Source organism: Streptomyces buecherae, assembly GCF_014295035.1.
GTDB lineage: Bacteria > Actinomycetota > Actinomycetes > Streptomycetales > Streptomycetaceae > Streptomyces > Streptomyces youssoufiensis.
On record NZ_CP060404.1, the window covers coordinates 2,647,551 to 2,762,893 of the forward strand.

General features: G+C 73.9%; 83 protein-coding genes and 1 pseudogene (1 of these 84 only partly in view). 35 read left to right on the top strand and 49 right to left on the bottom strand.

Annotated elements, in window-relative coordinates:
- Positions 1–619, bottom strand: partial view of a DegT/DnrJ/EryC1/StrS family aminotransferase gene (locus H7H31_RS09625; protein WP_187117877.1) — the 5' portion only. The gene continues 572 nt to the left of window position 1, outside the view; the window shows 619 of its 1,191 coding nt (coding positions 1–619); it begins with the start codon at positions 617–619; its stop codon lies beyond the left edge, outside the window.
- 481 nt (positions 620–1,100) lie between these two features.
- Between H7H31_RS09625 and H7H31_RS09630 the strand changes: the two genes are divergently transcribed.
- On the top strand, positions 1,101–2,387 hold the full coding sequence (locus H7H31_RS09630) for an erythromycin esterase family protein (RefSeq protein WP_232109759.1): 1,287 nt from the start codon (positions 1,101–1,103) through the stop codon (positions 2,385–2,387).
- 83 nt (positions 2,388–2,470) lie between these two features.
- On the opposite strand, the gene H7H31_RS09635 is transcribed toward H7H31_RS09630, so the two are convergent.
- The 7 genes from H7H31_RS09635 to H7H31_RS09665 are packed head-to-tail and all read right to left on the bottom strand — an operon-like array spanning position 2,471 to position 10,351.
- Complete coding sequence (locus H7H31_RS09635; protein ID WP_232109760.1) at positions 2,471–4,396, bottom strand: 1-deoxy-D-xylulose-5-phosphate synthase N-terminal domain-containing protein; 1,926 nt, start codon at positions 4,394–4,396, stop codon at positions 2,471–2,473.
- Complete coding sequence (locus H7H31_RS09640) at positions 4,380–4,787, bottom strand: DUF6917 domain-containing protein (RefSeq protein ID WP_176164086.1); 408 nt, start codon at positions 4,785–4,787, stop codon at positions 4,380–4,382. Before H7H31_RS09640 ends, H7H31_RS09635 begins: the two co-directional genes overlap by 17 nt.
- Positions 4,784–5,746: a Gfo/Idh/MocA family protein gene (locus H7H31_RS09645; RefSeq protein WP_187061957.1), complete on the bottom strand. Its 963-nt coding sequence runs from the start codon at positions 5,744–5,746 to the stop codon at positions 4,784–4,786. The genes H7H31_RS09640 and H7H31_RS09645 overlap by 4 nt, the downstream gene beginning before the upstream one ends.
- The gene (locus H7H31_RS09650) at positions 5,743–6,879 is read right to left on the bottom strand and encodes an Ldh family oxidoreductase (RefSeq protein WP_187061958.1); all 1,137 of its coding nucleotides are present in this window, start codon (positions 6,877–6,879) and stop codon (positions 5,743–5,745) included. Before H7H31_RS09650 ends, H7H31_RS09645 begins: the two co-directional genes overlap by 4 nt.
- 16 nt (positions 6,880–6,895) lie before the next feature.
- Positions 6,896–8,341, bottom strand: coding sequence for a M20/M25/M40 family metallo-hydrolase (locus H7H31_RS09655; RefSeq protein ID WP_232109761.1), 1,446 nt, complete (start codon positions 8,339–8,341; stop codon positions 6,896–6,898).
- Entirely contained in the window at positions 8,338–9,231 is an 894-nt protein-coding gene (locus H7H31_RS09660; RefSeq protein ID WP_187061959.1) for a sugar phosphate isomerase/epimerase family protein, read from the bottom strand. The genes H7H31_RS09655 and H7H31_RS09660 overlap by 4 nt, the downstream gene beginning before the upstream one ends.
- Positions 9,221–10,351: a Gfo/Idh/MocA family oxidoreductase gene (locus tag H7H31_RS09665; protein ID WP_187061960.1), complete on the bottom strand. Its 1,131-nt coding sequence runs from the start codon at positions 10,349–10,351 to the stop codon at positions 9,221–9,223. The genes H7H31_RS09660 and H7H31_RS09665 overlap by 11 nt, the downstream gene beginning before the upstream one ends.
- A 229-nt stretch (positions 10,352–10,580) precedes the next feature.
- Between H7H31_RS09665 and H7H31_RS09670 the strand changes: the two genes are divergently transcribed.
- The 4 genes from H7H31_RS09670 to H7H31_RS09685 all read left to right on the top strand — a co-directional run bounded on the left by H7H31_RS09670 (position 10,581) and on the right by H7H31_RS09685 (position 16,776).
- Positions 10,581–11,411, top strand: coding sequence for a class I SAM-dependent methyltransferase (locus tag H7H31_RS09670; protein ID WP_232109762.1), 831 nt, complete (start codon positions 10,581–10,583; stop codon positions 11,409–11,411).
- Between the two features lie 463 nt (positions 11,412–11,874).
- Complete coding sequence (locus H7H31_RS09675) at positions 11,875–12,822, top strand: UbiA family prenyltransferase (RefSeq protein WP_187061962.1); 948 nt, start codon at positions 11,875–11,877, stop codon at positions 12,820–12,822.
- A gap of 550 nt (positions 12,823–13,372) precedes the next feature.
- Positions 13,373–15,631 (top strand): MMPL family transporter, encoded by a 2,259-nt coding sequence (locus tag H7H31_RS09680; protein WP_187061963.1) that lies wholly within the window; start codon positions 13,373–13,375, stop codon positions 15,629–15,631.
- A 296-nt stretch (positions 15,632–15,927) separates the two neighbouring features.
- Complete coding sequence (locus H7H31_RS09685) at positions 15,928–16,776, top strand: NmrA family NAD(P)-binding protein (RefSeq protein ID WP_187117879.1); 849 nt, start codon at positions 15,928–15,930, stop codon at positions 16,774–16,776.
- 145 nt (positions 16,777–16,921) lie between these two features.
- Here the strand turns inward: H7H31_RS09685 and H7H31_RS09690 are convergent, their stop codons facing one another.
- Positions 16,922–18,262 carry a protoporphyrinogen/coproporphyrinogen oxidase gene (locus tag H7H31_RS09690; RefSeq protein ID WP_187062861.1) on the bottom strand — a complete coding sequence of 447 codons (1,341 nt, stop codon included), beginning with the start codon at positions 18,260–18,262 and terminating at the stop codon, positions 16,922–16,924.
- A gap of 250 nt (positions 18,263–18,512) precedes the next feature.
- The gene (locus tag H7H31_RS09695) at positions 18,513–20,132 is read right to left on the bottom strand and encodes an AMP-binding protein (RefSeq protein WP_187062862.1); all 1,620 of its coding nucleotides are present in this window, start codon (positions 20,130–20,132) and stop codon (positions 18,513–18,515) included.
- A gap of 292 nt (positions 20,133–20,424) precedes the next feature.
- Between H7H31_RS09695 and H7H31_RS09700 the strand changes: the two genes are divergently transcribed.
- The 3 genes from H7H31_RS09700 (at position 20,425) to H7H31_RS09710 (ending at position 26,022) form a co-directional block, all read left to right on the top strand.
- Entirely contained in the window at positions 20,425–22,677 is a 2,253-nt protein-coding gene (locus tag H7H31_RS09700) for an FAD/NAD(P)-binding protein (RefSeq protein WP_232109763.1), read from the top strand.
- Between the two features lie 179 nt (positions 22,678–22,856).
- Complete coding sequence (gene pcaB / locus H7H31_RS09705) at positions 22,857–24,275, top strand: 3-carboxy-cis,cis-muconate cycloisomerase (RefSeq protein WP_222625262.1); 1,419 nt, start codon at positions 22,857–22,859, stop codon at positions 24,273–24,275.
- A 646-nt stretch (positions 24,276–24,921) separates the two neighbouring features.
- On the top strand, positions 24,922–26,022 hold the full coding sequence (locus tag H7H31_RS09710; RefSeq protein ID WP_232109764.1) for a polyprenyl synthetase family protein: 1,101 nt from the start codon (positions 24,922–24,924) through the stop codon (positions 26,020–26,022).
- A 156-nt stretch (positions 26,023–26,178) separates the two neighbouring features.
- Here the strand turns inward: H7H31_RS09710 and H7H31_RS09715 are convergent, their stop codons facing one another.
- The 7 genes from H7H31_RS09715 to H7H31_RS09745 form a co-directional block, all read right to left on the bottom strand.
- Positions 26,179–28,428, bottom strand: a complete 2,250-nt coding sequence (locus H7H31_RS09715; protein ID WP_187062863.1) for a LuxR C-terminal-related transcriptional regulator — start codon at positions 28,426–28,428, stop codon at positions 26,179–26,181.
- A 406-nt stretch (positions 28,429–28,834) separates the two neighbouring features.
- Entirely contained in the window at positions 28,835–29,458 is a 624-nt protein-coding gene (locus H7H31_RS09720; protein ID WP_187062864.1) for a TetR-like C-terminal domain-containing protein, read from the bottom strand.
- A 256-nt stretch (positions 29,459–29,714) separates the two neighbouring features.
- A complete protein-coding gene (locus H7H31_RS09725; RefSeq protein ID WP_176164072.1) occupies positions 29,715–30,371 on the bottom strand; it encodes a TetR-like C-terminal domain-containing protein in 657 nt (218 codons plus the stop codon).
- A 242-nt stretch (positions 30,372–30,613) separates the two neighbouring features.
- Positions 30,614–31,123: a GNAT family N-acetyltransferase gene (locus H7H31_RS09730; RefSeq protein ID WP_187062865.1), complete on the bottom strand. Its 510-nt coding sequence runs from the start codon at positions 31,121–31,123 to the stop codon at positions 30,614–30,616.
- 94 nt (positions 31,124–31,217) lie between these two features.
- The gene (locus tag H7H31_RS09735) at positions 31,218–32,258 is read right to left on the bottom strand and encodes a Rieske 2Fe-2S domain-containing protein (RefSeq protein WP_187062866.1); all 1,041 of its coding nucleotides are present in this window, start codon (positions 32,256–32,258) and stop codon (positions 31,218–31,220) included.
- A 110-nt stretch (positions 32,259–32,368) separates the two neighbouring features.
- Positions 32,369–33,472: a Rieske 2Fe-2S domain-containing protein gene (locus H7H31_RS09740; RefSeq protein ID WP_187062867.1), complete on the bottom strand. Its 1,104-nt coding sequence runs from the start codon at positions 33,470–33,472 to the stop codon at positions 32,369–32,371.
- Between the two features lie 255 nt (positions 33,473–33,727).
- Positions 33,728–34,723 (bottom strand): phosphotransferase, encoded by a 996-nt coding sequence (locus tag H7H31_RS09745; protein WP_187059550.1) that lies wholly within the window; start codon positions 34,721–34,723, stop codon positions 33,728–33,730.
- Positions 34,724–35,100: 377 nt separating this feature from the next.
- Here H7H31_RS09745 and H7H31_RS09750 point away from each other — a divergent pair, with 377 nt between their 5' ends.
- On the top strand, positions 35,101–35,883 hold the full coding sequence (locus H7H31_RS09750) for an SDR family NAD(P)-dependent oxidoreductase (RefSeq protein WP_187060164.1): 783 nt from the start codon (positions 35,101–35,103) through the stop codon (positions 35,881–35,883).
- A gap of 95 nt (positions 35,884–35,978) precedes the next feature.
- Here the strand turns inward: H7H31_RS09750 and H7H31_RS09755 are convergent, their stop codons facing one another.
- Positions 35,979–36,458 (bottom strand): DinB family protein, encoded by a 480-nt coding sequence (locus H7H31_RS09755; protein WP_187060168.1) that lies wholly within the window; start codon positions 36,456–36,458, stop codon positions 35,979–35,981.
- A 357-nt stretch (positions 36,459–36,815) separates the two neighbouring features.
- Between H7H31_RS09755 and H7H31_RS09760 the strand changes: the two genes are divergently transcribed.
- The 5 genes and pseudogenes from H7H31_RS09760 to H7H31_RS09780 all read left to right on the top strand — a co-directional run bounded on the left by H7H31_RS09760 (position 36,816) and on the right by H7H31_RS09780 (position 41,747).
- Entirely contained in the window at positions 36,816–37,748 is a 933-nt protein-coding gene (locus H7H31_RS09760; RefSeq protein ID WP_187060165.1) for an AurF N-oxygenase family protein, read from the top strand.
- A 122-nt stretch (positions 37,749–37,870) separates the two neighbouring features.
- Positions 37,871–38,626, top strand: coding sequence for a TetR/AcrR family transcriptional regulator (locus tag H7H31_RS09765; RefSeq protein ID WP_187060166.1), 756 nt, complete (start codon positions 37,871–37,873; stop codon positions 38,624–38,626).
- Positions 38,627–38,721: 95 nt separating this feature from the next.
- Positions 38,722–38,991, top strand: a complete 270-nt coding sequence (locus tag H7H31_RS09770) for a hypothetical protein (protein WP_187060167.1) — start codon at positions 38,722–38,724, stop codon at positions 38,989–38,991.
- A 523-nt stretch (positions 38,992–39,514) separates the two neighbouring features.
- A pseudogene (locus H7H31_RS09775) lies at positions 39,515–40,534 on the top strand (chitinase); the annotation flags it as partial.
- A 295-nt stretch (positions 40,535–40,829) separates the two neighbouring features.
- Positions 40,830–41,747, top strand: coding sequence for a coiled-coil domain-containing protein (locus H7H31_RS09780; protein ID WP_187063329.1), 918 nt, complete (start codon positions 40,830–40,832; stop codon positions 41,745–41,747).
- A 37-nt stretch (positions 41,748–41,784) separates the two neighbouring features.
- Here the strand turns inward: H7H31_RS09780 and H7H31_RS09785 are convergent, their stop codons facing one another.
- The 5 genes from H7H31_RS09785 to H7H31_RS09805 all read right to left on the bottom strand — a co-directional run bounded on the left by H7H31_RS09785 (position 41,785) and on the right by H7H31_RS09805 (position 48,783).
- Entirely contained in the window at positions 41,785–43,056 is a 1,272-nt protein-coding gene (locus tag H7H31_RS09785; protein ID WP_176164061.1) for a styrene monooxygenase/indole monooxygenase family protein, read from the bottom strand.
- Between the two features lie 196 nt (positions 43,057–43,252).
- Complete coding sequence (locus tag H7H31_RS09790; protein ID WP_372454568.1) at positions 43,253–43,858, bottom strand: GTP-binding protein; 606 nt, start codon at positions 43,856–43,858, stop codon at positions 43,253–43,255.
- A gap of 256 nt (positions 43,859–44,114) precedes the next feature.
- Complete coding sequence (locus H7H31_RS09795) at positions 44,115–44,504, bottom strand: DUF742 domain-containing protein (protein ID WP_176164060.1); 390 nt, start codon at positions 44,502–44,504, stop codon at positions 44,115–44,117.
- On the bottom strand, positions 44,501–45,034 hold the full coding sequence (locus H7H31_RS09800; RefSeq protein ID WP_187063341.1) for a roadblock/LC7 domain-containing protein: 534 nt from the start codon (positions 45,032–45,034) through the stop codon (positions 44,501–44,503). Before H7H31_RS09800 ends, H7H31_RS09795 begins: the two co-directional genes overlap by 4 nt.
- 5 nt (positions 45,035–45,039) lie before the next feature.
- The gene (locus tag H7H31_RS09805; RefSeq protein WP_187063330.1) at positions 45,040–48,783 is read right to left on the bottom strand and encodes a sensor histidine kinase; all 3,744 of its coding nucleotides are present in this window, start codon (positions 48,781–48,783) and stop codon (positions 45,040–45,042) included.
- Between the two features lie 517 nt (positions 48,784–49,300).
- On the opposite strand from H7H31_RS09805, the gene H7H31_RS09810 reads away from it, so the two are divergent.
- The gene (locus H7H31_RS09810; RefSeq protein ID WP_187063331.1) at positions 49,301–50,146 is read left to right on the top strand and encodes a hypothetical protein; all 846 of its coding nucleotides are present in this window, start codon (positions 49,301–49,303) and stop codon (positions 50,144–50,146) included.
- 234 nt (positions 50,147–50,380) lie between these two features.
- On the opposite strand, the gene H7H31_RS09815 is transcribed toward H7H31_RS09810, so the two are convergent.
- Positions 50,381–50,929, bottom strand: a complete 549-nt coding sequence (locus H7H31_RS09815) for a MarR family winged helix-turn-helix transcriptional regulator (protein ID WP_187063332.1) — start codon at positions 50,927–50,929, stop codon at positions 50,381–50,383.
- Between the two features lie 209 nt (positions 50,930–51,138).
- Here H7H31_RS09815 and H7H31_RS09820 point away from each other — a divergent pair, with 209 nt between their 5' ends.
- Positions 51,139–51,981 carry a lysozyme gene (locus H7H31_RS09820; RefSeq protein WP_187063333.1) on the top strand — a complete coding sequence of 281 codons (843 nt, stop codon included), beginning with the start codon at positions 51,139–51,141 and terminating at the stop codon, positions 51,979–51,981.
- 365 nt (positions 51,982–52,346) lie between these two features.
- Complete coding sequence (locus H7H31_RS09825) at positions 52,347–52,931, top strand: TetR/AcrR family transcriptional regulator (protein WP_187063334.1); 585 nt, start codon at positions 52,347–52,349, stop codon at positions 52,929–52,931.
- A 76-nt stretch (positions 52,932–53,007) separates the two neighbouring features.
- Here H7H31_RS09825 and H7H31_RS09830 read toward each other — a convergent pair whose 3' ends face one another.
- Positions 53,008–55,122: an MMPL family transporter gene (locus H7H31_RS09830; RefSeq protein WP_187063335.1), complete on the bottom strand. Its 2,115-nt coding sequence runs from the start codon at positions 55,120–55,122 to the stop codon at positions 53,008–53,010.
- Positions 55,123–55,297: 175 nt separating this feature from the next.
- Here H7H31_RS09830 and H7H31_RS09835 point away from each other — a divergent pair, with 175 nt between their 5' ends.
- Positions 55,298–55,720 carry a BlaI/MecI/CopY family transcriptional regulator gene (locus H7H31_RS09835; protein WP_187063336.1) on the top strand — a complete coding sequence of 141 codons (423 nt, stop codon included), beginning with the start codon at positions 55,298–55,300 and terminating at the stop codon, positions 55,718–55,720.
- Positions 55,717–56,616, top strand: a complete 900-nt coding sequence (locus H7H31_RS09840) for a M56 family metallopeptidase (protein ID WP_187063337.1) — start codon at positions 55,717–55,719, stop codon at positions 56,614–56,616. The genes H7H31_RS09835 and H7H31_RS09840 overlap by 4 nt, the downstream gene beginning before the upstream one ends.
- A 146-nt stretch (positions 56,617–56,762) precedes the next feature.
- Here the strand turns inward: H7H31_RS09840 and H7H31_RS09845 are convergent, their stop codons facing one another.
- Both H7H31_RS09845 and lon read right to left on the bottom strand, forming a co-directional pair.
- On the bottom strand, positions 56,763–57,356 hold the full coding sequence (locus tag H7H31_RS09845; RefSeq protein WP_187063338.1) for an NAD(P)H-dependent oxidoreductase: 594 nt from the start codon (positions 57,354–57,356) through the stop codon (positions 56,763–56,765).
- Positions 57,357–57,794: 438 nt separating this feature from the next.
- Entirely contained in the window at positions 57,795–60,248 is a 2,454-nt protein-coding gene (gene lon, locus H7H31_RS09850) for an endopeptidase La (RefSeq protein ID WP_187063339.1), read from the bottom strand.
- A 654-nt stretch (positions 60,249–60,902) separates the two neighbouring features.
- Between lon and H7H31_RS09855 the strand changes: the two genes are divergently transcribed.
- From H7H31_RS09855 to H7H31_RS09865, 3 genes are all read left to right on the top strand, one after another.
- Complete coding sequence (locus H7H31_RS09855; protein WP_187060896.1) at positions 60,903–63,137, top strand: MMPL family transporter; 2,235 nt, start codon at positions 60,903–60,905, stop codon at positions 63,135–63,137.
- 74 nt (positions 63,138–63,211) lie between these two features.
- A complete protein-coding gene (locus H7H31_RS09860; protein WP_232109765.1) occupies positions 63,212–64,498 on the top strand; it encodes a sensor histidine kinase in 1,287 nt (428 codons plus the stop codon).
- A complete protein-coding gene (locus tag H7H31_RS09865) occupies positions 64,495–65,175 on the top strand; it encodes a response regulator (protein WP_187060897.1) in 681 nt (226 codons plus the stop codon). The genes H7H31_RS09860 and H7H31_RS09865 overlap by 4 nt, the downstream gene beginning before the upstream one ends.
- 281 nt (positions 65,176–65,456) lie before the next feature.
- On the opposite strand, the gene H7H31_RS09870 is transcribed toward H7H31_RS09865, so the two are convergent.
- Positions 65,457–65,846: a VOC family protein gene (locus tag H7H31_RS09870; protein ID WP_187060898.1), complete on the bottom strand. Its 390-nt coding sequence runs from the start codon at positions 65,844–65,846 to the stop codon at positions 65,457–65,459.
- A gap of 171 nt (positions 65,847–66,017) precedes the next feature.
- Here H7H31_RS09870 and H7H31_RS09875 point away from each other — a divergent pair, with 171 nt between their 5' ends.
- Positions 66,018–66,692 (top strand): winged helix-turn-helix transcriptional regulator, encoded by a 675-nt coding sequence (locus H7H31_RS09875; protein WP_187060899.1) that lies wholly within the window; start codon positions 66,018–66,020, stop codon positions 66,690–66,692.
- Between the two features lie 127 nt (positions 66,693–66,819).
- Here the strand turns inward: H7H31_RS09875 and H7H31_RS09880 are convergent, their stop codons facing one another.
- Positions 66,820–67,476: a rhomboid-like protein gene (locus H7H31_RS09880; protein WP_308284220.1), complete on the bottom strand. Its 657-nt coding sequence runs from the start codon at positions 67,474–67,476 to the stop codon at positions 66,820–66,822.
- Between the two features lie 1,810 nt (positions 67,477–69,286).
- Here H7H31_RS09880 and H7H31_RS34940 point away from each other — a divergent pair.
- The 4 genes from H7H31_RS34940 (at position 69,287) to H7H31_RS09910 (ending at position 78,236) form a co-directional block, all read left to right on the top strand.
- A complete protein-coding gene (locus H7H31_RS34940) occupies positions 69,287–69,997 on the top strand; it encodes a spermidine synthase family protein (RefSeq protein ID WP_372455937.1) in 711 nt (236 codons plus the stop codon).
- A gap of 108 nt (positions 69,998–70,105) precedes the next feature.
- The gene (locus H7H31_RS09900) at positions 70,106–70,855 is read left to right on the top strand and encodes a response regulator transcription factor (RefSeq protein WP_176164046.1); all 750 of its coding nucleotides are present in this window, start codon (positions 70,106–70,108) and stop codon (positions 70,853–70,855) included.
- 2,111 nt (positions 70,856–72,966) lie between these two features.
- Positions 72,967–74,148, top strand: coding sequence for a HAMP domain-containing sensor histidine kinase (locus H7H31_RS09905; RefSeq protein WP_187060411.1), 1,182 nt, complete (start codon positions 72,967–72,969; stop codon positions 74,146–74,148).
- A gap of 239 nt (positions 74,149–74,387) precedes the next feature.
- Complete coding sequence (locus H7H31_RS09910; RefSeq protein WP_187060410.1) at positions 74,388–78,236, top strand: multifunctional oxoglutarate decarboxylase/oxoglutarate dehydrogenase thiamine pyrophosphate-binding subunit/dihydrolipoyllysine-residue succinyltransferase subunit; 3,849 nt, start codon at positions 74,388–74,390, stop codon at positions 78,234–78,236.
- Between the two features lie 261 nt (positions 78,237–78,497).
- Here the strand turns inward: H7H31_RS09910 and H7H31_RS09915 are convergent, their stop codons facing one another.
- From H7H31_RS09915 to H7H31_RS09960, 10 genes are all read right to left on the bottom strand, one after another.
- The gene (locus tag H7H31_RS09915) at positions 78,498–79,409 is read right to left on the bottom strand and encodes a GlxA family transcriptional regulator (protein ID WP_187060487.1); all 912 of its coding nucleotides are present in this window, start codon (positions 79,407–79,409) and stop codon (positions 78,498–78,500) included.
- The gene (locus tag H7H31_RS09920; RefSeq protein WP_187060488.1) at positions 79,406–79,957 is read right to left on the bottom strand and encodes a cysteine hydrolase family protein; all 552 of its coding nucleotides are present in this window, start codon (positions 79,955–79,957) and stop codon (positions 79,406–79,408) included. Before H7H31_RS09920 ends, H7H31_RS09915 begins: the two co-directional genes overlap by 4 nt.
- A 238-nt stretch (positions 79,958–80,195) precedes the next feature.
- Positions 80,196–83,195, bottom strand: coding sequence for an FxSxx-COOH system tetratricopeptide repeat protein (gene fxsT / locus H7H31_RS09925; RefSeq protein ID WP_187060489.1), 3,000 nt, complete (start codon positions 83,193–83,195; stop codon positions 80,196–80,198).
- A 111-nt stretch (positions 83,196–83,306) separates the two neighbouring features.
- Complete coding sequence (locus tag H7H31_RS09930; protein ID WP_187117881.1) at positions 83,307–84,830, bottom strand: aKG-HExxH-type peptide beta-hydroxylase; 1,524 nt, start codon at positions 84,828–84,830, stop codon at positions 83,307–83,309.
- Complete coding sequence (locus tag H7H31_RS09935; RefSeq protein ID WP_187118234.1) at positions 84,827–86,059, bottom strand: FxsB family cyclophane-forming radical SAM/SPASM peptide maturase; 1,233 nt, start codon at positions 86,057–86,059, stop codon at positions 84,827–84,829. Before H7H31_RS09935 ends, H7H31_RS09930 begins: the two co-directional genes overlap by 4 nt.
- A 623-nt stretch (positions 86,060–86,682) precedes the next feature.
- Positions 86,683–86,907, bottom strand: coding sequence for an FxSxx-COOH cyclophane-containing RiPP peptide (gene fxsA, locus H7H31_RS09940; RefSeq protein ID WP_187060067.1), 225 nt, complete (start codon positions 86,905–86,907; stop codon positions 86,683–86,685).
- An 86-nt stretch (positions 86,908–86,993) separates the two neighbouring features.
- Positions 86,994–90,362 carry an SAV_2336 N-terminal domain-related protein gene (locus H7H31_RS09945; RefSeq protein WP_187117882.1) on the bottom strand — a complete coding sequence of 1,123 codons (3,369 nt, stop codon included), beginning with the start codon at positions 90,360–90,362 and terminating at the stop codon, positions 86,994–86,996.
- Between the two features lie 4 nt (positions 90,363–90,366).
- Complete coding sequence (locus H7H31_RS09950) at positions 90,367–91,371, bottom strand: AAA family ATPase (RefSeq protein ID WP_222624650.1); 1,005 nt, start codon at positions 91,369–91,371, stop codon at positions 90,367–90,369.
- 213 nt (positions 91,372–91,584) lie between these two features.
- Positions 91,585–93,744, bottom strand: coding sequence for a VMAP-C domain-containing protein (locus H7H31_RS09955; protein ID WP_187060101.1), 2,160 nt, complete (start codon positions 93,742–93,744; stop codon positions 91,585–91,587).
- 5 nt (positions 93,745–93,749) lie between these two features.
- Positions 93,750–94,109, bottom strand: coding sequence for a CU044_2847 family protein (locus tag H7H31_RS09960; RefSeq protein WP_222624649.1), 360 nt, complete (start codon positions 94,107–94,109; stop codon positions 93,750–93,752).
- Between the two features lie 499 nt (positions 94,110–94,608).
- On the opposite strand from H7H31_RS09960, the gene H7H31_RS09965 reads away from it, so the two are divergent.
- Both H7H31_RS09965 and H7H31_RS09970 read left to right on the top strand, forming a co-directional pair.
- Positions 94,609–94,788: a DUF6104 family protein gene (locus H7H31_RS09965; RefSeq protein WP_176164035.1), complete on the top strand. Its 180-nt coding sequence runs from the start codon at positions 94,609–94,611 to the stop codon at positions 94,786–94,788.
- 284 nt (positions 94,789–95,072) lie between these two features.
- Positions 95,073–96,011 carry a serine hydrolase gene (locus H7H31_RS09970; RefSeq protein ID WP_187061231.1) on the top strand — a complete coding sequence of 313 codons (939 nt, stop codon included), beginning with the start codon at positions 95,073–95,075 and terminating at the stop codon, positions 96,009–96,011.
- A gap of 123 nt (positions 96,012–96,134) precedes the next feature.
- Here the strand turns inward: H7H31_RS09970 and H7H31_RS09975 are convergent, their stop codons facing one another.
- Complete coding sequence (locus H7H31_RS09975; RefSeq protein WP_187061232.1) at positions 96,135–97,199, bottom strand: hypothetical protein; 1,065 nt, start codon at positions 97,197–97,199, stop codon at positions 96,135–96,137.
- Between the two features lie 137 nt (positions 97,200–97,336).
- A complete protein-coding gene (locus tag H7H31_RS09980) occupies positions 97,337–98,095 on the bottom strand; it encodes a TetR/AcrR family transcriptional regulator (RefSeq protein ID WP_187061233.1) in 759 nt (252 codons plus the stop codon).
- Between the two features lie 327 nt (positions 98,096–98,422).
- On the opposite strand from H7H31_RS09980, the gene H7H31_RS09985 reads away from it, so the two are divergent.
- Entirely contained in the window at positions 98,423–99,043 is a 621-nt protein-coding gene (locus tag H7H31_RS09985) for a malonic semialdehyde reductase (RefSeq protein ID WP_187061234.1), read from the top strand.
- 148 nt (positions 99,044–99,191) lie between these two features.
- Here H7H31_RS09985 and H7H31_RS09990 read toward each other — a convergent pair whose 3' ends face one another.
- The 4 genes from H7H31_RS09990 to H7H31_RS33795 form a co-directional block, all read right to left on the bottom strand.
- Positions 99,192–99,590: a nuclear transport factor 2 family protein gene (locus H7H31_RS09990; RefSeq protein ID WP_187061235.1), complete on the bottom strand. Its 399-nt coding sequence runs from the start codon at positions 99,588–99,590 to the stop codon at positions 99,192–99,194.
- Between the two features lie 185 nt (positions 99,591–99,775).
- Positions 99,776–100,711 carry an NAD-dependent epimerase/dehydratase family protein gene (locus H7H31_RS09995; RefSeq protein WP_187061236.1) on the bottom strand — a complete coding sequence of 312 codons (936 nt, stop codon included), beginning with the start codon at positions 100,709–100,711 and terminating at the stop codon, positions 99,776–99,778.
- Positions 100,712–100,803: 92 nt separating this feature from the next.
- Positions 100,804–103,251 carry a non-ribosomal peptide synthetase gene (locus tag H7H31_RS10000; protein ID WP_232109768.1) on the bottom strand — a complete coding sequence of 816 codons (2,448 nt, stop codon included), beginning with the start codon at positions 103,249–103,251 and terminating at the stop codon, positions 100,804–100,806.
- Complete coding sequence (locus H7H31_RS33795) at positions 103,152–103,724, bottom strand: AMP-binding protein (protein WP_232109769.1); 573 nt, start codon at positions 103,722–103,724, stop codon at positions 103,152–103,154. Before H7H31_RS33795 ends, H7H31_RS10000 begins: the two co-directional genes overlap by 100 nt.
- A gap of 512 nt (positions 103,725–104,236) precedes the next feature.
- Here H7H31_RS33795 and H7H31_RS10005 point away from each other — a divergent pair.
- The 3 genes from H7H31_RS10005 (at position 104,237) to H7H31_RS10015 (ending at position 107,408) form a co-directional block, all read left to right on the top strand.
- Positions 104,237–105,223 (top strand): DUF4097 family beta strand repeat-containing protein, encoded by a 987-nt coding sequence (locus H7H31_RS10005; RefSeq protein ID WP_187059934.1) that lies wholly within the window; start codon positions 104,237–104,239, stop codon positions 105,221–105,223.
- Entirely contained in the window at positions 105,223–106,482 is a 1,260-nt protein-coding gene (locus tag H7H31_RS10010; protein WP_187059935.1) for a PadR family transcriptional regulator, read from the top strand. Before H7H31_RS10005 ends, H7H31_RS10010 begins: the two co-directional genes overlap by 1 nt.
- A gap of 209 nt (positions 106,483–106,691) precedes the next feature.
- The gene (locus H7H31_RS10015; protein ID WP_187117884.1) at positions 106,692–107,408 is read left to right on the top strand and encodes an antibiotic biosynthesis monooxygenase; all 717 of its coding nucleotides are present in this window, start codon (positions 106,692–106,694) and stop codon (positions 107,406–107,408) included.
- Between the two features lie 42 nt (positions 107,409–107,450).
- Here H7H31_RS10015 and H7H31_RS10020 read toward each other — a convergent pair whose 3' ends face one another.
- Positions 107,451–107,885, bottom strand: coding sequence for a hypothetical protein (locus tag H7H31_RS10020; protein WP_187117885.1), 435 nt, complete (start codon positions 107,883–107,885; stop codon positions 107,451–107,453).
- A gap of 242 nt (positions 107,886–108,127) precedes the next feature.
- Positions 108,128–109,525 carry an MFS transporter gene (locus H7H31_RS10025; RefSeq protein WP_187060672.1) on the bottom strand — a complete coding sequence of 466 codons (1,398 nt, stop codon included), beginning with the start codon at positions 109,523–109,525 and terminating at the stop codon, positions 108,128–108,130.
- 265 nt (positions 109,526–109,790) lie between these two features.
- On the opposite strand from H7H31_RS10025, the gene H7H31_RS10030 reads away from it, so the two are divergent.
- Entirely contained in the window at positions 109,791–110,519 is a 729-nt protein-coding gene (locus H7H31_RS10030; RefSeq protein WP_187060673.1) for a CGNR zinc finger domain-containing protein, read from the top strand.
- 517 nt (positions 110,520–111,036) lie between these two features.
- Complete coding sequence (locus H7H31_RS10035) at positions 111,037–112,170, top strand: hypothetical protein (RefSeq protein ID WP_187060674.1); 1,134 nt, start codon at positions 111,037–111,039, stop codon at positions 112,168–112,170.
- A 218-nt stretch (positions 112,171–112,388) separates the two neighbouring features.
- Here H7H31_RS10035 and H7H31_RS10040 read toward each other — a convergent pair whose 3' ends face one another.
- Together H7H31_RS10040 and H7H31_RS10045 are read right to left on the bottom strand one after the other, a co-directional pair.
- Positions 112,389–113,351, bottom strand: a complete 963-nt coding sequence (locus H7H31_RS10040) for a zinc-binding dehydrogenase (RefSeq protein ID WP_187060675.1) — start codon at positions 113,349–113,351, stop codon at positions 112,389–112,391.
- Positions 113,352–113,659: 308 nt separating this feature from the next.
- The gene (locus H7H31_RS10045) at positions 113,660–114,868 is read right to left on the bottom strand and encodes an NAD(P)-dependent malic enzyme (RefSeq protein WP_187063603.1); all 1,209 of its coding nucleotides are present in this window, start codon (positions 114,866–114,868) and stop codon (positions 113,660–113,662) included.
- Between the last annotated feature and the right edge of the window lie 475 nt (positions 114,869–115,343).

Here is a 115,343-nt window from a genome sequence, read left to right on the forward strand (position 1 = left end):
TGCCGGCGTCGCCGAGGGCGCCGAGCGTCTTGGTCGGGAAGAAGGAGAGCACGCCGCCACGGCCGATGAGCCCGGCGTGGGTGCCGTCCCAGCGCATGCCGATCGCCTCGGCGCTGTCTTCGAGGAGCATGACGTCGTGCCGGCGGGCGACGTCTGACAGCGCTGTCAGGTCAACCAGTTGGTGGAAGAGGTGGGCCGGCATGATGGCCTTGGTCCGCTCGGTGATCAGCTCCTCGACCGAGGCGGCGTCCATCCCGTAGTCACCGTCGTTGGTGATGTCCGCGAACACCGGCGTGGCGCCGGCGAGGCTGACGGCCGAGGCCGAGGCGAAGAAGGAGAAGGCCGGGACGATGACCTCGTCGCCGGGCTCGATGCCGGCGGCGCGGAGCAGGATCACCAGGGCGTCGGTGCCGCTGTTGACCGCGATGGCCCGTGCGGCACCCGTGTAGTCGGCGATGGCCCGCTCAAGCTCCGCCACCTTGCGGCCGTGGGAGAACTTGCCCCGGTCGAACACATCATCCGTATGTCGGGTGATGAGCGGCCATAGCTCCTTGAAGGACTCCGCCTGAGTGAAGAACGGAACCGGCGCGGCGGGAGCATCGGTAAGCGTGGACACCATGGGAGTGACGCTATGGAGCGGCTCTGTGACGTCGCTACGGACAAGAACTTGCCGGTAGCAGTCATTCCTGGCCAGCCGGCCCGAGCTGGGCGCCCCGTCGGCAAACCTGTCATACACAGGTGCCCAGGCCGGCGATACGGCAAGATCTTGCCAGTCACCAGGGGCTTCCCCGACCCGGTGCGACCCCTCGCACGCGCCGCCCACACCTGGCGTGCACGGGCGGCTTCACTCCGTATTCAAGCTTCCACACGCCGTCCTGTACACCCCGTGTCGGATGTCCCACTGCCGCGGTCCACCCACCGGGACCGACCGGGCCGGCGCCGCTGGTCGTGCACCCAGCATGGCGTAATCCCGCGCGTGGCGCCGCACGGCACGCGCGGGGGCGCGCGGCAGAGGCGGAATCCGTCGGCCGGGCTTGGCGGACGGCCCGCCCGCCAAGCGAGCTTGACCTCAACCGCGCTTGAGGTCCGAGGGTGGCCGCATGACGATCTCAGCGACGGACCGGGCGGCGGTGGGCGAGTGGATCAGGGGCGCGGCGCACCCCCTGCGCACGGCGGACCCGTTGGCGCCCCTGGACGACCTGCGACCGCTGCTCGCCATGGTCGGAGAGCGGACGGCCGTGGCGGGGTTCGGCGCCGGCACCCGGGGCGCCCGCGAACTCCTCGCCCTCCAGGCGCGCATCGCCCGGCTGCTGTTCGCCGAGGCCGACTTCCGGGTGCTCGCCCTGGACCAGGACGCCGCGCTCGGCGCCGCGCTCGACACGTGGTCGCGCACCGGCGCCGGGGACGTCGTGGCGCTGCTCCGGGCCGCCGAGCCGTTCTCCCGTACCGGGGAGACGCTCGCCCTCCTCCGCTGGCTACGCGCCCTGCGCCGGGCCCGGCCGGAGGCCGCGCCGCGCGTCGTCGGGGTCAGCCCACGGGAGACGGGGGCGGCGGCGTACGACGCGGTGACCGCGTACGTGCGCCGGGCGGCGCCCGAGCGGCTGGCGGAGCTGGCGTCCCACTACGCCGGACTCCGCCCGCCCGGCGCGGTCCCCGACCACACCCGCCGCTACCAGGCCCTGCCCGACCGGCGGCCCTGGCGGGAGCGCGCGCGGGCGGCCCACGACCTGGTGGCGGCGGCGCCGGGGCACGAGGGGCACGCCTGGGCGCGCTACCAGGCGCGGCTGATCCTCCAGTACCACGCGCTCCACGACCACGGCCACGACCCGCTGGACCCGCACAACATGGACCGCTACGAGCGGTCGTTCGCCGAGAACGTGCTGTGGTGGCACCGGCACACCGGGCACCGGGTGCTGTTCTGGTCCTCCAGCTCGCACACGGCCAGGGCGCCCGGACGCGTCGTCAGCTTCCCGCCCCACCCGCCGGGGCTCTCCCCGAACGCCGGCGGTCACCTCCACGCGGACCTCGGAGACCGGTACCTGTCGATCGGCCTCACCTTCGGCGCCGGCGAACTGGCCCCGTACACCGGGGCGCCGCACCACCGGGTGCCCGCTCCCGTGCCGCCGCTGGTGGAGTCGGTCCTCGACGGCGCGGGGGCGGGCGACTTCCTCCTCGACCTGCGCCAGCGGGCGCCCCGGCGGGTCGCCGAGTGGCTGGCCCGGGACGTCACGACGCGGCTCGTCGGCCCGCGCCACGACCCACGGCGCGACCCGGACCACCACATGACGGGCGGTTCGCTGGCCGAGTGGTTCGACGTCCTCGTCCACCGGCGGCGCGTGACGCCGGCCCGCCCGCTCGGCCCGGCCACGCCGGAGGCGACCGGCTGACGGCCGCCGCCCGTGGCGCGGCCGGGCGTCCCCTCACGCGGGCCGGGAGGGGCAGGAACCGGGCTGGTCAGGGACCGGGGTGGTCAGGAGGCGCCGCGCAGGAACGGCTGGTCGTCCGGGGCCAGCACGTCCTCGACGGTCTCCGCGATGCAGTGGGCGGTCAGGCCGGCCTCGGCCAGCACCTCGTCGCGGCTGCCGTGCTCGCAGAAGCGTTGTAACAGGCCGAAGTCGCGGAGGGGCGTGGTCACTCCCGCGTCGCGGAGGGCTTGGGTGATGGCGGAGCCGACGCCGCCGACGCGGCCGTTGTCCTCCACCGTGGCCACCAACTCGTGCTCGGCCGCCAACCCCACCAACGCCGAGTTCACCGGCTTCACCCACCTCGGGTCGACCACCGTCACCCCCACCCCACGCTCCGCCAACAACGCCGCCGCCTCCAACGACACCTGGGCCATCGCCCCCACCGACACCAACAACACCCGCGACACACCCTTCGCCCGCGCCAGCACGTCCAACCCACCCACCGACGCCACCGGCTCGATGTCCGCACCCACCGCGCCCTTGGGATAACGCACCACCGTCGGCGCGTCCTCCACCTCCACCGCCTCCCGCAGCAATGCCCGCAACCGCGCCCCATCCCTCGGCGCCGCCACCCGCAACCCCGGCACCACCTGCAAAATCGACATGTCCCACATGCCGTTGTGCGACGGCCCGTCATTACCCGTAGCGCCCGCGCGGTCCAACGCGAACGTCACCCCACAGCCATGCAGGGCCACGTCCATCAACACCTGGTCGAAGGCCCGGTTCAAGAACGTCGCGTACACCGCCACCACCGGATGCACCCCGCCAAGCGCCAACCCCGCCGCCGACGTCACCGCGTGCTGCTCCGCGATGCCGACGTCGAAGACCCGCTTCGGATACGCCTTGGCGAACGCCTCCAACCCCACCGGTCGCGACATCGCCGCCGTGACGCCGACGATGTCCTCCCGCTCACCACCGAGCCTGACCATCTCGTCCGAGAACACCGACGTCCACGACGGACCGGACGGCTCGGCCGGCCGGGGGCCGCGGACGGTGCCGGGGGGCGGGGCGGTGGGCCCGGTGTCCGGGTCGCCACGGGTGACGCAGTGCACGACGGCGGGCCCGCCGAGCGCCTTGGCCCGGCGTAACGCCACCTCTAACGCCACCGCGTCCTGACCGTCCAGCGGCCCGAAGTAGCCGAAGCCCAGGTCGTCGAAGAGGCTACGGGGCGTCGGCCGAGGCCGTTCGACGGCCTGGGCCCGCTCCGGCGGCGCCTGGACCAGCGTGATGCCGCCGCCGGCGCCGGCGGCGCTGCCCGGCAGGGCGTCGACGGACGGCTCCGCGAGGTGGTCGGACGCGACGCGGTCGGCGCGGTCGGGGGCGGGACGCAGCAGCAGCCGGCGGTCGGTGAGCCCGTCGGCGGCGGGCGCGGGGGTCGGGACGGCCTCGTGGACGACGATCACCAGCGGCAGGTCGCGGCTGGCGGCCAGGTTGTTCAGCGCCTCCCAGGCCATGCCGCAGGCCAGCGCGTCCCAGTCGACCACCGCGACCACGTGCCGGTCGTGCAGGCCGAGCAGTTGGTGCGCCTTGGCGAAGCCGTCCGCGTAGGAGAGGGCGGTGGCCGTGCGCGCGTTCTCCACGGCGCCGTGCGGGGCCGCGTACCAGGTCGGCTCGGAGCGGCGGCGGCGTGGGGTGAAGTCCCGTCGGCCGGTGAGCAGTTCGTGGACGTACGCCTGGCGGCCGGTGCCCCACACCAGGCGGTCGCGTGGCGCGTCGAAGACCCGGTGCAGTGCGAGCGTCAGCTCGACCACGCCCAGATCGGGCCCGAGGTGCCCGGCCTGGCGCGGCACCGCCCGCCCGATGAACTCCCTGATCTCCGCGGCCAGCCCGGGGAGCCGGGACGCGGGGACGGCCCGCAGGGTGTCGGGGCCGGAGAGGGTGTCGAGCAGCGGTGCCACGGCCGGACGCGGCCCGTCAGGGCGCAGGGTCAAAGCGCACCTCCATCTCGGGCTGTAGCCCGAGATCCGGCCCCGACGCCGTCTTGTCGACGTTGATCAGGATGTTGTAGTGGTTCGGGTAGTGGCAGGAGTCGAAGCCGAGCACGGTGCCGACCAGGTGGCCGTTGATGCGCACCTCGTCGCCCCGGTCGATGACGCCGCCACGGGCCAGCTCCACGAAGCCGAGGAAGCCGACCCGGTCGATGACGGCGCCGGTGCTGGTGTCGTCGTGGTCGGTGGTGACCAGTTCGTGCACCTCCTCGCGGCGCACGCAGCGGCTGGCGAACTCGGTCAGCTCCATGCCCCGGTCGTCCCGCTTGTGCGTGAGGATCTTGACCAGTTCGCCGGTCACGGGGCGCTTGGCGCCGTCTTCCGCGGGGTTCATCGGGCGCCTCCCCCGGCGTGCTGCGGAGCGGTGCTGCCGGCGCCGGTCGCCTCGGCCTCGCGCCGGTAGACGTCGGCCACCAGTTCCAGCGCGGCCAGGCCGCCGTGGCTACGGTCCTCGCCCGCGCGCACGGCGGAGGCGAAGTCGCGCAGCACGCCCACGTACTCGTGCCACAGCGAGGTCTTGAAGCCGTCGTGGCCGCCGAGCATGTCGGCGGTGAGCACGGTGCCGTCGGCCAGGGTGAGTTCGACGTCCTTGGTCTCGCCGGGGTAGGCCCAGTCGAGCAGCACCCGCGCCGTGGCGCCGGACTCGGCGCGCAGTTCGACGGTGGCCTGTCGGTCGGTGCCCTGCGCGTCCCGTACGACCTTGGAGTCGGTGACCGTGACCTCGCCGACGATCTGCCGGACGGTGTCGAAGGCGTTGGGCCCGTTGTCGGCCACGCAACCGCCGCCGCAGCGCTCCGGGTCCAGGTACCAGTGGTCGTCGCCGGCGTGCTCCTCGATCATCTCCAGGTAGCGGACGGTCACGTGCCGGAGTTCGGCGCCGGCCGGGACGCGGGCGACGAGGTCCAGGACGTTGTCGTTGTAGCGGCGGTGGAAGGAGGTGAAGAGCACCACGCCCTTCTCGCGGGCCGCGCGGACCAGTTCGCGGCCGTCCTCGACCCGGGTGGCCAGCGGCTTCTCCACGCAGACCGGCAGCCCGGCGGCGACGAGGTCACCGCAGACCTGGGCGTGTACGTCGTTGGGCACGTTGACCACGACGGCGTCCAGGCCACCGGCGGCGATCATGTCCCGGTAGTCGGCGAAGGTGGGCACCTTCCCCTCGAACGGGGCCAGCGCGTCGGCCCGCAGGTCGCACACGGCCGCCAGCTCCACGTCGGGCAGCTCGTCGAAGGCCTTCACGTAGAAGCGCGAGATGACGCCGAGTCCGACGATTCCCACGCGCAGCGCGCCGCTCATGCGTCCACTCCCACCGGGGCCTCAAGGCCCCATCGCTCGGCGACCTCGCGCAGTTCCTCGTGGAGCGCGGGCGTGATCGGTACGCCGTCGGCCCGGGCGGCCTCGGCGGTGGCGGCCTCGCGGGCGCCGGGGTAGCTCACGGGCTGGGCCGGGTCGATCGGCGGGCAGTCGAGCAGCGACTGGAAGAGGCCGCCCGCCTGGGAGAGGAAGCCCTCCACCGGGCGCAGCGCGCCCGGCGCGACCACGATGGCCAGGATGCCGATGTCGTCGTCGCGCCCCGAGGGGCCGCCGCTGCCCTCGTACGCCTCGGGCGCGGGGCCGAGCCCGGCGCCGGGGACGAGCGCGGCCAACACCTCGACCAGCAGGGCCAGGCCGTACCCCTTGTACGCGCCGGTCTCCGGGCGCCCGCCGAGCCAGGTCGGGAAGCCGTCGCCGCGGTCGAGCGCGTGCGGGTCGGTGACCGGCTGGCCCTGCGCGTCGGTGAGCCAGCCCTCGGGTATGGGCTGGCCCGCGCGCGCGGCCTGGCGGATCTTGCCGGTGGGCACGGCCGTGGTGGACATGTCCAGGCAGTACGGGGGCAGGTCGGGGCCGGCCGGGGACGCGATGCTCATGGGGTTGGTGCCGAGCATCGCGACCTTGCCGCCCGGCGGCCTGGCGATGCGCTGACCGCCGCAGTTGGAGGCCAGGATGCCGACCATGTCGCGCTCGGCGGCGCGCAGCGTGTGGTACCCGGCGCAGCCGAAGTGGGTGGCGTCGCGCACCGAGACCAGGCCGATGCCGTACTCGGCGGCCCGGTCCGCGGCCAGGTCGATCGCCTCGCTGGCCAGCCACAGGCCGAGGCCCTTCTTGCCGTCCAGGAGCACGGAGGCACCCTTGTCGGCGAGCACCTCGGGCTCGGCGTCGGGCTCGACCCGCTTGTCGTCGAAGAGCGGCAGGTAGAGCCGGGTCAGGTTGGTGAGGCCGTGGGAGCGCATGCCGGCCAGGTCCCCGTAGACCAGGGCCTTCGCGGCGGTGCGGGCGCGGCCGGTGGGCACGCCGCGGGCGGCGAAGACGTCGGCGGCGAAGCCGACCAGGTCCTCGTACGGGACGCGCGGTGCGCTCTCCTCGGCTCCTTGGGGCGACGCAGGTGTCATGACCTTCCGTTCCTGGCTAGGCGGTGCGGCTGGTGCTGCCGGCGGGGGTGGTGGCGCCCGCGGGCTGGTCGGGCGTGGTGGCGACCGGGGCGGGCGGCTGGCCGGCCTCGCTGGCCCGGGCGAAGGTGGTGAGCAGCGCGCGAACGCCGGTGGCGAAGGACTCCAGGTCCGCGAGGTCGGCGTGCTCGCCGTCCGCGTGCGCGCCGTTGGCGTCGAGGTCGCCGGGCCCGTAGACGACGGTGTACGCGCCGGGCGCGTCGTGCGTCCAGATGGCGTCGCAGGTGAACGCGTCGGCGTCGGCCGGCGCGTAGCGCAGCCCGGCGCCCTCGGTGAGCAGGCGCTCGGCCCACGGGTCGGAGCTGGCCAGCGCGGGCAGACCGCGCTTGAGCCAGTCGAGCCGGGTGACCTGGGCCGCCTCGCGGGCGGTGAGGGCGAAGTCGGGCAGGTCGGCGAAGGTCTCGGTGAAGCTGGCGAGTGCGGCGCGCAGTTCGTCTTCGAGGGCCCGTTGCAGGGCGAGCCCGGCCTCCGTGGTCGGGTAGGCGAGGTTGAGCAGCAGGTGGCCGCTGCCGTACACCTTGTTGTGCAGGGTGCCGGTGTGCAGGCCCGCGACGCAGACCCGGCCGCCGGCCACCCGCCCCGGCAGGTGCCGGGCCAGGTGGTGGGCGAGGTGGCCGAGGAGGACGGTGGCGTTGTGGCCGCCGCCCGGCCGGTCGTCGATGGAGTCCTGGCCCGCGACGGATATGCGGGCGGTGGCCGCCGCCGTCGAGCGCGGCAGCAGGAGCTGACGGGTGGGCTCGCAGAAGACGTTGAGCCGCCCGGTGTAGCCGGCCGCCACCAGCGGGCGGGTGCCGAAGACGCCCATGGCGCCGCCCTCCTCGCCGGCGACGAGCTGGATGAGCACGCCGACGCGCTCGCCGAGCGCGGGCACCGCGGCGCGGGCCGCGCGCAACCCGGCGAGCAGGGCGACGGCCGGGCCCTTGGCGTCGATGGCGCCGCGGCCGTGGAAGCGGCCGTCGGCGTAGCGGGGCGGCTCGAAGCCCGCGACGGTGTCCAGGTGGACGTTGAACATCACGGTCCGCTCGGGCGGCAGCTCGGGTCCGAGCCGCAGCACCATGCTGGGCTGGCACTCCAGGAAGTCGGGCATGGCCGCCGCGGCCTCGCGCACGGTGACGGGCACGCCGTCGAGTTCGAGCACGGCCGGGTCGGCGGCGGCGTGGTGCACGACGGTGAAGCCGAGTTCGGCCGCGGCCTCGGCGTACGCGCGCTGGGCCGCCCACAGCTCGGGGCGCGGCCCGTCCTGACCCACCTCCAGCGGGCCGGCGGTGGGCAGCCCGATCAGGCGCAGCAGCAGTTCGCGCTCGGCCACCGACAGGGTGACGCCGCCGGCGGCCTCGCCGGGGCGTTCGGTGGCGGGTGCGGTGGGGCGTTCGGTGAGCGGGTCCCGCGCCGGGGCGTCGGTCACGCGCGCTCCCCCGCGAGCCGTGCGACCATCCGCTCCAGGGCCCGGCCGTACTCCACGAACGCGTCCACGCCGTCCTTGCCCTCGGTGGCCAGCGACTCGTGCGGGCGGACGTTGATGTGCGGCTCGATGGACCACACGCCGGTGTAGCCCTGGTCGAGAAGGTAGCGCAGCGAGTCCTCGACGCGGCAGCGCCCGTCGCCCGGCAGCAGGTAGCTGGCGTCCTCCGGGGTGCCGACGGCGTCCTTGATGTGCACGTGCTCGACGTACGGGGCGATCGTCGGCAGCAGGTCGTACGCCTCGTAGTCGTAGGCCACGCCGTTGCCGACATCGAAGAGCAGGCGCAGCGCGGGGCTGTCGACCTCGGTCAGCAGCTCGCGCATGCGGGCGGCCTCGGTGCCGGCCCAGCCGGCGCAGTTCTCGTGCAGCAGGACGAGGCCGGCCTCCTCGGCGCGCGCGGCGAGCTTGCCCATCCGGGTGAGCACCTCCTGCCGCCAGTCGGCCTCGGAGAGCCCGTCGTTGGGGTAGGACATGACGCGCACGTAGCGGGTGCCCAGGCGGTGGCAGCGCTCGCCGAGGGCGTCGAGTTCCCGCAGGTCGGCGTCGAAGTCGGCGGTGATGGGCCGGCCCCAGTTGGCGATCCGGGAGTCCACGCAGGTCACCGCGAGGTCGGCGGCGGCCAGCCGGTCGACCAGGCGCTCGAAGGCGGCCTCGTCGAGGTCGGCCACCGCGGTGCCGTCCACGTTGCGCAGCTCGATGTGGCCCCAGCCGAGCGTGGTGAGCGCGCTGATCTGTTCGTCGAGCGAGGCGCCCGCCTCGTCGCCGATCCCGCACAGCGCGATCCCCGGCGGCAACGCGGTGCCCGCGCTGGTCCCGGTGGCGTCAACCGACATGGATGCTCCCGTTCTTCGTGGACGTGACCTGCTCCCCGGCCGGGGCCGGGCGTTCGTGCGCCGCCGCCGGGCCGGCAGCGATCGGCGCGGCACCCGGTTCGGCCGCGGCGGCGTGTCGCTTGGCGCTCTCCAGGACCCGCACGACCTGGGCCTGGAGCTCGAAGTCGGCCGTGAAGTCGGCGCGCTCGGCGAACCCCCGGTAGGTGTCGAGGACGCAGGCGTCCAGGGCGTCGTCCTGGAAGACCTCGTACTCCTCGGGCAGCCCGATGGGGGTCACCCGCAGATGGGCGAAATTGTCCTCGCCGCTGACCGGGTAGTGGCCGACCGCCCGGCCCGCGTCGAAGTCGAGCACCATGCTGCGCTCGCGCACCGGGGAGACCAGGTCGGAGACGATACGCGTGGTGGCGCCCGCGTCGTGTGCCACCGTCAGTTCGGCGGTGCCCATCCGGGGCACGACGCGGTCGCCGTAGGCGGCGTCGGACCAGGCGGCGTCGGTGACCGTACCGCCGCCGGCCAGCCGCAGGGCGACGCCGACCGAGTGCGGCAGCTCCACGTCGAAGGCGGTGGGGTGGCTCGGGGTGGACAGCGAGCGGCGCAGCCGGGGCTTGTGCTGGCGCACGGTGATGCGGCGCAGCGCGCCGAGCCGCCCGGAGCGCACGGTCTCGCTCAGCCGCGCGGTCAGCGTGCTGTGCAACCAGGGCGCGACGACGGCGAGCCGCAGGCCGTACGCGTCCCGCACGGCGCGGGTCTCGGCGACGGCCTCGCCGTCGACCCCGAGCGGCTTCTCGACCAGGAACTGGGTGAAGCCCAGTTCGGCGAGGTCGCGCAGCACCTCGGCGCGGTGCCCCGGGGGCGTGCACAGGTGGACGACGGTGGTCCTGGGGTCGAGCCGGGCGCGCGCCTCGGCGAGCGTGTCCACGGTGACCAGTCCGGGCGTCGCCTGGCCGGCCGGCAGGGGCGCCAGGTCGAAGCCGAGCGGCGGGGCGGCGGCGAAGACGGAGCCGGAGCCGGTGGCCGCGTTGTCACAGCCGGCACCGGCGTCCTGTCGCAGACGGCGGAGCACCGGCAGATGCAGCTCTCGTCCTGACCGTCCCAGCCCGACGAGCAGTGTGTGCAGCACCGCGAACTCCTCATGGATGCGCGTAGCGGGGCGACCACCGTACGCGAGGCGTGACCTGCGGGTCCTTAGCAGATAACTGCCTGGATTACCCCTTGGCCCGCACTCTCTTGCCATGGCAGGGACTTGCCCGGCTTCCTAGCCTGAGCCCCACACAAGCTGGGCGTGGGCGGCAGCGGAACGAGGTCCACGGAGGATACGAGGTCCACGGAGGGCGAAGAACGATATGAGCGTGACCGACCAGGCGTCCCAGGAATCCCAGGCGTCTCAGGAGTCTAAGGACTCCAAGGAATACGTCTTCGACCCCACCTGGGACCAGGAGACGGAGCGGCTGCGCGCCAACGAGGCCATCTGGGACCCGGGCACCATCGAGCGCCTGGAGCGGCTCGGCGTGGCCCCCGGCTGGCATGCCCTGGAGGTGGGCGCCGGTTCCGGGTCCATCGCCGGCTGGCTCGGCGAGCGGGTCGGGCCGACCGGGCGGGTGCTCGCCGCCGACCTGGAGACGGGGCGGCTCGAAGCGCTGCGGGCGCCGCACGTGGAGGTGGCCCGGATCGACATCCGTACCGAGGAGCTGCCGGCCGAGTCCTTCGACCTCGTGCACTCGCGGATGGTGGTCCAGCACCTGGAGGACCGACCGGCCGCGGTGGCCAACATGGTCCGGGCGCTCAAGCCGGGCGGCTGGCTGTTCCTCGAGGACACCGACTCGCTGCCGCTGTTCCGCAGCGCCACCTCGGAGGACTTCCTCCAGGACGTGCGGGCGGCCGGGTACGGGCTGATGCGCCGCTCGGGCCACGAGCCGCGCGGCGGCCACTTCGACCTTGAGGCGATGCTCGCCACCGAGCTGGAGGAGGTGTCGGCCGAGGGCCGGGCCGTCATGGTGCGGGGCGGCTCCTTCCAGGCCCGGCACTACCAGTTGTGGCTGGAGTTCATGAAGCCGCGCATCGTCGCCGAGGGCGAGGTGTCGGCGGAGCGGGTGGACGAGGCGCTGGCCGAGATGGGCGACCCGGCCCACCACTGGCTGACCCAGGTGCTCATCTCCAGCTTCGGCCGCAAGCCCAGGTAGGACGCGCGCACGGCCGGATGAGGCGCCGGTGGCGGCGCGCGCGAGCGCGCCACCGCGCGGCGCCGGGGCCCGGCGCGTACCCGTGCGGTGCGTGGCCACGGCGCCGCGACCGCGCACCGCGCGGGCGGCACACCACCGTCGGCGCGCCACGGCACCGTGCCGTGCCCACCGCGCGCCGGTCCGGGGCGCACGCCGCGCTCCGCCTCCGCACCACCGCGTGCGCCCCAGCGCGTTCCCGGTCGGGCCCGTAGGACCCGTCCGGTTCGGTAAGACTCCGCACCACTCGTAGGACTGTCGGACGACAGACCCGGGGCGGGGCATCGCGGCGCCCCACCCGCGCCGACCGACGTCCCGCACCGCTGACCGGCACCGATTCCCGCCGGCGTGCCCCGCACGCTCCGAGCACACCGGGAAGACACACCCACCACAACGCGAAGAAACCATCACAGAAGGCAGCAACCGTATGTCGCTGAACACCGCCGCATCGCCGGTCGCCAAGGACCGCTTGAGCGCGTTCGTCAAGCTCGGCAAGCTCTCGTTCTACGACTACTACCTGAGCGCCTTCATCGTGTGGGCCGCGCTGCCCGGTGCGCAGACGTGGGACGGCACGACCTTCGCCGTGATCCTGCTCTACATAGCCGGCTACGTCGGCGTGGTCGCCGCCACCGTCGCGCTGGACGACGTCACCGGCATCCGGGACGGCAGCGACGCGCGCAACTACTCGCCGGAGTCCGGCGCGCTGCGCGACCTGTCCCGCAAGCCACTGCTGAGCGGCGCGCTGACGGTGCGGCAGGCCGAGCTGTTCGGCTGGGGGGCGATGGCCTGGGGCGCGGTGATGTGGTCCCTGGTCTTCGTCATCGCGCCGGAGAACTCGCTGTGGGTCGGGCTCCTGATGGTGGCGGTGCTGGTCTCGAACGTGCAGTACTCGTACGGCCTGAAGATCAGCTACAACTTCGGCCAGGAGATCATCCTGGTCAGCCCGGGCCTGGCCATCCTGATCCCCTACGTCCTGCTCACCGGCGAGGCGACGGGCCTGGTCATCCTGGAGTCGGCGCTGTTCGGCCTGTGGAGCCTGCTGGTCTCCATCTACTCCAACATGAACGACGTGGAGGGCGACCGGCTGGCCGGCCGGCGCAACCTCGCCACCCTCACCACCGCCTCGACCTACCGGAAGATCATCGTCGGGGCACACCTGCTGGAGCCGCTCGCGGTGACGGTGGCCATCGCCGTGGGCGCCGTGCCGGTGTGGTTCGTGGCGCTGATGGTGCCGCTGTGGGCGATGCGCGTCTCCCAGGCCCGCTCGGGCGTCGGCCAGGGCAACCTGCTCCAGGCCCGCATGCTCGGCATCAAGCTGCACCGCTGGGGCGTCCCGGTGCTGCTGCTGGCGAACGTGCTGGAACTGCACGTGTGACCCGCGCGCGGCACCGCCCGGAAGCGGACCGCGCCCAGTCCCCGTGAGCGTCCACGACCGCCCCGCCTCCCCCGCGAAGGCGGGGCGGTCGCCGCCCGCCCCGCGCCGCGCCCGTGGCCGCCCCTCTCGTCTCCCGTGTCGACATCCGGCCGCTGTGGCCCCGTCAGGTCCGGTCGGCCGTACGGCCGGTCACGCGGCGGGCTCCGCCATCGCGGTCAACGCCCGTACGGGAGGCCGCGGGATGACCGCCCGGCACGATGTGGATCACGTTCCGGTGACATTCGGCAGTGGGTCAGGCATGGAACTGGCCACGTGGGGGAGGGTGTTCGGCGACCAGCGCCGAGCCTCGAACCGGACATGCCACCGATGTCCGGATCACCGCGCCGGGCTGGCCCCCACCGTGCCCGGGAAGCGACCCGGCGATCTATGGAACGACTTGCACCGGAGCCAGCGAGAGGTGCAGACTGTTCCATAGGTCTAGTGCAATGTGTTCCACAAGTCCTCGCACGGTGCTCCCCTCTCTCGCGCCGCCCGTCAGGAGATTCCGAAAATGCTCGACAGACTAGCGAGTCTGATCCTCCCCAGGCCAAAGAAAGTGCTGTTGGCCGTGCTGATCATCGCGCTCGCCGTCGGTGGTGCATCGATGGGTCTGACGGACCGGCTGACGATGGGCGGGTACGAGAACACCGACACCGAGTCGCACGAGACCGAGGAGCTCCTGGAGAAGGAGTTCAAGCAGGGCAGCCCCAACCTCTCCATCGTGGTGAGCGACCCGCGCGGCGTCGACGACCCCGCCGTGACCGCCGCTGGCCTGAAACTGACGAAGGGCCTCCAGGACCACGAGCACGTGGCGAACGTCGCCTCGTACTGGTCCATGGACCGGGCCCCCTCCCTCAAGGGCGAGTCGGGCAAGCAGGCGCTCGTCAGCGGTCGCATCCTCGGCGACTTCGACGAGGTCAACGACCGGGTGCAGGACCTCAAGAAGGAGTACTCGGGCAAGGTCGAGGGGCTCGACGTCGAACTGGGCGGCATCGCCCTGATGAACTTCGAGAACGTCGACCAGTCCGCCAAGGACGCCGCCACCGCGGAGACCCTGGTCTTCCCGCTGGTCCTGATCGTGCTGGTGGTCATCTTCGGCTCGCTCGTCGCGGCGGCCCTCCCGCTGGCCGTCGCCCTGGCGACGATGCTCCTCGTCTTCGGCCTGCTGTACCTGATCACCTTCGGGTTCGACGCCAACAACCTGCTGACCAACGTCACCACGCTGCTCGGCCTCGGCCTCGCGATCGACTACAGCCTCCTGTTCATCACGCGCTACCGCGAGGAACTCCAGCGCGGCCAGGAGACCGAGCCCGCCATCCGCGCCACCATGCGCCAGGTGGGCCGCACGGTCATCTTCTCCGCCGTGACGCTGGCCATCGCCTGTATGGCGCTGATGGTCATGCCGTTCGGCATGTTCCAGTCGATCGCCATCGGCGGCGCGGCCACCGCGCTGATGGCGGCGCTCGCCACGCTGGTCATCGTGCCCGCGCTGCTGGCCTGGGCCGGCCCCCGCATCGACAAGCTGCGCCTGATCCGCCGCAAGCCGCGCCCGGTGACCGCGTCGCACGAGGGCGGTTGGCACCGGCTGGCCCTGTTCGTGATGCGCAAGCCCGTGCCCCTAGTGGTCGCGGTGCTCGCCCTGATGGCGCTGCTCGGCTCCCCCGTCCGCGACCTGAACCTGCGCCTGCCGGACGAGCAGATCCTGCCCAAGTCGGCCCAGTCGGCCGAGGTCGCCCAGACGGTCCGCGAGGACTTCAACAACCGCGAGGCGCAGGCCATGCAGGTCGTCGCCGTGGACATCGGCAAGACGGCCGACCGCGAGGACGACATCGCCGCCTACGCCACGCAGCTCTCCGCGCTGCCCAACGTCGCCCGCGTGGACGCCCTCACCGGCAGCTACGCCGGCGGCAAGGAAGTCGCCCCGGCCACCCGGTTCTCGCAGCAGTACGGCACGGACTCGGCCACGTACCTCAGCGTGGTGCCCGCCGTGGACGGCCTCTCCCCCAAGGGCGAGGACATCGTTCGCGACATCCGGGACGCCAAGGCCCCGTTCCCGGTCAAGGTCGGCGGCCACCCGGCCATCTCCGTGGACACCTTCGACGTCTTCGCCGACAACCTGCCGCTCGCCCTCGGCATCATGGCGATCGGCACCTACATCCTGCTCTTCCTGCTCACCGGCAGCCTGTTGCTCCCGCTGATGGCGATGCTGCTGAGCGTGCTGAGCCTGAGCGCCACCTTCGGCTCGCTGGTCTTCGTCTTCCAGGACGGCCACCTGCAGTGGCTGGTCGGCGACTTCATCAACACCGGCGCCATCAACTGGACGGTCCCCGTCCTCGTCGGCACCCTGGGCTTCGGCCTCTCGATGGACTACGCGGTGTTCATCCTCTCCCGCGTCAAGGAGGAGTACGACCGCACGGGCGACAACGAACTCGCCGTCGCCACCGGCCTGGAGCGCGTCGGCAAGGTCGTCACCTACGCGGCGATCATCCTGTCGCTGGTCTTCATCGTCATGCTGACCTCCGGCATCAGCTACATGAAGGCCATGGGCCTCGGCGTGCCGCTCGCGATCCTGCTGGACGCCACGCTGATCCGCGGCATCCTGCTCCCCGCGTCGATGCGCCTGCTCGGCACCAAGAGCTGGTGGGCCCCAGGCCCGATGCGCAAGCTGCACGACCGGTTCGGCATCAGCGAGGGCGGCGAGCCCGCGCCGGCGCCCAGCGCGAGCAGCGGCGGCGACGTCGCACCGGAGCGCACCGTCGACCGCGTCTGACAGACCCGCCGCGCGACCGACCCCCGTGGACGCGCGGCTTCCCAGCAGAGCCCCGCCCGCCGTTCGCCCGGCGCGCGGGGCTCTGCCACGTCACGGGCGCCTTCGCGCCCGACCGATCCCCGACGGGGTGGCGGGGGACCTCATGGGCCGCCCCGGGCCGTGGTCGTTTCCTCGATGTGGGCGACGCGGCCAGGGACACCCCTCGGAGGCACCCCTTCCGGCCCTTGAAGGGGCACCTCGGAGGCACCCCTTCCGGCCCTTGAGTTGAACCGTGGTTCAGGTTCTACGGTCCTCGTATGACCAAGATCCTGGTGACCGGGGCGACCGGCACCGTAGGCAGGCACGTCGTCGCCGGGCTGGCGCGGGCGGACGTGGACGTACGGGCGCTGGTGCGGGACCCGGGGGCGGCGGGGCTGCCGGGTGGGGTGGAGGCGGTGCGGGGGGACCTGGGCGACCCGGACTCGCTGGCGGCGGCGGTGCGCGGGGTGGAGCGGGTGTACCTGATGTGGCCCGGGCTGCCGGTGGACCCACGGGTGCTTGAGGTGATCACCGACCAGGCCCGGCAGGTGGTCTACCTCTCGACGGACGTGGCCGACCTCGCGGACGACGAGGAGCCCACCTCGTACCACCAGGCCATCGAGCGCCAGCTCAGGCGGTCCGGGGTCACCTGGACCTTCCTGCGGGCCATCGACTTCGCGGCCAACGCGCTGCGCTGGGCGGACCAGATACGGCGGGGCACGGTGCGCTACCCGTACGGGCGGGCCGCCAGGTCGCTCATCCACGAGCGGGACATCGCCGAGGTCGCCGTGCGGGCGCTCACCGCCGACGGGGCCGAGCGGCGGCGGCACGACGGGGCGGCCCACCTGCTCACCGGGCCGGCCGCGCTCACCCATGTCGAGCAGGTGCGGATCATCGGCGAGGTGATCGGGCGGGAGGTGCGCTGGGAGGAGATGCCGGCGGAGGTGGCCCAGGAGGAGTTCGCCGCGGCGTGGGGGAACGCGGAGTTCGTGGCGGGCCGGCTGCGGGCCTGGAAGTCCTTCGTGGACACCCCGGAGCGGGTCACCGACACGGTGGAGCGGTTGCTCGGGCGCCCCGCGCTGACCTTCCGCGCGTGGGTCACCGACCACGCGGACGCCTTCCGCTGAGGCACGGGCGGTCCACCGACGGACCGCGGTGCGGCGAAGGCCCCGCCCGCCGGCCGCGAGGGGCCGGCGGGCGGGGCCTGTCGGTCGAGCCGCACGCGGGAGGGCGGGGCGGCCCCCGGGGGGAGGGCGGCGGACCGCCCGTGGGTCAGCGCTGGCCCGAGAGCCAGGCGTGCACCCGGTCCACCGCGAGCTTCGATGAGGCGATGGCCGCCTCGCTGCTCGGGCGCAGGTAGAGCCAGTCGCCCGCGTACTCGATGGGACGCGGCGAGCGGCGGACGAAGCGGCCCCGCAGCCGGAGCGCGGCCGGCGGGGCGGCGGGCAGGCCGTTGGGCCAGCGGACGATGTGGTGTCCGACGTACGCCGAGCGCAGGCCGTCGATGAAGTGGGTGCTCTCGTCCAACGCCCGCTCCAGCACCTCCTCGTCCGGCAGGTCGTACACCTCGTGCACGCGGCGCGGCGAGATCAGCAGGGTGACCAGGCCACGGCCGGCCGGCACCCGGTCGGGGCACTTGTTGTGCTCGATGGTGCAGCCGGAGAAGAGCGAGTTCTCGTTCGGGCCGAGGACGACCGCGTACGAGCGCGGGTTACTCGGGTCGCGGCGCGGCTCCAGGGGGCGGTCGAGGCGGACCGCGACGCGCATCATGGTGGTGAAGGTGGACGCCTCGATGAACGGCCGCTCGTCGTCCGGGAGTCCGGGGTGGATCGAGGGGATCTCCGGCGACGGCTGGGTGAGGACCGCGGCGCGCGCCGTCAGGTCGGTGCCGTCCGCGAAGTGGACGCGCACCTCCTCGCCCTCGCGCACCACGCGCTCCACCGAGCGCGACAGGTGCACCTTGACCCGGCTGGCCAGCGTGCGGGCCATGGTGTCCTGGCCGTCGCGGTAGGTCTGCCAGCGGAAGATGCCCTTGGTGCCCTGCATGATGGCGAGCAGCGGCGCCACCGCGCTGACCTCGGGCTGCCAGCCGAAGGCGGTGTGCGCGATCGGGGCGAGGCTGCGCTCGACCATCTCCTGGCCGTACCGCTCGCCGAACTCGGCCAGCGTCATGTTCCCGTACTTGGAGTTCTCCGGCCATTCCGGGTCGACCTGGCCCGAGCGGCGCATGCCGCCCAGCATCGAGCGGAAGGACTGGACGCGCCCGCCGACGGACAGGCCCGCGCCGAGCACCATGCCCTTGGGGTGCCCCACCCAAGGGTGGTTGCGGCCCTGGTCCCACAGGCCGACCGGGTGCTCGATCTGGTGGATCTGGTTGCCCCGGTCCAGGCCGAGTTCCCGGATGAACTCCCAGGTGGCCGGGTAGCCGTACGGGGAGATCGTCTCCGCGCCACGGTCGGTGGTGTAGCCGTCGACGCGGCTGGAGCGCATCCGCCCACCGGGCGCGTCCTCGGACTCGAACACCTCCACCCGGTGGCCCTCTTGTGTCAACCGGTACGCGGTGGTCAGGCCGGCGATGCCGGCGCCGATCACCGCTATGTCGATGTCAGCCACTCCTGCTCCTCATACGCGTTGCTCCCGCGGGTGCCCGGCCCGGCGCGTGGTGCGGGCGGCGTCGTGCCGCCCGCGTGCTCGCGCGGGCCGGTCCCGTCGGATGGTGGTTCCTCGGTGGTTCGTCGTCTGCTGCCGGGCGTCGCCGCGCGGCCACGGTGCCGCGCCGCCCGTCCCCGCCGGCCGGCCGCGAGCGGGCCGGTGGCGGCGTCCGGCGCGGGGCCTGGCCCCGCGCCGGACGGGAGGTCCCGTCTCAGGTCCAGCGGCCGGAGCCGATGGCCTCCTTGCTGCCCAGCACCTGTTCGCGCAGGTCGAGCCGGCGCACCTTCCAGGTCGCGGTGCGCGGCACCTCGTCCCAGGGCACGAGCTTCGGCTCGGCCATCGGGGGCAGCCCGGCCGTCGCGGCGGCCCACTCCTGCGGGTCGAGCTTGTCGTCCACCATGGACAGCACGGGCACGGGCAGTTCGCCCGGCAGGCCGAGCACGGTGACGTCGGAGGCGCGGGGCAGCCGGTCGAGCAGGATGCTCTCCAGCTCGATGCCGCTGGTGCCGGGGATGATGTCCACCTCGCGGTCGACCAGCTTGAGGCGGCCGAGCGCGTGCATCTCGCCGACGTCGCCGGTGTTCCACCACTGGCCGTCGACCTTCTCCGCGTGCCGGTCGCTCTCGCCGACGTAGTCCAGGCACTGGGCCTTGGTGGAGACCATCATCAGCCCCGGCTCGCCCTTGGCGACCTTGCGGCCGGTCTCGATGTCGACGACCTTGACCTTGTTGAAGCCGGGCGAGGGCCAGCCGATGTCGCTGGTGACCGACGCGTCGTCGGAGATGTTCTTCATCCGGCCCCGGGTGAAGAGCGTGAAGCAGACCGGGCCGACCTCGCTCTGGCCCCAGCCCTGGAGCCACACCGGGAAGCGCCGCTTGGAGACGTTCAGGAAGGTGCGCACCGTGCGCGGGTGGATGGCGTCGAAGGTGCCGACGAACAGCCGCACCTGACGGAAGATCTCCGGCCGCTGGTAGGCCAACTCCTCCCAGCGCTGGAAGATGTTCGGGCACGCCTCCAGGGAGGTGGGCCGGTGCTCCTCGATCATCCGCTCGGCGACCTCGGGGTCGTGCTGGGAGATGATCACGATCTTCTTCGGGGCGAGCACGAACTGCCCCATCACCCAGGACACGATCCGGCCGTGCGCGAACGAGACGGAGGTGGCGGCCACGTCGCGGTGCTTGCTGGCCAGGACGGGGAAGCGGATGCGCTCCATCCGGGCCACGCCGCCAAGCAGCGAGTTGCCGGAGTGGACGACGAGCTTGGGCACGCCGGTGGTGCCGGAGCTGTGCATGATCAGCATGGACTCGTGCGGGGCGCGCAGCCGGGTCGGCGGGGCGTCGGCGCCGTCGAGGTCGCTCAGCGTCAGCGCGTCCTTGGGGGCGCCGTCGCCCAGTTCGCCGAGGACGATCACCTTGGTGCCCGGGTCGCTCAGCTCGATGCCCGCCCGGGCGGCGGCGGCCAGCGCGGTGGGCGAGACCACCAGGACCGAGGGCTTCAGCTTGGCGATCATCGCGCGGTGGTTCTCCGGGGTGTTGGCCCCGGCGATCGTCGCGGGTATCGCCCCGAAGCGCGCCGCCGCCGCGGCGGCCAGCGTCATGTCCAGGTGATTGTCCTTGACAATGGCCACCCGATCGCCCGCGCGGGCCCCCGCGGCATAAAGCCGGGCGGAGAAGTCCCGCACCGTGTGGGCGAGTTGTCCGGCGTCAAAACGCGTGCCCTGATCGGGGGCTATGTCAAAGGGCCGGTCCAGGTAAGCGACGGTCTGCTGCTTGGCCTGTGCGTGCCATTCAAACAGTTCAGCGATGTTCAGCGGGTGTTTCCGATAGGACATTCCAGCTCTCCCCACCTAGGAACGGGATTACCTTCACGACGGGCCGCGCGGGTGGCCGCGCAGCGTGCGTGCAGGCGCTGGTCGCCCGGGGTTATGAAGGCTAGAAGTTGTCACAAAGTAGGCTCCGACCTGCACGAATGGCCATAGCAAGCCGCATGGCAAGCTCCACCATGTCAGATAGCAAGAACTAGCCGCTACCGTGCACGAGTACTTTCCCCAAGACTCGGTGGCCAGTTCGCTCAGGACGGGCCGATCCGCTCGGCGACACGTCGTACAGGGAATGGAGAGCGGCATGGCCAGCACGCGCCTCGATGTCTGCATCATCGGGGTGGGCCCACGCGGTCTCTCCGTCCTGGAACGGCTCTGTGCCAATGCCCGGCATTTTCCGGCACTCGGGGCGCTGACCGTGCACGTGGTCGATCCGTACGTACCGGGCCCCGGCCAGGTATGGCGGACCGACCAGTCCCGGCACCTGCTGATGAACACCGTGGCCTGCCAGGTGACCGTCTTCACCGACGACAGCGTGGACATGGCGGGCCCGCTGGCCCCGGGCCCCAGCCTCTACGAATGGGCCCGCGCGCTCGGCGCGCGGAACGCGGCGCCCTCCGGGGGCGTGCCCCCGCAACCGGGTGCGCGACGGGCGCACGAGGCACCCGCCAGCGCCACCCGGCAGCCGCCCGGCACGCCCTCCGATGCGCACCCGCGAGCCCCGCGAACGGCGGCGTCCGACGCCTACGGCCTCCCGGGCCCTGGCGACCCGCCCTGCGACGCCGCAACCCTGGCCGAGGCCGCCGCGCTGGGCCCGGACACCTATCCGACCCGCGCGCTGTACGGCAGCTACCTCGCCTGGGCCTTCGGGCGCATCGTCGCCGGCGCCCCCGCGCGGGTCACCGTCCGCGTGCACGCCGGGCGGGCCGTGGCGTTGGACGACGGGGCGGCGGGCACCCAGACCGTGACGCTGGAGGACGGCGGCCGGCTCGAAGGGTTGGACGCGGTCGTGCTGGCCCAGGGCCACCTCCCCGTCGAGCCGTCGCCGGCGCAGGCGCGGCTGGCCGACTTCGCCGCCGGGCACGGCCTGGTGTACGTACCGCCGGCCAACCCGGCCGACGCCGACCTCTCGGGCATCGCACCCGGCGACACCGTGCTGCTGCGCGGGCTCGGGCTCAACTTCTTCGACCACATGGCCCTGTTGACGCAGGGCCGCGGCGGCCGGTACGAGCGCCGCGCGGGCCGCCTGGTCTACCTTCCGTCGGGCCGCGAGCCTCGGTTGTACGCCGGCTCGCGCCGGGGCATGCCGTACCACGCGCGGGGCGAGAACGAGAAGGGCGTCGAGGGTCGCCACGAGCCGTTCCTGCTCACCCCGGAGCTGATAGCCAAGCTGCGCGCGCAGGCGGCCGGCACCCCAGGGCTCGCCTTCCGCGAGGCACTGTGGCCGCTGGTCGCGCGCGAGGTGGAGACCGTCTACTACTGCGCGTTGCTGACCGCGCGCGGCGAGGCCGAGCGGGTCGCCGCGTTCCGGGAGCGCTACCTCGCGCACGCGGCGGACGGCGCGGCGACGGCGTACGACACCGCCCGCCCCGACGCCGCCGACACCACCCAGCCCGACGCCGCCCGTGGCGCGTCCGCCGCCGCGAGCCACCCGGCGGACCCGGCCGGCCCCGCCTCCGCGCATCCGCCGATCAGCGCCGCCGACGCGGAGTTGCTGACCGCGTTCGACATCCCGGCGGCCGAGTGGTGGGACTGGTCGGCCATCGAGCAGCCCTACGCGGAGCGCGAGTTCAGCGGCCCGGACGACTTCCGGGACTGGCTGCTCGACCAGTTGCGGAGCGATCTGGAGGCCGCCCGCGCGGGCAACGTCAGCGGCCCGCTCAAGGCCGCCCTCGACGTCCTGCGCGACCTGCGCAACGAGCTGCGGCTCGCGGTCGACCACGGCGGGCTGAGCGGCGATTCCTACCGCGCCGACCTGGACCGCTGGTACACCCCGCTCAACGCCTACCTGTCCATCGGCCCGCCCGCGCGGCGCATCGAGGAGCTGCTGGCGTTGATCGAGGCGGGCACGCTGCGCGTCGCCGGGCCCGCGCTGCGGATCGTGGCCGACCCGGACGCTGGCGCGTTCGTCGCCGAGTCGCCGGCCGTGCCCGGCTCGCGGGTCAGCGCCCGCGTGCTGATCGAGGCCCGGCTGCCGGAGATCGACCTGCGCCGCACGGCCGACCCGCTGCTGCGCCACCTGCTCGCCACCGGCCAGTGCGCCCCGTACCGACTGCCGGCCACGGACGGCACGGCGTACGAGACCGGCGGGCTGGCCGTCACCGAGCGCCCCTACCGGCTGCTGGACGCGCACGGCGTGCCGCACCCGCGGCGGTTCGCGTACGGCGTGCCCACCGAGGCCGTGCACTGGGTGACGGCGGCCGGCATCCGGCCCGGCGTGGGCTCGGTGATCCTCAGCGACTCGGACGCCATCGCGCGGGCCGTGCTCGGTGACGACCCCACCCGCGCGCCGGACGCGCCGGCCCCGGCGCTCGCGGCGACGGCGGTCGACCGGTGAGCACGGGAGGGGCGCCACGGGCGCGGCCCGAAGCCGAACCGGTGGGAGGCGCCGGCGCGGGCCCCGGGGCGCGCGAAGCCGCACCCACCGAGCCGGCGCGCGACAGCGCGACCGCGACCGCGCCCGGCGCCGAGACCACCGGGCAGCTCGCCGACGCCGAACGGTTCGCCGACGCGGGGCTGCTCTCGCCGGTGCGCGCGGGCACGCCCGTGGAGGCGGCCGTCGCCGACCACGCCTGGCTGCGGGCGATGCTGGACGCGGAGGCCGCGCTGGCCCGGGCGCAGGCCCGGCTCGGCACAGTGCCGGCCGCGGCGGCCCGGGTCATCAGCGACGCGGCGCGGGCCGCGCACCTGGACCTGTTCGCGCTGGCCCGAAGCGCCCGCGAGGCGGCGAACCCGGTGGTCGGCCTCGTGCGGGAGTTCACCTCGGTGGTCGCCGCGCGGGACGCGGCGGCGGCCGAGTACGTCCACCGCGGCTCGACCAGCCAGGACATCTTCGACACCGGCGCGATGCTGGTCGCCGACCGGGCCCTGGGCCTGGTCATCCCCGACCTCGACCGGACCGCCGAGGCGCTGGCCGGCCTCGCCGAGCGGCACCGGGACACGGCCATGGCCGGCCGCACCCTGACCCTGCACGCCGTGCCCACCACCTTCGGGCTCAAGGCCGCCGGCTGGATGTGGCTCGTGCTCGACGCGGCGGGGCGGCTGCGCCGGGTACGCGAACAGCTCCCGGTCCAACTCGGCGGCGCGGCCGGCACGCTGGCCGGCTACCTGGAGTACGCGGGGCACGGGCACGGCTCGCCGGGCGCGGCCTCGTACGCGTACGAGCTGACCGCCGCCTTCGCCGCCGAGACCGGGTTGGCCCAACCTGTGCTGCCCTGGCACGCACTGCGCACCCCGATGGCCGATCTGGCCGCCGCGCTCGCCTTCACCTCGGGCGCGCTCGGCAAGATCGCCGTGGACGTGCAGTCGCTGACCCGGACCGAGGTCGGCGAGGTGCACGAGGGCGCGGTCGCCGGGCGCGGCGCCTCGTCGGCGATGCCGCACAAGCGCAACCCGGTGCTGGCCACCGTGATCCGCTCCGCCGCGCTCCAGGTGCCGCAGCTCGCGGCCACGGTGACCGGCGCGATGGCCGTCGAGGACGAGCGGTCGGCCGGCGGCTGGCACGCCGAGTGGGAGCCGCTGCGCGCCTGCCTGCGGCTGACGGGCGGCGCGGCGGCGCACGCCGTGGAGCTGGCCGAGAACCTGTCCGTCGCCTCCGACCGGATGCGCGCCAACCTCGACCTGACCGGCGGCCAGCTCGTCTCCGAGCGGATCGCGGCGGCGCTGGCACCGCTGCTCGGCAAGGCCGTCGCCCGGCAGGTGCTCAGCCGGGCGTCCGCCGACGCGGCGGCCTCCGGACGCACCCTTGAGGCCGTGCTCGGCGAACTGCCCGAGGTGACCCGGCACCTGTCGGCCGCGCGCCTGGCCGACCTGGTCGAGCCGACGCACTACACCGGCGCCGCCGGCGCGCTGGTGGACCGCGCGCTGACCAGGCCGCGCCCCGGCCGCTGGCAGGACGTTGTCATGGCCCCGAACAGCCCAGAACCGCAGGATTGACCCATGACCTGGGAAGGGCAGGCGAGGGCGGGCGCGGCGCCGGCGCGTTGGCGCGCAGCGGCGGCCACGTCGCGCTGCCCCGGCGGCCGACCGGCCACCGCCGGCGCACGGCACCGTGCCGCACTCCCGGGCCCCACCGCCGCTCCCAGCGGCCACGGAGACGACCGCGACCGCACCACCGCGCACGCCGGGCGCTCGCAGCGCGCACAGGCTCGTACGCACCGCCCGCACGCCCCGGCCGGCCCGGCCACGAGCCCGGCCTCCGGGGCGGAGCCGAGCGGAGCCGTGCCGGGCCGCTCCGCGCGGCAAACGCCCCGGCCGGCCCGGGTCCGCATCCCGCACGGCCCGGGCGACGGGGCCACCGCCGTGCCCCACCCCAGACGCGCCCCTGGCGCCCCACCCTGGCTCCCGCCCGCCACGGAGCAGACACCGGCACCGGGCAGCCACCTGAGATCCTTGCCGAGCCGCCCGACCGCCTAGCACGCCCAGATCATCCAGATCACTCAGATCATGCAGATCACTGTCGACGCGCCAGGCCGCGACCCGGGTGAGCCGGACGCGACAGCGCGACACCGTCGGCCACGGCGCCGACACCCGCACGACCACCACCGAGGACTCTGTCTTCCTCCATGCCGGGGAGCTTGTTGTGACATCCATCGAGGCGACGACCACCGTGGCCAACACCGACGCCAGTCGGGGCACACCAGCCAGTCAGGGCACACCGCGGGAGCTGCGCGACCGCATGCTGGCCCGGGTCGAGGAGCGGCTGGCGGCGCTGCTCGCGCAGGAGCGGGCGTACTGGAGCGAGCAGAACCCGGACGCGCTGGAGCTGGTGGACTGCGTCGGCGCCATGGTCGCCAGCGGCGGCAAGCGGCTGCGGCCGGCGTTCTGCATCGCGGCCTACCTCGCCGCCGGCGGCGACCCCGAGTCCGAGGTGGCCGTGGACGCCGCCGCCGCGCTGGAGTTGATGCACACCTCGGCGCTGCTCCACGACGACGTGCTGGACGAGTCGGAGCTGCGGCGCGGCGGGCCCACCGCGCACGTGCTGCACGCCACGCTGCACCGCGAGCGCGACTGGCACGGCGACGCCCGGCACTACGGGCAGAGCGTGGCGATGCTCGCCGGCAACCTGGCCATCGTCTACGCCGAGCGGCTGCTCGCCCACTGCCCGCCGGCCGCGCGCTCGGTGTGGGGCGAGCTGTCGACGGAGCTGATGGTGGGGCAGTTCCTCGACGTGCGGGCCGCCGCCAGGTTCCAGCCGGACATCCCGCTGGCCCGCTGGATAGCGCTGTTCAAGTCCGGCCGCTACACCGTCTACCGGCCGCTGGCGGTGGGCGCGATGCTGGCGGGCGGCTCGCCCGAGCTGCTGACCCCGTTCGAGGAGTACGGGCTCGCGCTCGGCGAGGCGTTCCAGTTGCGCGACGACCTGCTGGACGCGTTCGGCGACACGGACATCACGGGCAAGCCGGCCCGTCTCGACTTCAAGCAGCACAAGATGACGCTGCTGATGTCCTTCGCCCTCCAGGACGAGCCCGAGGTCAAGGCCCTGGTCGGCGACGACCTGCCGAACACGGACCCCGAGGAGCTGCACGCGCTGCTCCTGAAGACGGGCATGAAGGACCGCGTCGAGTCGGTCATCGAGGAGCGGCTGAAGGTCGCCAACGACGCGGTGAGCGCGGCGCTCCCGGCCGAGTGGGCCGCCGAGCTGCACGCGATGGCGCGGGCGGCGGCGTACCGGGAGAAGTGAGCCGGTCCCGGCTCCGCCCCGTGCGCCGGGCGCGCCCGGGGCGGGGCGGGATGGGGCGGCCCGTCAGGGCCTGTCGAGCCAGACAGGGTCGGGCAGGCAAAAGAGCCGGGCCCGGCACCGTCGGGTGCGCCGGGCCCGGCAGGGTGGTGCGTGGTGCTATCCCGCCGCCGTCTGCTGCACGATGCGGGTGACGTGCACGCGGGAGGGGCACTCCAGCTTGTTCATCACCTGGCGCAGATGGTTGACGACCGTCCACTCCGACAGTTCGAGCGAGCGGGCGATCTGGCGGTTGGTCATGCCCTCGGCGACCAGCTCCGCGATCTGGTGCTGCCGGGGGGTGAGCCCGGCCAGCCTGGCATCGGTCCCCGGGCCCGCGACGGGCTTGGGTACCGGTGCCGACAGCGCGGTGGCCAGCGCCGAGTAGAGCGTGGGCGTGTCCACCGCGGTGGCGGTCCGACCGCTGTCACCGTCGGCCGCGTCCCCCGTGGCCTCCCGCAACTGGTCGGACAGCGACCGCAACGCGGCCCCGTCCACGCTCGGCGGCAGCTCGTGCTGCTCCCGCAGTGCCTTGGCCAGCCCCAACAACCGTAGGACGTGCGCTCGCTCCGTGCCGCCTCCGCTCGGCGCCGAGCGAGCCGCTGTCTCCAGCGCGAGCACCACATCGGCCGGGCCGCCGACGTACCGGGTGAGGATCTCCATGGCCTCGCGGACCGTGGTGTACGCCTCCGTCGACCGGCCGGTGGCCAGCCGCACCCGGGCCAGGTGGATCAGCGCGACGGCCCGGGCGTACGGCTCCTCCAGGGACCGCAGCTCCTCCAGGGCCCGCACCAGCGGGGCCTCCGCGTCCGGCTTGCCGCTCCCGGCGCGTACCAGGGACAGCAACCGCCGTGCGGTGGCCGCGTTCCTGACGTCGCCGATCGCGTCCAGCTCGGCCACGGCGAACTCGGCCTGCCGCTCGGCCGCGTCCGCGTCCCCCGCGCGCCGCAGCAACTCCCCCTGCAGCGTGGCCACGCGGGCCCGCCCGCCGGGATCCCCCGTGCCGCGATAGAGCTCGGCGGCCCGGGTCAGCAACGCCCGGGCGCACTGCAACTCCTCGCCCGCCATCGCCCACCGACCCGCCGTCTCCAACGCGTCGGCCAGCAGCGCCGCGTCCCGCGCGTCCCGTACGTCGGCCGCCTCCAGGGCGGTGACGGAGCGGGACAGTATCCCCGCGGACTCGCGGAGCACGTTGTGCACGACCCACGCCTCTTCGAGGGCGAGCAGGGTACGGACCGCGGTGGCGTGCTCCCCCTTGGCCTGGAGCCGCCGGATCGCGGTGCGGATGTCGGCCAGCCGGGTCTGCGCGAGCGCGAGCCAGTGGGCCCGCTCCTCCGCGATGCGCAGCCCGCGTTCGGCGGCGACGGCGAACTTCGCGTAGTGCTCGGCGTGCCGGTTCCGCGCCTCGGCCTGTTCCTCGGGGTCCTGCGCGAGCCGCTTGCGGTAGTAGTTACGGGTCGCGGTGAGCATCCGGAACTCCGGCTCGCCCCCCTCCCGCTTCGCGCTCACCAACAGGCTCTTGTGCACCAGCGAATCCAACCTGCGCGCCGCCTGCATCAGCGACAGGTTGCCCAGTCGCTGCGCGGTGGGCAGGTCGATGGAGGTCTCGCACACCGCGAGCCGCTGGAGCAGCGCCCGCTCCTCGGCGGAGAGCGCCTGGTCGCCCCAGGACAGCGCCCCGGGTACCGACTGGTGACGGGTCGGCACGTCGAGGAGACGGCTGTTGTAGGGGTGGGCACCGCGCCGCAGTTGTTCGAGCAGCGCCCGTGGGCTGAGCGTGCCCACGGCCCGCGCGGTCACCTCGATGGCCAGCGGCACGCCGTCGAGGAGTTCGCAGATCTCGGCGATGTTGTGCAGTTCGCCGCCGTGCAACACGTCGCTGCGGTAATGCGCCCGCACCCGGTCGATGAACAGTTGCACCGCCACCGAGCTGTACGGAGTCTGCCCACCGGAGCCCACGGGGAAGGGCGCCACGGGGAACAGGTGCTCGGCGTACACCTCAAGGGAGATGCGACTGGTCAGCAATACGCGTAGCGCCGGGCAACCACGCAGCAGCGCGGCTATGTCGGTGGACAGCAGCGGTGCCACGAGGTCGCAGTTGTCCAGGACGAGCAGCAGCTCGCGATCGCCGATCTCGGAGCCGACCAGCTCCGGGAGGGCGAGCGCCGCCGCGTCGCCGCCGATGCCGAGCGCCGCCGCCACCTGCCGCCAGGCGATGGTGCGGCTGCCCGTCGACGCCAGGTCGGCCTTGATGATGCCGTCGGCGGCATAGGGCACCGACGTGGCGAGCACGGCGTTCGCCAGTGCGCTCTTCCCCACGCCGGCGGGTCCGGTGATGGTCAGTAGCCGGATTCCGGGATCGTGCAGCATTCCGCAGAGTTCGGCGATTTCCCCTTCCCTTCCGAATAAACGGGCAGAACGGGGTTGGTGCATTTTCTCACGGTTCGTTACGGACAATATGGGAATTGCCTCGCAGACACCGCTATCCATGAGCTGGTTCACGAAATCACTCCCGCCATGACTTCAGGCCACGTCGCCTCCGGCCAAGGGCAGCAACACGAGCACACTCATCAGTCCTGTGACACTGGGCTCGCCAGACCCCCCGATGAGCGCCTCCGTTCGCTCTCCCCCGTGCGCGGTACAAGATGTTTCATAGAGCAGACTTCACCAGGGTCTGCGGCACGAATAGAGCGCCGCTGGAGTCTCACTGAAACATCTGGCCGTCGAGCATAGCGGGCTTTGCTTGTGCGTCGCGCCCGGACCCGGGCGCGCGAGGTCAGTCCGTGCCCCGGACCTGCGGAAGCGCGTAGGTGGCGAGGAAGCGGTCCGCGAGATCGGTTACATAGCCGTCATCGAACGTTCCGTTGAAAAACAGCCTCTTGAAGAGCATCGGGCCGGCCAGCTTGTCGATCGCGGCGTCCGTGGGGAGGTCCGGCGACAGCTCGCCCCGAACCTTCGCCGCCTCGACAATTTCCCGTATGAGTTCCGTACCTTTGCGGTGGCAATCTTCCAGGATGATGGCGCTGGCCCGGTCGGCGGCGGCCCGCTCGATCATCACTCGCAGCGCACGCTCGGCCACAGAATCGAGCAGCATGCTGCGAAACGCCTGCAATTCAGAGATCAAATCGGCCCGCAAGTTGCCCGTCGGTGCGCAATGTTCGACCTCGAAGGAGCGGGCGAGCACGTCGCGGATCAACATGGCCGACTCCGGCCAATGCCGGTAAAGCGTCGTCCGGCCGACTCCGCTGCGCGCCGCCACGGCGACGTGCGTCACCGCGGCCCAACCGTCCTCGATCAGCAGTTGCTGCGCCGCCGTGAGCGCCGCGGCCCGGCTGCGCTCCGCACGCGGATCGGGCCCCCGGTGCGTCACACCGACCGCCGCGCCGTCCGTCTTCGCCATGCATCACGCTCCACGCTGAACTGACTAATGTGGAGCAGTTTGCACCAGACCCCTACTGGGCGCCTACCTCGCCGGCCCTCGCGAGGGCTTTTTGGGCCTGGTCAAACCCCTATCGCGGCGCGAATTGAGCGCTGAGCGCGACCGGGGGGACGCACCGCGCGACGGCCCCGTGCCGCCGGCGGACCGGCCGCGCGCGGAGCCGACGCGGGGCGGCCGAGCCCGGTTCGGCCCGGGCCGGGCCACCGCCGCTCGCGGATCAGTACGCGGCGCCCGCCACGGGCTCGGCCCGCCGCTCGGGGGTCAGCTCGCGCTGCGACTCCGGCGGCACCTCCACCGCGTACGCCCGCAGGAAGCCGTCGACCAGCTCGGTCACGTAGTCGCGCTCGAAGCCGCTGTTGGCGACCAGCCGGCGGAAGAACATGGGCCCGAGCAGCAGCCCGATGGCCTCCTCCGTGCCGAGCCGCGCCGGCAGGTCGCCCTGCTCGCGGCCGTGCTCGATGATCGCCGTCAGCACCTCGGCACCCTTGTGCCGGCACTGCTCAAGCACCTCGGCGTACTCCGCGTCGATCGACGCCTGGTCGATGATCACGCGCAGCGCGCGGTCGCCGGTCGGGTTCTCCAGCAGGAGTTGGAAGGCCCGCAGCTCGCAGATCAGGTCCTCGCGCAGGTCACCCGTGCGGGAGGAGTGATCGATCTGGAACAACTGGGCGAGCAACTGGCGGATGAGCATCGCCGAGTCGGGCCAGTGCCGGTAGAGGGTGGTGCGGCCGACGCCGCTACGGGCCGCGACGGCAACATGGGTGACCGCCGCCCAGCCCTCTTCGATCAGTAGTTCCTGGGCAGCGGCGAGCGCCGCGGCCCGGCTCCGTTCCGCGCGCGGATCGGGCCCCCGGCCCGTCACGCCGACCGTCATACCGTCTTTGTCCACTGGCCTACACGCTCCCCGTGAGGGCTTCACCGCCGTGGAACGTCCGCACCACAGCCACGCTTAGCCTCCAGAGGATAGCAACGATCGACCATACGATCAGTTCCACGGACCGGACATAAACCGACCGCACGCCCGGCCGACCCCACCGCCACGGCTTCCACGGGCCCGGACCGGCCCCACCGCCACGGCTCCCGGAGGCCCGGATCGGCCCGCCCAGCACCGGGTGGTCAGCGCTCGCGCAGCATGCACACCCGGGGCCAGCGGTCCAGGCCGATCTCCGCCTCCCGGCGCCGGATCTCCCGCAGCCCGGGCGTCACCTCGGCGTCGGCCAGCACCCGGAACCCGCAGCGCCGCGCGTAGTACGGGGCGTTCCACGGCACGTCCGCGAAGGTCGTGAGCGTCACCCCGGGCAGCCCCTCGGCCCCGGCGCGCTCGGCGAGGTGGTCGATGAGGCCGCGGCCGACGCCCCGCCGGGCCGCGTCCGGGTGCACCGAGACCTGCTCGATGTGCAGCCGCCCGTCCACGGGGTCGGTCAGCCCGTACGCGACCGGCCAGTCCCCGTCGTCCGCGACGACCCAGCAGCGGCCGGCCCGCTGGTAGTGGGTGAGCTCGGGGAGCGAGGGCGGTTCGTCGTCGGCGATCTCCGGCATGCCGATCGCCCGGAAGCACTCCCCCGCCGCCCGCTCGATGTCCCGTAGCACCGGCAGCTCGTCCCGGCGCGCCAACCTGTTGATCATGCGCCCATTCTGGGGCGAGGGGCGCGGGTCGGGAAAGCGCGTTTCGCGGGCCCGGCTCCCGCGCACGCCGGAGCCGGGCCCGCGCCCGGGCCCGTCAGCCGGCCTGCGCCGGGGCCTGCCCCGGATCGCCGTAGAACTGCCGGGCCCAGCGCCGGAACGGCATGATCGGGCCGTCCCCCTGCGCGAGTCGCGGCTGTTCGTGGTACCTGCTGTGGGCCCAGATGGCGGCGTCGCGGCGGATGTCCACCGCGGCGGCCGGGGCGAAGACGCGCGGTGCCACGGCGGCCACCAGCGAGGCGACCGGCCGGCGGCCGGTGCCCGTCGGCCGCAGGGCGACGGAGACCCGCATCTCGCTCCGGTCGGCCTCCACGGGCGTGACGGACATGCGGGCGCGCAGCTCGAAGCCGAACTTCATGGCATCGGCCTCCACCCGGACGCTGCCGATGCCTTCCAGCGTCACGTGGATCGCGGGCAACGTCGCGTAACGCTTGGTGCCCGCGCGCTCGCCACCGGGGCGGATCTGGTACTGGAACCGCATCAGGTGCCCGTCGATCTCCTGGTCTCCCAGCGGGGCCATGCTGACCTTGTGCAGCGTGCCGAAGTGTCCGAAGTCGACGAAGTTCTCGGCGACGTCCTGCGGGTGGGCCGCCAGCGCGAACCGGGTGCACCGAGGGGTGCGGAACCCCGCCCCCATGATGCCCTCGACTTCCCACTGGGGCGCCTTCCCCTCGGCGTGGGACCAGACGAAGACGAGGTCGTCGACCTCGCGGAAGTCCAGGGTGGCCAGCCGGGCCTTGGGCGGCGGGGTGCCGTAGGCCGTCTTGACGCAAGTCCCCTCCGGGTCGAACTGGAACTGGTGGAAGGGGCAGACGAGGTTGTCGCCGCGTACCGTTCCGCCGTGGCCCAGATGGGCTCCCAGGTGCGGGCAGAACGGCCGCACCACGCTCAGTCGACCGCTCGTGGTGCGGTAGAGGACCACGTCCTCGCCCTTGAGCCGTCGGGTGAGCACCTTGCCGGGGCGCACCTCACCGCTGGTCGCCACGGCGAACCAGCCGTCCGGGTACGGCAGTCCGGGTTGTTCGTTCGGCGATGGCGCGTGGGCCGTGTCCCGCTCGCGCCGTTTCCACCTGCTCATGGTGCACCCCTCGTCACGCTCGTCGTCTGCGCCCGTGTCGTGCCGTGCCGCTCGCTGGCGGCGTGGTGTGGTGGCGGCCCGGACGCCTCGGCCGCGCTCCACGCCGCGCGCTATCCGGTGGGCCCCTCGGCGGCCGGCGGGTCGCCGGCGTCGGCCGACCCCGCCCGCGCGCCGGCGCTCCCCTCTACGCTGTAGAACTGCTCCGACCAGCGCCGGAACTTGACGACCGGCCCGTCTCCCTTGGCCAGCCGCGGCTGCTGGGCGTACCTGCGGTGCTCCCAGATCGGGAAGTCCTTGCGCGTGTCGAACCAGAACAGCCAGGTCAGAGTCCTGGCGGCGAGTTCGGCCGGCAACCCGGCCGCGCCGCGCGGGCCGAGCCGGGTACAGCGGGCGCTGGTGGTCAGGCGCAGGTCGACATGGGCCGCGTCCACGGGCGTGACGGCGAACCGGGTGCGCATCCGGAGGCCGAGCTGGGCCACCTCGATCTCCGTGTACCCGACGCCGATGCCCTGCACGACCACCTTGACCAGGGGCGCGACGGAGGACACCCGCGCGGCGTCGTCGGCGCCCTTGGCCGGGTGGAAGCGGTATGTGGTGCCCATCCGGTGGCCGTCGAACCAGGGCTCCTCGACCACCTCGTGCCGAATGCCGTGGATCGGCCCGAAGTGCCCGTAGTCCACGATGTTCTCGATGACGTCCTGCGGATACTCCACCAGCGCCCGGACCGTGGGGTACGGGCGGGAGAACCCCTCGCCCGAGCGGACGTCGAGTTCCCACTGCGGCGGCTTGCCCAGCGCGTGCCGCCACACGAACACCAGGCCCTCGACCTCGCGGCAGTCCAGGGTGGCCAGCCGGGCCCTGGCGGGCGGCGGCGTGCCGTAGCCGGTGCGCACGCACGTCCCGTCCGGGCCGAACTGGAAGTGGTGGAACGGGCAGCGGATGTCCTCGCCGCACACGGTGCCGCCGTAGCCGAGGTGGGCGCCCATGTGCGGGCAGTGGGCCAGGGTCGCGCGGACCCTCCCGCTGGCCGACCGGTAGAGCACGACGTCCTCGTCCATCAGGCGCCGGGTCAGCACCTGCCCCCGCCGCAACTCGCCGCTGCTGGCGAGTGGGAACCAGCCGTCCGCGTAGGGCCCCCTGGGGGCGAGTCGCGCCATCGAGGGTGGCAGGCCCGCCTCGCCCCGGTCGTACCAACCCGTCTTCCTGACCCGCATGCCGCCCCTTTCCGCGCTGCCGACCCGGCTCGTCGGCGGTGCGTCACTGCCCCGCCCGCGGCCTGTTGCAGCCCTTCCCGACCGGGCGCTCGCGGCAACCGGTGGGGCCGGGGCGGCTGGGGGCACGTAGGGGGCACGCGGGGCGGGCCCACGGCGGGGCGGCGCGGCGCGCCACTCCCCGGGGCGAGGCGGTTGACGGGCGTGGGGGTGGTGAGGGGAGCGCGCGGCGGGTGGCGGTCGTGCGCGCGGGGCAGGTCAGCGCGTCAGCCGCGCCACCGTCTCGCGCAGACCTGACCAGCCGGCCTCGGTGTCCGACGTGCGCTCGTGCGGCCCGCGGAACCAGGTCAGGTACTCGGACACGTCCCGCAGGTCCCAGCGCAGCGCGTACAGGGCCAGCGCGGCGGGGTCCGGGGTGTGCCCGCTGGCCCGCGCGTACCGGTCCAGGTCGGCGGGGCCGGTGGCCACCAGCCACAGGTCCCGCTCGGGGTGGGCGAGCCGCACCGTGTCCCAGTCCACGAGCAGCGGCCGGTCGCCCGCGTGGCCCGCGCCGGCGCGCCGCAGCACGTTGCCCGGGTGCGGCTCGCCGTGGGTGACCACGCGCCGCGCGCCCCGCCCGGCCACCTCGGCGGCCAACGCGTCGTGGGCGGCCAGCCGCTCGCGCAGCGCGGCGGCGGCGTCGGCCACCACCTCCCGCGCCGGCTCCGCGAACGGGCCACCGCGCCACGGGCGCCCGCACTCGGCCAGCGCCCGCCGCAGCACGTCGCCCGTGGGCGACTCCGGCGAGAGTTCGGCGAGGGGTTCGGGTACCGCGCTGCGGTGCAGGGTCGCCAGCAGGTCGAGCAGCGCAGCGCGCTCGGCCTCCGACAACTTCTGCCCGAACGCGCCCGCCTCGCCGCTCTCGTACGGGAAGACGCTGACCGCGAACCGGGGGCCAAGGCGTCGGACGGCGGTGCCGTCCCGGGTGGGCAGCGGGGCCACGACGAAGTCGCGCCCCGGCTGGGCGCGCAGCGCGACGGCCGCCTCCATCGCCGCGCGCAACCCGGCGAAGGCGGCGTCCGCGCCGCCGTCCCACTGGTCCTTGTGCGTGAGGTCGGCGACGGTGACGAAGGCGCGGCGGCCGGCGCCGGTCTCGGCGATCCAGTGGTAGTCGCCGAAGCCGACGGGCGCGTAGGTGAGGTGCGCGCCCCCCAACTCCCAGGCGTCGAGGGCCTGCCGCAGGGTGCGCTCATCGAGATCGGGTCGTTCCCGCATGCCGCGACCGTAATGGCGCCCCCCTCCCCCACGCACGCCAGTTCCGCCCGCCGAGCGCCCTCCCGTACGCCCCGACGCCCCTCAGCCGGCACCGCGCGCGGGCCGACGGGGGTGCGCGGACGGCGGCCCGGGGCGGTCGTGTTCGGCGACGGCGTCCAGGCGGTGGCGCGGGTGGTGGCGGGGGCGGTGGGAACGGCGTGTGGGCGGTGCGGGAGCGCGTGTGGGTGCGCGCCGGTGCGCGGGGCGAGGGCGCGCTGCGTACGGGAGGCGCGACGCGCTTTGGCATCCGACCGGCATGGGTAACTTACGTACGTTTCGCCACTGTTCACCCCGCGAGACCCCTCACGGGCTACTTCGGAGGAAGTGCACCAGAAGCTATGGACCTCCACCTCACCGGTAAGAAGGCTCTCGTCACCGGCGCCAGCCGCGGCACCGGTCTCGCCATCGCCAAGGCCCTGCTCGCGGAGGGCGTGCGCGTGGCCGGCTGCGCGCGCACCCTCACGCCCGCGCTGAAGGATTCCGGCGCCGTGCCGATCGCGTGCGACGTCACCGCGCCCGACGGGCCACGCGACCTGGTCGCGGAGGCCGCGGACACGCTCGACGGCCTCGACTTCCTCATCAACAACGTGGGCGGCAAGGACACCTACAACTCGGGCGGCTTCCTCGCCCTGGACGACGCCGAATGGCAGCGGACGCTGGACCTCAACTTCACCAGCGCCGTGCGCGTCACCCGGGCCGCCCTGCCGCACCTGCTGCGCCAGGGCGGCGCCATCGTCAACATCTCCTCGACGGCGGCCCGCGTCCCGGCGGCCACGACGGTGGACTACGGGGCGGCCAAGGCGGCGCTGAACGCGCTGACCAAGGCGCTGAACGAGGAGTTCGGACCGCAGGGCGTGCGGGCCCTGACCGTCTCGCCCGGTCCGATCAACATCGAGCGCTGGTCCGACCCGGACGGCCCGGCGGCCATCCTGGCCGCGGCGTTCGGCGTCCCGCAGGACGAGTTGGTGGCCCACCTGCCGCAGCGCTTCGGGCTGACGACCGGGCACATCGCGGAGCCGGCCCACATCGGCTCGCTCGTCGCCTTCCTGCTCTCCGGCCAGGCGGCCAGCATCGCCGGGGCCGACGTCCGGGTGGACGACGGGCAGGTCAAGGCCGTCTGACAGTCGCCTTCACCTGCCGCCGCGCCCCGCCCCACCGCCGCCGCGACTCGATCCCCCCGGGTCGCGGCGGTCGCGGTGGTGGCGGGGCGCGGACGTCAGGCCCCCACGGTGCCGTCGACGCCCTCGCGCAGGAAGTCGGCGTGCCCGTTGTGCCGGGCGTACTCGTGGATCACGTGGAGCATGACCAGGCGCAGCGACACGTCCGTGCCCCAGCGGGGTTGGTGGCCGGTCACCTCCAGGGACGGGGCCGCCCGCTCGACGCGCCGGGCGTGCTCGACCTCGGCGCGCCACGCGGCGAACGCCTCCGGCGCGGAGGCCGAACGCGCGACGTACGCCTCCTGGTAGTCGCCATCGGCGGACCAGACGAGCGGGACGTCCTCGCCGGCTATCACCCGTCGGAACCAGGTGCGCTCCACCTCGGCCATGTGCCGCACCAGGCCGAGCAGGGACAGCGTGGACGGCGGCATGGAGCGCTCGCGCAACTCCTCCTCGGTCAGGCCCGCGCACTTCATGGCGAGCGTGGCGCGGTGGAAGTCGAGGTAGGCGCGGAGCGTCTCGCGTTCACCCCCGGTCATCGGCGGGGCGATCCGCTGGCTCCAGTCGGGCGGCACGAGGGGATCACTGGTCACGGCGGCACTCCGGTGGGGCGAGGGGCTCGGGTACGGCTGGCCCGAGCGCTCGCGGACACCGGGACGCTCGGCCCGGCCACGGGCGGGCGACCAGCACGCGGGGAGCGTACGCGAGGCCGCCGCCGGCTCCCCCACCGGGCGTGACGCACCCGAGCCGCGGAACCCGGACCAGCGCGAAGGCGGGCCCCGCCCAGTTGTTACCGCACGGTCAACAAGTTGCGCCCAAGGGATTGACTGCCTTGCTGACACGCAGTCTCATAAGAGCGTGACCGCGGGTAACCCATCAGCGAGGTGTCCTCAGCCATGACTGCGACGATGAACGAGATCGAGATGCTCCGGGACGCCCTCGGACTGCTCAAGGACCGCGAGCAGGTGGCCGAGCGCCTCCTCGACTCCTCCGCCAAGCACTCCTTCGACCCGGACAAGGAGTTGGACTGGGACGCGCCCTTCGAGGAGGGCAAGTGGTTCTGGCCGCCGGAGCTGGTCTCGCTCTACGACACCCCGATGTGGCAGCGGATGTCGGAGGAGCAGCGAATACAGCTCTCCCGCCACGAGTCGGCGGCCCTGGCCTCGCTCGGCATCTGGTTCGAGATCATCCTGATGCAGCTCCTGATCCGGCACATCTACGACCGCCCGACCACCAGCGCGCACGTGCGGTACGCGCTGACCGAGATCGCCGACGAGTGCCGGCACTCGATGATGTTCGCGCGGCTCATCCAGAAGTCGGACGTTCCCGCGTACCCGGTCACGCGGCTGCACCACAACCTCGGCCGCCTCTTCAAGACCATCTCCACCACGCCGGGTTCGTTCACCGCCACCCTGCTGGGCGAGGAGATACTCGACTGGATGCAGCGGCTCACCTTCCCGGACGAGCGCATCCAGCCGCTGGTGCGCGGCGTCACCCGCATCCACGTCGTGGAGGAGGCCCGCCACGTGCGCTACGCGCGCGAGGAGCTGCGCCGCCAGATGGTGACCGCGCCGCGCTGGGAGGCCGAGTACACCCGGCTGGTCTCCGGCGAGTTCGCCCGTATCTTCTCCGTCGCCTTCATCAACCCGAAGGTCTACTCGGACGTCGGGCTCGACCGCCGGGAGGCCGTGGCCCAGGTCAAGGCCAGCGGCCACCGCCGCGAGGTGATGCAGACCGGCGCGAAGCGGCTGACGGACTTCCTGGACGACATCGGCGTGCTGCGCGGCGTGGGCCGCAAGCTGTGGCAGAGCAGCGGGCTGCTGGCCTGACGCCGCCCCCACCGGCGGGGCACCGGCCACCTCGCGCGGGTGGCCGGTCGCGGGGCCTCCCGTAGGCCCCGACCCGTCGCCGCACCCGCCGGATAGGCTGCTCGTATGAGAGGCAGCCCTTCATGACCAGCGGCGGGAGCGCCCCCGCGGCCACGACCCGGCCCGCGCCCCGCGGCGCCTACCGCAGGCTCAGCGTCGAGGAGCGCCGCGCCGAACTGCTCGCCGCGGCGCTCGGACTCTTCGCCCACCGCCCGCCGGAGGACGTCTCGTTGGACGACGTCGCCGCGGCGGCCGGCGCCTCCCGGCCCCTGGTCTACCGCTACTTCCCCGGCGGCAAGCAGCAGTTGTACGAGGCGGCCATCGGCAGCGCGGCCGAGCAGTTGCGGGGCTGCTTCACCGAGCCGCAGACCGGGCCGCCCACCCAGCGGCTGAGCCGGGTCCTGACCCGCTACCTCGCCTTCGTGGACGAGCACGACGCGGGGTTCTCCGCGCTGCTCCAGGGCGGCAGCGTCGCCGAGACCTCCCGGACCGACGCCATCGTGGACGGCGTGCGCCGCGCCGCCGCCGAGCAGATCCTCATCCACCTCGGCACGCCCGAGCCCGGCCCGCGGCTGCGGATGATGGTGCGGGTGTGGATCACCGCGGTGGAGGCGGCGTCGCTGATCTGGCTGGACGAGGGGAAGCAGCCGCCGCTGGACGAGCTGCGCACCTGGCTGGTGGACCACTTCGTGGCGCTGCTCACGGCGACCGCCGCGCGCGACGAGGAGACCGCGCGGGTGGCGCGGGCGACCCTCGCGCTGGAGGGTTCGCAGGGCGCCGTCGCCGATCTGACCCGCCGCATCCTGCCCCTGGTCGACGACGCCGCGCACCTGCTCTGAGCAGGGCCTCCACCCCGCGCCGGCCGCCCGCGAGCGCCTGCGGCCAGCACACTGCCACGGCTGCGGGCGGCGCCATCGGTGTGACACTGGGGAGCGTGAGAAGCGTAGAGACGCCCTTCGTCGGCGGGCCGCTGGACGGTCGCGTACTGCCGGTGCTGACCGGCGCGACCGGGCAGCCACCCAAGACGTACGAGGTGCCGGTCCCCAACGACGACGGCACCCCGCCGACGGTGTACGTCTACGTCCGCGTCCCCGTCGCCCTCTCCCGCCGCCTCGGCGTGCCCCGCGGCTGGCAGTACGAGTACGCCCCGGAGGGCAGGCCGCGCGAGGGCCTCAAGTGGCCCTGGTCCCGCCCGAACCGCTGACCCGCCGCACCACCCGGGGCCGCCGCGCCCCCCGGCACGTCCCACCGGCCGCCCGCACCGCAGCCGCCCGCACCGCCGCCGCCCACGCGGCGGTGCGGGCGGCCGTCTGACGGCGCCGTGGCCCAGTCGCACGCCCCGGGACCAGCGGGTCCGGGGGCCGCACCCGCGCTTCAGTTTTGGTCCGGACCATTGACACTTCTGGTCTAGTCCTTGTTTGCTGCTTGCGCGGAGAGAGCCGCTTCCGCGCCTCCCTGGCCGTCCCCCACCCCACGGAAGCGCCTCTCCGCCTCGACCCCGTACGCCCCACCCGTACCGCTGTCGAAGCCCCCAAGGAGCCCCCATGCGCTCGCACCCCCGTCCCCGTCCGCGCAGCCGCGGGAGATCGCTCGGCGTACTGCTCGCCGCGGCGAGCGCCGTCGCCGCCACCGCGCTCACCGTCCCGTCCCCGGCGACGGCCGCCCCCGCCCCAGCCGCCACGGCGCGGCCGGCACCGGCGCCCGCGCCCGCCCCCGCGCCGACCGCGCTCCCGGAACACGCCCTGGTCGGCTACCTGCACGCCAGCTTCGCCAACGGCTCCGGCTACACCCGGATGGCCGACGTCCCCGACAGTTGGGACATCATCGACCTGGCCTTCGGCGAGCCGACCTCCACCACCTCCGGCGACATCCGGTTCAGCCTCTGCCCCAAGAGCGAGTGCCCGAACGTCGAGACCGAGGACGAGTTCAAGGCCGCCATCAAGGCGAAGCAGGCCGCCGGCAAGAAGGTGCTCATCTCCATCGGCGGCCAGAACGGCCAGGTCCGCCTGGAGTCGACCGGCGCCCGCGACAAGTTCGTCTCCTCGGTGGGCGCCATCATCGACCGCTACGGACTCGACGGCCTCGACATCGACTTCGAGGGTCACTCGCTGTCGCTGAACACCGGCGACACCGACTTCAAGAACCCGAAGACCCCCGCCATCGTGAACCTGATCTCGGCGGTCAAGACCCTGAAGGCCAAGTACGGGCCGGACTTCACGCTCACCATGGCGCCGGAGACGTTCTTCGTGCAGCTCGGCTACCAGTTCTACGGCTCCGGCCCCTGGGGCGGCCAGGACCCGCGCGCCGGGGCGTACCTGCCGGTCATCCACGCGCTGCGGGACGACCTGACGCTGCTGCACGTACAGGACTACAACTCGGGCCCGATCATGGGCCTGGACAACCAGTACCACTTCATGGGTGGCGCCGACTTCCACATCGCGATGACGGACATGCTGCTCACCGGCTTCCCCGTGGCCGGCAACAAGAACAACGTCTTCCCCGCGCTCAAGCCCTCCCAGGTCGCCATCGGCCTGCCGGCGAGCACCCACGCGGGCAACGGGCACACCGCGCCCGGCGAGGTCACCAAGGCACTGAACTGCCTCACCAAGAAGACGGACTGCGGCAGCTACCAGACCCACGGCACCTGGCCCGCCCTGCGCGGCCTGATGACCTGGTCCATCAACTGGGACAACTTCAACAAGCGGGAGTTCTCGAAGAACTTCGACGCCTACTACGGGCGCCGCTAGCCAGCCCGCGGGGCGAGAGCACCCCGGCGTCGGTGAGCGGCGGGACGCCGACCGCCGCGCCAGCCACCAGGCGCCTCGCCCCGGCCGCGCCGCCGACGACGGCCCCCACCGCGTCGCCGGCGCGGCCCCCGGCCGGGCCCGCACCCGCCGACCCGCCGCACAGGCGCGCCCGGTACGCCGAGCAGGTGACCGGGCGGACCCACCCTCCGCAAATATCCGGTTTATACGACTAACCGTGTCACGATCCGAAGACCGGGCCACCGGCCCGGGACCGTCGAGGCCGTGGAGGTGAGTCGTGCCGCAACGCCACGTACGGGGCGCGTGCGCCCTCGCACTGGCCGCGAGCGCCGGGCTCGCGCTGCCCGCGCCGGACGCCGTCGGCGCGCCGCCCCCGCCCCCCGCGCCCCACCACGGGCCCGACCGCACCACCGAACCCCCGCGCACGCCGGGCCCCCTCGCCGGCCCCCGGCGTGCGCCGGCACGCACGGCCGCGCCCGGGGGCGTGCCGGTGAGCGTGCTGCTGGCCCAGCTCAAGACGCACTACCGGGCGACCGACGAGGCCAGCGCGCGCTACCGGGCCATCGAGCGCCAGCTCAACCGCCAACGGCGCACCACCCAGCGGCTGATGGCGCGGCTCGCCGAGGCCCGTACCGGCCTCGCCGCCGCCCGCGAGAGCGCCGGGCGGCTGGCCCGACAGCAGTACCGGTACAGCCTCGGCTTCTCGCCGGCCGTCCGGCTGCTGCTCAGCGACAACCCGGGCCGGGTGCTGGACGAGGAGCACGAGCTGCGCCGCGCGGCCGGCCGCACGGCAGCCGTCGCGGCCCGGCTCGCCGACGCCGAGATCACCACGGACTACTACGCCACTCGCGCCCGCCGGGCGCTGGACCGCAGGCAGACACTGGCCGACCGGCACAAGCGCCAGCGCGACCTCGTGCGCGCCCGACTCGCCACCGTCGAACGCCTCCTGGCGTCCCTGACCGCCGACCAACTCGCCGCGCTCCAGCGGCTTGAGACGTACGGCGCATACGGCGCCCCCGGCACCGCAGCGGCGCGCGACCCCGCTGCCGCCGGGGGCGCTCCGGCCACGGACGGCCGGGGCCCCGCGAGCACCCCGCCGGCGGCCCCGCCCCGCGCCGCCGCGCGGCCGGCCGGGCCGGCGGCCGGCGCCGCGCCCGGCACGCCGCCGGCCGCGAACCGCCCGCGCGGCCGATAGCCCGCGCGAGGCGCCGGGGCCGGGCGCGGTCCGCCCGCTACGCCGGCACCTCGGGCGCCGCCTCGCCGACCCGCGCGAGGTAGGCGGCGGCCAGGTCCGGGTCGTAGAAGTAGTGCTCGAAGTCCGCGGGGTCGTTGAAGCCGTTCGCGAAGCGGTCGGCGACCGGCTGGAGGCCGCCCGCCGCGCCGAACAGGTTCAGCACGTGCTCCGGCGGCGGGGCCAGCATCGCGTTGGTCCACTTGGTGACGTACTGCGCCGTCTGCCAGTACCGGTCGAACGTCGCCCGCATCCACGCGGCGTCGAACGGCTCGTCGCCGCGCTCCAGGATGGAGGCGAGGTAGGAGGCGGCGCACTTGCTCGCGGAGTTGGAGCCCTGGCCGGTGATCGGGTCGTTGGCGACCACGACGTCGGCGACGCCGAGCACCACGCCGCCCGACGGCAGGTGCCCCACCGGCTGCCGGACGGTCGGCGCGTACCGGCCGGCGAGCGTGCCGCGCGCGTCCGTCAGCTCGACGGCGGTGGAGCGCGCGTACTCCCACGGCGTGAACCTCTTCAGCAGCTCCAGCGTCAGGGCCAGGTGCTCGTTCGGGTCCTTGATCCCCTGGAAGGCGTCGAGCGGACCGCCGGGGATGCCCTCCCAGAAGAGGATGTCGGCGCGGCCGGAGAGCGTCAGCGTCGGCATCACGAACAGTTCGCCGACGCCGGGCACCACGTTGCAGCGCACCGCGTCGAACTCGGGGTGCTCGGGGCGCGGGCCCATCCCGTGCACGTACGCGACGGACAGCGCCCGCTGCGGGGTCTCGTACGGCGAGCGACTGGCGTCCCGGCCGAACATCGAGACCAGCTCGCCCTTGCCCGCGGCGACCATCACCAGGTCGTAGGCGCGGGAGAAGTAGTCGAGGTCCGACACGGCCGCGCCGTGCACCACGAGCTGGCCGCCGCGCTCCGCGAACGTCTCCATCCAGCCGGCCATCTTCACCCGCTGGTCCACGGACTGGGCGATGCCGTCCAGCCTGCCGACCCAGTCGATCAGCCGGGTGGAGGAGCCGGTCGCCTCGTCGGGCGGCCCCGCGACGGACACCCCGAGCCCCTCGATGCGCGGCGCCTGGTCCTCCCAGAAGTTCAGCCGCAGATCGCGCTCGTGCTGCAGGGCCGTGTGGAACATGCACTGCGTGGACATCACGCGCCCGGTGCGTATCTCGTCGGCCGTGCGGTTGGACATCAGGGTGACCTCGTACCCGTGGGACTGCAGGCCGAGGGCGAGTTGCAGGCCGGACTGGCCGGCACCGACGATGAGGATCTTCCGCATGACAGCTCTCTCTCACACAGCGCGCCCCGGCGCCCCGCCGCCCGCCCCGCTCCCGGCGTGAGCCGACGGGCGGGCGAGCGCGGATCGCCGAGTCGACGACACGTACAACAACAAAAGGGAGGGGTTCCCACGCGACGGCACAGGGCGCGGGAGGCGGCGGGGCCGGGTCGGCCGGGCCCGCTCGCGCGAGGCCACGTCACTCCGGCGTGCGGTCCAGCGCGTAGCCGACCAGCGCGAGCAGCGTCTCCACCACCGTGTCCCGCCGCCGCGCGTCCATGATCACGATGGGCACGTGCGGCGGCACGGACAGCGCGTCGCGCACGTCGTCGGCGGTGTACTCCTCGGTCCCCTCGAAGTGGTTGACGGCCACGACGTAGGGCAGCCCGCCGCTCTCGAAGTAGTCCAGGGCGGGCCAGGAGTCCTCCAGGCGGCGGGTGTCGACCAGGACGATCGCGCCGATCGCGCCCCGCACCAGGTCGTCCCACATGAACCAGAACCGCTGCTGGCCCGGCGTTCCGAACAGGTAGAGCACCAGGTCGGACGCGAGGGTGAGGCGCCCGAAGTCCATCGCGACGGTGGTCGTGGTCTTGTGCGGAGTGGCCTCGATGTCGTCCACGTCCACGCTGGCCTGCGTCATCAGCGCCTCGGTCTGGAGCGGGGTGATCTCCGAGACCGAGCCGACGAACGTCGTCTTGCCCACGCCGAACCCGCCGGCCACCACGATCTTCGTCGCGGTGGGCGCGCGGGTGCGGTCGAACTGCCACCCCTGCAGGCCCTCCTCGGCGGCGAGCAGCCTCGCCACCTCGTCGGCCGCCGCGCGCTCGTCGAGGCCGACCACGCCGGCGGGTGCGCCGGCGTGCCCCACGATGTCGATGCTGCCGTCGATGCTCTCCTGCGTGCCGTCGTCGGGACCGACCAGGGCCCGCGCGCCCACCGGCGCCACGCCGCCGACGACGGGGCCGGGGCCGGCCGCGGTGGCGGGCAGGTCGGCGGCGGGGTCGCTCGTCGGGGCCCGGTCCGACGGCGGGTCCGCGACGGCGGGTATCGCCGTCACCGTTTCAGAGCCTGCGGAGTCCACCGAGCACCCTTTCCAGCAGCGCGCGGTCCGGCTGCCCAGGCTCCCGCCCGGCGCCGTAGACGCGAATCTTTCCCTGGTCGGCGAGGTCGCTGAGCAACACCCGCACGACGCCGAGCGGCATCTTCAGGAGCGCGGCCACCTCCGCCACCGAACGCATCCGGCGACACAGCGCGACGATGGCCCTGATCTCCGGCAACACCCGGCTGTTCAGGCCGCCGGAGGTCAGCTCCCGCCGCTCCTCGGGCGCCTCCAACGCGGCCACGAACGTCTCGACCAGCAACACGTGCCCACACCGCGTCCGACCGCCCGTCAGGCTGTACGGGCGCACGCGCGACGGTCGCCGTCTCGGCAACTGGGAGGTCGCGCTCATCGCGCCGACTCCACCGACTTGCGCAGCTCGCTGCGCAGTTCCGGCGTGAGCACGTGGCCGGCCCGGCCGACGAACAGGGCCATGTGGTAGGCCACCACGGTCATGTCGCAGTCGGGCGTCGCGTGCACGCCCAGCAGCGAGCCGTCGCTGATCGACATCACGAACAGGCTGCCCTGTTCCATCGCGACCATCGTCTGCTTGACGCTCCCACCGTCCATGAGCTGCGCCGCGCCCAGCGTGAGGCTGCCGAGCCCCGAGACGATGGTGGCCAGGTCGGCGCTCGAACCCTTCGGCCCGTCCTGCCCCAGCGCCGGCTTGGCCGGCCTGGCCGCCGCCGCGGTCTCCTCCGGATCGGAGGAGAGCAACAACAGGCCGTCGGAGGAGACCACGGCCACCGACATGACCCCGGGCACCTCCTCCACCAGATTGGTCAGCAACCAGTGCAGGTTGCGGGCCTCGTTGCTCAGCCCGTACGCGTGCGGCCTGGCCGGAGCCTCGGTCGGCGTCTCGGGGGGCGCCCCCCGGAACATTGCGGTCAACTGCGTGCCTCCTCGACAGTTTCACCCTCGTCCAGCGCCCCCGCTTGGTGTTGCGTGTGCCCTTGTCGCGCGTGCCGCTGTCGCGGCTGTCGATCCTCTGGCTGCCGACCGGTCGGCGGCTGGTCAAGCCGCTCCTGGTCGTACGGCGATTGATGATGCTGCTCCTGGTCGTACGTGGGTTGGTCGGACTGCCCCTGGCCCCGGCCCTCGACCTGGCCCTGGCCCTCGCCCGGCTGCGCGCGCCGGCTCTGCCCCGGTCCGCTTTCGTGCCCCGGCGCGGGGGCGTGGCTGCCGGGTCCCGGTGCGGGGGTGTGGGGCGCGGGGGTGTGCGGAGTGGAGGCGTGGGCCGGCTGGTCGAGCGCCGGCGGTCCCCCGGGGCGCGGGGCGAGAGGCGGTTCCTGCGCCCGGTCGGGTCGCGGCTGGTCGCCCCGCTGGTCCCACGGCGCGGGGCCGCGCTGCGCGGCCACGCGCTCCGCGATCTCCGCCTCGGCGTCCCGGCGGCCCTCCCGCGCGCCCTGCTGGAACCCGCCGAGCCGCCGCCGCAACGCCTCCGCGTCGACCGTGCGCCGCTCGCCCGCCAGGGGCTTGCGCGGCGCCACCACCCGCGGAGTCCGCTTGGGGAGCCCCTTGTCGGTGCGGGGCCCGTCGGCGCGCGCGGCGTCGGCGTACGCCTCGTCCGGCGCAGGGGCGCCGTCTCGGGGCTCCGTGGTGTCGAGCGGGCCGCGCGCGTCCGGGCTCGCCGGACGCGGGTCCGCCGGGCGCGGGACGGGCGGGGTCCACAGGGTCCGCGCGGGCTCCGGCGGGGCATCGGGCCCGGCGTCCGGTTCCTGGCGCGCCGAGCGTTCGATGGCCCGCTCGGCCGCGGCCACCAGCGGGTCACGCCGCACCGCGGGCGCGGCGTGGGCCCCGGTCCGCGACGCGGCGCCCGCGCCTGTCGAGGACCCGGCCCCCGCGTCGGCCGGAGCGGGACCGTCCGCGGCGCCACGCGCCCTGGCCCGCAGCGGCGCGTCCGGCCACGGGTCGGACGGTTCGGCGTCGCCGCGACCGCCGGCGGGCGCCCCGTCAGAGCGCGGGCCGGGGGTTGCCGGCTGACCCTCGCGCGGACCCGGCACCAGCGGCCCACCGTTCAGCGGCTCCGCCTCGTCGGGGCCGGGACCCCACGGCTCGCCCGTCCACGGCATGGGCCGGGCCTCGCCGGGCCGGTACTGCTCGGGGTGTTCGCGGCCACCGAGCGGGGCGATCGGCTCGGAGTGCGTGTGCCGCGCCCGCCGCCGCCCCGTCGGCTGGTCCGCCGCCGACAGGTCATCGCCACGGGGCGCGGGGCCGGGCGCGGAGGCGACGCCGGACACGCGCGTGGCGGTCCCGGCGCCCGAGAAGGTCGCCCCCCGGGGCACGGCGTCCTCGTCCCCGGGGGCGGCGGGGGCGGCATGGGCAGCGGGAGCCGCGTGCGCGGCGGGGGGCGCGTGCTCGGCGCCCGGGTCGCCGCCGGCGGCGCGCGCCCCGCCGTCGTGCGCCGCCGAACCGTGCGCGGCCGAACCGTACGCGGTGGGCTCGTACGCGGTGGGCTCGTACGCGACGGAGTCGTGCGAGACCGCGTCGTGGGCCGTGCGTGAGGCGGCCGGATCGTACGCGTCGGGCTGCTCCAGGACGGCGGCCTCGGACCCGGGCGCCTGACTCGCCGGCACGGGCGCGGCGTTCGGCACGGGCGCGGCGTTCGGCACGGGCGCGGCGTTCGGTGTCGCCTCGCCGAGCTGCGCCGGCGCGTCGCCGGCGGTGCCGGTGGGGCCCGTGCGCAGGGCCACCGAGCGCACGCTTCCCGCCGCTGGCAGCGGCTGCGGGAGGATCTGCCGCGGCAGCACGACGACCGCGGTGACCCCGCCCTGCTTCTGCTCGCGCAACTGCACCCGCACCCCGTGCCGGGCCGCGAGCCGGGTGACCACGTACAGCCCGAGCCCCAACGGGTCCTCCGGCTGCGGGCCCTGGCAGTAGTCCGGGACGGGGTCGGCGAGCCGGGCGTTCAGCTCGTCGAAGCGCTCCGGCGTCATGCTGATGCCCTCGTCCTGCACGGAGAGCATCACCTCGCCGCTCTCCATCAGCCAGCCGGAGACGTGCACCTCGGTGCCGGGCGGGGAGAACACGGTGGCGTTCTCCAGCAGCTCCGCGATCAGGTGGCTGATGCTGTCGGCCGCGAACCCGGCGACCTGCGCCTGCGGCGGCAGCGCCTGGATACGGATGCGCTGGTACCGCTCCACCTCGCTGATCGCGGCGCGCAGCACGTCAAGGAGCGGCACCGGCCCCGGGTGGTTGGACTGGCGCTCGGAACCCGCGATGACGAGCAGGTTCTCGCTGTACCGGCGTATCCCGGTGGCGAGGTGGTCGAGCGTGAAGAGGGTGTCGAGCCGCTCCGGGTCCTGCTCGCTCTCCTCCATCGTCTCGATGACGGTCAACTGCCGCTCCACCAGGCCCAGGGTGCGCAGGGCCAGGTTGACGAAGCTGCTGTGCACCCGCTCGCGGAGGCCGTCGAGCCGGGCCTGCACCTCGTCCTTGAGCCGGCGCAGTTCCTCGCACTCCTGCCGGATCTCGGCGATCTGCGCCGCGAGGTGCTGGCGCTCCTCGATCAGGTGCCCGCGCTCGGCGGCGAGCTTGGCGACCCGGGCGCGTTGGCTGCCCAGGTTCTCGTGGAGCTGGTTGACGGACTGTGCGAGCCCGGCGAACTCGTCCCCACGGGCCGCGTCCCGACGCCTGAGGGCCACCGGTTCCGCGCCGGTCGGGTCCTCGACCAGCCGCCGGGCTCCGGCGCGCAGCGCGACGAGCGGACGCGTCACCGAACGGGTCGTGCGCACGCTCACGGCGATCGCGAGCAGCAGACACCCGAGCAGCAACGCGGCCCGCAGCTCCAACGCGGTGATCTCGTCGTCGCGCGTGCGCTCCGCGCGCGTCAGCCCGTCAGCGGCCAGCGCGGTCTCGACGCCACGCAGCCGGTCGATACGGGCGGTGAGCGCGGCGTCGACCCGCTCCCGGTCGAGCGCGAGGTCGGCGGGGGACAGGCGGGGGGCGTCGGTGAGCTGGGCGAGATAGCGCGCGGCCGCGGCGACGTCGTGGCCGGTGGCGGCGCGCTCCGCGCGCTCGCGGGCGGGTCTCGGCGCGAGCTGGGCGAAGTCGGCGAGCGCCGCCTCCTCGCGCAGTCGGGTGCGCTGCGCCGCGGCGGTGAGGTCCGGTTGGCGCCCGCCGGAGGCCAGGGCCCCGAGCAACAGCGCCCGACTGCCGGACGCCTGTTCCACGGCGCGGCCGAGCGGGCCGAGGGAGCTGGGTTCGGCCACGCCGGCGGCGCGGTGCAGGGCCCGCACCGCGCCGGTGTACGCGTCGAAGGTCTCGACGGCCGAACCGGGCCCCGACAGCGCCCGCTGCCGGACCTTCGGCAGCCCGCCGAGCCGCTTGGTGGCGTCGGCGAAGGTCACGGAGGCGTCGTTCGCGCTGTCGCGCAGCTCCCCGATCTGCCGGTCCACCCGGGCGCGCACGGCCTTCGTCGCGCCCCCGCCGAGGGCGGCGGAGCGCCCGGTCGCCACGTGCTCCGTCATCGCGTCGCGTTCGTCGGCCAGTGAGTGGGCGAGGGAGACGGCCGCCACGGCGGCCTCGGCGCGATCGACGCGGCGCTGGGCGTCCTGGACGTCATGGGTCGCCGTGACGAGGACGGGGGCTCCGGCCGCGATCACCGCGGCGGCGACCACGGTCACGGACACGACGAGTCGGTTACGCACCCGTGCCCGATGCTCCGGCACAGGATTGCGCTCGCCTGGACTGCCCTTGCTGCCCCGAAGCCGTCTCTTCCGCACCGGTGCCCACATTCTTCTCTCGCCCGACCCGCCGTGGTTCCAGGAGGTGACGACAGCTCCGCAGTTGCTCTGGGACCGTGCGCTCGACCGTGTGACCTCACGCTCGTACCCACTCCTGGTACGGAAACCGACCTTTCCAGTACCGCCGTGCGGCGGGCACGCATCGACAGCCCGGCCACTCGAACGAGTGAACATCAATCGGAAGTTGGCCATCAACTTGCACCACGGTCCGCACACGCGCGCTGACTCGACCAAGTGGAAAACACCACGGTGTCCTGACAGGATGCCCGCCCGCAGCCCTTCGGGGGCCGGTTCCGCGCGAATTAACCTCACCGAAACCCGCGGGAGGCCCTTGGTATGGGCCAATATCCGAACCGCTTTCGCCTCTCGGTAGGAGCGGGTGACGGTCCGGCAGACTTGCGCCATGCGTCTCGACCTGGCCACCGTTCCCGGGGATCCCCAACGCCCCAACGAGGACTACGCGTCCATAGCTCTCCCAGCGTCCGGGCAGGGTGGAGCGCTGGTGCTCCTCGACGGCGTCACACCACCGCCGTACCCGTACGGGTGCAGCCACTCGGTCCCCTGGTTCACCGCCCGACTCGGCGGCGCCCTGCTCGAACTGTCCGGTTCGCGGCGGGATATGCCCCTCGCCGACTGCCTGGCGGCGGCGATTACCCGTACCGCCGACGCCCATCGCGGCACGTGTGACCTTTCTCATGTTCGTACGCCCCAGGCAACCGTGGTCGTCGTCCGCTGGGACGCCGACCGCGTGGAGCATCTGGTGCTCTCCGACTCCTCCCTGCTGATCGAGGCGCCCGACGGCATGGTGACGCCGGTGCTCGACTCCCGGCTCGACGAGCTGCCGCACCGCGTGCGCGCCCTCGGCGCCGCCGCCCGGGCGCTCCCGCGCGGCTCGGCCGAGCGTCGCGCGGCGGGCGCCGAGTACGGGCGGGCCGTGGAGGCCCTGCGCAACGCCGAGGGGGGCTTCTTCACCGCCGCCGCCGACCCCGACGTCGCCCGCCGGGCCGTCACCGGCACCACCCCGCGCGCCGAGGTCCGGGCCCTCGCGGCGCTCAGCGACGGGGCCACGCGCTGGGTCGAGATCTTCCGCGAGGGCGACTGGACGGAGAGCTTCGCCCTGCTCCGCAAGGAGGGCACGCAGGCCCTGCTCGACCGGGTACGGGCCGCGGAGGACGCCGACCCGGACGGCGTCACCTTCCCCCGCGGCAAGCACCACGACGACGCGACGGCGATCTACGCCGAGCTGTGACCGGGCGCCCCACGGTCCCCCGCTGGGCCCCACCGGGCGAACTCGGAGGCGACGTGGAGGCCGTCGGCCCGTGAGGGCGGGCGGAGACCGTCGGCCCGTGAGGGCGGGCCCGGGGGCCGGGCTCCGACGCGGAGTGGCCGGGGCCCCGTGGCGACGGGAGCGGCGGGGGTCGACGGTGAACGGCGCGCGCCGGCCCGGCCGCACGCCGCGCGTGCCCCGCCGAGCGGCCCTCGCCTACCGCTCGGACGTGGTGGACTCGTGGCCCGACTCCGTGGGCGACTCCAGCCCCGGCGCGGCCGGCTCCGTCTCGTGGCCGGCGTTGAGGCGGTGCAGCAGCCGGGCCAGCTCGGCCACCTCCGCGCGGTCCCAGCCCTCCAGGCGCTGGGCGTAGCGGGCGCGCAGGCCGCCGCGCACCCGGGTGAACCTGGCCCTCCCCTCCTCCGTCAGATGGACCAACCACGCCCGCCCGTCGTCCGGGTCGGGGGCCCGGCCGATGAGACCGAGCCGCTCCAGCGCGCGCAGTTGGCGGCTCATGGTCGCCTTGCCGACGCCGAAGTACGCGGCCAGGTCCGTGGCCCGCATCTGCCCCGCCTCACCCAGCCGGGCCAACAGTCCGTACGCGGCGGGCTCCAGGTCGGGATGCACCTCCCGCGCCAGCTCGCCCAGGTTCGCGCGAGCCCGCCGGAGAAAGACCGACAACTCACGCTCAAGAGCCAGAAAGGCGCCGTCGACCCCCGCTCGACCCTCGCCGTCGCCAGCTCCCCCGACCCCGGTGTTGTGCACGTCAGCGCCTCTCCGGCTTTTCAGCACGTGAAAGTCTCGTCGCGCCGCGACGCGTTGTCGCAGCTCCGCCAGTATTTTGCAGGAATACACCGCGACTCCACCCGGGACCTCTTCCCATTCCCCCATCTACGCCCGTAGAGTGGGAGCATGACATGGTCATTACAAAGCCATGTCGCGTATCCCCCACCGAGGCCATCGGAGGCATACCCATGCCCACGCACAGACCCGGTTCCCCCCGCCGCTCCCTCACCGCAGTGGTCGGGTTTCTCGCAACGTTCCTCGCCATGACGTTGGCGTTCACGCTGCCCGGTGCGGCTTCCGCTGACGACCAGCCCATTCCCCACCCGGAGAAGGACTGGATGGGCTCCACCATCCTGGAGCGGGAGGGTGGCAACCCCGACAATCAGCCCCCCTCCTCGCGCGCCGCCTCCGTCGAGGGCGTCGACGTCAGTAGCCATCAGGGCAGCGTCAACTGGTCCTCGCTGTGGAACAGCGGAGTGCGCTGGACGTACGTCAAGGCCACCGAGGGCATGACGTACGAGAACCCGGACTTCGCCCAGCAGTACAACGGCTCCTACAACGTTGGCATGATCCGTGGTGCCTACCACTTCGCGCTGCCCAACGTCTCCAGCGGTGCCCAGCAGGCGAACTACTTCGCCAGCAATGGCGGGGGCTGGTCGCGCGACGGCAAGACGCTTCCGGGCGCCCTCGACCTGGAATACAACCCGTATGGCGCCACGTGTTACGGGCTGAGTCAGAGCGCGATGGTCAACTGGGTGCGGGACTTCTTCAACACCTACAAGGCACGCACTGGTCGCGACGCCGTCATCTACACGTCCACCAGTTGGTGGAAGACCTGCACGGGCAATTACGCGGGCTTCGGCAACACCAATCCCCTGTGGGTTCCGCGTTATGGCTCGTCGGTGGGCGAACTTCCCGCCGGATGGGGCTTCCACACCATGTGGCAGTACACCTCATCGGGGCCGATCGTCGGCGACCACAATCGCTTCAACGGCGCCTACGACCGCCTCAAGGCGCTTGCCAACGGCTGACCGATCTCGCCGACATACCGGCGGCATATTCGGAACGCTGTTATGCGACCCCCGTCGCAGCGTTCTTCCGTGATTACGTGAGATCACTTTCGAACGCCTCGCCCGGTGTTCGTGAGTGAGCCGCGGTCCCGGCACCGTGCGGCCCCTCTCGCCCTCCGCGAGAGGGGCCGCACCGCCTCCGCGCCCCCGCCTCGACTCCCTCGGCTCCCCGCGCTCTCTCTGACCCCATGTCAGTGGGCTCCACTACAGCCATACGGACAGGTCTGTCTGTATCCTGAAGAGCGTTGGCGTAGGCTCCGGGCGCGCACCTGACGCGGCACCGAGCCGGCGCCCGAACCAGGCACCCACCTCTTGGAGCGTGACGCATGGCTGACAAGCGGTCTCCCGCTCGGAGTCGGATTCTGGATACCGCGACGGAGTTGTTCAACGCCCACGGCGTGCGTGGCGTCGGCGTGGACCGCATCATCGCCGAATCCGGCGTCGCCAAGGCGACTCTCTACTCTCACTTCCGCTCCAAGGACGATCTCGTCATCGCGTACCTCCACGGCGCCGACGGGCTCTGGCGCGGTGCCCTGCGGGAGGCCGCGACCAACGCCGGTTCCGACCCCCGCGAGCAGATGCTCGGGCTGTTCGACGCGCTGCGCACCGCGACCATCTGCGACGGCTTCCGTGGCTGCGCCTTCATCAACACCGCGAGCGAGACGGAGCCCGGCACCGCCCCGCACGCCACCAGCGTCGAACACAAGCAAGCCGTGCGCGCCTGGCTGAGGGAGCTCACCGTCGCCGCCGGCGCCGACGACCCGGTCCTGTTGGCCCAGCAGCTCAGCGTGTTGATAGACGGCGTCATGTCGGCCGCGGCCCTGGAGCCGACGCCGGAGTTCACGGAGGCCGCGCGCGCGGCGGCCCGCACCCTCATCTCCGTGGCCTGCCCGGACCCCGCCATGGCGTGAGGACCCTTCTCGGCCAGCTCTTCGCCCCACCGCGATGACCTCGACCGGGCAGCGCGGGCGGGTGTCGGCGGGCTCGTCAGCGGACGGCGCCGGGGCGGCGGGCCGTCGCGTCGGGCGCGTGGCGTATGCGCCGGCCGAGGGGTGACCAGGCGCGGTCGCCCAGTCTGGTCAGGAGAACCGGGGTGACCACGAGGACCAGGAACGTCTCGATCAGGACGGCGGTGGCCAGGCCCAGGCCGAACTGCTTCATGACGCGGTCGGGCGAGAGGGTGAAGGCCCCGAAGACCGCCGCCATGATCAAAGCCGCGGCAAGGACGACCCTCCCCGAGGAGCGCAGGCCCTCGGCGACGGCTTCGCGGGCATCGCGTCCGCCGTCGTACGCCTCTCGGATGCGGGAGAGGACGAACACCTGGTAGTCCATGCTCAGGCCGAACAACAGCGCCATCAGGGTCATCGGCATATAGCTCTCCAGCGGGCCGGTGCTTCCCGCGCCGACCAGACCGGCGCCCCAACCCCACTGGAAGACGGCCGTGAGGAGTCCGTACGAGGCTCCGAGCGCGAGCAGCGTCAGAGCGACCGCCTGGAGGGGGACGAGCAGGGAGCGGAACATCGCCGCGAGCAGGATCAGCGAGATCACGACCACGGCCAGGACGAAGACGAGGAGCTTGTCGGCCATGCGCTCGGTGAGATCGACGGACGTGGCCGTCAGCCCGCCGACGTGCGGGCGCAGTCGCGTGCCGGCGGTGGATCTCGGGAGCACGTCCGTGCGCAGGGTGCGTACGAGGCGTGGCGTGGCCTCGTCCTGGGCCGCGGTCTCGGGGATGACGGTGACGAGGGCGGCCTTGCCGTCGCGGCTCACGGCGGGCGGGGCGACCCGGTCCACTCCGGGGGTGCGGCGCAGCCGATCCGTCAGGGCGCCCAGGGCGCTGGGGTCGGTACCGCGCAGGTCGGCGACGACCGACAGCGGGGCGGTCGAACCGGCGCCGAACGCCTGCCGCTTGAGGTCGTGGGCACGGCGCGTGGTCTCCGAGGTGGCGGCGTTCTTGGCGTCCGCCGCGCCCAGGCGCATCGACAGGGCGGGGGAACACAGCACGAGCAGGGCGACGACTCCGACGCAGGCGATCTTGCCGGCGTGCCGGGTGGTCAGGCTGGAGGGCGACCGCATCGCGCGGGTCGTGCGCCGCTCCAGGCGGCCGGGCCGCGTGAGCCACCGATCGCACAGGCCGAGCAGCGCCGGCACGAGGGTGAGGCCGAGGGCGAGGGTGGCGAGCACGCCGAGCGCGCAGCTCGCGGCGAGGCCGTAGATGAAGGGGATGCCCATGAACAGCATGCCGCCCAGGGACACGATCACCGTGGTGCCGGCGAACAGCACGGCTCGCCCGGAGGTCGCCGCCGCCGTGGCCACGGCCTCAGCGGGAGGCTCCCCCTCCTGGCGTGCGGAGCGGTAGCGGGTGGCGATGAAGAGGGCGTAGTCCACGCCCACACCCAGAACGATCATGACGGCTACGGACATGCTGAAGTTGGGCACGGTCATGACCTTCGAGAGCAGCATGACCAGGCCCATGCTGGTGAAGAGGCCGGTCAGCGCGACCACGATCGGCAGCCCGGCCAGGGCCAGCGAGCCGAAGAGCAGCAAGAGGATCGCGACGGCGGCGGCCAGGCCCACGGTCTCGCTCACACCGGCGCTGGGCACCGGGGCGAACATCGAGCCCGACAGTTCCACCTGGAGCCTGTCGGTGCTCATCGCCGTCAAGCGCTGCTTGATGTCCTCGGCGTCGGCCTTCGGCACCTCGGTGCGTGGCGCGGCGAAGACCAGCACCGCGACTCCGGTGGTGGCGTCGGCGTTGACGCGCCCGCCCCGACGGGTGTCGTCGTGGGGGATGACGCTCTTCACGGCGCCCGCCTGCCGGGCCGCCGCAAGCACCTTGCCCACGTCCGCCCGCGTCTGGGGGTTGGCCAGACCCTCGGGGGCGTGCAGCACGACCTCGCCCCGGCCGGTGGCCTGTTCGGGGAAGTGCTTCTCCAGGAGCGAGTACGCGCTGTGGGAATCGGTGTCCGGCAGGGCGTACTCCGCGTCGAACGCGGGCTTGGCCATGCCGCCGGCACTGACCAGGACCAGGGAGGCCAGTACCCAGGTGATGAGGGTGGCCCAGCGGTGCCGGTGGCAGGCGCGGGCGAGGCGGCTCAACATGTCATGTCACGACCCATCCATCTCTGTTCTACGTCGCGTAGAACAATCTGCCGGAGCACCGTAACAGGCTCCGCGAGAGGTGTTCTACGCCGGGTAGAATGAGGCGTCACGCACCACCCGCGACCTGCGCCCCGCCACGTGGCGGGACCGCCGCGGCCAGGCTGGAAGGGACCACATGCGCCGCTCGGGCGAACTGGAACGCGCCATCATGGACGCCCTGTGGGAAGCCCGGGAGCCCCGCACGGCCAAGGAGGTGCTGGCCACCCTGACCGAGGAGAAGCTTGCGCACACCACGGTCATCACCGTCCTCGACCGGCTCACTCGCAAGGGGCTCGCCCGCCGCGAACGTGTGGGCCGTTCCTGGCGTTACGCCCCCGCCGCCAGCCGCGAGTCCTACGTCAGCAGCCTCATGATCGACGCGCTGGGGCGGGCCACCGACCGAGAAGCCGTCCTCGTCCACTTCGCCCACTCGATGTCCGGTTCGGAGGCCGACGCGCTGCGTTCGGCGCTCGCCACCGCGGACGACACGGACGGCGCGGACGACGCGGATGAAGGCGGCCAGAGCGGAGAAGCCGGTCAGGGCCGGCACCGAGCATGAGTCACCTGCTGCACTTCGCCGTCCTGATCGTCTGCTGCGTCGCGGCCGTGCGTCCGCTGGCCCGCGCCCACTGGGTGCAGCGCATGCCCCGCACCGCCCTCGCCCTGTGGCAGGCGATCGGTCTCACACTCGAACTCTCCCTGACCGGGCTCCTGTTCTCCGCCCTCTTCGCACCGGCCAACCAGGGTCTCCTGCCCGGCCTCGCGCGTCTCGTCACCGACCCGGCCGGAACCGATCTCGTGGGGCGGCTCGCCGCCACCCTTGGCGGACTCTTCGTCGCGGCCCGCCTCATCACCCTGGTCATGACCTGCGCGACCACAGCCCGGGCCCGCCGCAAGCACCGGGACCTGCTACGCCTGATCTCCCGCGCCGACCCCGCACTGCCCGGCGTCGCGATCCTCGACCACCCCGCCGCCGCGGCCTACTGCCTGCCCGGCCGGGACAGCTCCATCGTGATCAGCACAGGCGCTCTGGGCATGCTGAAGCCCGCACACGTACGAGCCGTCGTCGCGCATGAGCAGGCCCACCTGCGCCAGCGTCACGACCTGTTCCTGCTGCCGCTCCTGGCGTGGCGGCGGCTCACGCCACGTAGCACGACGTTGAGCGAGGCGATCGGTGCCGTACGTCTCCTCCTGGAGATGCTGGCCGACGACACCTGCTGCCGCACCCGCTCACGCCACGACCTCGCTGACGCACTGGCCCGCTTCTCCCGTGACTCCGGCCAACTCACCACACCCTTGGGCGGATTCGCCGCCGCCGACACCGGGCTCGCCGCCCGTACCGCACGGCTTCGGGCCCCCGCACCAGCGCACTCAGCGGCCAGGAGCCTCGCCGTGTTCGCTCTCGCCGCCACCCTGCTGGCGACGCCCCTCAGCCTGTTCGTGCTGCCGATGTAGCTCAGGGCGTCGGGCGCTCGGGCGTTCCGGGGGGAGCACAGAAGCGTGGCCCACCGGCCCGCGACACGGAAGAACCCGGCACGGCGAGGACGCCGTGCCGGGACCCAGGCGGGGATGACGACACCGCGTGGGTGTCGCCGTTGCGCTCAGGCGGCCAGACTCGACTCCTCGGCGGCTGCCGGCGCTATGCGCGCGGTCTCGGGCGTACCACTGGCCCGCAGAAGGGCCCGGTAGGCGTCCCGCTGGGCCGTCAGCCCCGACTCGTCCATCCGGCGCGTCCCGTAGGCGACGAACGGCTCCTCGTACCGCATGCCGGCCACCCCCGCCGTGACGTCGAAGGGACGCAACAGGTCGGGGACGGAGAAGCGGTGCACTCCCCCGGGCCCGTAGGCGTCGCTGGGGCCGCCCACGGTGGTCGCCACCCGCAGCGTCTTGCCGTGCAGGGCGGAGCCATCGGTGCCGTAGGCGAACCCGTAGACGAAGACCTCGTCGAGCCACTGCTTGAGCAACGGGGTCGCCGCGTACCAGTAGAAGGGGAACTGGAGCACGATCCGGTCGTGCGCCCGGAGCAGGCCCTGCTCGCGCGCGATGTCGATGCGCCCGTCGGGGTACGTGGCGTACAGGTCGTGGACCGTGACGCCGGCGACGCTCCTGGCGGCATCGACGAGGGCCGTGTTGACGCGCGAGGTGGCCAACTGCGGATGAGCGAGGACAACCAGGGTGCGGGGCTCGGATGCCACGGGAGTCTCCTGTTCGGAGGCGATGCGTACGACCGGTGCGTGCGGCGAGGCCGCACGGGCGAGTTCAGTAGCGAACAGACAGGTCTGTCTGACACTCCAAAATTAACAGACAGACCTGTCTGCCTGTCAAGGTCATCGAGAGAGCCAACGACTCGTTCCCCCTTTCGAGTTGAGTGGCTGTCACACGCACACGGCGTACCGGGGCGCGTGACCGTTCGACCTCCCTGGCGTCTCGCGTTGTCGAAGGTCAGGGACCTCGCCCGCGCGCCCATGACCCCCTCGTACGCCCCGAGTCGTTGACCCCGCGGACGCCTCATCGCGGCCCGTGACCCGCGGACGCCTGGGGCTGACGCGCCGAGGCCGGCGCTCCCCGCTCCACCGCAGGTGAAGAGGGAACGCCGGCCTCGGCAACGCCGTTCGGGCGCGGCCCGGGTCAGCTCACGCGGCAACCCGCGTCCGGCTGTCCGCGCCGGCCACCAGGTCCGCGTCCGTGGCGGGGCTCAGCGCCAGCTCCAACACCTGGCGCACGTCCGACACGGCGTGCACGTCCAGTCGGTCGAGCACCTCGGCCGGAACGTCGTCCAGGTCGGGCTCGTTCCGCTTGGGGATGACCACGGTCGTGATCCCCGCGCGGTGGGCAGCCAGCAGCTTCTGCTTGACCCCGCCGATCGGCAGCACCCGCCCGGTCAGCGACACCTCGCCGGTCATCGCCACGTCCGGGCGCACCTGGCGGCCCGAGAGCAGCGAGGCGAGGGCGGTGGTCATCGTGATGCCCGCGCTCGGCCCGTCCTTGGGCACCGCCCCGGCGGGGACGTGCAGATGGACGCCGCGCTCCTTGAGGTCCGCGACCGGCAGTTCCAGTTCGGCTCCGTGCGAGCGCAGGAAGGAGAGCGCGATCTGCGCGGACTCCTTCATGACGTCGCCGAGCTGTCCCGTCAACGTGAGCCCCGCGCCACCCGTCTCGGGGTCGGCCAGCGACGCCTCGACGTAGAGCACGTCGCCGCCGGCGCCGGTGACGGCCAGTCCGGTGACCACGCCGGGGACGGCGGTGCGCCGCTCGGCCGGGTCCTGGGCGGCCTCGGGGGTGTGGTGCGGCCGACCGATGAGCGGGCGCAGCTCGTCCGGGCCGATGGTGAAGGGCAGCTCCCGCTCGCCGAGCGCGTGCTGGGCCGCGACCTTGCGCAGCAGCCGTGCCACGGACCGCTCCAGGTTCCGGACGCCCGCCTCACGCGTGTACTCGCCCGCCAGCTTGCGCAGCGCCGCGTCCTCCAACGTGACCTCGCCCGGTTCGAGGCCCGCCCGCTCCAACTGGCGCGGCAGCAGGTGGTCGCGGGCGATGGTGACCTTCTCGTCCTCCGTGTATCCGTCCAGCCGCACCACGTCCATCCGGTCGAGCAGCGCCTCGGGGATGGCTTCGAGCACGTTGGCGGTGGCCAGGAACACCACGTCGGACAGGTCCAGTTCGACCTCCAGGTAGTGGTCCCGGAAGGTGTGGTTCTGCGCCGGGTCGAGCACCTCGAGGAGGGCGGCGGCAGGGTCGCCCCGGAAGTCGGAGCCGACCTTGTCGATCTCGTCCAGCAGGATCACCGGGTTCATCGAACCGGCCTCCTTGACGGCCCGTACGATCCGGCCCGGCAGGGCGCCCACGTAGGTGCGCCGGTGGCCGCGGATCTCGGCCTCGTCCCGCACGCCGCCGAGCGCGACCCGCACGAACTCGCGCCCCATGGCACGGGCCACCGACTCACCGAGCGAGGTCTTGCCGACGCCGGGAGGACCGACGAGCGCGAGTACGGCACCGCCCCGGCGGCCGCCCACGACGCCCAGGCCACGGTCCGCGCGCCGCTTGCGCACCGCGAGGTACTCGGTGATGCGCTCCTTCACGTCCGCCAGCCCGGCGTGGTCGGCGTCCAGCACCTCCTTGGCGCCCCTGATGTCGTACGCGTCCTCGGTCCGGTGGTTCCACGGCAGTTCGAGAACGGTGTCCAGCCAGGTCCTGATCCAGCCACTCTCGGGGCTCTGGTCGGAGGCCCGCTCCAGCTTGTCGACCTCCTTGAGCGCCGCCTCACGCACCTTCTCCGGCAGGTCAGCGGCCTCGATGCGGGTCCGGTAGTCCCCGGACTCGTCCTCGCTGTCGCCGTTGAGCTCGGCGAGTTCCTTGCGTACGGCCTCCAGCTGGCGGCGCAGCAGGAACTCGCGCTGCTGCTTGTCGACGCCGTCCTGTACGTCCTTGGCGATGGACTCGGCCACGTCCTGCTCGGCCAGGTGCTCCCGGAGCCAGCCCATGGCGAGCTTGAGGCGCGCCACGGGGTCGAGGGTCTCCAGGAGTTCCAGGCGCTGGGCGACGGTGAGGAACGGGAAGTAGCCGGAATTGTCGGCGAGCTGCGCGACGTCGTCGATCTGCTGCACCCGGTCCACGACCTGCCAGGCGCCACGCTTGCGCAACCAGCTCGTGGCCAGCGCCTTGTACTCCTTCATCAGCTCGGCCTGCGAGCCTGGCGAGATCTCGGTGGCGTCCGGGCCGGCCTCCTCGACCGGGGTGCCCTCGATCCACAGTGCGGCCCCGGGCCCGGTGGTCCCGGCGCCGACGCGCACCCGGTGCACGCCACGGATGAGCGCGCCGGGGTCGCCGTCCGAGAGGCGGCCCACCTGCTCGACGGTGCCGAGCGTGCCCACCCCCGCGTACGTTCCCTCGATCCTCGGCACGAGCAGCACCTGCGGCTTTCCCGCGCTTCCGGTGCCGCTCCCGCTGGACCTCGCGGCGGCTTGGGCCGCTTCCACGGCGGCCCGTACGTCCGTGTCCGTCAGATCGAGCGGCACCACCATGCCGGGCAGCACCACCTCGTCGTCGAGCGGCAGCACAGGCAGGGTGAGCGGTGTAGACAGCGAAGCCATGATCTCCCCTTCGGCAGGCAAGTTGAGCTATGCACACTCAATGCATATGAGGCTCCTCGTGTTCCCTCACCTATGTTCGCTGTGAGCGATCAGACGCCGCGGTGGCTCCGCCGCCGGGTGCTCTGTGGGGAGAAACCACTCGTCCGGCGGCTTTACTCCGCACCCGCTCCGGCGTCTGAGCAGGGGTTTTTCGCGGGGTGGTGTGGCGGGGGGTGCGGAGGACGGGGGTGTGCTGGCTGGCGTGACCGGTACCGGCGGGGATCTGGGGCGGGCTGTGGCGAGGTGGTGTCCGGGGGTCGGCCTCGCCGCGTCGTCGGGTCGTCGGGTCGTGGGCCCGTCAGTGTGGAGGGGCGGGGCGGGGGCGCCACACTGACGCGGGCTGGGGGGCTGGGGGGCTGGGCGGTGTTTACCGTTCGTGGCCGAGCGTGGGTCTCCGGTGGGCTGAGACGCCCTCCGGGAGAGGGGTGGTCGGCATGCGCTGGCGCGAGCGGCGGCGGGCGGCTCGGAACGGTGACGCCCCGGACGCCTACTGCGTTTTCAGTAGGTGGTCGTGTGGTTTCAGTAGGTCGCAGTGTCCGTAACGGCATGACGACGGGGCGGGCCCTCCGCCACGAGCCTTGAGAGGTCATCGCTTGTGGATAGGGAGACCCTGACGTGGCGACTTTTCTGTATCGGCTCGGGCGCGGCGCCTTTCGGCGAAGCGGCAGGGTCGTCCTGATATGGCTGGGCGTGCTGGTGGCGGTACTGGTGGGCGCCGCGGGGGCGTCGGGGCCCTCGGACGAGGAGTTCTCGATGCCGGGGATCGAATCGCAGAAGGCGTTCGATCTCATGGAGGAGCGATTTCCCGGAACCGCCGCGGACGGTGCCACCGCCCAGGTCGTCTTCGTCGCCCCGGACGGGCAGAAGGTGACCGCGGGTGACACGCGGAAGGCCGTCGAGGACGCGGTGGGCTCGCTGGGTGGCGGCCCGCAGGTGGCCGACGTCGAGGACCCGTTCGCGTCGGAGGCGGTCAGCGAGGACGGTGCGACCGCGTATGCGACCGTCACCTACAAGGTGGAGCCCTCCGAGGTCACCGACGCCAGCCGGACCGCGGTGGACAAGGCGGCGGACCAGGCGCGGGCGGCGGGCCTGACGGTGGAGACCGGCGGGTCGGCGATGGACAGCGGCGGCGGGCCCGGCGGAACCGCGGAGATCGTGGGCCTCGCGGCGGCGGCGGTCGTGCTGCTGTTCACCTTCGGTTCGCTGGCCGCCGCCGGGCTGCCGCTGCTGACCGCGGTCGTGGGCGTCGCGGTGAGCCTGTTCGGAATCGTGCTGCTGGCGGGCCCGTTGGGGCTCTCGGCGGACACGCTCACCCTCGGGATGATGCTGGGCCTGGCGGTGGGCATCGACTACGCCCTGTTCGTGGTGTCCCGCTACCGGGAGGAGCGCGGGCGCGGCCTGGCGCCGCAGGAGGCGGCCGGGGTGGCGGTGGGCACCGCCGGATCGGCGGTCGTGTTCGCCGGGGTCACCGTGGTGATCGCGCTGGCGGGCCTGACGGTCGTCGGCATTCCCACGCTCACGAAGATGGGCCTGGCCGCCGCGGGGGCGGTCACGGTCGCCGTGCTGGTGGCCCTGACGGTCGTTCCCGCGCTGCTCGGCTTCTGGCCGAACGCGGTGCTGTCGCGCAGGGTACGCAAGGCCGGCACCGCCATCCCCCGTGACCGTGACCGTGACCGTGGCGCGGGCGGGCGCGGCAACCTGGGCGCGCGCTGGGCCCGTTTCGTACTGCGTCGCCCGGTAGCGGTACTGGTCCTCGGCGTGGTGGGCCTGGGCGCGCTGGCCGTGCCGATGACGTCGCTGCGACTGGGCATGCCGGGTGACGAGGCCAAGTCCCCGGCCACCACCGAACGGCGGGCCTACGACGCGCTCGCCGAGGGCTTCGGTCCGGGCTTCAACGGCCCGCTCACCATCGTCGTGGACGCGAGGGATGCGGCCGACCCGCGGGCCGCGGTGCGCACCATCAGCGACCGGATCAGCGATACGGACGGCATCGTGTCGGTCTCGCAGGCCGGCTTCAACGAGGTCGACGACACCGCCGTCTTCCGGGCCACGCCGTCGACCAGCCCCACGGACGAGAAGACCAAGGACCTGGTGGAGACGATCCGCCACGACCGGCCAGCGGTGGAGGAGCAGGCGTCGGCGACGTTCGAGGTCACCGGCACGACCGCGCTGAACATCGACATCGCGGCCAAGGTGCAGTCCGCGCTGGTGCCGTACCTGGTCGTGGTGGGCGGTCTGGCGGTGGTCCTGCTGCTGGTGATCTTCCGATCCGTGCTGGTACCGGTCAAGGCGGCCCTGGGCTTCGTCCTCTCGGTGCTGGCAGCGCTGGGCGTGCTGGTACTGGTCTTTCAGGAGGGTCATGCCGCGGACCTCTTCGGAGTGGAGCAGACCGGACCGATCATGAGCCTGATGCCGATCTTCATGATGGGTATCGTCTTCGGGCTGGCCATGGACTACGAGGTCTTCCTGGTCTCGCGTGTGCGGGAGGCGTACACCCGTGGGGAGACCGCCGGTCAGGCGGTCGTGTCCGGGTTCCAGCACAGCGCCCGGGTGGTGACGGCCGCCGCGCTGATCATGGTCGCGGTCTTCTCGGGGTTCATCGGGGAGGACGGGTCACTGATCAAGATGCTCGGGTTCAGCCTGGCCGCCGCGGTGCTCTTCGACGCCTTCGTGGTCCGCATGGCGATCGTGCCCGCCGTCCTGGCCCTGCTCGGCGACCGAGCCTGGTGGCTGCCGACGTGGCTGGGACGCCTGCTGCCCCGCGTCGACGTGGAGGGCGAGGGGCTCGGCCACGCGCGGTCCGACAGCCCGGGCCCATACCCGGACGGGTCGGTCGAAGCACGCGTGTGACCAACTCCGCCCGCGAGACCGCCCGAGCGAGCTGCCTCGGGCGGTCCGCACGCCCGTCGTCGTCATCAGCGACCATGGACCACGGCACGTCCCTTACGGAGACCACGATGATCAACCTCCTCGAACGGTACGCGGAACGCCACGCCCGGGCCGCCGACGTGGTGACGGCGGTGGCGTTGTGCGTGTGCACCCTCTTCGGGGCCCGGATCAGCACCTCCGAGTCCTCACCTCCAAACGCCCTGTGGCCCGCCTGGATCCTCGTCATCTCCAGTGCGGCCGTCCTGGCCTGCCGCAGCCGCCCGCGCGCCACCCTCGCGATCACCGCCACGGCGGCGGCCGTGCTGACGGCCCTGGGCTACCTGCCAAGTCCCTTGCTGCTGGCCCCCGTCATGACCGCTCTGTACTGGCTCGCCGCGCTCACCGATTCGCGTACCACCGCCCTCTACGGCTCGGCGACCATGGCCGTGCTGGTCGCCACCTCGCTCGCCGCCGCCCCGCTGGGTGATGACTTCATCCTCCGGACCGTGGGTACGGTGCTGTGGTTGCTGCTGCCGGTGTCCCTGGGCGGCAGCAGCCGCTTCCGTCGCGCCTACCTCGAGTCCGTCAAGGCCCGCGCCACCCACGCCGAACGCACCCGCGAAGAGGAGGCTCGACTCCGCGTCACCGAGGAACGCATGCGCATCGCCCGCGAACTTCACGACGCCGTCGCCCACCACATGGCCGTCGCCCACGCCCAGGCCGGCACCGCCGCCCACCTCGCCGACACCCACCCGGAACAGACCCGGGGCATCCTGACCGACCTGGTCGAAACCACCTCCTCCGCTCTCCTGGAACTACGCGCCACGGTGGGCGTCCTACGTCAGACCGCCGACCCGGACACCGATCCGCTGGAGCCCACCCCGGGCCTGGACCGCCTCCCCGCTCTGGTCGCCGGCTGCGAATCGGCCGGCCTGTCGGTCGCGGTCAGCACTGAGGGGGAGGCTCAACCCCTGTCCCCGGGTGTGGACCTGACCGCCTACCGGATCATCCAGGAAGCCCTGACCAACGCCACGAAACACGCGTCCGACCACGCGGCCCGGGTGCGGCTCCGCTACGAGGACGCACGCCTACTCATCACCGTCACCAACGACGGCACAGCCAGCGACGGGGCCGGCCCACCAGTGCCCGGCGGCGGGTACGGGCTGATGGGCATGCGCGAACGCGCCCACTCCGTCGGCGGCGACCTGCGCGCCGGCCCCCGCCTCGAAGGCGGCTTCGAAGTCGCCGCCACGCTCCCCTTCCAGCCCCGCACCCTGGCGAAAGCCCCGGCGGACCCTTCGCCGGACGCCCCAGCCGGACCACGACACGAGGAAACCCGTTGACCATCCGCGTGCTGCTCGCTGACGACCAGGCCCTGCTGCGCGGCACCTTCCGGCTCCTGATCGACTCCTGCGACGACATGGAGGTCGTCGGCGAGGCCGCCGACGGTCATCAAGCGGTGGAGCTCGCCCGCTCGCACCGTCCCGACATCGTCCTCATGGATATCCGTATGCCCGGCGCCGACGGCCTCGCCGCCACCGCCACCATCTGCGAGGACGCAGACCTCGCCAGCACCCGCGTCCTGATCCTGACCATGTTCGAGACCGAGGAGTACGTCGCCCAGGCGCTGCGCGTCGGCGCCAGCGGCTTCCTCGGCAAGTACGTCACCACGGACGCGCTACTGAACGGCATCCGCACCGTCGCCGCCGGCGAAGCCCTCCTGTCGCCAGGAGCCACCCAGGCCCTGATCACCCGCTTCCTCACCCTTCCCACCTCCGGCCCTCCCCTCGCCTCGGCCGAACGTCTCGCCGACCTCACCCCCCGTGAACAGGAAGTCACCGTCCTGGCGGCCCACGGCAAATCCAATGACCAGATCGCCCAGGAACTCTTCTTGAGCGTGCTGACCGTCCGCACCCACATCCAACGCGCCATGACCAAACTCGGCGCGCGTGACCGCGCTCAACTCGTCGTCATCGCCTACCAGAACGGCCTCGTACGCCCCGCCCCACCCCACTCCTGACGCTCGCGGCGTCCGCTCTCAACACGCCCGTGGGCAGGGCGATGACGGGTCCGAAGGCACGGCGCTTGGCGGCCTGAGCGCCCCTGCCCGGCAGGAATACCGGCTGTCGCTCGCAGCGCGTCCCTGCCGCTTCGGCCCGCACCCCCGTAGCGCGCCGGCGCCAGACAACGGCAGTCGGGCTTTCGCGGATCCGGTTGACACGCACCAGTCGCACGCCAGCCATACCAACCGGGCTCGCGCACTCGCACCGCGCCGTTACCCATGCGGGCTCGCTCGGAGGGTCACGCCTGCGCGGCGTACATCAGCTCCCAGACATGGCCGTCCAGGTCCTGGAAGCTGCCCCCGTACATCGGCCCCTCCTGGAGCGCCGGCTTCCACGGCTTGCCGCCAGCCGCTATGGCCCGAGCGACCGTGTCGTCCACTTCCTCCTTGGACTCCGCGGACAGACAGGTGATGACCTCGGTGGTCCTCTTGGCGTCGGCGATGTCGCCGTTGATGAAGTCCTTGAAGCGGTCCTCTTCGAGGAGCATGACGAAGATGTTCTGCTCGACGATCATGCAGGACGTCTTCTCGTCAGAGAACTCGGCGTTGAACTCGAAGCCCAACTGCCCGAAGAACTCCACGGATCGCTTGACGTCACTGACCGGCAGGTTGATGAAGGCCATACGCATCGCGGTGACTCCTCTGATCGATGACGACCCTGACCACGCCGGCCAGGCGCCGCGTCGCACGTCGACACCCCCACACCTTCTCCAGGGGCTGTGAAGACAACATAGCAAGCCTTACTCCTAAAAAACAAGTGGGCACTTTCTTTTCAGGAGTTGCTCGCGTAGGATGACGTCATGGCGACGAAGCGGAGTTACCACGACGCATGCGGCACGGCGCATGCCCTCGATCTCGTTGGAGAGCGCTGGGCCCTCCTGGTGGTGCGCGAACTCCTCCTGGGACCCAAGCGATACGGCGACCTGCGCGCCGACCTGCCCGGCATCAGCACCAACGTCCTCTCGCACCGGCTCGACGAGTTGGAGGAGGCGGGCGTCGTGTACCGCCGCACGCTCCCGCCACCGGCCAACGCCCGGGTGTACGAGCTCACCGAGTGGGGCCTTGAGTTGGAGCCGATCATTCGCGCCCTCGGCCGCTGGGGCGCCCGCTCTCCCGCTCATCAACGCGACGCGAGCATCAGCCCGACCTCGTTCGTCCTCTCTCTCAGGACGAACTTCGACCCCGAAGCGGCCAGCGGTGTCCAAGCGGTGTACGAACTGCACTTGGGCCAGCACAGCTTCCACGCCAGGGTCGCGGACGGCGTGTTCGAGATCGACAGAGGTACGACGTCGGCACCCGACGCGACGATAGAGGGGCCCCCTGACGCGCTGGCCTCCGTCATATACGGGGGGCGTGACATGACGGAGGCGACGCATACGAGCGACCTGGCCATAAAAGGTGACCTGACCGCGGTCGAGCGCTTCCTCTCCCTCTTCTCACTCCCCGAGCCCGCAGCCCAAGCCGTTCAGGAGTAGCGCTCCCGCCGGTGGAGCCGTGCGCCGGCCGCGGCTCCACCCGCCTGCCTCATCAGCCACCGGTCGGCCGTCAGCGCTACCTCAGCATCACCACTGTTCTGGCCGCGTCACCGTCGCCCCACCTGCGTCAGCGCTGCTCTGGGTGTCGCGTCGATCGACTGCGCAGCGGCGACCAGCAGGCCAGCCCGATAAGCACGGCGAGCACGTGGCCCCAGTTCGTGAGGGGGTCAGCGAGCTCGATCAGATCCAACGCGAGCACCGCCCCGAGGCTCACCAGAACCGCCCACCGAACCTTTCGCACGAGGAGGCCAGCCAGCGCCGCCAGACTCGCCAACAGCCCATAACTGATCCCGTAGTCGAGCCGGTCAAGAGAGCTGGGCGGTAGGTGACCGGAAGCCACGGCCGCGGCGACCGGCAACTCCGTGAACAGCGTGGCCAGCACATGCCCGAGCGCGAACACCGCGGCCGTGCACCAAGCGCCCACCCGGCGCTCCAGCGCGCCCAACACGAAAGGGAAGAGTGCGATGGACGGTGACGTGAGTCCGCCCGCTACCCAGATACCACTGGTGACCAGCGCGAACAGCGGTCGATGCGCCAGGTTCGAGGCATCGGAGCTGGAGCCCTCCAGCGCACCGTGCACCGCTCCCGGATCGCCCCACAGGATGAACAGGCCCGTGGCCAGCAGTACGACGGCGTAGCAGAACGTGAAGGGCGTACGGGCGGGCGTCGGCAGGGCGGGTGCCAGCCGCGCGCCCCACCCTCGCCTGCCACGCCAGGCGAAAATCCGGGACCACTCATGCCCAGGGTCGTCCGCCGACGTCCGGGCCGCGTCGCCGACTCCGGATCAGAGCATGGCCCGTTCCGTTCCGCGTCAGGCACGGTGCGGCGCGAGGCCGTAGGGAGGCGGGGTGTGTTCGCCGTCGGCACCGGCGCCACCTGCGGCGTGGCGCTCACGTTCTCGAACGGCGCGGCGTGAGGGGCGATCGCATCCGACGCGGCGAGGCACGAGGCCGTGGGCTCCACGGCGACGAGGGGTGAGGCGACGAGGGATGAGGCGGGCTCGCGGTGAGTGGGCCTCATGGCCACAGGGCGAGTGGTGGGCCGCTCGATCGCGGGCCGGGCGGCGTCGGCCTGGGGTCGGGGGGCGAGGAAGCGCGAGGTCTCGGGTCTGGCGGTCGCAGCGGTCCACGCCGCAGGGGGTGGCGGCGTGGGCCGGGCAGGGAAAGGCGAGTCGGATGAGCCGGCCGGGCCCTCCGAGCCGGTGACCACGGGCGCCGGGTCGAGCGGTTCGGACGAGGAGGCCGGGCCGGGCACGCCGAGGGCGTGCGCGTGGGGGGCGCGCACGCGAGGGGTGGCCGCGTGGGACGTAAGCACGTGGGACGTGGGTGCGTCAGACGGGGGCGGGTGGGATGCGGACGCGTCGGACGTCAGCGCGTGGGGCGCGGGTGTGTCGCGGGCTGGGGTGGCGGTAGCGGGTGTGGGGGTGTGGCGCGCGGGGCGGTCCGACCGGGGCTCGTCGCAGGTTTCGCCGTACGGGAGAAGGGGGTGATCGGGCGTGGGGTTCGGAGAAGCGACAGCCCGACCCCAGGCGGTGCGGGGACTGACGGAGTGGGGCCAGGCTGAGCGAGACCGGGTGAGGCGAGGCCAGGCTGAACGGGACCGGGTGAGGCGGGGCCAGGCGGTAGGGAGCCAAGCGGTGCCGCGCGGTGCGTCGCCGGCCGGCTCAGCGGGTGTCTTCGACCAGGTCACCGCCCTTGAAGCCTCTCTCACGGATGGTGCGGCCACGCGCCGCAAGGCTCCACCCTCTGCGATACGGGAGCCACATGCCCCAGGAAAGGAGTGTGATGATCACCACTGTAGACAGCCCGGCGGGGCTCATTTTCATCGCCCGCTGGGTGGTGGGCTTACGGGCACGCGCCGCGTTGGTCCGGCGACGCATTTCTATCGCGTTGGACCGCCTCACCCGGCTGTGGCGAAAATGGCCCGGTTCCGCCCGTCTGCCTTGTGCCGCAACACCTTCGGAGGTCAGCGCCATGTCCGCCGCGCCGTTCGAGTCCGCGCCGTACGAATCTGTGGCGTACGAGTCTGTGCCGTATGACACCGATGACCGGCCGGTGACCGTCGAGCGGCGCGAGGGCCCGTACGGGGAGGTCGTGCTGCGGCGGCGCGGGCAGGGCGCGGGAGCCGTGTGGGAGATCATCGCCAACGGCTGCTTTCTGATGGACACCTCCGATGGTCGGTCCGAGCGGTTGCTGATGCGTGCCGCGCTGAACGCCCTCACGGAGGGGGTGGAATCGGGTTCCGGCTCTGACCCTGCCTCGGATTCTGTTGACGAGGTCAGTGCCGTCTCGACCGCGACCGGCGCGCCGTCGCTGGCCACCACGTCGTCCGTGCCGGCCGTGAGCGATGAGTTGGCGTCTGTGCGGGGGGCGGAGGCGCGGTGTCCGATACACAGCGGGGCGTTGGGCGGCGACTCGGTCGACGGTTCGGCGGCACCTGGTACGAGCGGCACCGAAGATGTCAGCCGGCCCTCTTCCGGGAGGCGGCCCACGGGAGACGGTGGTTTCGACAGTGGCCTGGACGGCGGTCGCGGGGTGGGTGCCTCGCCCGTGCGGCGAAGCTCTCAGGGCGTGGATTTTCGGCCCGCGGTGCTGATCGGTGGGCTGGGGGTCGGGTTCTCACTGGTCGAGGCGGTGGCGGAGCCGCGGTGGGGGCGCATCGTCGTCGCCGAGCGGGAGCAGGCGGTTATCGACTGGCACCTGCGCGGGCCGCTCGCCGAACTCACCGGCCCCGCTCTTGCCGACCCGCGGACCGAGATCCTGCACACGGACCTGGTGGCCTACCTGCGCGGACCGTCCCACGACGATGCCGACCGCGTCGCCGCACCGAGCAGTCAGCCCGACACCGACGAGCACGGTTTTGCCTCGCGGAGTGAGGAACCCCCCGCACCCACGGGCGCCGGGGAGGCGATAGCGGTGAGCGATTCCCGCACCTGCGACGCAAGGCAGAGCGACGCAGGGCGGAGCAACGCAGGGCAAAGGTACGACGCGCTGTGTCTGGATATCGACAATGGCCCGGACTGGACGGTGACCGAGGACAACGGTGGTCTGTACTCTCCCGCGGGGCTCGCGGCCTGCCGGGAGCGACTCAACCCCGGCGGAGTGCTCGCGATCTGGTCCGCGCAGCCGTCGACAGCGTTCGAGGAGGCGTTGCGGAATGCCGGTTTCACGTCTGTACGGACGGAAGAGATCACGGTTGCCCGAGGCGTCCCCGACGTGGTTCACCTCGCGATTCGCGGTGCGTAGCCGAGCCAAGCACACTGCGTTTACGCTGCTTGCCAGCGAATGCTGCCTGGGTAGCCAGGGATGACCAACCCCGGCGCGCCAGGCAAGGGACAACGCAGGGGCGGGCAGATGGAGCAGACACACAACGGCCTGGGCGGCACAGCGGCAGCCGCCAACGGGGCCAATGGGGCGCAGCGCCGGGTGCTCGTCGTAGAGGACGATCCCACGATCGTCGACGCCATAGCGGCTCGGCTGCGAGCCGAGGGATTTCAGGTGCGTACGGCCGGGGACGGGCCGGCCGCCGTGGACACGGCCGAGGCGTGGCAGCCCGATCTGCTGGTGCTCGATGTGATGCTGCCGGGGTTCGACGGACTGGAGGTGTGTCGTCGGGTCCAGGCACAGCGACCGGTGCCGGTGCTCATGCTGACCGCGCGCGACGACGAGACCGACATGCTGGTGGGGCTCGGGGTCGGTGCCGACGACTACATGACGAAGCCGTTCTCGATGCGCGAACTGGCGGCGCGGGTTCACGTGCTGCTGCGTCGGGTGGAACGGGCGGCGCTCGCCGCGCACACGCCCCGTACGGGCATCCTGCGGCTCGGCGAGTTGGAGATCGATCACGCGCAGCGGCGGGTGCGGGTGCGGGGTTCGGACGTGCACCTCACGCCGACGGAGTTCGACCTGTTGGTCTGCCTGGCGAACACCCCCCGCGCGGTCCTCTCACGAGAGCAGTTGTTGGCCGAGGTGTGGGACTGGGCCGATGCGTCGGGCACTCGCACGGTGGACAGCCACATCAAGGCGTTGCGGCGCAAGATCGGCGCGGAGCGTATCCGTACGGTGCACGGCGTCGGGTACGCCCTGGAGACGCCGGCCGCATGAGTGGTGAGCGCCGGGTCGGCTTGGTGGGCCCGGCCGCCCGCGCCGCGCGCCTGACACCGTCCGCGCGCGGGGGCACCGTCATCGATTCGGGCACCCCTGCTGGGTCGCGGCCGACCGATCCCGCACGGCCCCTCGCCCTTGCCCGGCAGGCCGCCCGTATCCGGCCATGGTCAGCCATCCGTACCAGGCCGGTTGGCGCTGTCCGGTCGGTCGGCTCCGTCAGGCCGGTCAGCGTCGTCGGGCCGGCAGTTCTGGGCGGTGCGGTTGCCCCTGTCGGACCGGCCGTTCCAGTCGGGCCGGCTCTCTCTGCCGGGTCGGTCGTCCGGGGCGCGGGGGCCTACGGCATCGGGGCGGTCGTCGCTGCGGTGTCCGTACGGGCGGATGTCTTTGGCCAGGGGTTCGGCTCTGGCCGGTCGATCGCCTCCGGCTGGACGACTGGTTGGGCCGGCCACGGGGTTGGCCGTGCCCGTGCCGATGACCATGCGCACTCCCCCGCACCATGCGGGCTGACCAGCGAACGGGATCAGGCACCACATGAATGTCATCCGCGCGGCCGCCCATCCATGCACCGGTTCGGGGAGCGCCACGAAGGGCCGAACTGTTCCGACCGGATCGGTCCGGCAAACGGTCGCTTTGGCCAGCCTCGCCGCGGGCGCTGCGGCGAGGCCCGACGCCGCAGCCTCGCCAGCCAGCATCTCGCCAGCTAGCGCCTCGCCCGCCAGCGTCTCGCCGACCTTTGTCGCCGCTGGCGGTAGGCGCGGAGGGGTGGGCGAGTACGCCGCCTGGGGCACGGGCGGCGGCGCGTGGCGGGCCGGGTTCGCCGCCGGGGCTCCGTGTGTGGGGCGTTCCGCCGCGCGGTTGGCCTGGCGTGGTTCGGCGGACATCGCCCCGGGTGCGTGTGTCGTTCGCCTCGCTGCTCGATCTGACCGGGCGGTCATAACCGCCGGTGTGGCGGCACGTATCGGGGGCTGGGGCGGCACGGCTGGTGACGTGTTCGGTTCCGAGGGCTGCCCAGTATTGGCGGCAGGTCCGCTTGTCGCCGCCCGCGAGGCCAGCGCCGAGTGGGGCCGGGTGAGGGCGGCGCTGGGGGCCGGCGCGGAGTGCGCGCGACAGGGCGCGACCGGTGGCTGTTCGTCTGCGAGTGCTGGGGACGTCCCGGGCTCGCCGCCGGCATCGAGGTCCGCCAGCCAGCCGTCAGCTCTCGCGCGGCGCTCGTGCCGCAGGTCGGGCGCGCCCCGCCGGTCGGGGGTACGGGTGCGCGCGATGACGGCAACAGGTTCTCGGCCCGCGACACGCGCGGCACGCGCGAAGGGTGCGCCCGAGCAGCGGGGCGCGCCGCGTCCGTCGAACGGGGCAGGCGTGACGCGCGCGGCAGGTGCGACGTGCGCGACAGGTGCGACGAGCCCGGGGCCCATGGCGGACGCCGCGTACACCACGTACATCGCGCCCGCGGCGGACCCGGCGAGCGCGGGACTCAGGCAGCAGGGCGCGGCCCCCACGGCCAGCCCCGCTCGCGCGGTGTCGGCACCGCGCCGCACAGCACACCCGGTGCTCCCGGCCCGCTCGGTTCACCTGGCGAGCCCCACGTACTCGGCTCACCCGGCGAGCCCCGCGTATTCGGCTCCCCTGGCGAGCCCGGTGTCGGCCACCACTCCCATGCCCGCGACCACCGACCACGCCCGTACCCCAGCACGCACGGCGCGCCCCATACCTCCGGAGGCCACAACGCCCTCGCCACCCGCGACCCCCAAGGCGCCATCTGCCTCCGCAGCACCGACCCCTTCCCCTGAATCCCCTTACCCCTCCCCAGCCCCCGCGAGAGATGCCGCCCCCGCGAGAGGCACCACCTCCACGAGACGCACCGCCCCCACCAGGGACACCACCCTCACGAGAGACACCGACCCGATGCGGGACCCCTCCCCCACCAGAGTCACCACCCCCGCACGTCGCCTGAGGCACCCGTGAGGCCCCCGGAAGAGGGCCGGGCGGGCGTCGGCGAGGGCGAGAGGAGATCGACACGGGAGCGGCCGCGGTGGGGGGAGTGGCAGGAGTGGCGTAGGGAACGACGTACGGGACGGCGGGAGCGGCGCGTGGACGAGCGAGGGTGGCGGATGCCGGTGCGGGGGCGGTGGGTGACGGAGTCGGTGGAGCGTGCGGGGCGGGGGTGGCGGTTCCCGCGTGCCCGCAAGCGGGTCGCGGCGGCGGTGAGCTGGTTGTGGGAGGCGCTGCGTCCGCTCGATCCGTACCGTTCGGTGAAGGCCGCGCTGGGTGCGTTGGTGATCGTCTCCGTGATCATCACGACGCTGCTGGTGTTCGTGGCGGTGCGGTCGGAGACCGAGCTGCGGATCATCACGATCTTCTCGATCATCGCCTCGCTCCTGGTCACCCAGTTCGTGGCGCACGGCCTGACCGCGCCGCTGGACGAGATGACCGAGGTCACCCAGGCGATGGCGCACGGTAACTACACGCGGCGGGTGCGGGCGGCCGGCCGGCGGGACGAGTTCGGCGCCCTCGCGGCGTCGTTCAACCGCATGGCCGCCGACCTGGAGGCCGTCGACAGGCACCGTAAGGAACTGGTCGCCAACGTCTCGCACGAGTTGCGCACGCCGATCGCGGCGTTGCGCGCGGTGCTGGAGAACGTGGTGGACGGGGTTTCGGAGGCCGATCCGGAGACGATGCGTACGGCGCTCAAGCAGACGGAGCGGCTGGGCCGGCTCGTGGAGCAGTTGCTCGACCTGTCGCGCCTCGACAACGGCGTGGTGCCGCTGCACGCGCGCTCCTTCGAGGTGTGGCCGTATCTGGCGGGCATCCTCAAGGAGGCCAGCATGGCCAGCGGGGCGCGCGCCGCGACGGCCGGTTCGTCCGGGGTGCACGCGCGCGGGGACGTGCACCTGCACCTGGACGTCTCGCCCCTCGACCTCACCGCGACGGCGGACACGGAGCGGCTGCACCAGGTGGTGGCCAACCTGATCGACAACGCGATCAAGCACAGCCCGCGGCGCGGCCGGGTCACGGTGCGGGCGCGCGGCGACGAGATGCCGCAGAGCCTGGTGCTGGAGGTGCTGGACGAGGGGCCCGGGATTCCCGAGGCCGAGCGGCACCGCGTCTTCGAGCGTTTCAACCGGGGCGGGCCCGAGCACAAGGGTCCCGGCAGCGACGGCGGCACCGGGCTCGGCCTCGCCATCGCGCGCTGGGCCGTGGATCTCCACGGAGGTCGGATCGGAGTGGCCGAATCCCCCCGGGGGTGCCGTATCCAGGTCACTCTTCCGGGCAACGTGCGGGAGGCACGTTGACGTATGGTCGGTGACGGAAGCACGCATTCGACCGAGTGCGGGCGCGGCGCGCCCTTGCCTGGTACGGGTGTCCTGCGGGGAACCCCGTGTGTTTCCCGCCAAGTCATGCCTCGAAACCCGTCGATCAATGTGATGTACGCGACGCATAGCCCGTGCGGCCTGCACCAAACGTCCCAACAGGCGTAGCCTTTATTTCCGCTGTCCACCACCTTAGGAAGCGGAAGAGGGCGGTTGCCGCCGTGTCGCCACAGTCCCCCAACACTTCGAGCATCTCGACCGACCCCGACGGGCAGGGGAAGACCCCGCCCGCCGAGTTCGGACCCAATGAGTGGCTCGTCGACGAGATCTACCAGCAGTACCTCCAGGACCCGAACTCGGTAGACCGAGCCTGGTGGGACTTCTTCGCCGACTACAAGCCGGGCAAGGACGGGGCGTCGGCCCCGGCAGCGGCGGGGGGAGTAGCAGCTCCGCCGGGCCCGGGAACCGGGGCCGCATCGAACGCTTCCGCCCCGGCCGCGCCGCAGGCGCCCGCGAGCGCCCCCAAGGCCGCCGCGCCGCCCGCGGCCAGCGCCCCGGCGCCGGCCACCGCGCCACCCGCGCCCGCGCAACCGGCGCCCGCCAAGGAGGCGCCGGCCGCCAAGGCCGCGCCCGCCAAGGCCACCCCCGCCGACCGGCCGGCCCCCAAGGCCGCCGCGAAGCAGGAGACGCCGAGCGCCGGGCCGGAGCTGGTGACGCTGCGCGGCCCGTCGGCCGCGGTCGCGAAGAACATGAACGCCTCCCTTGAGCTGCCCACGGCCACGTCCGTGCGCGCGGTGCCGGTGAAGCTGCTGTTCGACAACCGCATCGTCATCAACAACCACCTCAAGCGCGCCCGCGGCGGCAAGGTGTCCTTCACGCACCTGATCGGCTACGCCATGGTGCAGGCGCTGAAGGCCATGCCGTCGATGAACTACTCCTTCACGGAGAAGGACGGCAAGCCGACCCTGGTCAAGCCGGAGCACATCAACCTCGGCCTGGCCATCGACCTGGTCAAGCCCAACGGTGACCGGCAGCTCGTCGTCGCGGCGATCAAGAAGGCCGAGACGCTCAACTTCTTCGAGTTCTGGCAGGCGTACGAGGACATCGTCCGCCGGGCCCGGGACAACAAGCTGACGATGGAGGACTTCACCGGAGTCACCGCGTCGCTGACCAACCCGGGCGGCATCGGCACCGTGCACTCGGTGCCGCGGCTGATGCCCGGCCAGGGCCTGATCATCGGCGTCGGCGCGATGGACTACCCGGCGGAGTTCCAGGGCACCTCGCAGGACACCCTGAACCGCCTCGGTGTCGCCAAGGTCATGACGCTGACCAGCACCTACGACCACCGCGTGATCCAGGGCGCCGCCTCCGGCGAGTTCCTGCGCGTGATGAACCAGTTGCTGCTGGGCGAGAACGAGTTCTTCGACGACATCTTCAAGTCGCTGCGCATCCCGTACGAGCCGATCCGTTGGCTGCGGGACATCGACGCCTCGCACGACGACGATGTCACCAAGGCCGCCCGCGTCTTCGAGTTGATCCACTCCTACCGGGTCCGCGGCCACGTCATGGCCGACACCGACCCGCTGGAGTACCGCCAGCGCAAGCACCCCGACCTGGACATCACCGAGCACGGGCTCACGCTGTGGGACCTGGAGCGCGAGTTCGCGGTCGGCGGCTTCTCCGGCAAGTCGATGATGAAGCTGCGCGACATCCTCGGCGTGCTGCGTGACTCGTACTGCCGCACCACCGGCATCGAGTTCATGCACATCCAGGACCCGAAGCAGCGCAAGTGGATCCAGGACCGGGTGGAGCGCCCGCACTCCAAGCCGGAGCGCGAGGAGCAGCTGCGCATCCTGCGCCGGCTGAACGCGGCCGAGGCGTTCGAGACGTTCCTGCAGACCAAGTACGTCGGCCAGAAGCGGTTCTCGCTGGAGGGCGGCGAGTCGGTCATCCCGCTGCTCGACGCCGTGATCGACTCGGCCGCCGAGTCGCGCCTGGACGAGGTCGTCATCGGCATGGCCCACCGCGGCCGGCTGAACGTGCTGGCCAACATCGTCGGCAAGTCGTACGCGCAGATCTTCCGGGAGTTCGAGGGCAACCTCGACCCGAAGTCGATGCACGGCTCCGGCGACGTGAAGTACCACCTGGGCGCCGAGGGCACCTTCACGGGCCTGGACGGCGAGCAGATCCAGGTCTCGCTGACGGCCAACCCCTCCCACCTGGAGGCGGTGGACCCGGTCGTCGAGGGTGTGGCGCGCGCCAAGCAGGACATCATCGGCAAGGGCGGCACGGACTTCACCGTGCTGCCGGTGGCGCTGCACGGCGACGCGGCCTTCGCGGGCCAGGGCGTCGTCGCGGAGACGCTGAACATGTCGCAGCTGCGCGGCTACCGCACCGGCGGCACCGTGCACATCGTCATCAACAACCAGGTCGGCTTCACCGCCGCCCCGGCCGCGTCCCGCTCCTCGATGTACGCCACCGACGTGGCCCGCATGATCGAGGCGCCGATCTTCCACGTGAACGGCGACGACCCGGAGGCCGTGGTCCGCGTCGCGCGGCTGGCCTTCGAGTTCCGCCAGGCGTTCAACAAGGACGTGGTCATCGACCTCATCTGCTACCGCCGCCGCGGCCACAACGAGACCGACAACCCCGGTTTCACCCAGCCGCTGATGTACGACCTGATCGACAAGAAGCGCTCGGTGCGCAAGCTCTACACCGAGTCGCTGATCGGCCGGGGCGACATCACGCTGGAGGAGGCCGAGCAGGCGCTGCAGGACTTCCAGGGCCAACTGGAGAAGGTCTTCACCGAGGTCCGGGACGCCACGTCGGCCCCCGCCCCGGCGGAGGTGCCGCAGCCGCAGGCCGAGTTTCCGGTGCACGTGGAGACCGCGGTCTCCCGGGAGGTCATCAAGCGCATCGCCGAGTCGCAGGTCAACGTGCCCGACCGGGTCACGGTCCACCCGCGGCTGCTGCCGCAGCTCCAGCGCCGGATGGCGATGATCGAGGACGACACGATCGACTGGGGCATGGGCGAGACCCTGGCCATCGGCTCGCTGCTGATGGAGGGCACGCCGGTGCGGCTGGCCGGCCAGGACTCGCGGCGCGGCACGTTCGGCCAGCGGCACGCGGTGCTGGTGGACCGGGAGACCGGCGAGGACTACACCCCGCTGCTCTACCTCTCGGAGGACCAGGCCCGGTACAACGTCTACGACTCGCTGCTGAGCGAGTACGCGGCGATGGGCTTCGAGTACGGCTACTCGCTGGCCCGGCCGGAGTCGCTGGTCATGTGGGAGGCGCAGTTCGGTGACTTCGTCAACGGCGCGCAGACCGTCGTGGACGAGTTCATCTCCTCCTCCGAGCAGAAGTGGGGCCAGACCTCCGGCGTCACGCTGCTGCTGCCGCACGGCTACGAGGGCCAGGGCCCGGACCACTCCTCGGCCCGCCCCGAGCGCTTCCTGCAACTGTGCGCGCAGAACAACATGACCGTCGCCATGCCGACGCTGCCGTCGAACTACTTCCACCTGCTGCGCTGGCAGGTGCACAATCCGCACCACAAGCCGCTGATCATCTTCACGCCGAAGATGCTGCTGCGGCTGAAGGCGGCGGCCTCCAGGACGGAGGAGTTCACCACCGGCGGCTTCCGCCCGGTGATCGGCGACCCGGTGGCCGAGGCCAACGCGGCGAACGTGCGCAAGGTCGTCTTCTGCTCCGGCAAGGTCTACTACGACCTGGCCGCCGAGCGGGACAAGCGGGGCGCGAACGACACGGCGCTGGTCCGTATCGAGCGGCTGTACCCGCTGCCCGGCAAGGAGCTCCAGGCCGAGATGGCCAAGTACCCGGGCGTGCAGCAGTACGTCTGGGCGCAGGAGGAGCCCGGCAACCAGGGCGCCTGGCCGTTCATCGCGCTGAACCTGATCGACCACCTGGACCTGGGCGTGGGCGCCGACCTGCCGCCGGCCGAGCGACTGCGCCGGGTCTCCCGGCCGCACTCCTCGTCCCCGGCCGTCGGCTCCAACAAGCGGCACCAGGCCGAGCAGCAGGCGCTGGTCAACGAGGTGTTCGACCTCTAGCGGCGACGTGCGGCCGGCGCCCGCCGAGAGCGTGAGCCGGTCGCGCGGACCGTTGGAGCAGTACGAAGCAAGGGCCCGGCCCCCGTTTCCGAACGGGGGCCGGGCCCTCGCGCGTGCCGGGAGGCGGCTCCGGGGGGCGGGTCCGAGGGTGGGTCCGGGCCGGGTCCGGGGGCGCGGCGGGGTTCGAAGCGGGGCACGGGAACGGGAGGGGGCTCGCCGGCCACCAGGGCGGGGCGGCGCGGGCGTCAGGTGGCTCGGGCGTCAGGTGGCGCGGGCGCGCAGCCGGCGGAGCATGCGGGCGTCCTCGAAGCCCACGTCCCGCGCGGCGGCCTCCACCGTCGCGCCGTGGCTGATCAGGTGCGCGGCGCGCTCCAGGCGCAGCGTCTGCTGGTAGCGCAGCGGGGTCAGGCCGCCGGTGGCGCGGCCGAACAGCCGGGTCAGGGTGCGCTGGCTGACGCCGGCGTGGTCGGCCAGCCGGGCGAGGGTCAGGGGCTCGGTGAAGCGGGCGTCGATGAGGTCCTGGACGCGGTGGACGGTGTCGTCCAGGTGCGCGCGGTGCCGCAGCATGGCGCTGGTCTGCGGCTCGTGGCCGTTGCGGCGGGCGTAGACGACCATGCCGCGCGCGACCCGGGCGGCCAGCGCCGGGCCGTGTCGTACGGAGAGCAGGTGCAGCGCCAGGTCGATGCCGCTGGCGATGCCCGCCGAGGTCACCACCCGGTCGTCGGAGGTGAACAGCACGTCGCGGACGACGGTGGCGCGCGGGTAGCGGGCGGCCAGCTCATCCTGGTGCGCGTGGTGGGTGGTGCAGCGGCGGCCGTCCAGGAGGCCGGCCTGGCCCAGCGCCTCCGCCCCGGCGCACACGCTGGCGACGGTGCCGCCGGCGGCGTGGTGCGCGCGTATCCGCTCCAGGAGCGCGGGGCCGGGGCCGGGCCCGGCGCGCAGCGTGCTCGTCTGCCAGCCGGGGACGACGACGAGGTCGCCCGGACCCAGCGTCGGCCACCGGGTCCGGGCGGTCAGCGGCAGCCCCTGGGCGCTGGGGACGTCTTCGTGCTCGGCCACGTAACTGAGCCGGTAGGGCTGCCCGCAGCTCACCGCCGTGCCGAAGACCTGGGCCGGGCCGGCGACATCGAGCAGGTGGACCTGGGGCAGCAGGACGAAGACGACGTGGCTCACCCGGTCGATGATCCCTGTTCGGCGGCCAGCTCCGCCACCGTCGCGATGCGGGCGAACCGGTCGCGCAGGGCCACCTCGGTGCGCTCGACGATCTCCTGGACGGTGAGGCCGCCGAGCGGGTTGGTGGTGGTGGCGTCGGTGACGAGGACGGCCGCGTACCCCAGGTCGCTGGCGAGCCGGGTGGTGGTCTCCACGCACTGTTCGGTGCGGATGCCGCACACCCACACCTCGCCCACGCCCGCGCGGGTCAGCAGGTGCTGGAGGTTGGTGGTGGTGAAGGCGTTGTGCACCGTCTTGCGCAGCACGGGCTCGTCGGGGGCCGGCTCGTCCAGCTCCGCGAGGAACCGGACGTGTCCCGATTCGGGGTCGAAGGGGGTGTCGCTGCCGGGCGCGGTGTGCAGCACCCACACCACGAGGTCGCCGTTCGCGCGGGCGAGGCGGACCAGTCGGTTGACCGGCTCGGCGATCCTCGGGTTGCCGATCCGCTCCCACGAGGGGAGGGCGCGGAAGGATTCCTGGACATCGATGACGATGAGTGCTCGTTTCATGTCACCCATGGTGGCCAGCGCGTACGGGCCGCCGACAGGCCCGATCCAGGCTGGCGGCGGACCGATCTGGTCAGCCGACCACCGGCCGGGACCGGGCGGTACGCCACCGGCCGCCCGGCCGGGCCGGCGACGGCGACGGCGACGGCGGCACGGGCCGCCGCCCCGCTCACCGACCACGGCGGTCGGCGGGCGGGGCGGCGGGTGGCACGGGTCGGCCCGGTCGGCCGAGCGGGCGCGGCTAGTGCGCGTGGTTCTCGAAGTCCCAGAACGGCCTGGCCCGGGAGCGGGCCGAGATGGTGTGCACGTGCTGGGAGCCGAGGGTGTCGGAGAGCGCGCTCAGCGCCGCCTCCTCCACCTTCTCGGCCTGCTGCCGGTCGCGCATCACGCGCAGGTCGGCCGCGAGCGCCACCTGGCAGGAGAGCGCCAGCGGGTGCTGGGGCCCCAGCACCTCGGCGGCCAGCTGGCTGGTCCTGCGGCTCAGCTCGGCGGCGCCCTCCGGGTCGCCCATCAGGTTGCGGGTCGCGGTGGCGTTGAGCGCGATGCCCAGCGTCCACGGGTGCCGCTCGCCGACCGCGGCGGTCATGGTGGCCAGCGCCTCCTCGATCAGCATCGCCGACGGCTGGCGCTCCCCCGCCGCGCGCAGCACCAGCGCGTGGTTGACGGAGCTGCCGACGGCGTACGGGTGACGGGGGCCGAGCATCTCGCGGTAGCGGCCGAGCACCCGCTCCCCGAGGCCGCGGGCCAGGTCCAGGTCGCCGTGCTCGCGCTGCATGCAGCCGTAGCTGGAGGCGGCCATCAGCGTGAGCGGGTCGGTGTCGCCCAGCACCCGTTCGCAGCGCTCCAGCATGTCGCCGAGCAGGGTGATGCCGCGGGTGCGGTCCCCCTGCCGGTACAGGCACATCGCCAGGTTGTGTTCGGCGCGCAGCGTCTGCGGGTTGTCGGGCCCCATCACGTCCCGGTGCACCTCGACGCTCGGCTCCTGGATGGAGATGGCCTCCTCGTAGCGGCCGAGCAGGCGCAGGTCCCAGGCGTAGTTGATCTCGGAGAACAGGGTCCAGTTGTGCCGGGGGCGCAGGTGCTCGCGGCGGGCCTCCAGGGCGCGCCGGTCCATCTCCAGGGCCTCCGTGTACCGGCCGAGGACGCGGTAGGAGACGGCGAGGTTGTTCAGCGCGCCCAGCGTGCGCGAGTCCTGTTCGCCGACGAGTTCGGTGTACTCGCGCAGCACCGACTGCTGGAGGTCGAGCGCCTCGTCGTAGCGGGCGAGCGCGCGCAGGTCGGCGGCGAGCCCGGTGACCGCGCGCAGCAGGTCGAGGTCGTGGTCGCCGCGCTCGGCGCGCAGGTGGTCGGCGGCGGCCCGGTCGAGCTGCTCGGCCTCGGCGTACCGGCCGACCGAGCGCAGCAGGTTGACGTGGTGGTAGGCGAGGTCCCAGACGCGCGGGTGGGTGGGGCCGAGCAGCTCGTGCCACTTCGGGGTGACCCGCTCGGCGATCTGGAGCCCGGTGCGGTACTCGCCGCTGAGGAAGAGGTAGCGCAGGCAGTTGAGGACCAGGCGCTGCACGGCGCCGTGGGTGCTGACGTAGGAGCCGGACGCCTCCAGGTGCGGGACGAGTTCCGCGTACCGGGGCCACAGCCGGGTGTCGGTGGGACGGCCCGGGTCGGAGTTGGCCAGCGCCCGGCGGGCGACCCGGGAGTACTCGGCGCGGTCCTCCTCGGGCATGCCGGCCCGCACGGTCTGGTGGACCATGCGGTGCAGGTGCAGCACCTCGGTGCCGGCGGTGGGCTCGTCGGTGCCGTCCTCGGGGTTCTCGGTGCGCACCACCGAGTACTGCACGAGCTTGCTGATCGAGGACGTCCAACGCAGCGGGTCGTCCATCAGGCCGCGCAACTGCTCGGGCAGGTCGCGCGCCGGCAGCTCGCGCAGCAGCCCGAGCGGGACCGGGCCCGGGGCGAAGAAGGAACACAGCCGCAGCAGGTCGACCGCCTCGGGCACGGACTCCCGCAGCCGGTTGAGCAGTATCGAGAAGGCCGTGTAGTACGTCATGGGGAAGTCGGCCGCGACCTTCAGGCCCACCTCGATGTCGGCGCCGTCGCGCAGCAGTTCGATGTACTCCTCGACCGGCATGGTCGAGTCGTTGAGCGAGCCGGCGGTCTGGTCGAGGGCGAGCGGCAGGTCGCCCAGCGCGTCGGAGAGCAGGTCGGCCTCGTGGGCGGAGATGCGCCGCGCGCGGCGGCGGACGAAGGCCACGCTCTCCTCGCGGTCGTAGACGGGGATCTCGACCAGCGAGGTGTTGTGTTCGTCCCAGTCCCGGTTCTGCGAGGTGATCAACACGTGGCCGGGGCCGCTGGGCAGCAGGTCGGCGACGGTCTCCGGGTCGTCGGCGCCGTCGAGGACGAGCAGCCAGCGGCTGTAGGGGGTGCCGCGGCGCAGCGCGTCGTGCACGGCGCGCAGCCGCTCGCCGTACTCGGGGCCGGCGCTCAGGCCGAGCGCGGGGGCGAGTTCGGCCAGCCGCTGGCGCAGCGTGCCGCGCTGGTCGGCGGGGACCCACCAGACCATGTCGTACTCGGAGCCGAAGCGGTACACGTACTCGGCGGCGGTCTGGGTCTTGCCGACGCCGGACATGCCGAGCAGCGTGACCACCGCGGCGCTGGCCTCGGCGCCGTTGAGCTGGTGGTAGATCTCGCTCAGCGCGCCCTCGCGGCCGGTGAAGCGGATGTTGCGGCGCGGCACGCCGCCCCAGACGCGCGGTTGGTCACGGGGGAAGCGGGGGCCCGTGGGCTCGGCGGCGGTGGCCGGGGCCGCGCTGTACGGGGTGCCGAGGCGGGCCAGGAGCCGGCGCTCGGCCTCGCGGGGACCGGCGACGCCGAGTTCGGTGACGTTGAGGGCCGCGGTCGCGGTGGGCATGGCGGCGTCGGTGACGGTGACGGCCGCGAACCGGTCGGTGTTGGGCGCGACGACGGCGCGCAGCGCCTGGTTCCACTGGTCGTGGGTGCGCGGGCCGAGTTGGAAGTACCAGTCGCTCAGCAGGAGGAGGACGCGCCCCTCGGCGAGCAGCAGGTCGCGCAGCGCGTCCTCGAGCGGCGTCTCGACCGGCGGGTCCCAGCGCTGGAAGGCCACCCGGTGGCCGTGGCGTTCGAGCCGGTCACCGATCCAGGCGGCCCAGGCGCGGTTGAAGCCGGCGTAGCTGATGGTGACGGGCTGCCGCTCGGCGGCGGCAGGGGACTTGCGCACTACGGCCATCCGACCGTCTCCCTCGTGTTGCTCCATGCGATGTGAACAGCGCACGGGTCATCCGATGACCCGTCAGCCACTGTGTGGGGAACATACACCCGCGTTTCACCCCTGGGCAGTTCATCGTGTGTGCTGCCTCCGCCAGGTGAGACGGGCCGTTTCCACGTAGGCCGCCGCACGCGCCAGGTACCTCGCCGGCGGGGGCGTGCCCTTCATCCTCGTGTGCAGCGCGACCAGCTCCGCCAGTAACACCCTGCCAGCCGAGGTGAGTTGGCGCGAGCCCGACAGGGTGGGCAGTATCGCCCCCACCTGTTCGCGGCAGCGCGCGTGCTCGGCCCAGGCGAGGTCGCGCAGTTCCGCGTCGACCGGGGCGAGCGCCACCCGCTGCCAGTAGTCGGCCAGCGCCAGATGGGCGTACGCCCCCTGCAACAGGCCGTCGAAGGGGCGGGCGTCGGGTCGCCAGGGGGCCCAGTAGCGGCGCGGGGAGCCGGCGATGTGCAGCGGGGAGAGGTCGCTGACCGCGGACAGCTTGGCGTGGTGGAGTTCGTGCACCAGCGTGGCCGCCAGGGTGGCGGGCCCGCTGGGCGCGCTGGCCAACACGGCGCCGAACGCCTCGCGGCGGGTGCCGCTGGAGTGCGCGGCGCCCTCGGCGCGCCGCGCGGCGCCGGGCGGCCGGGTCATGGGGATGACGCAGCTCAACAGGCCGGCGTCCACGAGGGGGCGCTGTCCGGTCAGGGTCAGCAGGGGCAACGCGGCGCGCCAGGTCGCGCGCCACCGCTCGCGCTGGCCCGCGGTGAGCGTGCCGAAGGCGAACAGGCCGTGCTGCCGGGCCTCGTCGTCCACCGCGCGGTAGGGGTCGGCGTCGTCGAGGAGTATGCGTACGGGGCCGTCCGCCAGCGCGTGCACCGGCCGCCAGCGCGGGTCCTCCGAGCGCCAGCCGCCGTGCCCGTCGGGCCGCAGCACGGCCGGCGCGATGCCGGCCCCGGACACGGTCAGCACGCCGTCCGTGCCCTGGACCCACACGGTGTTCCCGGCGGCGGCGTACGGGCCGGGGCGGGCGGCGTGCGGTGCGGGCGTCCCACGGCGGCCGGCGGCCGGGGGCGCGTCGCGCGGCGGGGCGGCGCTCGGGGCGGCGGGGCGCACCCGCAGGGCGCCGAGCGCGGGCAGCGTGACCTGGCCCGCCCGCACGGCCAGGCGGGTACGGAAGGTACGGCCGCCGCGCGCCGCCGCGGCCACGGCGAACCCCCCGAGGTGAGCGAGGTCAGCGGCGACGGCCGGCTGTCCGGGGCGGCCGGCGCCCGCCGGTGGCGGCGGCTGCGCCTCGGGCGACGGCGGTGGCGGCCCGGTCAGGCCGCGTACGCAGCGCTCGGCCCAGGGGCCGGCCAGCGGGTAGTACAGGGCCGCGCGGGCCGCCTCGGGGGCCGCGCGGTCGACGTCTTCGAGGAGCGTCCAGTGCTCGTGGGCAAGCGCGGCGGCGGCGGGCGGGAGCACGGCGGCCGACGCCGTGCGCACGGCGTCCAGGAGCAGCCGCAACAGCAGGAGCCGGCGCGCGTGTTGGCCGTCGATGAGGGTGCCCAGGGTCCGGGCTCCGCCGTCGGCCCGGCCGAGTTCGCGGAGCATCCACGCGGGGACCGGCTCGTTCACGCGCCCGCCGCCTCGGTGACGCGGCCCGCGATGTGCTCGATGAGGTGACGCAGGTCCGCGCAGTACACGGACGGGTGACGGAAGCCGGCGCCGGCGTCGTACCGGTGCGCGTAGTGGCCGCCGCCGCAGACCCGCACCACGGGGCAGCGCAGGCAGTCGGCGGCGAGCGCGGCGGTGCCGGCCTGCCGGGCGGCGACGCCTGGGTGGGCCAGCGCGTCGTCGAAGGAGTGCCGGAAGACGTCGAGGCCGGTGGCGGCGGCGCCCTCGTACGCGGACTTCAGCGCGTCGCTCTGCTCGATGGTGCCGTCGGTCTCCACCACCGCCGCCGCGAACGGCTGGAGGCCGAGCGACTCGGTCGCGGCCGGCAGTCCGAACAGCAGGGCCAGGCACTCCTCGAACAGCCGCACCCGCACCCGACGCCGGTCCGCGCGCCACCACTGGTCGAAGACGGCGCCCAGCCACTGCCCGTAAGGGGCGGCGCGGGCGGCGGACGAGGGGGCGCGGCCCAGGCCGGCGGCGGTCAGCCCGGGGGGCGGGGCGCTCCAGTTGCCGTGCGGGAGCAGGAAGTCCAGCATCGGCGGGTCGAAGGCGAGCAGCGACGCGTACACCTCGGCCGGGTCGCCGGTCACGTCCACGACGCACAGCACGCCGGCGTACGCGTCCGGGTGCCCGGCCAGCAGGCGCAGGCCACGGGTCGCGGCGGTCCAGGACGGGCGGCCGGCGTGGTCGACCCGCTCCCGGTTGTGCCGCTCCAGGCCGCCGTCCAGGCTCACGCCGACGCGGACGCCGGCGGCGCGCAGGGTGCGCAGGCCGGCCTCGGTGAGCAGGGTGCCGTTGGTCTGGACGACGGCGTGCACCGCGCAGTTCGCGGGCACGGCCGCGCGCACCCGATCGACGGTGGCGGCCAGCGCGTCGGCCCCGGCGAGCAGCGGCTCACCGCCGTGCAGGACGAGGGAGATCTCGCGCAGGCCGTGCGCGCTGGCGTGCTCGGCGATGCGGTGGGCGGTTCGCGCGCGCACGGCGTCGCTGGCACCGGCCGGCCGGTGGCGCCAGCCGCTGTCCGGGCCCGCGTACAGGTAGCAGTAGCGGCAGTTGAGGTTGCATCGGCCGTTGACCTTGAGGATGAACTGCCGGAAGGGGACCAGCGGCGCCCCGGCGGCGACGGGCCCGGCGCGGGCGTCGGGGCGCCGGGGCCGGGGGCCGGTCGGCGGCGGGGGGCGGGATCGCAGACCGGTCGGCGGGGGGCTGTGCGGGGGCGCGCGGAGCGGGCACGGGGGTGGCCGCCGGGTGTGGGGCCGTGGCCGCGGTCGATACGGGCCGCCGCTCCCCCGCCGCTCCCTGCACTGCTCCTCATCCCCCTCACCGTCCCGCTGGGCGCTCCGGCGCCACCCCACCGCCACCAAGACCACACACCGACCGCACCCCTCACACCCACCGCACCACCACCGAGCACGGCCCGCGCCTCGGTGCGCCGCGCGCACGCCGCGCCAGGCCCGCGACCGTCCCCGGGGCCACCGGCGCCGCCTGGTCGGCGCCCCGACTCGGCCGCGCGCGCCGCCCGTTGGCCCGCGCGCGGTGGGCGTCACCCCCGGGCGACACCCCTTTGTCCACTACCCCGCGCGGCCGGGCCGAAAGCATGCCGGGGGGGCGGCCGAGCGGCGGCGCGCGACGAACGCGGCTGGTCACAGGCGTACGCCGGGGCACACGGCGGCGCCACGGAGCGCGCCCGGGTCCGGCTCGGGCGCCGGTGGCGGCCCGGTGCGCCCGGGCGCGAAAGGCGCGCCGGCGCTCGGGATCGCCGGGCGAGTGCGCCGGCCAGGCGCCCCCGTCGCGGCGGAGATCAACAGGCGCATCAGCAGGCGCTGTTGAACGCCCACAGCATTTCGCGGGGTTGGGCCACCCGGTCGCGCAGGTCGCCGAGCACCTCGTCGAGGACGGGATGCTCCAGCGTGCGCAGCGTCGCCAGGTCGAGGCCGAGAACGTCCGGCAGCGGCCCCGCCGATCCCTCGGCCCCGGCCCGGCCCGCCTGGTCCGTGTGCTGTGCGGTTCCCTCGTGTGCAGCGCTGTCCCGGCTCATGTCAGCCTCACCCTCCCCGCGTCACGGCCCACCGGGCATTCCCCGACGGGTGGTGCTGGAAACACCCGCGTCCGCGGCAGGGGCCGCTATCGGCCGCGGGCGAGGTCCGCCAGGCGCTCGGCCGTGCGCCGGCCCAGCGCGCCGCCGCCGTCCGGGAGCGCGCGCCACTGCGCGAGGGCCGACTCGTACGCGGTGCGCGCGGCCCGGGGACGCTGGCCCGTCTCGTAGACGACGCCGCGCCAGTGGTGCGCCGTGGCCGCCAGCCGGGCCGCCTCGGCGTTGACGGGGGCGCCCTCCGCGCCGGCCGGGCCCCGGCCCGGGCCGGCCGCGCTCGCGGCCTCCGCGGCCCGCCGGTACGCGTCGGCCGCCTGGTCGAGCCGCTCCGCGCGCCGGGTGTGCCGGTAGGTGCTGCGGTGGGCCTCGCCCAACTGGAGCCAGCAGCGGGCGCGCAGCAGCGGGTCCTCTGCGCCGTGCGCGGCGAGCCCGAACAGGTGCTCCGCCTCGCGCAGGTCCACCAGGTCCTCGGCCTCGCGGTAGCGGATGGCCAGGGCCTGCCCGAGCATCATCAGCCGCTCCGGCAACCGGGGATCGCCGGCCGGGGTCTCCATGCGGCAGTCCCGGAGGACCCGCACCGCCTCGAAGACGTAGGCGTCGCCGCCGGGCCGCTCGGCGCGCTCGATGAGCACCGTGCCCCACTCGGCGATCAGGTCGCTGTAGCCGGCGCGGTCGCGGGTGAGCAGCCGGCTCGCCTCGGCGAACCGCCGCGCCGCCGCGTCCAGTTCGGCGACGTCGCCGCGCCCGGCACCGGCCGCCTCGTACCGCCGCACACACAGTCGCGCGTCGCGGGCCAGGACCTCCGCGCGCAGCGGCCGGTCCGGCGCCAGGGCCAGCGCCTCGGCCACCAGCGCGGCGGCCTGCTCCGGCCCCTCCTCCGCGACCAGCAGCGCGTCCACCACGTCGAGCGCGGCCCGGGCGCGCACCTCGGCCGGCGCGCCCTCGGCTTCGAGCCCGGCGCGCCCGAGGTCCAGTGAGGTCGCGGCCTGCCGGGCGTAGGTGCGGGCGCGTTCGCGGTCAGGGGCCGCGCCGGCCAGCCGCAGCAGCGCCCGGCCGCGCGCCAGGGAGAGCCCGCTGGGCTGCGGCAGGCTCGCCGGCCACGCGTCGGCGAACGCCTCCAGCATGCCGACGCTCTCCTCAAGGAGCGCGCTGTCGCCGCCCAGTTGCCACTGCTCCTCCAGGACCCGCACCCGGTCCAGGGTGACCGCGAGCGCCTCGCCGGGGGCGAGCCCGACCGTGGCGCACACCGCGGTGAACTCGCGGTCCGCGCGGCGCAGCAGGTCGAGCGCCGCCCGTGGGTCGCCGGCCGCGCCGCGGTCGCTGGCGGCGGCGTGCAGCACCCGGGCCAGCACCGTGCGGGCGCGCACCGAGCCCGGGTAGGAGGCGGCGGTCTGCGCGGCGTCCTGCGCCTCGCGCAGCAGGTCGGCGCCGCCGCGCAGCCGCCACAGGCGCAGCAGGTCCTGGGCGAGGTCGCTCCACAGCTCGGGGTCGATGCCCTGGGCGAGGGCGCGCTGTTGGGCGGCGGCGCGGCGCAGCAACTGGACGGCGTCCACCAGGCTCTGCACCAGGCCGTCGGCCTCGAAGCGCTCGATGAGCAGCGCCGCCCGGCGCACCGCGAGCGAGCGGGGGGCCTCCTCGCGGGCGAGCGAGACGCCTTGGGCCGGAGTGTCCGGCATGAAGCGCTCCAGGACGCGGGCCGCGACCTCGGCGAAGGGCTGGGCCGGCCGGGCGGGGCCCGCGCCGTCCGCGTCGTCGGGGGTGGCGGGCGCGGCCCCGGGCGCCTGCCCGTCGACGGAGAGTTGGGCGATGGCGAGGGCGGGGAAGTTGGGCCCGCCCTTGCCGAACCGCTGCTCGACGTATTCCGAGCAGTGTTTGAGCACGAGCAGCGCCTCGTCGCGGCCGAGGGAGGCGAGGAGTTCGTCGTGCACGCCGTCGGCGAACTCGTACCAGCGGCCGTCGCCGCCCGGCTCCCGTTCGCGGCGTCGCAGCAACCCGCCGAGCAGCACCTCGGAGAGTTCGGCGGGGCCGGAGTCCGGCAGCATCGTGCGCTGGACGAGTTGCATGACGGGCAGGAACAGCGGGGCGGCGGCCAGGTAGACGGCGAGTTGGCCGGCGCCGGGCGACGCGGTGGCGCGGAACCGGCTGACGAGCTGGGTCGGCGAAAGCGGTCCGCGTGGCCTGGCCGGCGCGGCGGCCACCTGGTCGGCCCGCACCCAGCCGACGGCGGCCTCCACGGGGCCGGCCCCGGTGCCGGTCAGCAGCCGGGCCCAGGCGCCGAGGGCGGCCGGCGCCGGGGGCAGCACGGGCACCGGCGCGGCGCCCGCGCGCCGCTGCTCCTCGCGGCCCAGTCCGTAGCCGGCGGCTCCGGCGTCGGGGACGAAGTGCAGCGGCGCCGAGGACGTCGGGCCCTGGCCACGGACCAGGGCGCCGAAGGAGGCGGGCAGCCGGGTGCGGGCCCACAGGCGCTGGGGCAGGGGTTGCAGGACCGCGACCGGGGCGTGCCGCAGCAGCCGGTACGCCAGTCGGTGGGCGGCGCCGCTGCGCCACAGCGGGCCCGCGCAGTCGCTGACCAGGACGGTGACCAGGCGCCCGGTCGGGTCGGTGAGCTGGTCGGCGGAGCGCAGCGGGGCCGCGTTCGGGTCGAAGTGGCGGCTGACGGCGGGCGTGCCGTCGGGCCCGTCGTGCAGGTACTGCACCGCGACGTCCCGGAAGGCCCCCAACTGGCCGAAAACCTGCTGGAGTTCGCGCAGCAGGCGCTGCCATACGTACATGGACGACGAGGCGTCCATGAGGAGTTGGAGCGAGGCGTCGCCGCGCAGTACGGGGCGGAACACGGGCAGCACCAGGCCGCCGGCGCGGGCGCTGTGGTCGGCCGTGGCCGCCTCGTCCAGGGTGCGGCGCAGCGGGGGCGCGGCGGCGCGGTAGCGCTGGAGGGGGCGCAGGGCGCGTTGGAGCTCCAGGGGCCGGGGCAGGGCCGCGGCCTCGGGCACGCCGATGGGTACGCCGCCGGTCGGGGGCTTGGCGCCGGTCGGCCGCGGCCCGCCGGGCCGAAGCGTGCCGTCCGGGTAGAGGTGGACGCGGCTGGGGCGCGGGTCGGTCCGGCCGGGTTCGGGGCGGCCCGCGTCGGGCGCCGGCGTCTCGGCGGGGGCGGGGCCCGCGGGGTCGGGGCCGCCGGTCCGGGTCGCGCGGTCGGCGTCGGCCGCGAGGGGCGTGGCCAGGGGGTCGGCGGCGTGGGGGGTGGTGGACTGGGGCCCCTGATCGGGCCGCGCGTAGCGGGCGAGCCAGAGCGCGTCGGCTAGTTCGCCGTGCGCCGGGTCCAGGCCGGCGCCGCGCAGCACCTCGATGAGGTCCGCGAGCGGGCTTGCTGCGGCGCGGCGGGGCCGCGGGGCCGAGTCCTGCATGACATCACCTGGGCCGGTCGAGGCGTTGGATGAGCATGTCGGCGAGCCGGTTGCGGGTGGGTGGGGCGGCGTGGTGCGTGAGGTAGATGGCGTTCAGGAGTTGGTCGGTGGCCAGGAGTTCGCTGCGCGAGCGCTCCAGGAAGCGGAGCACGAGGTCGTCGCCGACGCGCGCCAACTCCTCGCCCAGGTGCGCGCGCACGACGGTGGCCAGGCGTTCGTGGTCGGGCTGGCCGAGTTCGAGGTGGATGCAGCGGCGCAGCAGCGGGGCGGGGAAGTCACGCTCGCCGTTGCTGGTGAGGACGACGAACGGGAAGGCCCGGCAGCGCACCCGGCCGTCCCTGATGGTGACCTTGGCGCCGTCGTCGGTGAGCACGTCCACCTCGGGCTCGCGCTCGGCCAGCCGCTGGAGTTCCGGTATCTCGAACTCGCCTTCCTCCAGGACGTTCAGCAGGTCGTTGGGGAGGTCGATGTCGCTCTTGTCCAGCTCGTCGACGAGCAGCACGCGCGGCCCGGCGGTGGGTAGCAGCGCGGTGCCGAGCGGGCCGAGCCGGATGTAGCTGCCGATGCCGCCGGGCACGCTGACCGGGCCGGTGCCGGCCGCGCGGCTGCTGGCGGCGATCTGGGTGTCCTGGAGGCGGGCGATGGCGTCGTACCGGTAGAGCCCGTCGTCCACCAGCGTGCTGCGGCTGACGATGGGCCAGCGCAGCACGCGGCCCAGGCCCAGTTCGTACGCGACGGCGTGGGCGAGGGTGGACTTGCCGGTGCCGGGGCTTCCGGTGACCAGGAGGGGGCGGCGCAGGTACAGCGCCGCGTTGATGATCTCCAACTCCTCGCCGCTGGGCCGGTGCAGGGCGGCCATGTGGCGGTAGGCGCCGAGTCTGCGGGTGGAGGCGCTGTCGGTGCCGGGGCCCGGCTCGACCAGCGGGGCGCCGTCGAAGTCGCGCCAGGGCGGCGGTTTGGGCAGCGCGGAGATGCCGGGGTGGGGCTCCCCGGTGCCCCGGTAGATCAGCCACTCGCTCGGGGCGCCGCGGCCACCACCGCCGCCACCGGCCTCGGGCGGCTCGGCGGCGTCGGGGCCGGGGTCCGGATTGCTGTCAGGCACAGTCACAGCTTGCTCCTCGTCGCTCGGTTGTCGATGGCGGGAGCGCCGACCTCGACTCGACGGTATCGCTCAAACGCGTCGAGCGTGGCGGGGACGCCCAAGGCGGGGTACGGCCGGTCGTCACGGTGCCTCCAGCGGTTGGTCGGTCCCCGGCAGCGGGCGCGTGGGGTCGTCGTACAGGAGGGCGACGCCCTCGGCCCAGTACGCCTCGGGGACGCCGTCCTCCAGGTCGGCGCGCAGGTGCCAGACGGTGCTGGGCAGCCGGTCGGCCTGCCCCGCGTGGGCGACCGTGCCGGTCGCGCCCCGGTGGAAGTCCGCGCACACCCCGTCCCGGCCCACCGGTTCGCGCCGCCACAGCACCACGTCGTGCCCGCCGTCCATCACCTGGCGTAGGGCGCCCGGATCGGCGCCCGGGTCGGCGGACCGGCACAGCACCGGGAGCAGGAAGCTGTCCCAGGCCAGCAGCTCGGCGACGGTGGGCACCGGCTCGGGCCGCCCGCCGTCGCAGTCGAGCACGAAGGGGCGCATGGGTCCCACGTGCGCCCGCTTCCACCGGGACTGGCGCGGCGTGCTCACCTCGCCGGTCTCACCCCCCTCCGTGTCGTACGTCCCGACACCCCTGTCCATGCCCGCCGGGTCCGCCGGCTCGCGGTCGGCGCAGCGCACCACGACGGGCCGCACGCTCCCCAGCGGCCGGTCCTCCAACGGCGGCACCCGCCACTGGTCGACGGGGAAGCCCAACAGCGCGTACGGCAGGGCGACCTGCAGCGTCACCGGGCGGCTCGGCTCGTCGCCGCGCCGAAAGGACTCGGCCAGCGCCGCGCGCAGCCGCTCGGGCGGCGCGTCCAGGCCCCGGATGCCGAAGTCCTCGTCCACCGAGACGAGTTCCCCCGACGGGCGCGCCACACACACCCGCCAGTCGTAGCTGCCGCGCTCCCAGCCGCGCGGGATGATCTCCAACAGGGTGTGCGAGCGCGCGACGGTCTCCGAGGTCACCGGCGCCCGGCCGACCGCGGCCACCGCGCGCGGGCGCGCGCCCAGCGCGTCGACGGCGTGCGTGCCCGGCCGGGAGTGGGTGATCTCGACGGACGCCGCGTCCCGGCGCAGCCGCAGCCGCGCGGCCCGCTCGCCGCTGAGCGCGTTACGGAAGGCGCGCGGCAACTCGGCGTCGGCGGCGGCCCGAGCCGCCCAGTCGCCCAGCGCGCGCTCGGTGCCGGGCGCCGCGGGGTAGGGCCGGTCGGCGGTCGCCACGTGCACCGCGTAGCGCAGCAGGGCCTCCAGTTCGTTGCGGCCCTGCCGCAGGTCGTACAGGAGGCCGAGGCCGTCGCGCCAGCCGCGCGGCGCGGGCAGCCGCCCCTCGTAGGACTGTCCGCGCAGGCCGGTCACCAGCTCGTCCAGGCTGCGGGCGCTCACCGGCGGCGGCAACTCGGCGATCAGGCCGAGGAGTTCGACCCGCTGGCCCGGGGTGAGCGCGCGGCTCGCGGTGGCCCGCAGTTCGCTGAGGCCGTCGGTCCAGGTGGCGCGGCCGACGTGGTCGTTGCGGTGCTGGTCCGCGTGGTAGCGGTCGTGCGCGTGCATCACGCGCTGGTAGAGGTCGTGGCGCTCGTCGAGCACCGGCCCGGACGGGGAGGGCAGTCGGCGCAGTTGGACGACGGAGATCGCCAGGCCGCCGTCCCGGCCGTTGCCGCGCCTGGCCTTGAGCACGCCGATGACCTCGCCCCGGTCGAGGTCCACCAGCGGGCCGCCGGAGCAGCCCTCGGGGATCTCGTCCTCGTTGCCGAGCTTGAGCCGGCCGTCGGTGCCCAGCTCGCCCCTGATGGTGCAGCGCCCGCTGATGTCCTCGATCTCGCCGTCCTCCTCGGTGCAGCCGAAGAAGGCGACTTCCTTACGGGTGAAGACCTTCGCGGTCCGCTCGGAGAGCCAGACGCAGCCGTGCGGCGCCGGCTCCAGCATGCGGATTAGAGCCAGGTCGGGCGCGGGCCACAGGCCGCCGGCCGGGTTCGTCTCCGGCTGCGCCCACTCGACGACGCCGGGCACGGTGCGCCCGCCGAAGCTCAGCCCCACCTCGCGCCCGCCTCCCCTCCCGCGCATGGCCACGTGGGCGCAGGTGAGCACCCAGTTCGGGGCGATGAAGAAGCCGCTGCCCCAGGGCCGCGGAGCGGGCCCGTCCGGGGCATACCCGGGGCCCGGCGCGTGGATGCGTACCGTCGCCGCGGCGATGAGGGGGGCCAGGGTCTCGAAGGGGTCCACGTCGGCGTCGTGTGCGCCCCCGGTGCTCACCCTCCTCACCCGCCCGAGCCGAGGTCGGCCGGCGGCCCGCCCTCCCAGGTCAGGGACACGGTGATCGCCCCCTTGGCCTCGCCGTCCGCGAGCAGCCCCACGACCTTGCCGGCGCGGCCGGTGAGTTCGATGCCGAAGGACACCGTGACCTGGTCGGGCCGCGCCTCGCGCAGCGCGTCGGCGAGCGACCGCGAGACGCCGGTGATCAGCGCGTCCAGGCTCTCCATCCGCGCCAACACCCGATCGGCGATCCCGGTGTCCGCATAACTTCCCCGTGCGCCCCCCGTGAGCTCCTCCGCGCCTGAAATACGCGCCCATACCGGTGTGCCATCCGGTAGTTCGACACGGGTGATGTCGTCGCTCATGTCGCCCCCGCTCCCCAGCCGTTGGAAAAGGCTAGCCGCCTGGTGGGTGCGGCGCGAGGGGCCGGACGCGCGGCATCCGCACGGGGGGCGGGCCCGGCTCCGACGGGCGCCGGCGCAAGCCGGGCGCGGGGACGGAGCGGAGGCCGAGGCGGGACGGAGCGGGGCGGGCGGCCGGGGTGAGGTGGCCGTGGTCGGTCACCGCGACCGGGCGGCCGGGGCGAGGTGGTCGTCGTCGGCCGCGGCGACCGGGCGGCCGGGGCGAGGTGGTCGTCGTCGGCCGCGGCGACCGGGCGGCCGGGGCGGGACGCGCGGGTCGGTACGCGGGCGGTGCCGGGCGGGCCGGGAGCGCGGTGGAGGCGAAGGCGGGGCGGGAGGCCGGGGCGGGGGCGGGGCCCGGGGGCGGTGCGGGGCAGCGCCTATCCTGGAGGGCGACGGTCGGACCCGTACCAGCGGGGCGGCCGGGTCCCATCGCCCCCTCTCGTCTCTTGCGGAGCACGCCTTGTACTTCACCGACCGCGGCATCGAGGAACTGGAGAAGCGGCGCGGCGAGGAAGAGGTCACCTTCGAGTGGCTCGCCGAGCGGCTGCGCGAGTTCGTCGACCTCAACCCGGACTTCGAGATCCCGGTGGAGCGGCTGGCGACCTGGTTGGCCCGACTGGACGACGAGGACGACGAGTAGCCCCCGGCCCGCCGGCGCGGGCGGGCGACGCCCGCCGGGGTGAGGCGGCTAGCGAGGCGCGGCGTACGTGTGCCGGGCGGCGCCCCGCGTACGCCCCACGCGGCGCGCCCCACCGCCACGGCGGAGCGCTGGCGGCACGGCAGTCACACCCGTCACGAAATTCGAACATCTCCCGCACAACCTTTCGACCCCCTCGGCCCGTCTTGGATGCGGGGCGCACGCCGGTGCGCCGATGAGACGCCGTTGGCGGCGCACAGCGCGCCGCTGCCAGTGGGGGGACCACCATGCCGCACGACCGAATACGCCGTACGTCCCGCACGTCCGTTCCGGCCCTGGGCGCCCTCGCGGCGGCGCTGGCCGCGGGCGTGCTCGTGCCGCCGGCCACCGGCGCCGGGTCGGCCGCCGCGGCGGCGCCGAAGACCGTGTGCACCTCGAAGAAGGCGGGGCTCGCCGCCAAGCTGGCCAAGGACGTCGACGCGGCGCTGAAGGGCCGGCGCACGACGGCCGCGGTGGCGCTGAGCGACCCGAGCACGGGCACGGTGTGCACGCTGCGCGCCGACCAGAAGTACGACTCGGCCAGCGTGGTGAAGGTGACCGTGCTCGGCACCCTCCTGTGGGACGCCCAGAAGTCCAGGCGTTCGCTCACCCAGCGCGAGACCAAGCTCGCCACCGCCATGATCACCAAGTCGGACAACGACGCCACCACGGCCCTGTGGAAGCAGCTCGGCGTCACCCGGGTGAAGAACTTCCTGCGCGCGGCCGGCATGACCAAGACGGTGCCGGGCAGCGGCGGCTACTGGGGGCTCACCCAGATCACGGCGCGCGACGAGCAGCGGCTGCTGCACCTGGTCATGACCAAGAACACGGTGCTCACCGACGCCTCGCGGTCCTACGTCCGCAAGCTGATGAACCAGGTGGTCGCCGCGCAGCGCTGGGGCACCCCCGCGGGCGCGCCGAGCGGCACCAAGATCCACGTGAAGAACGGCTGGCTCTCCCGCGCCACGCACGGCTGGCGGGTGCACAGCATCGGCGCGTTCAGCAAGGGCGGCAAGGACTACACGATCACCGTGCTCAGCCACGACAACCGCACCATGCAGGACGGCGTGAACACCATTCAGGCGGTGGCCAGGGCCGTCCACAAGGACCTGCGCCCGAGCACGGCGGGCGCGCGGTACGCGCCGACCCTGACCCCGCAGGAGACCATCCCGCTGGTGCCGCGCTGACCGGCGCCGGCAGCCGTCTCGCCCCGACCGGGCCGGCGCGGCCCGGTCGGCATGACGCGGTCGGCATGACGCGGTCGGCATGACGCGGTCGGCATGATCCTGCCGGCGCGGGCCCGCGCGGCGTTACCCGTCGCGCGGGCCGCCCCGCGCCAGGCCGGCCGCGCCGTCCGCCGTCAGCAGCGCGCCCAGCAGCGCCCAGCCCGGTCGGCCACGGCGCAGGCCCCAGGCCGAGAGCGGGAGGCCGACGGCGAGTTGGGCCGCGCACACCGCCCGGGCCCGAGGGCCGCGCGGCCAGGACCCACGGGACCCGGCGTCCAGGTTGTCCAGTTCGGCCCGTACGGCGTCCCGCCAGCCGCGCCAGACCAGGGTCTCGGCGCCGGGGGCGGCCTGCGCGGCGGCGCGCAGGCGGGGTTCGGGCGCCCCGGGGGTGAGCCCGGGCGGCAGCCGTAGGCCCGCCCGGGAGACCACCGCGACGAGCCCGATCAGCCGCCGCGTGGCCGCCGCGACCGGCTCCTCGCCCGGGTCGGCGTGCGCCGCGTCGGCCAGCGCGGGGTTCGGGCCGTCGTGCGCCGGCGCCGCCCCGGTCAGCTCGTCCATGGCCGCGCCGTCGAGGACCGGGTCGAGGCCGAGCCGGGAGACCAGGGCGCGGGCGGCCTCGGCGTCGCCGGTCGGGGCGCCGTCCGCCGGCCAGACGAAGGTCAGCGGGCGCCGGAAGCCGGACGCGACCGTGAACCCGGCCCCCTCGGCGCCCCACCACACCCCGAGCACCGGCCAGGGTTCGCCGGCGGCGACCGTACGGGCCAGGTCGGCGAGGTCGGTCGAGTCCGCGACCACCGGCCGCCGCTCCACCCCGCCGCGCCCGGTGGCCCGGGCCACCGCCCCGGAACTGGCCGCGGAGACCACGCCCCGCCCCGCCCGGCTGAGCGCGGCGACCCCGGGCCCCACCCGGGGCCGGGTCCGTGCCGGGGCCGGGCCGGTCGTCGCCGCGTCCGGTTCGACGGTCGGCCCGTCGGGCTCCGCGGGCAGCAGCACGCTCCAGCCCGCGCCGGCCGGGGCGAGCAGCAGCGGCGTGGGCAGGAGGCTGGCCGACGGGCGTACGTCGTCGGGGTCGGCCCGACACAGCAGCAGCGCGCCGCTGACGGGCCGGGGCCTCGGTACGCCGGGACGGGAGGGAGAGACATCAGGCATGTTCACCACGCTATGAAGGTTCGTCCGGAAACAGGCCACTCGTCCGCATGTACCCCGAAACAGGCGGAGTCCTCCCCGGACAGGCTCCCGCTCTTATGCCCCGGACCCTCGAGTCAAGCCCGCTATGCCCGCATGCGTTACGCCCGATAGGCCCGCACGAACAGCTCCGCCGCCTCGTCGCACAGCGCCGCCGCCTCCTCCTCGGCCAGCGGCTGGGTCCCGTACGTCGAGGCGTGCAGCCCGCGCTGCACCAGCAGGGCCACCAGTTGTCGCGCGGCCCCGGCCGGGTCGGGGACGGCCAGCTCGCCGGCCTCGGTGCGCCGCCGCAGCAGGTCGGCGCCCGCGGTGACGAGCGACTGTGGCTCGCCGTGCGCGCAGGCCGGCCGCAGCGACGGGTAGCGCCCGGCCTCGGCGATGATCAGCCGGCGCAGCGCGGAGGCCCGCTCTTCGAGCAGCACGGCCAGCACCTGCCGGCCGTAGGCGGCGAGCGCGGCGCGGGCGTCCTCCGGCGCGGACCGCGCGCCCCCGTGCGCCGGCGCGGGCGGCGGTCCCTCGCCGCCGGGCGACCCGTCCGGCGGCTCGGCCCCGGCTCGCGCCCCGGCGGGCGCGGTCGGTGGCGGGGACGCGAAGCGCGTGGCCACGCGGTTGCGCTCGCCCTCGACCGCCGCGAGGAACAGGCGCTCCTTGCCGCCGAAGTGGTTGTAGATGGTCTGCTTGGAGACGCCCGCCTCCTCCGCGATGGCGTCCACGCTCGCGCGGTCGTACCCCTCGCGCAGGAAGATCGCCACCGCCGCCTGGAGAATGGCCTCCCGCTTGGCCGCCAGCCGACCGGCCGGCCGGCCGACCGCGCCGCCTCGACGCCCCTCGCGCGGCCCGTGTACCCGTTGCCCGCTCACGCCCGTCCTCCCCCGTCCGGGCGGGCGCCCTCGGCTCCCGCCCGTACGTCGTCGCGTACCGGAGCCCGCCACGCGACCGCCCGGGGCGCACGCCCGCGCGCCCCGGACGCACAGCGACCGCGGCCCCCGAACGCGCACGCGCCCACCGTGCGTGACCGGCCTTGCCCTCGTGTGACCGCCGACTCTAGCCTTCACTCCGAGCGCGAACTAGACAGCGCAGTCCATGAAATGCGTGCCGGTCTCCCGAAGGTTCCCGGGGCGCCCGCTGGCTTCCTTCCCGCTCCCCGACTCCCCCTCTCCCGTCCGCCACCGTCAGGAGACGCCTTCATGACCGCACCGGTACACAGCGACGCCAGCACGCACCTCACGCTCGGCCAGGAGGCCCAGGACCAGTTGTTCCGGGCCGCCCGCACCGCGAACACCTTCACGGACGAGCCGGTCACCGACGAACAGGTCGCCGCCATCTACGAGTTGGTCAAGTACGGCCCGACCTCGATGAACCAGCAGCCGCTGCGCGTGGTCCTGGTCCGCTCGGCCGAGGCGCGCGAGCGGCTGGTGCCGCACATGGCCCGCGGCAACCGGGCGAAGACCTCCACGGCGCCGCTGGTGGCGGTGCTCGCGGCCGACCTCGACTTCCACGAGGAGCTGCCCCGCCTGGTGCCGACCATGGACAACCCGCAGAAGGTCTTCGCCGACCCGGCCGTCCGGGCCGCCTCCGCGCGCTTCAACGCGGGCCTCCAGATCGGCTACTTCATCCTCGGCGTGCGGGCCGCCGGGCTGGCCGCGGGGCCCATGTCGGGCTTCGACCCGGAGGGCGTCACCACGGAGTTCTTCCCCGACGGCCGGCACCAGGCGCTGCTCGTGGTCAACATCGGCCGCCCGGGCCCCGACGCCTGGCGGGACCGGCTCCCCCGGCTCGGGTACGACGAGGTCGTGCGCTCCGTCTGAGGGCACGCGCCCCGGCGCACGCCGGCTCAGCCCGCGTGCGCCGGGGCGGTGACCGTCCGGGGCCGGGGCGGGCCGGGGGGCCTAGGCAGGGCCGTGCGCGGCGGGGGCGCCGTGGCGGCCGGTTCGCCCGTCCGCCCCGGCGCCCGGCTCAGCTTTCGATCAGCCGGTGGAAGGCCACCGTGTCGAAGATGTCCTCCATCCGGGCCGCCCTGCCGTCGCGCATCGTCCACGAGTGCACGAAGTCCAACTCGGCCGTGGTGCCCCGGCGCGAGGTGACCTCGCGGGTGCCGAAGACGACCACCCGGTCCCCGGCCTCGACGAACTCGCGTGGGTCGAGCCGCATCCCGCCCAGCACGGCCGGCACCCGGGCCAGGAACTCCCGGATGCCCGCGTGCCCCCGCTTCGTGCCGCCGAGCCCGTAGTCGGCCATCCCGTCGGGGTGGACCCACTCCACGTCGGGCCGCATGACCGCGAGCACGGCCTCGATGTCACGGCTGGCGAAGCCCGCGTACGCCGCACGGATCGCCTGGATGTTCTGGGACGTCACCGGTGAACTCCTCGATGGTGTGAGTCGGTTGTGTCGCGATGGTGGTGCGTGTCGGTCGTGCCGCCGCGTGTCGGGTCGCGCCGCGTGCTGGCGCGTGTCGTGTCGCGTGCTGCCGGTGTGGTGCCGGCTCGTGCCGTGCCGTGCCGGCTCGGTCGCCGGGGCGCGTCCGCCGGCCGGGTGCGCCCCTACGCACCCGTGTCGGCCAGCAGCCGCTCCGGGTGGTGCGCCGCCAGCGTGCGGCGCAGGCCCTCGCGCCAGCCGACCAGGCAGTCGCCGATGAGGCGGCGCCGCACCGTCGGGTCGAAGGCGTACGTCTCGCGGGTGACCTCGCTGGGGACCAGGCGCGGGGCGACGCCGGTCAACTCCTCCAGGTAGCGCAGGCAGTCGGTGACGCCGACCCGTTCGTCGCCGCCCCAGTTGACGACCGTGGCACCGGTGGTGGCCACCTCCCACAGCAGCGGCACCTGGCGGACCAGGTCGTCGGTGTACAGCGGGGAGCACCAGTTCTGGCCCTGGAGGGGCACCGCGATGGGCTCGCCGGCGAGCATGCGCTGGAAGTAGAGCATCGGGACGCCGCCGTAACCCCCTGGCCCGTACGCGATGTTGAGCCGCGCGATGGTCGTCGGCAGGCCGAGGACCCGCGCGAAGGCGCGCGCGGCGCCCTCGGCGGCGATCTTGGCCACGGGGTAGGCGGGCAGCCAGTCGGCGACGCCGCCCAGCGGGTCGCTCTCGCGGTAGGCGTGGTCGAGGGTCTGCCGCGCGTACAGGGCGCCCGTGGAGACGTACAGGAACGCCTCGGCGCTCGCGCAGTGCGCCATGAGGCGGCCGGTGGAGACGGAGTTGGCGGCCACGGCCGCGTCGAAGTCGCCGTCCTCGCCGCGCCGCACGGCGCTGTGCAGTACGTGGGTGAAGTCCGTGGGCAGGCCGTCGAGGGCCGCCGGCGAGGTGTCGTTCATGTCCCAGTACCGGGTGGTGATGGAGCGCTCGGCGAGGGCGCGCGCCACGCCCGGGGTGCCGAAGCGGCCCAGGCACCACACCTCGTTGCGCTCGGCCAGCGCCTCGGCCACCGGCCGCGCCACCTGCCCGGTACCGCCTGTGACCAGGATCTTCTTGCCTTCCACCGGTTCTCCTCGGGTTGGTTCGATTTGTCGTGCGCGACCGGCCACGGTCCCGGGCCGGGGCCGCAGGGCGCGCGCGGGGGCGCGCGGCCGTCTCACGGGCTCCCCTCGCCGAGCGCGTGGTCGAGTTCGCGGCGCAGGATGGCCTGGAAGGTGGCGACGTGGCGCGGGCCGAGCATCGTGTAGTGCTCGCCGGGCACCTCGATGTAACGATTCTGCGAGCGGGTGTGCTCGTCCCAGCGGCGTAGCTCGCGCGCCAACCAGTCCTCCTTGGTGCCACGCAGCGGTACGGCGTAGAAGACCGTCATGGACCGCACCGTCCCGCTCGGCTGGTACTCGCGGCCGAGCGCGGTCAGGCCGCTGGCCAGGCGCGCCCACGCGGTGAACTTCGGCAGGTCGAGGTCGAGGTCGCGCAGCCGGCGCGGCGGGGCGAGGTCCAGGAGGCGGGCCAGGCGCTCGTCGGCGGGCAGGGCGCGCAGTTCGGCGGGGAGTTCGCGCGCGCGCCGCCGGTCGACGAGGTCGAGGAAGAGGGCCAGATTGGTGGCGGTCTCCACGAAGTCCAGCTCGTCCATCCGGTACTTGATGTGCGGCGGCAGGTTGAGGCTGCCCACGAAGCCCACCCGCTCCCCCAGCGCCTCCAGCCTCTTGGCGATCTCGAAGGCCACGGCCCCGCCGTACGAGTAGCCGGCGATGGCGTACGGGCCGCGCGGCTGCCGGGCGCGGATGGCGCGCACGTACGTCTCGACCATCTCCGCGAAGCTGCCGAACGGCCGCTCCCCCGCGTTGAAGCCCCGCGCCCGCAGCGCGAAGAAGGGCCGGTCGCCGGCGAAGTAGCGGGCGAGGTTGACGAAGACCAGCACCTCGCCGACGCCCGGGTGCACGCAGAACAGCGGGGTCTTGTCGCCGCCGGTCTGCAACGGCACCACCGGGTCGTACGCGGCCGGGCCCGCGCCGGGCGGGCCGGCGTCCAGCCGCGCGGCGAGTTGGCGCACCGTGGGGGCGGTCAGCACGGTGATCACCGGCAGGTCGGCGACCGCGAGTCGGGTCGCGACCAGGCGGCGGAGCCGGAGGATGTCGAGCGAGGTGCCGCCGAGGTCGAAGAAGCTGGCGGTGGCGCTGACGCGGGCCGGCTCGCGCTCGAAGAGTTCGGCGTAGATGTCGGCGAGCGCCCGCTCGGTCGCCCCCTCGGGCGCGACGTGGCCGCCGAGGTGGCGCTCGGACTCCGCGGCGACCTCGGCGATCACCGCGTCGTACGCCCCGGCCTCCAGCCGCTCGCGCATCCGCTGCCGCAGCGTCTTGCCGAGGCTGGTCCTCGGGAACGCGGACGCGGGCAGCGGCAGCACGTGGGCCGGCCGGAAGCCCCAGTGCGCCACGACGGTGGCGCGCACGGTGGTCAGCAGCCGGTGCAGCGCGGCCCCGCTCGCCGCGGCCGGCTCCGGACGCAGGGCCACCACCAACTGCTCGGTGTCGTGGCCTGGTTGGCGGGTGGGGAAGGCCGCCACGTGACCAGGGGAGACGCCGTCCAGGCGTTCGACGGCCGCCTCGATGTCGGGGCTGAAGTAGTTGACGCCGTTGACGATGACGCTGTCCTTGGCCCGGCCCACCAGGGCGAGGTGCCCCGCCCCCGCCTCGCCGCCCACGAGCAGGCTCGGGGCGCCGTCGCCGAGCCCGTCGATCCGGCCCAGGTCGCCGCTGCGGAACCAGCCGTCGGGGGTGTGCGCGCGGGCCGTGGCGGCCGGGTCGCGGTGGTAGCCGTCGGTGATCATCGGCCCGCGCAGTTGCAGCTCGCCCACCTCACCGGCCGGGCACACGCGCCCCCGGGCGTCGGCGACGCGGATGCGCAGCCCGCGCACGGGCTGCCCGAGCGAGGCGAACTCGCGACCCGCGTCCACCCGCGGGAAGCCGCGCGAGTAGACGCTGCCGGCGCAGGTCTCGGTCATGCCGAAGGCGGGCCACAGGGCGTCGCCGCGCAGCCCGTACGGGGCGTAGCGGGCGAGGAACGCCTCGCCGGTGGCCCGCACGTTGGCCTCGCCGCCGCTGACGATGTGCCGCAGCGAACGCAGGTCGAGCCGCTCGCCGCCGGGGTCGTACGCCCCGGTTTCGGCTTCGGTCCCGCCCCGCGCCTGGCCGGCCGCACCCCGGCTGGCGGCGCGCTCACCGGCCGCACCGGCGGTGGGCGCAACGGCCGTGGGTGCATCGGCCCCGGGGGCACCGGCCGTGGGCGCGTCGGCCGCGTTGAGCAGCCCGAGGAGAAAGTTCGGCGTGAAGGTCATCGTGACGCGGTGGCGGGAGATCAGCCGGAGGAACTCCATCGGGTCGCCGAGGACGCGCGCGCTCGACACGTGGAACTGCTCGGCGCCCACCGCGAGCGGCAGCAGATGTGCCTCAAGGAGCGCGGCCACGTGGTCGAACGCGATCCAGTTCAGGGTGCGGTCGGCGCTGGTCAGCCGCTGCCGCTCGGCCTTGGCGGCCATCGAGGCCAGCAGGTTGGCGTGGGTGAGGCGCACCGCCTTGGGCCGCCCGGTGGAGCCCGAGGTGAGCACGAGCAGCGCGAGGCCGTCGGGGGCGACGGGGGCATCGGGGGCATCGGGGGCGCCGTCCGCCGGCGCGGCGGGGCCCGCGCGGGCCCCGGCTCGGTCTCGGCCTCGGCCTCGGCGTGGAGCTGGCCGATGGGGACCATCCGCACCCGGGCGCCCCGTGGCGCCGCGCCGGCCACCGGCTCGGTGGTCAGCAGCAGCGGGCCGTCGAGGAGTTCGCCGAGGTGGGCGAGGTGTTCCCGGGCGCGGTCCGCGTCGTCGGGCAGGGGCGGCAGCGGGCAGGGCACGAACCCGCCGAGCACGCAGCCCCAGAAGGCCGGGATCACGTCCCGTGGTCGGTCGAGCAGCAGCCCCACCGGGTCGCCCGGGGTCAGACCACGGCGCGCGAGGCCGGCCGCGAGCCGCTCGGCGGCGGCCAGCAGGAACGGATACGGCTGGAAGGCACTCTCTCCCATCGGATCGTCTGGGAGGTAACGCATGCCGGCATCGGGGTGGCTCCGCGCTGCCTTCCGCAGCAGTTGGGCGACGGATTCGGGCTCCGTCGCCGCGTCTGGTGTCACGACCGCGCACGGTGGGACCTGCGTCGATCCCACCGATCCCTCGCTCCGGTTCATCTCCGGCTCCCCTCCGGAACTCCCCTGCCATCGCAGGGGTACTGCGCCGCTTCAAGAGACAGTTCGTGACAGCCCGTCACCTCTCCCACGCGGGCCGCCACATGGGGAGAAGAACGTAGCAGTGGCGAAGATTCGTGAGCCATCCGTCGGACACCGCTCTCCCCGCGCTCACACCGCCCCCTCATCCCCCGCCGAGCGGGGCCCCACCTCGGGGCGAGCCGGCCCCCAGCCGCCGCGCAACGCGCCGTGCCGCGCATGCCGACGCCGTGCCGCGCCGTGCCGCGCGATGGTGGCGCTTGACTTCCCTTATCCGCGATATATCGTGTTAGCAGTAGACGCGATATGTTGCGTCCGTGCTCCAGCTGGGGAGGCCCCACATGTCAGACCGGTCCGAGTGGTCGCTCAGCGCGCCACGCAAGCTCACGTTCGACGCGCCGGTCACCGCGCTCCACGTGCGCGTCGTCGGCGGCACCGTCAACGTCGTCGGCACCGACACCGGCCCCGCCAGCCTGCACCTCTCCGAGATCGAGGGCCCACCGCTGGCGGTCAGCCTGCACAACGGCGTGCTGAGCATCGCGTACGAGGACCTGCCCTGGCAGGGCTTCCTCAAGCTGCTTGACCGCAAGGGCTGGCAGCGCACGGCGCACATCACCCTGACCGTGCCCACCGAGACCCGGGCCGAGGTGGGCACGGTGCACGCGGCGGCCGTCGTCTCCGGGCTCAGCGGGCGCACCGAGGTGCGGGGCATCTCGGGCGACAGCACCCTGGTCGGGCTCACCGGCGAGGTGCGGGCCGACACCGTGTCGGGCAGTGTGGAGGCCCAGTCCCTCGGCGGGCGGCTGCGCTTCAACTCCGTGTCGGGCGAACTCACCGTCATCGACGGCACCAGCCCGGCCGTCAAGGCCGACTCGATCAGCGGGAACATGGTGCTGGACATCGCCCCCACGGCCACCCCCGCCGACCTGCACCTGAACACCGTCTCCGGCGGGATCGCCATCCGCCTGCCGGACCCGGCGAACGTGGCCGTGGACGCCCAGACCACGAGCGGCCAGCTCTCCAACGCCTTCGACGACCTCACGGTGGACGGCAGCCCCTGGGGCGGGCCGTGGGGCGCGTGGGCCTGTCCCGGCGGGACCGGCGGGAAGATCACGGGGACGCTGGGCACGATGTGCGGGCGACTGAAGGCCACCAGCATCTCGGGCGCCATCGCCGTCCTGCGCCGCCCCTCGACGGAGGAGGGCGCGCCCCCCGGCGGGCCCACGGCGCCCACGGGCCCGGACGGGGCGCCGGAGCCGGCCGTGCCCCGACCACACGAACCCACCGACCCTCCCCAGGCTAGCCCGTCCGACAAGAAGGTCCTCTGATGCCCCCCGTCTTCGCCCACGGCCGCCTGCGCCTGTACCTGCTCAAGCTGTTGGACGAGGCGCCGCGCCATGGCTACGAGGTCATTCGGCTGCTCGAAGAGCGCTTCCACGGCCTGTACGCGCCGTCCGCCGGCACCGTCTACCCGCGCCTGGCCAAGCTGGAGGCCGAGGGCCTGGTCACGCACGCCACCGAGGGCGGGCGCAAGGTCTACTCGCTCACCGACGCCGGTCGCGCCGAACTCTCCGACCGTGGCGGCGAACTGGCCGACCTGGAGCTGGAGATCCGCGAGTCGGTGGCGGAGTTGGCCGCCGAGATCCGCGAGGACGTACGGGGCTCCGCCAGCGACCTGCGCCGTCAGATGCGCGAGGCCGCCAGCCAGGCCCGGGCGACGGGCGGAGCGCCCTCCGGGGCCGACGGCGGGCCGGGACACCGCGACGACCAGCGAACCGGGCGGGAGGCCCCGCACGGTCCGGGGGGCCGGGCCCGCCCGGCGGGCGCGGCCGGCGAGGCGGGGCGCGCGGCGGGCGGCGGCAAGGGCGGCGGGGCCCCGTGGGAGAGCGGCCCGTGGGGCGACCCGGAGGCGTGGCGGCAGGCGAGGGAGGAGTTGCGGCGGGCCAAGGAGGAGTGGAAGGAGCAGGCGCGCCGGGCAAAGGAGGAGAGCCGCCGGGCCAAGCAGGATGCCCAGCGCGCCCGCAGGGAGGCCAAGGACGCCCGGGACTTCGCGCGCGAGGAGGTCGAGCGGATCGCCCACCGGGTGCAGGAGCAGACCCAGGCGCACCTGCGGGCCGGGGACTGGCAGGGCGCGCTGCGCGAGGGCCTGTCCGAGGTCACCCGGGCCATGACCCGCATGGGCCAGACCGCCCCTGGGCCGACCGCCCCGGGCCCGTTCCAGCAGACCGCCGACAAGGCCCGCGCCGACGCCGACCCCACGACCGAGCGCGCGCCCGACCCGTACGGGGCGGCCGGCAAGGCCACGGACGCGACGGCCGGTGCCGGGGCGACCGGTACCGGGGCCGGCGACGCCGGGGCGGCCGGCGCCGCGGTGGGGCCGCTGCCCGACTGGGCCGTGGCCGACGACGCCGACTCCACCGACCCGGCCCGGGACCTGGAGCGGCTGCTCGACCGGTTCCGCGACGGCGTCCGCGACGCCGCCCGCGACCACGGCGTCACGGCCGACCAACTCGCCGCTGTACGCGCCCAGTTGGCGCACGCGGCGGCCCGCGTGGACGGCGTACTGCGCACCCGCCCCACGCGGTGAGGGCGGCCGGGCCCGCGACCGAGCGCCGGGGAGCGTTCGGTCGCGGGCCCGGCGGTAACGCGGCAGCGGGGGGCCGCGTGACGGGACGGGGAGGCGGCCGGGCGGCGGGGCCTCGGGGCGGCGTTGACTTCAACCAAGGTTGACGTACCAGAGTCGGGGACGCGGGCGATCGACGGGCCCGCGCCGTACGACTCACCAAGGAGCACGCCATGGTCTCCCCGTCCCACCCCGTCACCCTCCCCGACGTCACCCGCCCCGACGCGGGCACCATCCTGGCCAGCCGCTGGGTCGTCAGCGACCCCGCGCACCAGCGCCCCGCCGCCGACTCCGTGGTGGACTCCTGGGAGCGACTGGACCGCCCCGACGCCATGCTGACCCTGACGACGTTCCTCAGCACCGACGGCGGACACGTCCTCAACTACGCGCAGTGGACCAACGACGAGGACCACCACACCTTCGTCCGCACCCAACGCCCGGCCCTGGTCCGCGCCATCGACGAGGAGTTGCCCGGCATCGAACGCCCCGGCCTGACCCGGTACCGACTCCACGACAGCTACCGCGCCCCGACCACGGATGGCGCCACCGGCCAGGACGCCGGACCCGCCAAGCAGGTCGGCGCCGTCGTCACCGGGGAGTTCGAGACCGACGGGGCCGATACCCAGCGCCGCTTGGCTGACGAGGTGATCGCCGGCCTGCGCGAGCACCCGGTGCCCGGCCTCGTCGCCGCTCACTTCCACCTCAGCGCGGACGGCGCCGGAGTGCTGAACTACGCGGAGTGGACAACGCTGGACGCCTGGCACGCCTTCACCCAGGGCAGCACGCTGCGGGGGCTGGCCGAGATCGTCGAGTCGCTTCCCGGCGTCCGCCCGCTCGGCTCCACGACCTACCTCCCGTACCGGGGCGTGGTGAACGTACCGGCGCCGTGAGGCACCGCGTGCCGCGCGCTGGTGTCGGCGCGGAGCGGGCCGTCAGGAGCGGGCCATGCCTTCGGGCACCGGGGCCGGCTTCATGAGGACGGCGGCCCGCTGGTCGCGCCGGTACACGACCCAGAAGGCCCCGGCCACGCCGACGCACGCCGTGCACAGCCCCACCGGGATCCACACCTGGAGGCTCAGCCGGGTCCGCGAGGCGTACGCCCAGCCCCGGCCGGCGAACACCGTGTCACCCTTGGCCACCTCCGGGCCCTGGATGTCGCCCATGCTGGTGCGCCCGTCGGCGAACTGCCACTCCCCCTCGCAGTGCGCGGGCTCCGTGCCGGGGCCACCGCCCTCCGCGCAGCGCGCGACCGCCCGCACGGTGGCTTCCTCGCCGGTGGCCAGTTGCTGGGCCTGCCGCCCGACGAAGAGGCCGACGACGCAGACGACGGCGAGCAGCAGCCCGATCGCGGACAGCAGCCCCCGCACGCCGCCACGCTCCGCCGGCCTGGCGCGAGTTGACCGCTCCGCGCCCGGCGACGTACGCCTCACCCATCTCCGTGACTCGCTCAACACCGCGCACCCCCCTCCGTACCGTACCCGCGGCCCCCATGCCCGGCGAGAGTCGGCGAACACGCCGGCGGCGCCGGGCGGCGGTGCCGCCGGGCCGGTGGCCGGTCACCCGAGCGCGCGCCCCGGCGCGCGGCGGGCGGCGAACCGGCCCGGGCCGCTCACTCCGCCGCGCGCAGCGCGTCCGAGGTGATCACGCGCAGGAACACCGGGACGGTGGCCGCCACGGTCGCGGCGAAGACGAGGAACGCCCACCGCACGCCGCACCACTCGGCGAGCACGCCCATCAACCCGGCCCCCACCGGTAGCGCGCCCCAGCTCAGCAGCCTGGCCACGCCGCTGTAGCGGCCCATCATCGCCTCGGGCACCAGGTTCTGCGCGATGAGACGGGCGTTGACGGTCCACAGCGTGCCCCCCATCCCGCCGACGAACGCGGAGAGGGCGACGGCCCACAACCGCGTGGTGAGCGCGGGTACGGCCATCATCGCGAGGGTGCCGAGCAGGTCGGCGAACATCGCCCAGCGGCGGCCGAGCAGCCGGTTCACCCAGGTCGCGGCCACCGCCCCGGTGAGCCCGCCCACGCCGAGCGCGCTCAGCACGATGCCGTACTCGTCGGCCGACAGGCCCATGGTGCGCGTCGCGACCAGCGGCATCAGCGCCAGCCAGGCGCCCCAACTCGCGCACAGCACGGTGAGGATCAGCGCCATGGTGCGCAACAGGCGCTGGCCCCACAGGTGCCGCAGCCCCTCGGCGATCTGCGCGTGCACGGCGGCGGCCGGCGCCTCGGGCCGGGCGTCGCCGTCCAGCGGCCCGGCCGTCGGGGCGGTGGCGCTGGAGGCGCCGGGAGTGGGCGCGCCGGCGTGCGCGGCGGCCCCGGACGCGTCCCGCGCGGCCCGGAAACGGCCGGTGAGCAGCAGCAGGACCAGGCTGGCCGCGAGGTAGGTGACCCAGGTAGCGCCGAGCGCCACGCCGGTGCCCGCGGCGACGAGCAAGCCGCCCACGAAGGGGCCGCAGAACTCGTTGGCGACCGTCTCCGTGCCGGTGATCAGCGCGTTGGCGCGCTCGCGCGCCGGGCGCGGCACCACGGCCGGTATCAGGGCCGCCGCCGAGGTCAGCGCGATCACCTCGGCGACCCCGAGCACCAGACCGGCCAGCGCGAGCCCCCACAGCGTGATGCCGCCCGCCGCGAGCGCCAGCAGCAGCCCACCGACGGCCAGCATCCGCATGCCGTCCGCCAGCCACAGCAACCGGCGGCGGTCGGCCCGGTCGACCAGCACCCCGACGTGCAGCGCCACCAGCAGCCACGGCGCCGTCAGGGTGAGCGAGACGAGCGAGATCCGCGCCGGTGACGTGGTGAGGTGGGCCGCCATCAGCGGCAGCGCGATCTTCGTGACCCCGTCCGCCAGGTTGGTGATCGCGGTGAAGACCAGCAGCACCGCGGTGTTCCGCGAACGAGGCCGCGCGGCCCGGGCCGCCCCGGTCGCCCCCGGCCCAGCGGCAGTCGCGGTCGCGGACGCCGTCGCGGCGTCCCCGCTCACGGTCGCGGCGTCAGCACTCATCGAACCGTCCCCCTCCATCACGTTTCCCTCGCCGGCGGCGGGCCGGAGGCCCGGCGGGCCGCCGGGGACATGCCGGGGCCCACCAGCCTCCGCGTAACCGTCTATCGCCCTTGACTGGTTAATGAAGGGGAGCCTGGCATGCCCCGTGAGCGCCGTCAACCGGTCAAGCGCTTGACCGGTTAGCCTTGGCGGGCGAGGCTGGGCGAGACAGGCAACGGGGCGCGACGGGTGGCGGCGCGCGGGTGGCGCACGAGGGAGGTGGCACGTGTACGAGGAACCGGCGACGGCCCGGCTCGTCGAGGCGTTCGCGAACACGGTCGACGTGGAGCTAGGCACCGACGACCTGAGCACCCCGGAGCAGCTCACCAACTGGCTGGTCGGGCAGCACCTACTGGCGCGCCCGCACCGGGCCGACGCCGACGACCTCGCGCTCGCCCTGCGGCTGCGCGGCGGGCTGCGCGAACGGCTCGGCGTCCCGGTGGGCGACCAGCCCGCCGCCGCGCTGCTCGCCGACGCGGACTCGGCCCTGCGCGAGCTGCCCCTGCTCGCCACCGTGGGCGGGGCGCCCCCGGCCGACCAGCCGGCCAACCAGCCCGCCGCGCCCTCCGACGCCGGGCCGACGGAGAGCGTCGAGCCCGCGCGGGGCACCGACCCCGACGCCACGGACGGCGCGTGCGCCGAGCACGCCGCACCGGAGGCGGCGCCGGTCGGCGGCGCGGGCGCGGGCCTGGTGCTGGTTCCCGCTCCCGGGCTGCCGCCGATCCGGCGGGGGTTGGCCGGCGTGGCCGTCGCCTGGAGCGAGTTGGTGCTCGCCGGCGACGCCGCGCGCCTCAAGCGCTGCGCGGAGCACGAGTGCGCGTGGGTGTTCTGGGACGTGTCGAAGAACCGCAGCCGACGCTGGTGCTCCATGCGCGTCTGCGGCAACCGCAACAAGGCCCGCCGCTTCGCCGCCAAGCGCGCCGTCGCCCCCTCGCCCACGACACGCCCGAACTGACCGCGACTCAGCCGAAACTGACGGCCACTCACCTCACTGCTCCGGCCCGCGCCGTACTCCCCGCGGAGTAGGTACATGACGTGACCGGCCGCGCCCCTTTCGCAACCTCCTTCGCCTAACCGGCCGCGCCCCGCCCCACCACCACCGCGGGCCAGCCCCACGACCGACGACGACCCCGGCCGTGACCCCGCGCCCGGCGGCTGACCTGCGGTGACGGCCGGCCGAGCGACGCGGCCGGGCCCCGGCCGGCCGGCGCCGGCCCGGGCCCGGCACCCCGTGGAGGGACGGCGTCCGGCGGGCCCGGCCGGGCCGGCACGCGCGTACCCCGGGCGGCCGGTTCGCCGTCCGCCCGCCGTGGGACCCGTCGTGCGCTCCGCAGGGCTGACTACGCCCGCCTTACGGAGGAGGCGTATCTCCGCCCTGGGCGGGTCGTTTACGCGTCGCCCGTGAGATGTACTGGGAGGTCTACTGGCCGTGCCGCATCGTGCGGCGCGCACGACGCGGAAGAGGGAACCGTATGTCCTTGCCCGCCGCCATCACGGTGGAATTCGACTCCGCCGCCGGCGCCGACGAGTTGCTCGCGCAGGAGCTGGCCGACCTCGTGGACCCGCACCGCGGCGAGGAGTGGCCACCGGCCTCCAGTACGGCGCGACGACCGGCCGAGGCGGAGTCCCCACCGGCGATCGCGCGGGCGGACTCGGCCCGGGCCGACACGTTCGCCTGCCGAGGCGTCGTGATCGTCCGAAGCGGACGCGAACTCCTGGGCTGGGGACGGCTGTTGCAGCCACCGGGCGAGTCGGCGGCGGTCGTCTTCGACCACACCCTGGCCACCGCAGCGCGCAGACGGCCGCCCACCGGGCGCCACGGTGCGCGCGAGGACACCCCGGAACCACCCTGTGCGGTCGAGCTGTTGACGCTGCTGTTACGGCACGCAGCGGCCCATGCCAAGGAGTTGGGCTTCGCCACCATCAACTGGAGCGGCCCCGACACCAGCCCCGTCGGGCGCGCCGCCGACGCGCTGGGGGCCCGCGTCGACGGAGAGCTGGGCCGGCACTGGACGGTGCCCGACCTCAAGGCGTGGACCCCGCCGCCCGGCCTCCCGCCGGCGCTCCTGCGCGAGACACCGCGCCCCTTTCCGCCGGGCCCGCACCCGGCCGTCGAGGCATACGTCCGCCTGTACAACACCGTGCACGCCCAGCACGACCGCCGGGCCGGCGGGGTCCCCCGCGACCTCGTCGACGCCCTCCCGGAGTGCGACGAGGCCGGCACGGCGGCGGCGCGGTCCTGTGCCGGCGATCACGCGGTGCCCGAGCCACCCTGGGACGCCGCCAGCGTCGACGCGTACCTGGCGCACCGCGCGCCGCAGGGCCACGTGCTCGACCTGCTCGGCGCCGACGGCTCGCTCACCGCCCAACTCGCCGCCGACCTCATCGACGGCCGGGCCCTGTTGGAGGTCGCCGCGCCGCTCGACGCGCCGCCGACCGAACTCGCCGCCGGCATCGCCGGGCTGATAGCCCACCTGCGCACCGTCAGCGCGGACACGGCCGACCTCGACATCCGGGAGATAGCCGACCCGCCACTGCGCCGCGCCGCGGAACTGCTCGGGGCGCGCATCACCAGCCGCTGGCAGGCGTACGCGTTGACGCTCTGAGAAACGGGACACGGGTGGCCCCGGGGCCGCGCACCACTCGGGCGGCCCCCCACTCCCCCGCCCCGGCCGGCCCGTACGGGCGCGCCGGGGGAGGCCGCACCAGGCTCCGCACGCTGGCGCGCGCGGCAGCGGGCAGGGGCCCCAGACCGTCAGGTCACGTCACGCCGACACGACCACGACGCGACACCCCGGCACCCAACACGCCACGTCGCGTCACGTCACACCGTCAGGACGACCTTGCCGAACAGATCGCCCTCCGCCATCTTCGCGAAGCCCTCGCGGGCCCGGTCCAGCGGGAGCACCGTGTCGATCACCGGGCGCACGCCGGTGGCCGCGCAGAAGTTCAGCAACCCTTCCAGCTCGTCCTTGGTGCCCATGGTCGAGCCGACCACCTTCAGCTCCAGGAAGAAGATGCGGTTCAGCTCCGCGGCCTTCGGGCTCGGGCCCGAGGTGGCGCCGGAGATGACCAGGGTGCCGCCCGGCCGGAGGGACTTGACCGAGTGCGACCAGGTCGCCGCGCCCACCGTCTCGATCACCGCGTCCACCCGCTGCGGCAGCCGGGCGCCCGGCTCGACGGCCGCCACCGCCCCCAGCTCCATCGCCCGCGCGCGCTTGGCCTCGTCCCGGCTCGTCGCGTACACCCGCAGCCCGGCGGCCTTCGCCAGCACGATCGCCGCGGTCGCCACGCCCCCGCCTGCGCCCTGCACCAACACGGAGTCGCCGGGGCGCACGCCGGCGTTGGTGAACAGCATGCGGTACGCGGTGAGCCATGCCGTCGGCAGGCAGGCGGCCTCCTCGAAGGAGAGTTCCTTCGGCTTGCGCAGCACGTTCCACTCTGGCACGGCGACGCGCTCAGCGAAGGTGCCCTGGTAGCGCTCGGTGAGGATGGAGCGGGGCTCGTCCGCGCCGACGCCGTGTCCGCTCTGGCCGATGACCGAGTGCAGCACGACCTCGTTGCCCTCGGCGTCGACGCCGGCCGCGTCGCAACCGAGGATCATCGGCAGGCTCTCCTCGCCGAGCCCCACGCCGCGCAGCGACCACAGGTCGTGGTGGTTCAGCGACGCGGCTTTGACGCTGACGGTGGTCCAGCCGGCCCGGTCGGCGGGCTCGGGGCGGTCCCCCAACTCCAGTCCGGACAGCGGCTGGTCAGGGTCGATGCGAGCGGCGTAGGCAGCGAACATGCCCCGACCCTAGGCGCGTGCCGGGCCCGAACGGAACCGGGCGACGGTGTGACGCTGCCCCCACCCCTCGCCCGGCCCACACCCGCCCCCGCGGGTTGGCCTGGACCAACGCCGCGCCGGCCCGCCTCCCCCGGCCACGCGGGGCCGCGCCGCCCGCGCCCCGCGACCGCCCGGCGCGCCGCGGCGTCGGCCCCCGCGCCCCGGCAGCCGCGCGCCCCGGCGCACGCGCTCTCATACGAGGGCGGGCCCACCCCCGGCCAGGGAGTGGGCCCGCCCCGCGGTCCGCGTACGGCTCGCGCGCGCCGCGCCTAGCGGCGGGCGACGCCCTCCGCCCGCGCGGCGGCGGCCACGGCCGCGGTGACGGCGGGGGCCACCCGCTCGTCGAAGGGCGAGGGGATCACGCGGTCGGCGCTCAACTCGTCGGCGACCACGGCGGCCAGTGCCTCGGCCGCCGCCAGCTTCATGCCCTCGGTGATCCGGGAGGCCCGGACCTGGAGGGCGCCGGCGAAGATGCCGGGGAAGGCCAGGACGTTGTTGATCTGGTTCGGGAAGTCGCTGCGGCCCGTGGCCACGACCGCGGCGTACTTGTGCGCCACGTCGGGGTGGATCTCCGGGTTCGGGTTGGCCATCGCGAAGATCATCGCGTTCTTGGCCATCGTCGCCACCGCGGACTCGGAAACCGTGCCGCCCGAGACGCCGATGAAGACGTCCGCGCCATCCAGCGCCTGCTCAAGAGAGCCGGTCAGGCCCGCCTTGTTGGTGAAGCCGGCCAGGTCGCGCTTGACGTCGGTGAGGTCGGTGCGCTCGGCCGAGACGATGCCCTTGCGGTCGCAGACGGCGACGTCGCCGATGCCGGCCTCGACGAGGATCTTGGCGATGGCGACGCCGGCGGCGCCCGCGCCCGAGATGACGGCCCGCAGCCCGCCGATCGGCCGGCCGGTGAGCTGCGCGGCGTTGCGCAGCGCGGCCAGCGTGACGACGGCGGTGCCGTGCTGGTCGTCGTGGAAGATGGGGATGTCGACGCGCTCCTGCAGCCGGCGCTCGATCTCGAAGCACCGCGGCGCGGAGATGTCCTCCAGGTTGATGCCGCCGAAGGAGGGCGCGAGCCGGGCGACGGTGTCGACGATCTCGTCGACGTCCCGGCAGTCGAGCGCGATCGGCACCGCGTCGACGCCGCCGAACTGCTTGAAGAGGATGGCCTTGCCCTCCATGACCGGGAGGGACGCCTCCGGGCCGATGTCGCCAAGCCCGAGCACCGCGCTGCCGTCCGTCACCACGGCCACCACCTGGGACTTCCAGGTGTAGTCGTGGACGAGCTCGGGCTGTTCGGCGATCGCGCTGCACACCTTGGCGACACCGGGCGTGTACGCGAGGGACAGGTCGTCCCGGTCGCGCATCGGCACGGTCGCCTGGACGGCCATCTTGCCGCCCCGGTGCAACGCGAAGGCCGGGTCGAAGAGTTCTTCGTCCGTCGTACCGTCGCTGTCGCTGCGAGGATTCACGATCTCCGCTGCCACTTTCTTGACCCCTTTGTCGTATATCTGGTGAGGGTAGCCGCCCCCTGTGTTGCGGAGCGGGCGGGCACCGCGTCCGCCTTCCGCCCCGCGGATAACCGCGGCGGAGGTGGGCGAACGCCGGGCACGCCGCACACGTGCCCTGAGCCCCGGGTGAGGGGTGTAACCGTCTTTTCTACCGGAGAAGCGCACTCCCGAACGAGTGAGTTCCGTCGCGGTGCAGCGCGGCAACCCCGCGTTAACACCGAAAGCAGGTCAATCGCTACCGAATATCCATGTACCGCGACACCGCGGCCACGCGTCGGTAGCCATTCCGTCACCCGGGCGTTTCCCGGTGCGCCGCCGAGACGTCATGTCCGACGTCGTTCGGGCACCGCACCGCGTGAGCTGCCCGTTATCCGATTTTGACCTCGCCGGCCCCCCATATGCGCTGGCCCGGATGGCAAGATGCCCCAATCACACACGGCCGCGACACCCG

Coding starts and splice junctions, on each gene's coding strand:
- H7H31_RS09630 (WP_232109759.1), top strand. CDS start 1,101: ATGACGATCTCAGCGACGGACCGGGCGGCGGTGGGCGAGTGGATCAGG.
- H7H31_RS09640 (WP_176164086.1), bottom strand. CDS start 4,787: ATGAACCCCGCGGAAGACGGCGCCAAGCGCCCCGTGACCGGCGAACTG.
- H7H31_RS09645 (WP_187061957.1), bottom strand. CDS start 5,746: ATGAGCGGCGCGCTGCGCGTGGGAATCGTCGGACTCGGCGTCATCTCG.
- H7H31_RS09650 (WP_187061958.1), bottom strand. CDS start 6,879: ATGACACCTGCGTCGCCCCAAGGAGCCGAGGAGAGCGCACCGCGCGTC.
- H7H31_RS09660 (WP_187061959.1), bottom strand. CDS start 9,231: ATGTCGGTTGACGCCACCGGGACCAGCGCGGGCACCGCGTTGCCGCCG.
- H7H31_RS09675 (WP_187061962.1), top strand. CDS start 11,875: ATGTCGCTGAACACCGCCGCATCGCCGGTCGCCAAGGACCGCTTGAGC.
- H7H31_RS09680 (WP_187061963.1), top strand. CDS start 13,373: ATGCTCGACAGACTAGCGAGTCTGATCCTCCCCAGGCCAAAGAAAGTG.
- H7H31_RS09685 (WP_187117879.1), top strand. CDS start 15,928: ATGACCAAGATCCTGGTGACCGGGGCGACCGGCACCGTAGGCAGGCAC.
- H7H31_RS09695 (WP_187062862.1), bottom strand. CDS start 20,132: ATGTCCTATCGGAAACACCCGCTGAACATCGCTGAACTGTTTGAATGG.
- H7H31_RS09700 (WP_232109763.1), top strand. CDS start 20,425: ATGGCCAGCACGCGCCTCGATGTCTGCATCATCGGGGTGGGCCCACGC.
- H7H31_RS09715 (WP_187062863.1), bottom strand. CDS start 28,428: ATGCTGCACGATCCCGGAATCCGGCTACTGACCATCACCGGACCCGCC.
- H7H31_RS09720 (WP_187062864.1), bottom strand. CDS start 29,458: ATGGCGAAGACGGACGGCGCGGCGGTCGGTGTGACGCACCGGGGGCCC.
- H7H31_RS09725 (WP_176164072.1), bottom strand. CDS start 30,371: ATGACGGTCGGCGTGACGGGCCGGGGGCCCGATCCGCGCGCGGAACGG.
- H7H31_RS09730 (WP_187062865.1), bottom strand. CDS start 31,123: ATGATCAACAGGTTGGCGCGCCGGGACGAGCTGCCGGTGCTACGGGAC.
- H7H31_RS09735 (WP_187062866.1), bottom strand. CDS start 32,258: ATGAGCAGGTGGAAACGGCGCGAGCGGGACACGGCCCACGCGCCATCG.
- H7H31_RS09740 (WP_187062867.1), bottom strand. CDS start 33,472: ATGCGGGTCAGGAAGACGGGTTGGTACGACCGGGGCGAGGCGGGCCTG.
- H7H31_RS09745 (WP_187059550.1), bottom strand. CDS start 34,723: ATGCGGGAACGACCCGATCTCGATGAGCGCACCCTGCGGCAGGCCCTC.
- H7H31_RS09750 (WP_187060164.1), top strand. CDS start 35,101: ATGGACCTCCACCTCACCGGTAAGAAGGCTCTCGTCACCGGCGCCAGC.
- H7H31_RS09755 (WP_187060168.1), bottom strand. CDS start 36,458: ATGACCGGGGGTGAACGCGAGACGCTCCGCGCCTACCTCGACTTCCAC.
- H7H31_RS09760 (WP_187060165.1), top strand. CDS start 36,816: ATGACTGCGACGATGAACGAGATCGAGATGCTCCGGGACGCCCTCGGA.
- H7H31_RS09765 (WP_187060166.1), top strand. CDS start 37,871: ATGACCAGCGGCGGGAGCGCCCCCGCGGCCACGACCCGGCCCGCGCCC.
- H7H31_RS09785 (WP_176164061.1), bottom strand. CDS start 43,056: ATGCGGAAGATCCTCATCGTCGGTGCCGGCCAGTCCGGCCTGCAACTC.
- H7H31_RS09795 (WP_176164060.1), bottom strand. CDS start 44,504: ATGAGCGCGACCTCCCAGTTGCCGAGACGGCGACCGTCGCGCGTGCGC.
- H7H31_RS09800 (WP_187063341.1), bottom strand. CDS start 45,034: ATGTTCCGGGGGGCGCCCCCCGAGACGCCGACCGAGGCTCCGGCCAGG.
- H7H31_RS09810 (WP_187063331.1), top strand. CDS start 49,301: ATGCGTCTCGACCTGGCCACCGTTCCCGGGGATCCCCAACGCCCCAAC.
- H7H31_RS09820 (WP_187063333.1), top strand. CDS start 51,139: ATGCCCACGCACAGACCCGGTTCCCCCCGCCGCTCCCTCACCGCAGTG.
- H7H31_RS09825 (WP_187063334.1), top strand. CDS start 52,347: ATGGCTGACAAGCGGTCTCCCGCTCGGAGTCGGATTCTGGATACCGCG.
- H7H31_RS09830 (WP_187063335.1), bottom strand. CDS start 55,122: ATGTTGAGCCGCCTCGCCCGCGCCTGCCACCGGCACCGCTGGGCCACC.
- H7H31_RS09835 (WP_187063336.1), top strand. CDS start 55,298: ATGCGCCGCTCGGGCGAACTGGAACGCGCCATCATGGACGCCCTGTGG.
- H7H31_RS09840 (WP_187063337.1), top strand. CDS start 55,717: ATGAGTCACCTGCTGCACTTCGCCGTCCTGATCGTCTGCTGCGTCGCG.
- lon (WP_187063339.1), bottom strand. CDS start 60,248: ATGGCTTCGCTGTCTACACCGCTCACCCTGCCTGTGCTGCCGCTCGAC.
- H7H31_RS09860 (WP_232109765.1), top strand. CDS start 63,212: ATGGACCACGGCACGTCCCTTACGGAGACCACGATGATCAACCTCCTC.
- H7H31_RS09870 (WP_187060898.1), bottom strand. CDS start 65,846: ATGCGTATGGCCTTCATCAACCTGCCGGTCAGTGACGTCAAGCGATCC.
- H7H31_RS09875 (WP_187060899.1), top strand. CDS start 66,018: ATGGCGACGAAGCGGAGTTACCACGACGCATGCGGCACGGCGCATGCC.
- H7H31_RS09900 (WP_176164046.1), top strand. CDS start 70,106: ATGGAGCAGACACACAACGGCCTGGGCGGCACAGCGGCAGCCGCCAAC.
- H7H31_RS09905 (WP_187060411.1), top strand. CDS start 72,967: ATGCCGGTGCGGGGGCGGTGGGTGACGGAGTCGGTGGAGCGTGCGGGG.
- H7H31_RS09920 (WP_187060488.1), bottom strand. CDS start 79,957: ATGAAACGAGCACTCATCGTCATCGATGTCCAGGAATCCTTCCGCGCC.
- fxsT (WP_187060489.1), bottom strand. CDS start 83,195: ATGGCCGTAGTGCGCAAGTCCCCTGCCGCCGCCGAGCGGCAGCCCGTC.
- fxsA (WP_187060067.1), bottom strand. CDS start 86,907: ATGAGCCGGGACAGCGCTGCACACGAGGGAACCGCACAGCACACGGAC.
- H7H31_RS09945 (WP_187117882.1), bottom strand. CDS start 90,362: ATGCAGGACTCGGCCCCGCGGCCCCGCCGCGCCGCAGCAAGCCCGCTC.
- H7H31_RS09960 (WP_222624649.1), bottom strand. CDS start 94,109: ATGAGCGACGACATCACCCGTGTCGAACTACCGGATGGCACACCGGTA.
- H7H31_RS09970 (WP_187061231.1), top strand. CDS start 95,073: ATGCCGCACGACCGAATACGCCGTACGTCCCGCACGTCCGTTCCGGCC.
- H7H31_RS09975 (WP_187061232.1), bottom strand. CDS start 97,199: ATGCCTGATGTCTCTCCCTCCCGTCCCGGCGTACCGAGGCCCCGGCCC.
- H7H31_RS09985 (WP_187061234.1), top strand. CDS start 98,423: ATGACCGCACCGGTACACAGCGACGCCAGCACGCACCTCACGCTCGGC.
- H7H31_RS33795 (WP_232109769.1), bottom strand. CDS start 103,724: ATGCGTTACCTCCCAGACGATCCGATGGGAGAGAGTGCCTTCCAGCCG.
- H7H31_RS10005 (WP_187059934.1), top strand. CDS start 104,237: ATGTCAGACCGGTCCGAGTGGTCGCTCAGCGCGCCACGCAAGCTCACG.
- H7H31_RS10010 (WP_187059935.1), top strand. CDS start 105,223: ATGCCCCCCGTCTTCGCCCACGGCCGCCTGCGCCTGTACCTGCTCAAG.
- H7H31_RS10015 (WP_187117884.1), top strand. CDS start 106,692: ATGGTCTCCCCGTCCCACCCCGTCACCCTCCCCGACGTCACCCGCCCC.
- H7H31_RS10025 (WP_187060672.1), bottom strand. CDS start 109,525: ATGAGTGCTGACGCCGCGACCGTGAGCGGGGACGCCGCGACGGCGTCC.
- H7H31_RS10035 (WP_187060674.1), top strand. CDS start 111,037: ATGTCCTTGCCCGCCGCCATCACGGTGGAATTCGACTCCGCCGCCGGC.
- H7H31_RS10040 (WP_187060675.1), bottom strand. CDS start 113,351: ATGTTCGCTGCCTACGCCGCTCGCATCGACCCTGACCAGCCGCTGTCC.